General features: G+C 42.6%; 103 protein-coding genes and 5 pseudogenes (1 of these 108 running past the window's edge). 67 read left to right on the top strand and 41 right to left on the bottom strand.

Annotation, left to right across the window (positions count from 1 at the left end):
* The 10 genes from K333_RS0100545 to K333_RS0100500 form a co-directional block, all read right to left on the bottom strand.
* Positions 1–598 carry the beginning of an ATP-binding protein gene (locus tag K333_RS0100545; protein ID WP_036889021.1) on the bottom strand. 764 nt of this gene lie to the left of the window's left edge, so the window shows 598 of its 1362 coding nt (coding positions 1–598); it begins with the start codon at positions 596–598; its stop codon lies beyond the left edge, outside the window.
* A gap of 410 nt (positions 599–1008) precedes the next feature.
* On the bottom strand, positions 1009–1971 hold the full coding sequence (locus K333_RS0100540) for a DNA/RNA non-specific endonuclease (protein WP_238314307.1): 963 nt from the start codon (positions 1969–1971) through the stop codon (positions 1009–1011).
* Positions 1972–1983: 12 nt separating this feature from the next.
* On the bottom strand, positions 1984–2298 hold the full coding sequence (locus tag K333_RS0100535; RefSeq protein WP_024989429.1) for a hypothetical protein: 315 nt from the start codon (positions 2296–2298) through the stop codon (positions 1984–1986).
* Positions 2295–2801, bottom strand: coding sequence for a hypothetical protein (locus tag K333_RS0100530; RefSeq protein ID WP_027452201.1), 507 nt, complete (start codon positions 2799–2801; stop codon positions 2295–2297). Before K333_RS0100530 ends, K333_RS0100535 begins: the two co-directional genes overlap by 4 nt.
* 268 nt (positions 2802–3069) lie before the next feature.
* A complete protein-coding gene (locus tag K333_RS11625) occupies positions 3070–3360 on the bottom strand; it encodes a hypothetical protein (protein ID WP_154652955.1) in 291 nt (96 codons plus the stop codon).
* Between the two features lie 134 nt (positions 3361–3494).
* The gene (locus K333_RS13265; RefSeq protein WP_161624541.1) at positions 3495–3674 is read right to left on the bottom strand and encodes a hypothetical protein; all 180 of its coding nucleotides are present in this window, start codon (positions 3672–3674) and stop codon (positions 3495–3497) included.
* Between the two features lie 395 nt (positions 3675–4069).
* On the bottom strand, positions 4070–4747 hold the full coding sequence (locus tag K333_RS0100515; protein WP_024989427.1) for a GNA1162 family protein: 678 nt from the start codon (positions 4745–4747) through the stop codon (positions 4070–4072).
* On the bottom strand, positions 4744–5088 hold the full coding sequence (locus tag K333_RS0100510) for a DUF4810 domain-containing protein (RefSeq protein WP_024989426.1): 345 nt from the start codon (positions 5086–5088) through the stop codon (positions 4744–4746). Before K333_RS0100510 ends, K333_RS0100515 begins: the two co-directional genes overlap by 4 nt.
* Positions 5085–5432 carry a hypothetical protein gene (locus K333_RS0100505; RefSeq protein WP_024989425.1) on the bottom strand — a complete coding sequence of 116 codons (348 nt, stop codon included), beginning with the start codon at positions 5430–5432 and terminating at the stop codon, positions 5085–5087. Before K333_RS0100505 ends, K333_RS0100510 begins: the two co-directional genes overlap by 4 nt.
* 8 nt (positions 5433–5440) lie before the next feature.
* Positions 5441–6376: a CsgG/HfaB family protein gene (locus K333_RS0100500; RefSeq protein ID WP_024989424.1), complete on the bottom strand. Its 936-nt coding sequence runs from the start codon at positions 6374–6376 to the stop codon at positions 5441–5443.
* Between the two features lie 237 nt (positions 6377–6613).
* On the opposite strand from K333_RS0100500, the pseudogene K333_RS11620 reads away from it, so the two are divergent.
* A pseudogene (locus tag K333_RS11620) lies at positions 6614–7273 on the top strand (ABC transporter ATP-binding protein); the annotation flags it as partial.
* Positions 7274–7327: 54 nt separating this feature from the next.
* On the opposite strand, the gene K333_RS0100490 reads toward K333_RS11620, so the two are convergent.
* The 3 genes from K333_RS0100490 to K333_RS0100480 all read right to left on the bottom strand — a co-directional run bounded on the left by K333_RS0100490 (position 7328) and on the right by K333_RS0100480 (position 10742).
* The gene (locus tag K333_RS0100490; RefSeq protein ID WP_024989422.1) at positions 7328–8200 is read right to left on the bottom strand and encodes a PfkB family carbohydrate kinase; all 873 of its coding nucleotides are present in this window, start codon (positions 8198–8200) and stop codon (positions 7328–7330) included.
* 35 nt (positions 8201–8235) lie between these two features.
* Positions 8236–8949, bottom strand: a complete 714-nt coding sequence (locus tag K333_RS0100485) for an SDR family NAD(P)-dependent oxidoreductase (RefSeq protein ID WP_024989421.1) — start codon at positions 8947–8949, stop codon at positions 8236–8238.
* Between the two features lie 140 nt (positions 8950–9089).
* Positions 9090–10742, bottom strand: a complete 1653-nt coding sequence (locus K333_RS0100480) for a DUF6377 domain-containing protein (RefSeq protein WP_027452200.1) — start codon at positions 10740–10742, stop codon at positions 9090–9092.
* A gap of 222 nt (positions 10743–10964) precedes the next feature.
* Here K333_RS0100480 and K333_RS0100475 point away from each other — a divergent pair, with 222 nt between their 5' ends.
* The 5 genes from K333_RS0100475 (at position 10965) to K333_RS0100455 (ending at position 20934) form a co-directional block, all read left to right on the top strand.
* Positions 10965–13958, top strand: a complete 2994-nt coding sequence (locus K333_RS0100475) for a SusC/RagA family TonB-linked outer membrane protein (RefSeq protein WP_027452199.1) — start codon at positions 10965–10967, stop codon at positions 13956–13958.
* Between the two features lie 13 nt (positions 13959–13971).
* Entirely contained in the window at positions 13972–15483 is a 1512-nt protein-coding gene (locus K333_RS0100470; RefSeq protein ID WP_024989420.1) for a RagB/SusD family nutrient uptake outer membrane protein, read from the top strand.
* A 42-nt stretch (positions 15484–15525) separates the two neighbouring features.
* Positions 15526–17013 (top strand): SusF/SusE family outer membrane protein, encoded by a 1488-nt coding sequence (locus tag K333_RS0100465; RefSeq protein WP_024989419.1) that lies wholly within the window; start codon positions 15526–15528, stop codon positions 17011–17013.
* Between the two features lie 7 nt (positions 17014–17020).
* Positions 17021–18802, top strand: a complete 1782-nt coding sequence (locus tag K333_RS0100460) for an endo-dextranase (RefSeq protein ID WP_027452198.1) — start codon at positions 17021–17023, stop codon at positions 18800–18802.
* Between the two features lie 68 nt (positions 18803–18870).
* On the top strand, positions 18871–20934 hold the full coding sequence (locus K333_RS0100455; protein ID WP_373276995.1) for a glycoside hydrolase family 97 protein: 2064 nt from the start codon (positions 18871–18873) through the stop codon (positions 20932–20934).
* A 16-nt stretch (positions 20935–20950) separates the two neighbouring features.
* Here K333_RS0100455 and K333_RS11615 read toward each other — a convergent pair whose 3' ends face one another.
* The gene (locus K333_RS11615) at positions 20951–21712 is read right to left on the bottom strand and encodes a TlpA family protein disulfide reductase (protein WP_081657168.1); all 762 of its coding nucleotides are present in this window, start codon (positions 21710–21712) and stop codon (positions 20951–20953) included.
* A gap of 399 nt (positions 21713–22111) precedes the next feature.
* On the opposite strand from K333_RS11615, the gene K333_RS0100445 reads away from it, so the two are divergent.
* Positions 22112–24256 (top strand): TonB-dependent receptor domain-containing protein, encoded by a 2145-nt coding sequence (locus tag K333_RS0100445; protein ID WP_024989416.1) that lies wholly within the window; start codon positions 22112–22114, stop codon positions 24254–24256.
* 308 nt (positions 24257–24564) lie between these two features.
* Here the strand turns inward: K333_RS0100445 and K333_RS13030 are convergent, their stop codons facing one another.
* The gene (locus tag K333_RS13030; protein ID WP_155807866.1) at positions 24565–24741 is read right to left on the bottom strand and encodes a hypothetical protein; all 177 of its coding nucleotides are present in this window, start codon (positions 24739–24741) and stop codon (positions 24565–24567) included.
* A 1195-nt stretch (positions 24742–25936) separates the two neighbouring features.
* Positions 25937–27961: a M13 family metallopeptidase gene (locus K333_RS0100430; RefSeq protein ID WP_027452195.1), complete on the bottom strand. Its 2025-nt coding sequence runs from the start codon at positions 27959–27961 to the stop codon at positions 25937–25939.
* Between the two features lie 260 nt (positions 27962–28221).
* Here K333_RS0100430 and fabG point away from each other — a divergent pair, with 260 nt between their 5' ends.
* The 21 genes and pseudogenes from fabG to K333_RS0100330 all read left to right on the top strand — a co-directional run bounded on the left by fabG (position 28222) and on the right by K333_RS0100330 (position 47404).
* Positions 28222–28950 carry a 3-oxoacyl-ACP reductase FabG gene (gene fabG, locus K333_RS0100425; protein WP_024989415.1) on the top strand — a complete coding sequence of 243 codons (729 nt, stop codon included), beginning with the start codon at positions 28222–28224 and terminating at the stop codon, positions 28948–28950.
* Between the two features lie 57 nt (positions 28951–29007).
* On the top strand, positions 29008–30225 hold the full coding sequence (locus K333_RS0100420) for a beta-ketoacyl-[acyl-carrier-protein] synthase family protein (protein WP_027452194.1): 1218 nt from the start codon (positions 29008–29010) through the stop codon (positions 30223–30225).
* A 15-nt stretch (positions 30226–30240) separates the two neighbouring features.
* A complete protein-coding gene (locus tag K333_RS0100415) occupies positions 30241–31332 on the top strand; it encodes a class I SAM-dependent methyltransferase (RefSeq protein WP_024989414.1) in 1092 nt (363 codons plus the stop codon).
* Between the two features lie 33 nt (positions 31333–31365).
* The gene (locus K333_RS0100410) at positions 31366–31608 is read left to right on the top strand and encodes an acyl carrier protein (protein ID WP_024989413.1); all 243 of its coding nucleotides are present in this window, start codon (positions 31366–31368) and stop codon (positions 31606–31608) included.
* Positions 31609–31612: 4 nt separating this feature from the next.
* Positions 31613–32503: an LpxL/LpxP family acyltransferase gene (locus tag K333_RS0100405; RefSeq protein WP_024989412.1), complete on the top strand. Its 891-nt coding sequence runs from the start codon at positions 31613–31615 to the stop codon at positions 32501–32503.
* Positions 32500–32934, top strand: coding sequence for a pseudouridylate synthase (locus K333_RS0100400; RefSeq protein WP_024989411.1), 435 nt, complete (start codon positions 32500–32502; stop codon positions 32932–32934). The genes K333_RS0100405 and K333_RS0100400 overlap by 4 nt, the downstream gene beginning before the upstream one ends.
* A complete protein-coding gene (locus K333_RS0100395; RefSeq protein ID WP_024989410.1) occupies positions 32931–33353 on the top strand; it encodes an acyl-CoA thioesterase in 423 nt (140 codons plus the stop codon). The genes K333_RS0100400 and K333_RS0100395 overlap by 4 nt, the downstream gene beginning before the upstream one ends.
* Positions 33323–34492 (top strand): beta-ketoacyl synthase N-terminal-like domain-containing protein, encoded by a 1170-nt coding sequence (locus K333_RS13600; RefSeq protein WP_306306320.1) that lies wholly within the window; start codon positions 33323–33325, stop codon positions 34490–34492. The genes K333_RS0100395 and K333_RS13600 overlap by 31 nt, the downstream gene beginning before the upstream one ends.
* Positions 34489–35070, top strand: a complete 582-nt coding sequence (locus K333_RS13595; RefSeq protein WP_027452192.1) for a hypothetical protein — start codon at positions 34489–34491, stop codon at positions 35068–35070. The genes K333_RS13600 and K333_RS13595 overlap by 4 nt, the downstream gene beginning before the upstream one ends.
* 53 nt (positions 35071–35123) lie before the next feature.
* Positions 35124–35381, top strand: a complete 258-nt coding sequence (locus tag K333_RS0100380; RefSeq protein ID WP_024989409.1) for a phosphopantetheine-binding protein — start codon at positions 35124–35126, stop codon at positions 35379–35381.
* A 9-nt stretch (positions 35382–35390) separates the two neighbouring features.
* A complete protein-coding gene (locus tag K333_RS0100375; RefSeq protein WP_027452191.1) occupies positions 35391–36566 on the top strand; it encodes a beta-ketoacyl-[acyl-carrier-protein] synthase family protein in 1176 nt (391 codons plus the stop codon).
* Complete coding sequence (locus K333_RS13325) at positions 36556–37191, top strand: beta-ketoacyl synthase chain length factor (protein ID WP_027452190.1); 636 nt, start codon at positions 36556–36558, stop codon at positions 37189–37191. Before K333_RS0100375 ends, K333_RS13325 begins: the two co-directional genes overlap by 11 nt.
* Complete coding sequence (locus tag K333_RS0100365; protein WP_027452189.1) at positions 37182–37532, top strand: EamA family transporter; 351 nt, start codon at positions 37182–37184, stop codon at positions 37530–37532. The genes K333_RS13325 and K333_RS0100365 overlap by 10 nt, the downstream gene beginning before the upstream one ends.
* A 7-nt stretch (positions 37533–37539) precedes the next feature.
* Positions 37540–38154, top strand: a complete 615-nt coding sequence (locus tag K333_RS0100360; RefSeq protein ID WP_024989408.1) for a LolA family protein — start codon at positions 37540–37542, stop codon at positions 38152–38154.
* A complete protein-coding gene (locus K333_RS0100355) occupies positions 38151–38513 on the top strand; it encodes a hotdog family protein (RefSeq protein ID WP_024989407.1) in 363 nt (120 codons plus the stop codon). Before K333_RS0100360 ends, K333_RS0100355 begins: the two co-directional genes overlap by 4 nt.
* Positions 38510–39265, top strand: coding sequence for a glycosyltransferase family 2 protein (locus K333_RS0100350; protein WP_024989406.1), 756 nt, complete (start codon positions 38510–38512; stop codon positions 39263–39265). Before K333_RS0100355 ends, K333_RS0100350 begins: the two co-directional genes overlap by 4 nt.
* Positions 39262–42492, top strand: coding sequence for a 1-acyl-sn-glycerol-3-phosphate acyltransferase (locus tag K333_RS0100345; protein WP_027452188.1), 3231 nt, complete (start codon positions 39262–39264; stop codon positions 42490–42492). The genes K333_RS0100350 and K333_RS0100345 overlap by 4 nt, the downstream gene beginning before the upstream one ends.
* A pseudogene (locus K333_RS13590) lies at positions 42489–43961 on the top strand (phytoene desaturase family protein); the annotation flags it as partial. The gene K333_RS0100345 and the pseudogene K333_RS13590, both read left to right, overlap by 4 nt.
* Complete coding sequence (locus tag K333_RS13405; RefSeq protein ID WP_027452187.1) at positions 43956–45476, top strand: phytoene desaturase family protein; 1521 nt, start codon at positions 43956–43958, stop codon at positions 45474–45476. The pseudogene K333_RS13590 and the gene K333_RS13405, both read left to right, overlap by 6 nt.
* Positions 45451–46263, top strand: a complete 813-nt coding sequence (locus K333_RS0100335; protein ID WP_024990184.1) for an alpha/beta hydrolase — start codon at positions 45451–45453, stop codon at positions 46261–46263. Before K333_RS13405 ends, K333_RS0100335 begins: the two co-directional genes overlap by 26 nt.
* A gap of 10 nt (positions 46264–46273) precedes the next feature.
* Positions 46274–47404 (top strand): 1-acyl-sn-glycerol-3-phosphate acyltransferase, encoded by a 1131-nt coding sequence (locus K333_RS0100330; protein WP_024990185.1) that lies wholly within the window; start codon positions 46274–46276, stop codon positions 47402–47404.
* On the opposite strand, the gene K333_RS0100325 is transcribed toward K333_RS0100330, so the two are convergent.
* Together K333_RS0100325 and K333_RS0100320 are read right to left on the bottom strand one after the other, a co-directional pair.
* The gene (locus tag K333_RS0100325; protein ID WP_024990186.1) at positions 47395–48699 is read right to left on the bottom strand and encodes a class I adenylate-forming enzyme family protein; all 1305 of its coding nucleotides are present in this window, start codon (positions 48697–48699) and stop codon (positions 47395–47397) included. The genes K333_RS0100330 and K333_RS0100325 overlap by 10 nt on opposite strands.
* Entirely contained in the window at positions 48696–48929 is a 234-nt protein-coding gene (locus tag K333_RS0100320; RefSeq protein ID WP_024990187.1) for a phosphopantetheine-binding protein, read from the bottom strand. The genes K333_RS0100325 and K333_RS0100320 overlap by 4 nt, the downstream gene beginning before the upstream one ends.
* Before the next feature lie 131 nt (positions 48930–49060).
* Here K333_RS0100320 and K333_RS0100315 point away from each other — a divergent pair, with 131 nt between their 5' ends.
* On the top strand, positions 49061–49879 hold the full coding sequence (locus K333_RS0100315) for a pyridoxamine kinase (protein ID WP_024990188.1): 819 nt from the start codon (positions 49061–49063) through the stop codon (positions 49877–49879).
* Positions 49880–49909: 30 nt separating this feature from the next.
* Positions 49910–51571 carry a putative transporter gene (locus tag K333_RS0100310; protein WP_024990189.1) on the top strand — a complete coding sequence of 554 codons (1662 nt, stop codon included), beginning with the start codon at positions 49910–49912 and terminating at the stop codon, positions 51569–51571.
* Here K333_RS0100310 and K333_RS0100305 read toward each other — a convergent pair.
* A complete protein-coding gene (locus tag K333_RS0100305) occupies positions 51568–53208 on the bottom strand; it encodes an RluA family pseudouridine synthase (RefSeq protein ID WP_024990190.1) in 1641 nt (546 codons plus the stop codon). The two genes, K333_RS0100310 and K333_RS0100305, sit on opposite strands and share 4 nt — an antisense overlap.
* Before the next feature lie 605 nt (positions 53209–53813).
* Here K333_RS0100305 and K333_RS0100295 point away from each other — a divergent pair.
* The 10 genes from K333_RS0100295 to K333_RS0100245 all read left to right on the top strand — a co-directional run bounded on the left by K333_RS0100295 (position 53814) and on the right by K333_RS0100245 (position 63365).
* Entirely contained in the window at positions 53814–54035 is a 222-nt protein-coding gene (locus K333_RS0100295) for a helix-turn-helix transcriptional regulator (RefSeq protein WP_024990191.1), read from the top strand.
* Positions 54036–54052: 17 nt separating this feature from the next.
* Positions 54053–56581: a DNA translocase FtsK gene (locus K333_RS12580; RefSeq protein ID WP_051230817.1), complete on the top strand. Its 2529-nt coding sequence runs from the start codon at positions 54053–54055 to the stop codon at positions 56579–56581.
* Between the two features lie 5 nt (positions 56582–56586).
* Positions 56587–57402 carry a hypothetical protein gene (locus K333_RS0100285; protein ID WP_154652953.1) on the top strand — a complete coding sequence of 272 codons (816 nt, stop codon included), beginning with the start codon at positions 56587–56589 and terminating at the stop codon, positions 57400–57402.
* Between the two features lie 10 nt (positions 57403–57412).
* A complete protein-coding gene (locus K333_RS0100280) occupies positions 57413–58126 on the top strand; it encodes a hypothetical protein (RefSeq protein WP_024990193.1) in 714 nt (237 codons plus the stop codon).
* Positions 58123–60189, top strand: coding sequence for a DUF3883 domain-containing protein (locus K333_RS0100275; protein WP_024990194.1), 2067 nt, complete (start codon positions 58123–58125; stop codon positions 60187–60189). The genes K333_RS0100280 and K333_RS0100275 overlap by 4 nt, the downstream gene beginning before the upstream one ends.
* A gap of 133 nt (positions 60190–60322) precedes the next feature.
* A complete protein-coding gene (locus tag K333_RS0100265) occupies positions 60323–61066 on the top strand; it encodes a hypothetical protein (protein WP_024990195.1) in 744 nt (247 codons plus the stop codon).
* Positions 61047–61358: a hypothetical protein gene (locus K333_RS0100260; RefSeq protein ID WP_024990196.1), complete on the top strand. Its 312-nt coding sequence runs from the start codon at positions 61047–61049 to the stop codon at positions 61356–61358. The genes K333_RS0100265 and K333_RS0100260 overlap by 20 nt, the downstream gene beginning before the upstream one ends.
* A gap of 15 nt (positions 61359–61373) precedes the next feature.
* Complete coding sequence (locus K333_RS11605; protein ID WP_024990197.1) at positions 61374–61907, top strand: DUF4062 domain-containing protein; 534 nt, start codon at positions 61374–61376, stop codon at positions 61905–61907.
* A 29-nt stretch (positions 61908–61936) separates the two neighbouring features.
* Positions 61937–62899, top strand: coding sequence for an AlbA family DNA-binding domain-containing protein (locus K333_RS0100250; protein WP_024990198.1), 963 nt, complete (start codon positions 61937–61939; stop codon positions 62897–62899).
* Positions 62900–62909: 10 nt separating this feature from the next.
* Entirely contained in the window at positions 62910–63365 is a 456-nt protein-coding gene (locus K333_RS0100245) for a winged helix-turn-helix transcriptional regulator (RefSeq protein ID WP_027452186.1), read from the top strand.
* Between the two features lie 497 nt (positions 63366–63862).
* Here K333_RS0100245 and K333_RS11600 read toward each other — a convergent pair.
* From K333_RS11600 to mutY, 6 genes and pseudogenes are all read right to left on the bottom strand, one after another.
* Positions 63863–64123 (bottom strand): annotated as a pseudogene (locus K333_RS11600) (IS30 family transposase); the annotation flags it as partial.
* A 604-nt stretch (positions 64124–64727) separates the two neighbouring features.
* A pseudogene (locus K333_RS0100240) lies at positions 64728–65263 on the bottom strand (response regulator); the annotation flags it as partial.
* Between the two features lie 180 nt (positions 65264–65443).
* Positions 65444–65617: pseudogene (locus K333_RS13690) on the bottom strand (hypothetical protein); the annotation flags it as partial.
* A 271-nt stretch (positions 65618–65888) separates the two neighbouring features.
* Positions 65889–66221, bottom strand: a complete 333-nt coding sequence (locus tag K333_RS12570; protein WP_024990202.1) for a substrate-binding domain-containing protein — start codon at positions 66219–66221, stop codon at positions 65889–65891.
* Between the two features lie 33 nt (positions 66222–66254).
* Positions 66255–66488, bottom strand: coding sequence for a hypothetical protein (locus K333_RS12565; RefSeq protein WP_024990203.1), 234 nt, complete (start codon positions 66486–66488; stop codon positions 66255–66257).
* A 32-nt stretch (positions 66489–66520) separates the two neighbouring features.
* A complete protein-coding gene (gene mutY, locus K333_RS0100220) occupies positions 66521–67531 on the bottom strand; it encodes an A/G-specific adenine glycosylase (RefSeq protein WP_024990204.1) in 1011 nt (336 codons plus the stop codon).
* Positions 67532–67586: 55 nt separating this feature from the next.
* Here mutY and K333_RS0100215 point away from each other — a divergent pair, with 55 nt between their 5' ends.
* Positions 67587–67778 (top strand): hypothetical protein, encoded by a 192-nt coding sequence (locus tag K333_RS0100215; protein WP_024990205.1) that lies wholly within the window; start codon positions 67587–67589, stop codon positions 67776–67778.
* 79 nt (positions 67779–67857) lie between these two features.
* The gene (locus K333_RS0100210) at positions 67858–68712 is read left to right on the top strand and encodes a carbohydrate kinase family protein (RefSeq protein ID WP_024990206.1); all 855 of its coding nucleotides are present in this window, start codon (positions 67858–67860) and stop codon (positions 68710–68712) included.
* Positions 68713–68824: 112 nt separating this feature from the next.
* On the opposite strand, the gene K333_RS0100205 is transcribed toward K333_RS0100210, so the two are convergent.
* The 8 genes from K333_RS0100205 to tsaB form a co-directional block, all read right to left on the bottom strand.
* Positions 68825–70234 carry a glutamate synthase subunit beta gene (locus tag K333_RS0100205; RefSeq protein WP_024990207.1) on the bottom strand — a complete coding sequence of 470 codons (1410 nt, stop codon included), beginning with the start codon at positions 70232–70234 and terminating at the stop codon, positions 68825–68827.
* A gap of 24 nt (positions 70235–70258) precedes the next feature.
* A complete protein-coding gene (gltB, locus tag K333_RS0100200) occupies positions 70259–74734 on the bottom strand; it encodes a glutamate synthase large subunit (protein WP_036886354.1) in 4476 nt (1491 codons plus the stop codon).
* A 224-nt stretch (positions 74735–74958) separates the two neighbouring features.
* Positions 74959–76353 carry an RIP metalloprotease RseP gene (rseP, locus tag K333_RS0100195; protein ID WP_027452184.1) on the bottom strand — a complete coding sequence of 465 codons (1395 nt, stop codon included), beginning with the start codon at positions 76351–76353 and terminating at the stop codon, positions 74959–74961.
* An 18-nt stretch (positions 76354–76371) separates the two neighbouring features.
* Positions 76372–77535: a 1-deoxy-D-xylulose-5-phosphate reductoisomerase gene (locus tag K333_RS0100190; protein ID WP_024990209.1), complete on the bottom strand. Its 1164-nt coding sequence runs from the start codon at positions 77533–77535 to the stop codon at positions 76372–76374.
* On the bottom strand, positions 77535–78059 hold the full coding sequence (gene rimM, locus K333_RS0100185; protein WP_024990210.1) for a ribosome maturation factor RimM: 525 nt from the start codon (positions 78057–78059) through the stop codon (positions 77535–77537). The genes K333_RS0100190 and rimM overlap by 1 nt, the downstream gene beginning before the upstream one ends.
* Positions 78052–79362: a UDP-N-acetylglucosamine 1-carboxyvinyltransferase gene (gene murA / locus K333_RS0100180; protein WP_024990211.1), complete on the bottom strand. Its 1311-nt coding sequence runs from the start codon at positions 79360–79362 to the stop codon at positions 78052–78054. The genes rimM and murA overlap by 8 nt, the downstream gene beginning before the upstream one ends.
* On the bottom strand, positions 79363–79959 hold the full coding sequence (locus K333_RS0100175) for a DUF4290 domain-containing protein (RefSeq protein WP_024990212.1): 597 nt from the start codon (positions 79957–79959) through the stop codon (positions 79363–79365).
* Positions 79960–80000: 41 nt separating this feature from the next.
* A complete protein-coding gene (gene tsaB, locus K333_RS0100170; RefSeq protein ID WP_024990213.1) occupies positions 80001–80693 on the bottom strand; it encodes a tRNA (adenosine(37)-N6)-threonylcarbamoyltransferase complex dimerization subunit type 1 TsaB in 693 nt (230 codons plus the stop codon).
* Between the two features lie 89 nt (positions 80694–80782).
* Between tsaB and K333_RS0100165 the strand changes: the two genes are divergently transcribed.
* From K333_RS0100165 to K333_RS0100115, 11 genes are read left to right on the top strand one after another with little or no spacing between them, the layout of a single operon-like run.
* Positions 80783–81658 (top strand): YicC/YloC family endoribonuclease, encoded by an 876-nt coding sequence (locus K333_RS0100165; protein WP_024990214.1) that lies wholly within the window; start codon positions 80783–80785, stop codon positions 81656–81658.
* Positions 81659–81660: 2 nt separating this feature from the next.
* Positions 81661–82239, top strand: coding sequence for a guanylate kinase (gene gmk, locus K333_RS0100160; protein WP_024990215.1), 579 nt, complete (start codon positions 81661–81663; stop codon positions 82237–82239).
* A 3-nt stretch (positions 82240–82242) separates the two neighbouring features.
* Positions 82243–82818 carry a nicotinate (nicotinamide) nucleotide adenylyltransferase gene (gene nadD, locus K333_RS0100155; protein ID WP_024990216.1) on the top strand — a complete coding sequence of 192 codons (576 nt, stop codon included), beginning with the start codon at positions 82243–82245 and terminating at the stop codon, positions 82816–82818.
* Positions 82815–84674: a phosphoethanolamine transferase gene (locus K333_RS0100150; RefSeq protein WP_024990217.1), complete on the top strand. Its 1860-nt coding sequence runs from the start codon at positions 82815–82817 to the stop codon at positions 84672–84674. The genes nadD and K333_RS0100150 overlap by 4 nt, the downstream gene beginning before the upstream one ends.
* A complete protein-coding gene (locus K333_RS0100145; RefSeq protein ID WP_024990218.1) occupies positions 84671–85744 on the top strand; it encodes an acyltransferase family protein in 1074 nt (357 codons plus the stop codon). The genes K333_RS0100150 and K333_RS0100145 overlap by 4 nt, the downstream gene beginning before the upstream one ends.
* Positions 85741–86751: an acyltransferase family protein gene (locus K333_RS0100140; RefSeq protein WP_036886356.1), complete on the top strand. Its 1011-nt coding sequence runs from the start codon at positions 85741–85743 to the stop codon at positions 86749–86751. Before K333_RS0100145 ends, K333_RS0100140 begins: the two co-directional genes overlap by 4 nt.
* Entirely contained in the window at positions 86748–87647 is a 900-nt protein-coding gene (locus K333_RS0100135; protein WP_027452183.1) for a decaprenyl-phosphate phosphoribosyltransferase, read from the top strand. Before K333_RS0100140 ends, K333_RS0100135 begins: the two co-directional genes overlap by 4 nt.
* A gap of 13 nt (positions 87648–87660) precedes the next feature.
* A complete protein-coding gene (locus K333_RS0100130) occupies positions 87661–88281 on the top strand; it encodes an HAD family hydrolase (protein ID WP_024990221.1) in 621 nt (206 codons plus the stop codon).
* A complete protein-coding gene (locus K333_RS0100125; RefSeq protein ID WP_024990222.1) occupies positions 88244–88681 on the top strand; it encodes a GtrA family protein in 438 nt (145 codons plus the stop codon). Before K333_RS0100130 ends, K333_RS0100125 begins: the two co-directional genes overlap by 38 nt.
* Positions 88682–88686: 5 nt before the next feature.
* Positions 88687–90123, top strand: coding sequence for a DUF6080 domain-containing protein (locus K333_RS0100120; RefSeq protein ID WP_024990223.1), 1437 nt, complete (start codon positions 88687–88689; stop codon positions 90121–90123).
* Positions 90124–90137: 14 nt separating this feature from the next.
* A complete protein-coding gene (locus tag K333_RS0100115; protein WP_024990224.1) occupies positions 90138–91487 on the top strand; it encodes a DUF6080 domain-containing protein in 1350 nt (449 codons plus the stop codon).
* A 3-nt stretch (positions 91488–91490) separates the two neighbouring features.
* Here the strand turns inward: K333_RS0100115 and K333_RS11590 are convergent, their stop codons facing one another.
* The 3 genes from K333_RS11590 to K333_RS0100100 are packed head-to-tail and all read right to left on the bottom strand — an operon-like array spanning position 91491 to position 94764.
* Positions 91491–92402: a glycosyltransferase family 2 protein gene (locus tag K333_RS11590; protein ID WP_024990225.1), complete on the bottom strand. Its 912-nt coding sequence runs from the start codon at positions 92400–92402 to the stop codon at positions 91491–91493.
* An 8-nt stretch (positions 92403–92410) separates the two neighbouring features.
* Positions 92411–93853, bottom strand: coding sequence for a lipopolysaccharide biosynthesis protein (locus tag K333_RS0100105; RefSeq protein WP_024990226.1), 1443 nt, complete (start codon positions 93851–93853; stop codon positions 92411–92413).
* Between the two features lie 8 nt (positions 93854–93861).
* Entirely contained in the window at positions 93862–94764 is a 903-nt protein-coding gene (locus K333_RS0100100; RefSeq protein ID WP_024990227.1) for a beta-1,6-N-acetylglucosaminyltransferase, read from the bottom strand.
* Positions 94765–94843: 79 nt separating this feature from the next.
* On the opposite strand from K333_RS0100100, the gene K333_RS0100095 reads away from it, so the two are divergent.
* The gene (locus K333_RS0100095; protein WP_024990228.1) at positions 94844–95719 is read left to right on the top strand and encodes a LicD family protein; all 876 of its coding nucleotides are present in this window, start codon (positions 94844–94846) and stop codon (positions 95717–95719) included.
* Positions 95720–95721: 2 nt separating this feature from the next.
* Here the strand turns inward: K333_RS0100095 and K333_RS0100090 are convergent, their stop codons facing one another.
* The 4 genes from K333_RS0100090 to K333_RS0100075 form a co-directional block, all read right to left on the bottom strand.
* A complete protein-coding gene (locus tag K333_RS0100090) occupies positions 95722–96756 on the bottom strand; it encodes an NAD-dependent epimerase/dehydratase family protein (protein WP_027452182.1) in 1035 nt (344 codons plus the stop codon).
* Complete coding sequence (locus K333_RS0100085) at positions 96744–97460, bottom strand: IspD/TarI family cytidylyltransferase (RefSeq protein WP_024990230.1); 717 nt, start codon at positions 97458–97460, stop codon at positions 96744–96746. The genes K333_RS0100090 and K333_RS0100085 overlap by 13 nt, the downstream gene beginning before the upstream one ends.
* Before the next feature lie 45 nt (positions 97461–97505).
* On the bottom strand, positions 97506–98078 hold the full coding sequence (locus K333_RS11585; RefSeq protein ID WP_024990231.1) for an LbetaH domain-containing protein: 573 nt from the start codon (positions 98076–98078) through the stop codon (positions 97506–97508).
* Between the two features lie 150 nt (positions 98079–98228).
* On the bottom strand, positions 98229–98804 hold the full coding sequence (locus tag K333_RS0100075; protein WP_238314438.1) for a hypothetical protein: 576 nt from the start codon (positions 98802–98804) through the stop codon (positions 98229–98231).
* A 139-nt stretch (positions 98805–98943) separates the two neighbouring features.
* Between K333_RS0100075 and K333_RS13400 the strand changes: the two genes are divergently transcribed.
* The 13 genes from K333_RS13400 (at position 98944) to K333_RS0100010 (ending at position 114997) form a co-directional block, all read left to right on the top strand.
* Positions 98944–99090 (top strand): hypothetical protein, encoded by a 147-nt coding sequence (locus K333_RS13400; RefSeq protein WP_244870398.1) that lies wholly within the window; start codon positions 98944–98946, stop codon positions 99088–99090.
* A 429-nt stretch (positions 99091–99519) separates the two neighbouring features.
* On the top strand, positions 99520–100722 hold the full coding sequence (locus K333_RS0100065; RefSeq protein WP_024990234.1) for an alpha/beta hydrolase-fold protein: 1203 nt from the start codon (positions 99520–99522) through the stop codon (positions 100720–100722).
* A 1263-nt stretch (positions 100723–101985) separates the two neighbouring features.
* Positions 101986–102447 carry a 50S ribosomal protein L13 gene (gene rplM, locus K333_RS0100060; RefSeq protein ID WP_024990235.1) on the top strand — a complete coding sequence of 154 codons (462 nt, stop codon included), beginning with the start codon at positions 101986–101988 and terminating at the stop codon, positions 102445–102447.
* Between the two features lie 8 nt (positions 102448–102455).
* Positions 102456–102842 carry a 30S ribosomal protein S9 gene (gene rpsI, locus K333_RS0100055; protein ID WP_024990236.1) on the top strand — a complete coding sequence of 129 codons (387 nt, stop codon included), beginning with the start codon at positions 102456–102458 and terminating at the stop codon, positions 102840–102842.
* 114 nt (positions 102843–102956) lie between these two features.
* Entirely contained in the window at positions 102957–103751 is a 795-nt protein-coding gene (gene rpsB, locus K333_RS0100050; RefSeq protein WP_024990237.1) for a 30S ribosomal protein S2, read from the top strand.
* Positions 103752–103784: 33 nt separating this feature from the next.
* Positions 103785–104783 (top strand): translation elongation factor Ts, encoded by a 999-nt coding sequence (gene tsf / locus K333_RS0100045; RefSeq protein ID WP_024990238.1) that lies wholly within the window; start codon positions 103785–103787, stop codon positions 104781–104783.
* 72 nt (positions 104784–104855) lie between these two features.
* Positions 104856–105473: a fumarylacetoacetate hydrolase family protein gene (locus tag K333_RS0100040; RefSeq protein ID WP_024990239.1), complete on the top strand. Its 618-nt coding sequence runs from the start codon at positions 104856–104858 to the stop codon at positions 105471–105473.
* A 3-nt stretch (positions 105474–105476) separates the two neighbouring features.
* A complete protein-coding gene (porU, locus tag K333_RS0100035) occupies positions 105477–109034 on the top strand; it encodes a type IX secretion system sortase PorU (RefSeq protein WP_024990240.1) in 3558 nt (1185 codons plus the stop codon).
* Positions 109035–109058: 24 nt separating this feature from the next.
* Positions 109059–110237 (top strand): type IX secretion system outer membrane channel protein PorV, encoded by a 1179-nt coding sequence (porV, locus tag K333_RS0100030; RefSeq protein ID WP_024990241.1) that lies wholly within the window; start codon positions 109059–109061, stop codon positions 110235–110237.
* Between the two features lie 5 nt (positions 110238–110242).
* Entirely contained in the window at positions 110243–110722 is a 480-nt protein-coding gene (ispF, locus tag K333_RS0100025; RefSeq protein WP_024990242.1) for a 2-C-methyl-D-erythritol 2,4-cyclodiphosphate synthase, read from the top strand.
* Positions 110723–111120: 398 nt separating this feature from the next.
* On the top strand, positions 111121–112395 hold the full coding sequence (locus K333_RS0100020) for a glycosyltransferase family 4 protein (RefSeq protein WP_024990243.1): 1275 nt from the start codon (positions 111121–111123) through the stop codon (positions 112393–112395).
* Positions 112392–113168 (top strand): glycosyltransferase family 2 protein, encoded by a 777-nt coding sequence (locus tag K333_RS0100015; RefSeq protein WP_024990244.1) that lies wholly within the window; start codon positions 112392–112394, stop codon positions 113166–113168. The genes K333_RS0100020 and K333_RS0100015 overlap by 4 nt, the downstream gene beginning before the upstream one ends.
* 26 nt (positions 113169–113194) lie before the next feature.
* Positions 113195–114997 (top strand): glycoside hydrolase family 2 protein, encoded by a 1803-nt coding sequence (locus K333_RS0100010; RefSeq protein WP_024990245.1) that lies wholly within the window; start codon positions 113195–113197, stop codon positions 114995–114997.
* 70 nt (positions 114998–115067) lie between these two features.
* Here the strand turns inward: K333_RS0100010 and K333_RS0100005 are convergent.
* Positions 115068–115343: IS3 family transposase (locus K333_RS0100005; protein ID WP_027452180.1), on the bottom strand; the 276-nt coding region annotated here is incomplete at its 5' end.

The following is a 115343-nucleotide window of genomic DNA, read 5'->3' as shown; positions in this document are numbered from 1 at the left end:
GGAAGTCACGCATCATCTTGCGGTTAGTAGTATCGCTTAATGGTTGCCTTTTTTCAAACATGGTACGTAACAATGGAATCGTGTCCTCATCACCTAAAGCCCAACGAAACTCCTCATAGTCCATCGGATACATATCTATTCGGGTCTCTTCACTTGGAATTAGAATGCTTTCTTGAGAACCTATCTGACCTTTTCTTTTCCTCTTGATACTTAGTAACGAGCCTGTTTCTATATAATCATACCGCCCATCAGCCACAAGGCTTTTAATAGCTTGACGAGCTAACGGCTGTTTTTGGATTTCATCAAAGATGATGACAGATTTGTGGGGCTTCAAGCTTTTGCGATAGGTCAACTGGAGCTGTGTAAAGATAAAGTTTAAATCGGAGATATCCTCAAATAATTTATGAATATCTTGTGATGCTTTTGAAAAGTCAACCAATAGATAACTTTCGTACTCTCTACGTGCGAATTCTTCTGCAATCGTGGATTTGCCAATACGTCTGGCTCCTCTAATCAACAAGGCTGTAGTGCCATGCTGGTTCTTCTTCCAATTGAGCATCTGCTCATAAATCTTCCTCTTGAATATTCTTTCTGCCATACTCAATAATCATAAATTATGCACAAAGGTAGCAATATTTTCTTGAATTTCAAAAGAAATGCCGGAATTCTCAATACGTCACATTTGATATCTGTCAAAATTCTCAATACGTCACATTTAGTATCTGTCAAAATTCTCAATACGTCATTCTTTATATTTGTCGAAATTCTTATGCTTAGATTCCTTTCAGTAGACTGTTGCCTGTCCTGAATTCCATAGTTGCCCTTACGATTTTTAGTTCTTATTTCGTTTGAAATAAATAATCAAAACAATTCATTAACATCGGCTACGATCAATGAAGGCTCAAATGTTCATGACGTTAGCTTTAAATTTTCTATTAAAGGATATACTTCACATCAAGATAGACAATATGGTTATAATAGGTTTTATTAATAGATTCTTATTCGTGATTACCTCCATAAATTTAGATTGGATGATTGCTCAACTTTGTTTTCCACATTGTCGTCAAGGGAAGAAAAGAAATCCATTCCTACAATCTCTTCGACTTTATCAACCGACATAACATATTTAGATTTTCCTCCAGAACATTTTCTATTTGGGTAGATAAAACCTAAGGCCTGTGGTTTATTACCAAGGCGAAGGATAACCTTGAAGAAAGCGTCAGGGACAGCTATTTTGTCTTCACCTATGGTTGTCCCGTGTGTCTTCCCATAGAAGATAGGACCGCATACGATATATATGCAATTGTAAGCCTCTGCCCAGTCGCGACAATCTTCTTCCAAGTATTTCCACGCCCCACCATTTAGTTTTCCATACTGAGGACAGATATTGGAAAGCAGATGACATTCATCCATAGCTCTGTCAGACCATTTGTTATCACCTGCAGGGCACATATGGCCTCTCTCTAAGCCTAAACCGTTATAAGAATAATCGTGTAATTTGGCTCGGGGACTCGGAACATCCATGTCCTCATGGAAGTTATAATTTTTTCTTTTGTATGAGCCATAGGTATGATTACCTGTCAGTTTCCATGCTACCCAGTTTGGACAACGCGTAGACTTGTTGTAAGACATGGTATATGCATATCGTTTCAAAATAAAATTGGGAACATTCTTGAGCATAACAGGAATTTCTATGGCACTGGTATGCTGTTTTAAAATGACTTTGGACTTCTCTGTTGAACTTGATGAAGGTGAACTATCCTGCCCACCTTCATTGTCAAATACACCAAAAGTCTTCTTGGGCAAGACTATATTTTTTTTGTTGTCGGGAGTCTCCTGATATTCAGTAGAGTCACCGATACTTGAGCTTCCTTTATCTCCAGCTTTGTTTGCGCATGACGACATAATGAATTCTACCGCAAAGAATAGGAGTAGAGGATAAGTCTTTAGTGTCATTTTCTTAAAGCTCATAAGCGTTTCCTGCTATTTTAGAATTGCATTGAATTTTGCCTTAGTAACGTCAATATTTCCAATGATAGGAATGATGTTGATAAGGAATCGTTGATTTTTAATTTCAGTATTCTTCCAAGTGGCAAGCTGCCTCGCTGGTACATCGTTAATGGTAGGATAAATTTCGTCGGCAGGATTTTCACTAATAACATTATCTTTTCCCGTATAATAATAACGCGGCACACCGCCTTCTCCACTACCAGAGACAATGATTTCACATTTGCTGTTAATGTCATTCTCACTTGTGTGTCTGAAAAGACCACAATCCTCAGTCCAGAATTTCTTCAAGAACTCTGCACGAAGGAAAGCGTTTCGTTATTTTGCCAGTCATTGTCTTGGAAAGGAATCTTAGACGATTGTCCCTCGATGATAACTAAGAACTTGATGTTTTTGCTATTTTTACCTATCTTTTCAAGATTATGAATAGTTCGTTGAACGAGTATTCCTGCCTGCCTAATATCCTCGCGTTTCCTGTCAGCTAATTGCTTGTTTGTCAAATCCTCAGCAAGCTTGTTCTTAATGTTATATTCCTTGTCTTGGTAGGCAATACCCACAGTAAGTGTGTGCTTCAAATATAAAGAATCATAAGCATAGTACTCGCTTTTATCAATAGAATCGACCTGCGAATACACATTGATAATATCCTTGTATTCGTTGACCAGTACACCCAGTTGACGCTCCTTTACTTTGAAACGTCCATAGGTAACTGCAAATAGCACCAACATAATGGCGAATAATGTCGTCATTATGTCTACATAGCTTGGCCAAAAAGAACTATTATCCTTTTTCATAGATTAATCCTTATCTTTGTTCCTTCCACCAAACAAGCCAAAGAAGCTACCTACCTTTTCTTCATCATTCTTTTCTGAAGATGCTTGTGCAGTTTCTTGATGATTTCATTTGCAGTCAGGTTGCCATAAGGAGTCTGGTATCTGGTCTTGCCAAGTTTGATCATACCAAGAAGATTGCATTTGATGTGACGGGACGTTATCAGACGTACGAAAGAAACATTGGTAAACCAACTGTCTATCAGAAGATAATCAAAACGGATACCACGCTTTATGGCGTGACCATCTCGATGGCCTTGTCTGTCTTCTTCATGTCATACTCCTTGACACGCTCTTCAAAAGCCTGTCCAGTGTGATCTTCACTAAAGCGGGCATGACGTTCTTTGGCAGTAAGACCTTGGATCTTATCTTCCTTCTTTCCCTTTTCACCATGAAGGGAGAAGTCAAGCATCAACTGACTGGTTCCATCAGAAAGAAGAAGTGTAAGACATTTGTAGCCAAGGATACTGCGCTGCTGTACATGAGACCAGATACGCCCGATAAGCTTCTGTATGCTTGCCACTTTTGGGAGCATCGGTATCATCGATAATCAAACAGACGGGCTTGTCATGAGTAACATTGCTTGCATGCTGTATCTTCTTAATCAACTGGAGATTCATTGCATAAAGCAACTTGCGCCATCTAACATTGCCATCATTAACATGTCCTTTTCACAAACAAATGGCTGAGTGCTGAACCTGAGTACTGGTATGCATTCTTAACGACAAAGAATGGAAAGAGCTTTAGCAGATTGAGTACTTGCAAGGAAGTAAATTTGCAGTTCTCTTTCTTCTCTACTCCGATCTGGCTGGAGCGTATGTTTATATGTTCCATCATACCCATTATGCTGTTAATTGCATGATTATTTTCACTTTCTGAGAAAAAATCTCTCAAATCTGATAAAATTAAATTGTTGTACCTTTGTTCATGGCTCCCAAATTTGAATTTTGTTTTTTGGCGATTATAAAGTTACTTATTTTCAATGAGTTAAACAAACTTTGGAGCCAATTTTATTCCAAATTTACGTTAATTTATGCATGTGATTTATCACTTGCGAAACTTTAGAAAATAATATAATAGCTGAAACATTTTAGCAATTTAGATACCTATTAGGTATTTCTGAATCCAAACTTAATAGCTTATATTATACAAATCCCGCCGAAAGATAACTTTCGGCGGGATTAATAATATTCGAATTCAATCAAACGACTATAATTGTAGATCGTATACTACTACTTTACAGTTGCTTTTACATAACTTTTTCCTGCTGGAAGCTTTTGATCATTATCATATTTTGTGCCATATCTACCTTCTGGCATATCGCTTAATACAAACGTTGTACATTTTCGTCCAGCAACAACCTTGTCAGTTGCAGAAGTTACAATTGCAGTTGCTGCAAGGTCGAGTAATGCACCCAATAGACCTCCACTGCCGCTGCTCACGCTAGTATCAACACTTACTAGACCTTCACGATGGTATAAAGTTTCGCCGGTTTTTGTTGAGCGGAGAATATATTCAACTCCAGCTGTTATACTTCCTCCGAGTTTATATCTTTTCCATGATTTTATGATTGTGAACATGGCGGCATCGGCTCCAAGTACATTGCGGAATTGAGAAAGATCAGCATTGATGAACTGCTCAGCATCGTATGCACTTTCCGATTGGAACATCTCCATAGTCATCATAGGAGAATAAACATAGTATCCTTTTTCGCAAAGAGGAGTATATAGTGTAGTATAGAAATAGTCTTTTGCTTCTACAAAATTTGTCTGATTGATAGGGGGCATCACTGCGATAGTAAGAGGCTTTTCCTCATATATCTTAGGATATTGAGCAAGACGAGTAGTAATCTGTTCTGCACATGATGACATTAACAATGTCAATAAAGCAAGAATGATATATTTCTTCATTTTTCTAGTTGATTAATGATTCTTGAAATGAATTTCTTTGATTCTGGATAAGCTTTTATTTCTGCGCGAAGAAGTGCCAATCCCTCTTCTTTCTTTCCTGCTTTGTAAAGAAGATATCCATACTCTGCGTTAACTCCTGGTGGAACAACTTTGCGAAGTCCTTTCTGGTTATTGATAACTTTTTCATATTGGGCCATAGCTTTAGCAAGTGCCTCTTCTGTTCCACGTTTGGTGTATGTGTAAGTTGCATCCTCGGAGCCATACCAAGAATAAAGTGATTGTTGCGTTTGGCAAGAAGTCATAGCCATCACACCGATGGCTAAAATAAAGAAATTCTTCATGGTAAGTTTATAATTTTAGTTTCTTGACTTGATAAGAATAATTGTTTTTGATAAATAGTTTGGTCATTGAATTTAACGGTAATATTTCTACGACCTGTTGCAATCCCATACTGAGTTCCCTTTCTGTTCGCAGTCTTAGGTTTTACAACTTTGGCGTCAAACTTGTTTCCATCTACGTCAACTTGTACAGTTTTAGAACCGTTACCATAAGTTTTCGATGGACCTACGAATACCAAGTATGCCATATCTGCCTTTCCGCTCTGTTGAGCTACAGGATAGTTTGCCTTACATCCAACCATTAAGCTGGTTATGGCAATCAATAAAAATAATATTTTAGCTTTCATACTAGATTCTATTTGATTTCTTCGATATAGTAGTCTGTCAATTTATCAGCATTAATCGTTGTTCCGTTACCAGTAAACGAGACAAAAGAGTACTCTGTTTCTGGTGTGTCACCACCTGTTGCAGAGACAGTCACTGTTCCAATTTGTTTACCTGGAAGTTCTATCATCACACCCGTTTGAGGATTCTTGACCTTCTTTCCTTTGGTTTTGACAGCAAATGTGTCACCTACCTTAATGCCTTGACTTGCACCACCGGCAATTAGCTGTGCATTATCGTCATAAGAAAGGAAGAATGTGCGCCAAGGTTTGTCTGTACATTTATTGATAATATTCTCTACAAGTTGACCGATTGCTTCCGATATAGCCTTATCGCTCAAAGTTGCATCGTAGCTGGCTTGTCCACCAATCCCCATTGTAGTTTTTGTTGTAATTTCGGCAGAACCTTTACCTTCATCAGAGTAGATGATGAGGCCTGTTGCTACATCGACCAAGCGAATGGCTACGGCAGCTTCCACGGTTTGTGTTTTTACATTTGTGAAAACACCATTCTTACCAGTATTCTTTCGACCAAACTCTGTGATAGAGCCGATAATCATGTAGTCGGCACCAATGGTTGCGAGACTGTTGTCACTCTTCTCTGCTTCTTCTAAAAGAGATGCAAGATCATCTCTTTCTAGCAATAAGAACTTTCCAGATGCAGCCAACTTTGCGGATAAAATGTCAAGAGCTTGCTTTCTCATAGGGTCATTCTCCTTGTCATAGAAGATGCCTTTAGCATACTGCGTTTCATTACTAAAACGACCAATAGCCACTTTACGCTTAATCGTGCGCTTGCCTGTGTCTTCTAAGTTCTGTTTCACGGGCTCAACTATTTCCACATTTCGTTGTGCATTGGCAAACGTGCAAAGCGAAAATAGCATTGCAAACAAAAGAATTTTCTTCATTTCGTTTATTATTAGTTAAACAAATATATACATAGATGTGTACAGAGAATATCTCCACTACGTCATTGCAAAGGTAATAAAAAATATTAGTAGTTTGTATTTATTGTAGAAAAATGTTTAAAATAGTTGCGACTGGATACCCTTTATGTAAGAAGATTATTCTTGATTTCCTTGTAATGTTGCAAAAATAAGATGAAAATATGATGAGATCTGATAATTTTCACTAACTTTGCACATATGGAAACGATACAACTTAGAGATTTCTGTGTAGGTTATCATCTCGACAAAGGTCGGGTACGTCGGGTAGTTTCTGGCATGAACGCATCTATCCGTAGTGGTGAACTTACCTGTCTGATCGGTTCTAATGGTATCGGTAAATCCACTTTACTTCGCACTTTATCCGCTTTCCAACCACCTCTTTCCGGTGATTGCTTCATTCTGGGAAAGCCTATTAAAGACTATACTCATTCTGAACTGGCCCGTACGATAGGTGTGGTCCTCACTAGAAAACCACATATCAACAACATCACGGTGAAGGAACTTGTGGGAATGGGGCGCGCTCCCTATACCGGATTTTGGGGCACACTGTCCAAGGAAGATGATAAGATCGTAGACGAGAGTATCTCTATGGTGGGAATCGACCATCTAAAATACAGGATGGTAACGCATCTGAGTGATGGAGAACGACAGAAGGTGATGATAGCGAAAGCTTTGGCACAGCAGACACCCGTTATCTTCCTTGATGAGCCTACGGCCTTTCTTGATTTCTCCAGTAAGGTGGAGATGATGAAACTCCTCAAGCGTCTGGCCCATGACATGGATAAAACGATATTCCTTTCTACACATGATCTGGAATTGGCCGTGAAACTTGCGGATGTGTTGTGGCAACTTGATGAATCAGGACTTCATGCCGTTGCCAAGGAAGAAGTTCAAAATGAGATTGATGTTCTTTTAGCGTTGTAATATTCTTTCTACCTCTTCGATATTTTTGTCGAATGGACCATTATGTTCAAGTTTCAGCATACACATGGCCGCGGCAAATTTACCACTTTCCATAGGTTCTTTTCCTTGAAGTCTACAGTATAGATATCCTGCAGCATACGTATCTCCGCATCCTGTTGCATCGACTATTCTATGTGGTTTGTAGGCTGGAATTTCATAGAAAATACCATCCTTGTAAATCAAAGATCCCTTACTTCCTAAAGTGATACACACCTCTTTTACCCCCCATTCATGCAGTTTCATGGCAGCAAGATGCGTGTCGGTGAATCCTGTGATAGTTTGCATCTCAGTTTCGTTCACCTTAATATAGTACGTGTTTTCGAGAACCCTTCGTTTATCCTTCCAGTCTTTGGCAAAAACATTGCCATTGCGTACCTCCCTCAGATATCCTTGTACATCGATGCTCACCTTTCCTTTACTTGCCAGATATGCCACCACATCGGGCGAGAAGTCATCGTTGAGGAGACTTCCTAGATGATATACCCGAGCATGAACATCTTCGAGTTGCGAAATACAGAAAGGATCAGCCTTAGCCAATACCCGTTGCTTACGATCGTTGAGATTATCGCCATAGATATTTTCAAAGAATACCGTATGGCGAGAAGGGAAGAGCGTGACGTCTATGCCCTTTCGTCTCATCTCCTCCACAGGTTCCTTATCGTTGACATTCATCGCCGTTACCAAAGAGAAATCAATCCTTGGAGGTAAACAGTTCAGAGCATGGGCGAAATAAAAGGAGGTGCCGCCACTCATGAAGACCGTATGGTCAGGAGTGACGACCTTATCCTTGGTGATATGTCCGATGCAACATATATCCTTCATATCCTTCTTGTCGATAATTCCTCTTTTATGATGGATTAATCTCTCCCCTCATCAACGATAGGGTATAATTCGATAAACTCACCCTGATGATGTTTTCCGTCATTGATGACTTCTTCAATCTTTTTGCCGACGACATCCACAGAATGTGCGCCAGGTCCTGTATAGTGGTCATTCAAATCGGTCGTTGTAGCTCCGGGATGAATATCGAAGATTTCAACAGGAATATTCTTCTTGTCAAACTCCATCGCCATGATACCCGTCATCGCGTTCTGTGCGGCTTTACTTGCGACATAAGCCATAGGATGCCAGTATGGACTTATCTCCGACGGAACTGTTATGTTGACGATGCGTCCCTGATTCTTCGCCAACAAAGGAACGAGTGATTTTGTTAAGAAGAACGTTCCGATATAGTTGACCTGAATGGTTTCTGCTACATCTTTGATATCCGAATCATAACTTGTTACGGCCATATCTCCGGGAATTCCCGCATTATTGACAAGGAGACACAGATCAGGATACTTGTTGGCAATTTCTGATGCAGATTTTGCAATAGAATCATTGTCAGACAGGTTAATATACTGCCATCCAAGAACAGTAACTCCTTCAGTCCGGAGTTGATTTGTTGCCTTCAGCGCCTTTGCTTCATCACGAGCACCGACGATGATTTCCCATCCGGATTGACCTAAGAATTTACAGATGCCATAGCCAATACCCTTATTGGCACCTGTTATTAAAGCAATTTTGTGCATTGTGTTTTATTTTTGTAAGTATAATATTATTCTGCAAAATTATATAAAATATTGATATCTTGTCATCATTATCAATAATTTTTATTATAGTAAAACAGATATTCTTGGATATATACCAATATGAGGATACCCGAACCATCTTACTTGATTACCGTGCATAATTGCAGAACGTCATCCTCAAAGGTCTCCTTACAGAGAGCCTTGTTCTTTACCGCCGACCTATAATTATATATCGTCTGCGGAGAATAGAAGAGTAAGTCGGCAATCTCACTGCTTTCCTTGACACCAAGTCGGATGAGCGCAAAGATGCGAAGTTCCGGCGTTAAAGAATTAGAAGATGGCATAATGGTACGGTTTTCTGGTTTCAACAGAGCCGTAAATTCCTCTATAAAGGTAGGGTATAGATCCAAGAAAGCCTTATCGAAACGGTTGAGGAATGTCGCTGCATCTTCCTCCGAGAATTTGGATGATGCTATGAGGGTGAGGAGTTCGTTTACCTGATTAGCCTTGATCTTACGTTGTACGAGAGTCTTCTGATTCTTGAGTCTGTTGATGTACTTTGCGCATAAGTCGATATAGATTCTTGCCAGACCTTCACGTTTCTTGTTTGTATCCACAAGGCGAGCATTCAAAGTGTTCAACTGCATGTTGAGTTTATTCTGATGCTCGTTAAGTTCCGACAGTTGCTGGTTTCTCTCGTAGAGTTCTTTCCTTCGTGCTGTAAGTTTAGCATTTTGCTTGAAGATGAAGACCATAGCTCCCAAGAGGATGAACAATAGGATAGAAACAGAGATGATGACAAGTTTCTGCATATTATTACGTGCCCTTACCGCCTTCTCGTATTTAGAGATGATGCTAGGAAGTCTTTCCGAGATTTCAATGATACGGAGTTTACTGTTGTAAAACTTGGCATCCTCCAACGACTGGTTGATATAAGTCTGAGCACGCTCAATATTGTGTTCGTCTGTCTCGAAGATATAAGAAGCCAACATTTGGAGAGAGAAGTTCTCCATGGTCAGGTTTTGTGCATCACTCAAGGCCGAAAGAATCAGATACTTCTCATATTGCTGTTCATCGTTGTCATTCCTGTAATTGCCTGCCAGCGCAAAACAGGCCATGGCATAGTAGCGTGAACTCTTCGGGCAAGTTTTCAGTGCCGCCAGATAATATTTGCGGGCAGTCCGTGCATCAAAGTTCACATATACATAATATTCGCCCATGAAGTAATCATATCCCATGTTGTTCTTGTCGAGATGGAAGATGGCCTTACTTAGAAAGGTGTTGGCAAGAGTCCTGTAGCGAGGTTTATACTCCTTATCGTTACAGTAGTCGCTCCAGTAACTGTAGATACGAAACAAACTCAGGTAATAATCAAACTGCAGTTCCTTATCCAGGTTCGATACGTCTATGGTCTCTATAAGGTCCTTGGCCTCGTGATACAGTCCTCCTATGGCCATCAGCTGAGCTTTGCGGATCACGAAAAGACTGTAGTAGTATTTGTCATTCTGCTTCTTGGCCAGTTCTATACCTCTGTTAATATATACCTGAGCAGAATCAAACTGGAAGACATAATATTCCTCATATAACTGATTGTAGATATTGAACTGAGCCTTCGTGCTTTGCTCTTTCTGCAAACTTGTTTTGAGATAGTCTATGCGTTTTTCCTTTTCTGTGATAGCTTGTTGTCGATGTGTCAATACAGAGTCGAGTTGAAGGAGAATATGTTCCTTCCGCTGAGCAGAGACGCAACAGCTGAATAAGATGAAAAATGATATTAATAAGGTTCTTAACATGACTGTTTTAGGTTTTTTGCAAAGATAAACAGTTTTTTCGAAACTACAAACATCTACTTGACAAACTTTTTGTAAATTTCGTAAATGCCTAATTATCAGTATAATAAACATAGTGCTAAATATTGTCGAATCTACTAAGTACCTACTGAGCCATACATTTTTATCAAAATAGTTGTTACTTTGCAAGGTAAAATAGAATAATTAATGTCTTAAAACCTTATTATGAAAGAAATGAAAAGACTTCTAACCCAACGATTATCGCTGTTTGTCTTCACCATGCTTTTATCACTTACGGCTATGGCCCAGAATGTAAAAGTTAGCGGTGTCGTTACAGACGAATCCGGTGAACCGATCATCGGGTGTACGATTATGCAGAAAGGAACCAGTAATGGAGTAACTTCTGATTTGGATGGTAAGTTTACTCTCTTGGTACCACAAAACTCAACACTGACTTTTTCTTATATAGGTTTTACAACCCAAGAAGCAAAAGCTACGGAAAAACCATTGTCTATAACCCTTCATGAGAAGAATCTTAAAATCAATGAGGTCGTCGTCATCGGTTATGGTACAATGCGAAAGAGTGACCTAACGGGTTCTGTAGGTTCGCTCAACGCTAAGGATATGGATGTTCCTGTTACCAATATCGGACAGGCTATACAAGGAAAGATCGCCGGTCTGCAGATTGTGGACGCAGGAAAACCTGGCGATAATGTGTCTATCAAGATCCGTGGCTTGGGATCTATCAATAACTGTGACCCTCTTGTGGTCATCGATGGTGTGCCGACAGACCTGAGTTTGAACAGTCTGAATATGGCTGATGTAGAACGCCTCGATGTCCTCAAGGATGCATCGGCGACAGCAATCTATGGTAGTCGTGGCGCTAACGGCGTGGTCATGATCACCACGAAGAAAGGTAAAGAGGGTAAAGGAATCCTCTCTTTCTCAGCCAACTTCTCAGCCCAGAAGACCACAAAGGTTCCCGATATGCTTAACGCCAGTCAGTATGCAGCATTGAGTAATGATATGCTTGGCAATGCAAGATATGCCACTAATCCTGATTGGGCAGACCCTTCTTTGTTGGGCAAAGGTACCGACTGGCTCGACGAACTCCTGCATACCGGATATATGCAGAATTATTCCCTTAGCTATTCCGGTGGTAGTGAGAAGGCTCATTATTATGTTTCCGGTGGATATCTTAATCAGACCGGAACCGTGAGAAGCGTGGAATACAATCGCTTCACTTTCCAGGAAAATGCCGATGCTCAGGTGCTCCCTTGGTTGAAGATGTCCAATAATATCACTGTCAGCGCAGATAAGAAGCAGCAAGGCAGCTACAACATCGGTAGTGCGTTCCGTGCTCTCCCTACCTATGCAGTAAAAGATGAGAACGGTAACTGGACAGGACCTGAAGGTAATTCCACATGGTTTGGTTCTACCCGTAACCCGATAGGTCCTACGGAAACGGATCTGCAGAAAACCAACGGATATAACTTCCTAGGTAATATTACAGCGGAGCTGAGCTTCTGTAAGTGGCTCAAGTTCAGAAGTACTCTGGGTGTGGACGCTAAGTTCTGGTATACCGACAACTTTACACCCGCATACAACTGGAAACCAACTCCTGTAGAGGAAAGTTCTCGATACAAGAGCGACAACAAGTCGTTTACCTACCTATGGGATAATTATTTTCTTTTCGACTACACACTTGCCAAGAAGCATCATTTCAATGTCATGGCCGGTGTATCATCACAATGGAACGACTTCGACTATCTCAATGCGCAGAAGAACGTGTTTGCTTTTGCCAATGTGCACGAGATGGACAATGGACAGAAAATGCACTCCATTGGCGGAAACGAAACAGAATGGGCTCTGTTCTCTTATATGGCTCGTCTGAACTATGATTATCAGAACAAATATCTCCTTACCGCTACGGTAAGACGTGATGGTTCCAGTCGCTTCGGTAGCGAGCATCGTTGGGGAACATTCCCTTCGGTCTCTCTGGCATGGCGTATCTCAGAAGAAGACTGGTTCCCTAAGAATGATGTACTCAGCGACCTGAAGATTCGCACCGGATATGGTGTTACCGGTAGTCAGGCCAGTGTGAGCAACTATAGTTATCTGGCATCTTATAACACCAGTGTATATCCTTTTGGCTATAGTGGCAATGAGCAGGCAGCTCTTGTCTCTGCTACGCTTTCCAATCCTTCTATCCACTGGGAGGAAGTGGCACAATCCAATATCGGCTTTGATGCCACTCTCTTCCATCAGCGTGCTACACTTTCCTTTGATGCTTATCTCAAGACAACAAGAGATATGCTTGTGAAAGCTTCTATCCCTATCACCTCGGGATTTGAGGATACCAGCACCACTTATACCAATGCCGGAAAGGTACGCAACAGTGGTTTTGAGGTTTCCCTTCATACCGTTAACCTGAAGGGCAAACTGGGGTGGACTTCAGATCTCTCCTACACCTATAACAGAAATAAGATCATCGACCTGAACAGTAGTGTTCCTTATTATATCAACCAGATCAACAATTCGTATGTGACGATATTGGAGAAGGGACTTCCTATAAACGTGTTCTATGGATATGTCACGGATGGTATCTTCCAGAACGAGGCAGAGGTGCAGCAGCATGCTATTCAGCCTGGTGCTGAGGCCGGTGACATCAGATTCAAGGATCTCAACAACGATGGTGTCATCAATGATGAAGACCGTACGATCATCGGTAACCCGAATCCTACAAGTCTGTTCTCTCTGAATAATACACTTACATGGAATGGCTTTGAACTGGGTATCTTCTTCCAAGGTGTTGCGGGAAACAAAATCTTTAACGCCAACAGTATAGACCTTACGGGTATGTCGGCAGCCTATAACCAAACGACGGATGTGCTGAACCGATGGACTGCCGAGGGTACCAGTAACAATATGCCGCGTGCCGTCTTCGGTGACCCTAACCAGAATACACGTGTCTCTGACAGATATGTAGAAAATGGCTCTTATATTCGACTCAAGACGTTGAGCCTTTCTTACAATTTCCCTAAGAGTTGGCTCAAGGTGCTCACCGTTCAGAATGCACGTCTGACACTCTCTTGCGAGAATGTCTTCACCATTACTAAATATAGTGGTTTTGACCCTGAGGTTGATATCAATGGAATTGATCTCTCTCGTTATCCGATTTCAAGAACTTTCAATCTTGGTATAAACTTCAATTTCTAAAACAAAAGCTATCATGAAACGAAATATAAGAAATATCATTGGCAATGTCTTCCTTGGACTGACTATTGCAACTGCTTTGTCATCTTGTGTTGACGATTTCTTGGAGAAAACTCCTAAAAATACCGTCGACCCAGAAACGGAAATTGATGACCAGGTGGCTGTCGCTATGACGAATGCGTGCTATCGTACTCTTCAAAGCTCGAATATGTATAACCAGCGTTTGTGGACGCTCGATATCGTTGCGGGAAACAGTATTGTGGGTGCCGGAGGCGGTACCGACGGACTGGAAACGGTGCAGGCATCTAACTTCACAACACTTAGTGATAACGGTATGGCACTTTATATGTGGCGCTCTCCTTGGGTCGGCATCGGACAGTGCAACACTTTGATAAAGAGTATCGAGTCGACGGGATACGAGAAGGGCAGTCTGAAGGAGCGTTGCTTGGGCGAAGCTCTTTTCCTCCGTTCACATTATTATTATATCCTCGTAAGGCTCTATGGCGGTGTCCCTCTCCGTCTGGAACCCTTCAAACCTGGACAGAATACTGCTATCGCACGTGCTTCCGTTGATGAGGTATATCGCCAGATCATGTCCGATTGCCAACGTGCGATAGATATCCTCCCTGCCAAGTCGCAGTATGATTCCGAAAATGTCGGTCGTGCCTGCAAGGATGCAGCTCTCACCCAGATGGCAGACATCTATCTTACCCTTGCTCCTAAGAATAAGGAGTACTATAAGCATGTGGTGAACCTCTGTGACTCTGTAACAGCCCTCGGTTACGACTTGTCAAAGTGTAGCTATGAGCGTAATTTCGATGCCACCGTCAACAATGGACCCGAATCAATCTTCGAGGTACAGTTCTCCGGAAATACAGAATATGATTTCTGGGGAAACAATCCACAGTCAAGTTGGCTGTCTACTTTCATGGGACCTCGTAACTCCGATTTCGTTGCCGGAAGTTATGGATGGAATCAGCCTACAAAGGAATTCATGTCGCAATATGAGGAGGGAGACAAACGTAAAGATCTGACCGTGTTCTATGAGGGTTGCCCCGACTTCGACGGCAAGACTTATAAGCGCAGTTTTTCGAATACGGGATTCAACGTACGGAAATTCCTCGTTACCAAGAATATCTCTCCGGAATATAATACCAACCCAGCAAACTTTGTCGTATGGCGTTATGCCGATGTGTTCCTGATGAAGGCTGAGGCCTTGAACGAACTCGGACAGACTGCTGCGGCATGCGCACCATTGAATATCGTGCGCCATCGTGCCGGTCTACCTAATGTCGCAGGACTCTCTCAGACAGAGATGAGGGAGAAGATCATCCACGAACGCCGTATGGAACTGGCTTTCGAAGGACATCGATGGTTCGACCTCATCCGTATCGGTGATGGCTCTTATGCTGTCAAATTCCTACACTCTATTGGCAAGACTCGTGCCACCAAGGAACGTCTGTTGTTCCCTATTCCTCAGACAGAGATGGATGCTAATCCTTTGATGACTCAGAATCCAGGTTATTAAAATGAGCTTTTCACAGAATATACATTTTAAACAAAGCAAAAGATGAAAAAGATATATAAGCTATTGTTCTTGGTTGTGGCCGTTGTCGCATTGGCTTCTTGTGCCGATAATGACTATTCGGAATTGGATAAGGGATGCAATCAACTGATGTTGACTTCTGATCAACAGGCGACGACGCTTAACGAGAAAACTCATGCCAACGAGGCCGTTGCCTTCTCTTGGACAACGGGTAACAACAATGGAACGGGTCACCGTATCTATTATCAGCTCGAATTGGCTCCTAAGGGTTCTGACTTCCAGAACTCTTATGTTGCTGTGAACAATGAAACTCAAGTATATGCATGGAGCGTGAACCAAGAGAACCTAAATAATATCATCCTTGATAAGTTTAATGGCGTTCCCGGACAGAATATCGAACTAGAGGCTCGTATCTCGGCAATCTCCGAAGGCGTACCTACCCAAACCTCTTCAGTAGACTTCACGGTGACACCTTATCAACCGGTTACGGAAACACTGTATCTCGTCGGTGATGCTACACCTACCGGATGGAATGCCGACCATCCTACGGTGATGACCCGTGAGGATAATGGTAAGTTCTCTTGGGAGGGTAATCTTGTAGCCGGAGACTATAAGTTTATCACGACACAGGGTCAGTTCCTTCCTTCTTATAACAATGACGGAAAAGGAAAGGTAATCTATCGTTCCGGTGATGAAGAACCTGACGGGAAGTTCCATATCACCGAACCCCATTATTATCGCATGACGGTAGACCTACTCGACAGTACGCTACTTTGCGAGAAAGCAGACGGTCAGCAACCCGATTATGATCAGTTGTTCTTTGTAGGAGATGCTACAGGATGGAGCTTTGACGAGATGACGAAAGATCCGCTCGACCCATTCCTCTTCCGTTATGGCAGAGTCTTCGATGCTGCCGGTGAATTCAAGTTTGGCACTGCTAACGGCAGTTGGGAGAATATGTTCAAGGCCGTGACTTATCATCAGGCCTATACCGATCCAGCCGTTACCCTAGTTAGTGGATTTGATCCGGACAACAAATGGTATCTTAATGCCGGTGAGACCGGTAAAGCCTATAAGATCTGTTTCGACATCCGTGCCGGTAAGGAACGGATGATGATGAAAGAGTTTGTTCCTTATGCAATGGTTTACCTTGTCGGTGATGCTGCACCGAACGGATGGGATCTCGGAAACGCTACCGCTATGAAGACTACCGCAGACCCTATGGTCTTTACCTGGACAGGAAACCTTCAGGCAGGAGAACTGAAATTCTCTTTGGATAAGCAGAGCGACTGGAATGGTGCTTGGCTGATGTGCGCTGCCGGCAACGACGTAGCTCCGACAGGAAGCGAGGAACATGCGCTCCTGATTAATAAGAGTGATGAATATCAGAAAGAACAATATCCGGATTGTAATATCGGAGATGTCGACCAGAAGTGGAAGATTACCTCTTCGGGAACATATACCATCACTGTGAACCAATTGAAAGAAACTGTAACAATCGTAAAACAATAATTGTGAAATGAAAAAGATGAATATTCTACTCTTTATTGCAACGCTTACCACACTGTCGTGTAGTTGCAACAATGATGTTGACGGAAACGAATATAATACTCCGGAAATCTTCTCGTCTGTGGTTCCCATGTCAGAGGACCTCAGTCTGGAGATTACCACTGATAAGGCAATCTATGCTCCCGGAAGTCATGTGGACTTCAGTATCAAGGGTACCATTCCTGCTGATGCGAAGATCCGTATCCGCCATGGTGCCGATGTAATCCTTGATGAGGCTCTCTCGGGGAATTCCTTCACGTGGACGGCACCTTCAGACGACACCAAGGGCTATCTTGTTGATGTCTACGGTCAGGCCGGCGACAAGGAGACGATATATGGAACGATTGGAGTCGACGTATCGAGTGACTGGAAGCGATTCCCACGTTATGGTTTCGTAGGCACCTATGACGCATCGAAGACCCCATCGCAGGTAGCATCGGAACTGCAGTATCTGAACCGTTGCCATATCAACGGTTTGCAGTTTTATGATTGGCAGAACAAACACCATTGGCCTCTCGGTGGTACTCCGGAGAATCTCTTGGATGAATATAAGGACATCGCTAACCGTCAGGTGCTCACTTCTGTCGTGAAGGATTATATCAGTACAGCCCATCAACATGGTATGAAGGCGATGTTCTACAATCTCTGCTATGGCGCCCTCGACGACGCTGCTGCCGATGGCGTGAACAGTCATTGGTATCTCTACAAGAACAGCAACCACTCAGAGAAGGACAAACTGGACCTTTCCGATAGTTGGAAGAGTGACATCTACCTTCTCGACCCTTCTAATGCCGATTGGAAGAAATATATCATCGAGCGCAACAACGAAGTGTATAGCAGTCTTGACTTTGACGGCTTCCATATCGACCAAGTAGGAGACCGTGGCGCTGTGTATGATTATTACGGAAGTGCCGTAAACCTGACACAGGGCTTTGGCTCTTTCGTCAGCAATATCAAGAAGGCGCGTCCGGAAAAGTCACTTGTCATGAATGCAGTATCCCGTTTCGGACAACGGAACATTGCCGCCACAGGAGACGTAGATTTCCTATATAACGAGATGTGGGGAACAGAAGATCAGTTCAGTGACTTCTATAAGGTCATCAACGAGAACAATAGTTTTAGCGGTAACACCAAGAATACGGTCTTTGCCGCATATATGGACTATAACAAGTCGGGTGCCAAGGGTACTTTCAACACACCGGGAGTTCTCCTCACCGATGCCGTCATCTTTGCGCTCGGTGGCGCCCATCTTGAACTTGGCGACCACATGCTCTGCCATGAGTATTTCCCGAACAACAATCTCGAGATGAGCAGTGAACTCAAGAAGAGTATCATCGCATATTATGATTTCATGACAGCCTATGAAAATCTTCTTCGCGATGGTGGAGAGCAGACGGTAGCGAACATAGTCTCCGGAGACGCTTCGGTAAGAATCAACGCATGGCCTCCACAGTTGCACGGTGTGACAGCCCTCTCACGACAGGTAGGAAACCGTCAGGTGATTAGTCTGCTTAATTTCTCCAAGGCAAACAGTCTGAGCTGGCGAGACCTCGATGGGACACAACCAGAGCCGACAACCTATAGCAATCTGCCTCTACGCATCAAGGCATCCGGTGTAAAGAAAGTATGGGTGGCAAGTCCTGACTATATGGGTGGAGCCCCACAGGAGATCAATTTCAGACAAGATGGTAACTATGTGCTTACGACAGCTCCTAATCTGAAGTACTGGACAATGATAGTAATAGAAAAATAGAATATATAATGAAGAATGTAATTAAAAGAATTCTCTTGGTCGTCATGATCTGTCTTACCGGTAAGATGATGGCCGCGGAACCTATCGTATTGAACTCACCAAACGGAAAACTCAGGATGACATTCTGCTTGTCGCAAAAGGGTGAGCCTACTTATCAACTGGAATATAAGGGAAAGACGGTGATTCGTCCTTCCCATCTAGGACTGGAACTTAAGAATGCGCACGACTTGCAGCGAGGGTTCACCATCAAGAAGAGTACTATCTCTACTTTTGATGAAACGTGGCAACCGGTATGGGGAGAGACCCGCAAGATACGCAACCACTATAACGAGGTGTTCGTAGAACTATCCCAAGAGTCGGAAGAGCGCGGACTGAATATTCGTTTCCGTCTTTATGATGACGGACTTGGATTTCGCTATGAGTTTCCTTTGTCGAAGAATCTCAACTACTTCGTCATCAAGGAAGAACATAGTCAGTTTGCTATGAGTGGTGACAATACTGCTTGGTGGATACCGGCTGATTATGATACACAGGAATATAACTATACCGAGTCGAAGCTATCAGAAATCCGTAAGAAACTTCCTCATGCTTATGACAGTAACGCATCGCAGACCATTGCCGGACCTACATGCGTCCAGACCTCACTCCAGATGAAGACACCAGACGGAATCTATCTGAACCTCCATGAGGCAGCATTGGTCGACTATAGTTGTATGCACCTCAACTTGGATGATAAGAATATGGTTTTCGAATCATTCCTTACCCCCGATGCCAGAGGAGACAAAGGATATCTTCAGGCACCTTGCAAGAGTCCTTGGCGAACGATTATCGTGAGCGATGATGCCCGAGATATGCTCTCAAGCAATCTGATCCTCAACCTGAACGACCCTTGCAAACTTAAGGATACCAGTTGGATTCATCCCGTGAAATATGTTGGTGTATGGTGGGAGATGATCAACGGTATGAGCCAATGGTCATACACATGGGATCTTCCTTCGGTAAAACTCGATGCCATCGACTATACCAAGGTGAAGCCACACGGCAAGCATGGCGCCAACAATGAGAATGTGAGAAAATATATTGATTTCGCCGCAGCGAATGGATTCGACCAAGTACTCGTCGAAGGATGGAATATTGGTTGGGAAGACTGGTTCGGTCATGAGAAGGACGATGTCTTCGATTTTGTTACCCCTTATCCGGATTTCGATATCAAGACACTCAACGAATATGCCCACAGCAAGGGAGTAAAACTCCTGATGCATCATGAGACCAGTGGTTCCGTGCGCAACTATGAGCGCCACATGGAGGCCGCCTACAGTTTGATGAACAAATACGGATATGATGCTGTGAAGAGTGGATATGTGGGTAACATATTACCACGAGGCGAACATCACTATGGTCAGTGGATGGTGAACCATTATCTTTATGCCGTGAAGGAAGCAGCCAAGCATCATATTATGGTGAATGCCCATGAGGCCGTCCGCCCGACAGGCTTGTGTCGTACCTATCCCAACCTCATTGGTAACGAGGCCGCTCGTGGCACCGAATATGAAGCGGGAGCCGGTAATAATGTGAACCACACGACGATACTTCCTTTCACCCGTCTGCAGGGTGGTCCGATGGATTACACTCCAGGTATCTTCGAGATGGATATGAGTAAGATGAATCCACAGAACCATTCACATGTCAATTCTACCCTGGCAAGACAGTTGGCCCTGTATGTCACGATGTATAGTCCGCTCCAGATGGCTGCCGACCTCGTAGAAAACTATCGCAAACACATGGATGCCTTCCAGTTTATCAAAGATGTTGCAGTCGACTGGGATGACAGTCGTTACTTGGAGGCAGAACCGGGTCAGTATATCACCGTTGCCCGTAAGGCCAAGAATTCCGATAAATGGTTTGTCGGTTGCACGGCAGGTGAGAAAGGCCATGTATCGAAACTCCATCTTGACTTCCTCGATAAAGGTCGTCAATATGTAGCAACGATATATGCGGATGCCAAGGATGCAGATTATCGCAAGAACCCACAGGCATACGTAATCAGTAAGAAGACTGTTACCGCCCGCTCAGTACTCACGTTGAGAGCTGCTGCCGGTGGTGGCTATGCCATCAGCATCATGCCCAAATAAGGCATGATGCGTTGCATCATTCAGCATTTGCTTCTTTGATTTTAGTTAGTATTTGCGCGCGATTCCCTTCACTGGTACCGTGGACAGCATGACGGACAATGCCATGCTTGTCGACCACGACAGTGAGGGGAAATCCTTTGTTGCCAATCCACGACATCATATCTTTGGCCTCTACAAGGTGCGTCCACGTGAAATGCTGCTTCTCGGTAATATTCTTCACCTGTTCGGCTTTGTGGAAGGTAGCAGAAAAGAATATGACATCAGGAAACTTTTCCTTCCACGTAGAAAGCTCCGGCATCTCTGCTCGGCATGGCCCACACCCGGAGTACCATAGGTTAAGTACCATCACATGACCTCGCACACTATCGTTAGTCCATATTCGTCCGTCCACATCTTTCTCACAGAACTTAGGGAACTGTTTGCCGACTTCCGGATAATATAAAATGTCGTGACCTTTTGCTTTCCCCCTTGTCAGTTCCTCCATCTCGTGCAGCATATTGATACCTTTCAGAAACTGGTCAGCGTTGTGAACCTGCTCACGAGGGATAGCCTGTTGGATGACAGACTCCGGTAATGCGCCATTGACATCGACAGCAACGATGCTGTTGCCCTCATTGTCTTTCAGTCGATGAATAGAGAACGAACTATAAGGAAGACTTTTCATATCACGAAAGAAATAGCCATTGCATAAAACTTTCGGAATCACAGTGTCAGTACGTTCTTGTGCGGTCGCAGTCAGCGAGCACAACATGAGTAGTAAAATAAATAGATTCTTCATATTATTACTTTGTTTTTCCCATTCTCTCCATTACAGTTATTTACTCTGGTAAGTATAATCTAACACAAAGGTATGCAAAATATGAATACCTTCCATCATAAAGAAGTTCGTTTTACCCCTTTTTCTGCAATCTTAATATCTGTTAACTTACGCATGGAATAGCATCTTTTTCTTTCTGCTATTCTTAAAGAGTGTTAATTAAATATGCTTTTCGATGAAAAAGCTTGGAAGATATTCACCTAATATATACTTTTGCAGTGTCATACAACAGTAGTACACTATTACTACAAATATACAAGGTTTAAGTTCATCATGGAAATGAACATTACACAAGCAACATCTGTCGTGACGATACATGTTGTTTACATCAAAAAATAAACAAAACAACAATAAGAAGATATGAAACAGAAAACTTACAGAATGATGGCACTCGCCATGTCGGGTTTCATCTATTTAACCACAACAGCTCGACCGGTAAACGACAGTACCTCGGTTGATTCTACAAAATGGTTTAACAAGACTCATCAACTGGGAGAGGTTACCGTAAAGAGTACCCTACCGAAGATTCGTACCAATGCCGATGGCATGAAGATAACAATCACAGGAAGTGAACTGGAGAAAGTCGGTAACACCGAAGACTTGCTCCGTCGACTGCCAAGTATCAAGAAGGTGGAAGATGGTGTAGAAATCTTCGGTCGCGGCAACGCAGAAATCTACGTGAACGGGCGTAAACTCTATGACATGAAGGAACTCAAAGAGATTCCTTCCGACCAAATCGTCAACGTAGAGATCATCACCAACCCGGGAGCACGCTATCATGCTACTACCAAGGCGGTGATAAAAATCAAGACTCGTCGCCCTTTAGGCGAAGGATGGGGATTCCGTGATGAACTTAAAGGATACTATCAGAAAGGACTAAGCGTACGTAATCAGTTGGACGTAAACTATCGAAAAGGTGGTCTCGACCTTGGTGGATGGGTAACAGGCGAAGATTTCAACAATCATCAGATTGTCTATCAAGAGACAAATGCTTATCAACAAGGCAAACTCCTGCGCCAGTCTATCGACAAAAGCAACCAAAAGATCAACCGCAAGCAATTTGACCTAGGATTGAAGTTCAACTATATGTTCAACGAAAACCAATCCATTGGTGCTCGATATGATTTCTTCCGTATGCCGGGCATGAAAGGCGACATGTACTTCCCTTCAGTCTTCACCTTCGACGGTAAACTTTTGCAGGAATCCCTCAGTCAATTGTACACGAACGAACCTACCTATAAGCACAACTTCAACGCTTATTATAGTGGAAAGATAGGTCAATGGCAGGTAGATGCCAACGTGGATGGTGTATGGACCGACTCTAAGACCACTACCGATACCTACGAGACCATCAAGTTACCGGGACAAGACGGCACCAAGGAAGATGTACACATCAAGGCATTCACCAAAAACCGCATCGTGGCTTCCAAACTCGTATTGGAACATCCGCTCTTTGGTGGTAAGATTAGCTTCGGAACAGAATACGACGACACACGAAGAACAGAGCAGACCGTGAATCCAAAGGCTTCAAACGGTGACAGTAAGGTAAATGAAAAGATATGGGCAGGATTTGCAGAATATAGTCGCGTCTTCTTCGACAAGCTCACCATGAATGCGGGATTGCGATATGAGGATGTGAAGACCGATTTCTACGAGAAAGGCAACTTTGACATGGATCGTGACTATGCCGACTGGTTCCCATCACTGGGATTGGCTATGCCGATAGGAAAGGTACAGGTGGGGGCTCACTATGGAATAGACATCGACCGTCCTAATTTCCAGAACCTCTCGGATAACGTATACTATATCAACAGCTACAGTTATCAGACGGGTAACTCTAAGCTGAAACCTACCTATACACATAACTTCTCACTCAACGCTTCTTGGAAGTGGTTATGGGCAGAGGCATCATACAGCAAGATCGTGGACGACATCCAGATAGCAAGTACCAGTTATACCAAAGACAACGAATTCATCACCCTGTTGCGCCCGGAGAATTTGGCAAACTTCCATCGCTATACTTTCCAGGTCTTCGCTTCACCTACGCTTTTCAATATATGGCATCCAACATGTGGATTCATTGTCACCGGCCAGGATTATGAGACGACCATTGCAGACGGTAGCAGGAAGAAGATGAACTCACCGATGATCAATGGCATCTGGAACAACCTCGTCATCCTAAAGAGTGGATGGAGACTGGGATTAGACTTCCAATACCAAGGCTCAGGCGACTATTCCACCTATCATATACACAAGCCATGTGTTACGGTAAACGCCAGCATCCAAAAGAGTTTCTTCAAGAACAAACTCGATATGAAGTTGTATGCCATTGACCTTACCGGTGTAAGATCTCAACCAGTAACGGTATACAGTAACAGAGATATCTATGTAAAGAACAACAACTACACCTATGGCGAACTTACCCTTACCTATAAGTTCAATATCGCTGCCGACAAATACAAAGGTCGCGGAGCCGGTGATCAGGTGAAGTCAAGAATCAAGTAGAACATATCCAACACAATAGGATAGTCTTATTTGCAATAGACTTACGAAATACATTCCTTTCTGGCAGAAATATCGACAAAATATAACATTTCTCCTTATTCCTTTGTCAGAAAGGAAATAATTACATACCTTTGTACGTGCTTTCAAGGCTTTGGAATTACACAAAAATGAAATGTATTGCTCTACTATTCATTATATGTATTTAAATTTGTTCCGGCTGCACCCGTTCCATGCACAGAGATGAGCTGAACCATATTGATACCCTTATACAACACGAGGATACCACAGCCTTGGTATTGCTAAACCACTTAGGAAAAGCTCAAGATCATTTCTCCGAGACCGACAGGATGCAACCAACTACTCCTTGTCGATGCATACAATAAATTCTTTATCTCCTTAGCCAAAGACAACAAACAACTTATAGTTCTCATCCAGTTAGTCATTCTGACACTCCTTATCATCGGCATCATCATCTTCCATGTCATAAGGAAAAACATATCAAGACGAAAGCAACAACAGAAGATAGAGAATCAGAGATACATCTCTTTACTTTTCGAACATAATAAAGCCATCAAAGAGTTTTAATCCATGCAATCCAATATAGAGGATTACATGAAGCAAAAAGAAGAGAACATCAAAAAGTTGGAAAAACAACTATCGTAAATTTGCACTTGCTAGTTGAATTCGCCAATGTATAACATTGGTTAATTTTGATAAATCATCACTAATGCTAATATTACATAAAGAAAATTATCTACCTTTGTCTTGAGAATACAAAATGAAACAAATAATTGTAGTTTAGTTTTTTTTTGATGCAATTGTTCTCGTAACCTTGCGCAAGTTGTAAACTCTGAAAAAATGATTTTTATATTAAATGGCGTATAAATAACAGTTTAACAGTGCCATTTTATGCAGTTAACTACATCGGCTTACGCAGTTAACTGCATCAGCTTATACAATTAACTGCGTCACCCTACGAAGTTAACTTCGTTTTTTACACCTGGCAGAAGAGGAAAAAATGAGAAAAATAAAAACTAAAAAAAATTACAAATAGTGTGTACTCTACTCGCTTTTTAACTGTTGCGCCCAAACACGAATAACGAGATCTAGAGCACTGGATATAGACCTACTTACCAATCGTTACATGAAGGGGTAAAAAAGTTACCATTCGTTACACACAGAGTTACCAATCGTTACATAAAGGGTAGTGCGTTTTTACCAAAGTGTACATTTACAGCGTCGTAACTCGTTGAGTATTAGTATGTTGCTGGGCCCTAAGATATTACTTAGTATAGATAGTATTAAGATATTACACTAAGATAGACGTTAAAACATTTTTTAATGGGAAGTAAAAAAAAGGATGGTATCGAAATTAGAATTAGTTCAGCGCTATTTTCTAAAGGCATCAAGTCTAAGTATTGCACGAACGTGTCTGATACGCATCATCAAGAGATATTCGCATCATTTCGTTGCGTATCGCAGCAAATCGTAACAAATCGCAGCATTGGAGTTTGGGGATGTCGTATCTTTGCCATCGCATTCGAAAATCGGATGTGTCAGGCTGGTGTAAGCCTTAATGCGTGGCTATAGTTTAACTAATATTAGAAAAAATCCACGGCCTTCGGAAAGGAAAGCCGTGGATAGATAAACAATATCGTTTAGATAATGAATAGTGTCTGATTACCAAATGTGGGCACGCTGCTCGGCAGGTACATAGAGTTTGTCGCCGGCTTTGATGTCGAAGGCCTCATACCAACCATCGATCATAGGGAGAGCAGCGTTTACACGAAGTTTGTTAGGTGAATGGGTGTCGCTGTTCACGATGTATGCTTCGAATGCAGGACTGATGTTGCTTGCCCAGATACGACCATAAGAGAGGAAGAAGCATTGCTCCGGGGTGAAGCCCTCTGTACCTTTCTGGGCATTCTGTTTCTGCGCATTCTTGAATGCAAGATAAGCTACGTTGATACCACCATTGTCACCGATGTTCTCGCCTAAGGTCTTCTCACCATTCACCTTAAGACCTGGTTGAACTTCCTGAGAACTGAACCAGTCGGCAAGAACTTTGGTACGTTTGTCATAGTTTGCTTTGTCCTCGGCTGTCCACCAGTTGTTCAGGTTTCCGTCCTTATCAAACTGGCAACCTTGATCGTCGAAACCATGACTCATCTCGTGACCGATGACAGAACCAATACCACCGTAGTTGGAAGCATTGTCGGCATCGGCATCGAAGAATGGAGCCTGAAGAATGGCTGCCGGGAAGTTGATGCTGTTGTTGGTAGGATTGTAGAATGCATTTACGATCTGAGGGTCGCAAGCCATCAAATCCTTGTCGACAGGTTTCTTCCAGTGGCGCTCTATGGTGGCCTTGCGCAAAGCTACAGACAAGGCATCATAGTTTTCGCGCAGACTCTTGCTCTCGTCGATGTTTACATATTGCTCCAAGTTCTCCGTGCGATCGGCATAACCGATGAAGATACGCATAGAGCGGAGTTTCTCGATGGCTTTCTTCTTGGTAGTTTCCGACATCCATGTGTTGTTCTGGATTCTCTCGGCAAAAGCATCTTGTAAGTTTCTTACCAACTGGGTAGCACTCTTGCGACTGCTTTCCGGGAAATATTTGGCAACATATAGTTTGCCGATAGATTCGCCCATCAAGCCTTGAACGAAGCTCAATCCTCGTTTCCATCGTGGCTGTTGCTCCTTGACACCATATACCACCTTGGTGTATTCGAACAATCTGTTGCTGAAGGCATCAGAAAGGATACTTGCAGAAGCCTTGATGGCACGTAACTCCATATAAGCTTTGAGGGATTCCAGATTGGTAGAGGTTAGAATCTTCTCTACCTCGTGGATAGGTTCAGGTTGACCGACGTCCACGGTGTCTATGTCTGCAGGATAGCCATAAGCCTTGCAGAGTTGGTTCCAGTTGATGCCAGGGAAGTCTTTTACAAGTTTTGCCCAAGGCATCTTATGGATGTTTGCCTGAGGGTCACGACTCTTCACCTGATCGTAGCTCTGCTTAGCGATTTGACATTCGATGGCGAAAGCCTGCTCCATCTTCTTGGTAGCCGTAGCCTCGTCGTTACCTACCATCTTCAGCAAGTCCTTGTTCAAGTCCTTGTAAGCAGCCACGACAGCCTTCTGCTGTTCGTTAGGTTGAGTGTAGTATTCCGGATCGAGACCGATACCGCCCTGACTGGCAGAGAAAGTATATTTATCAGAGTTGATGGCATCCTGTTCGAGGTAGAAACCGAACATCATCGAACCATATCCCTTGGCGCCTAACTCATACATCTTTTGGATATAGTCCTTACGATTCTTGATGGCGCGAATCTGTTTTAGTACAGGTTTGATAGGAGTGTATCCCATCTTGTTGCGACCGATGCTGTCCATGTACATACGATACAGACTACCGATCTTCTGTCCGGCAGAGCCCTGAGGCATCTTCTTGTCGGCATACTCCTTGACGAGTTCCTTGATACGGTCGTTGTTCTGCTCTTCCAAATCGATGAAGGCACCATTCATAGGATGTTGAGCATCGAGCGGATGATTTTTCAACCAGTTACCTACCGCATACTGATAGAAGTTCTCGCCCGGTTTTACGCTAAGGTCCATGTTGGCCTTGTCCACGTTGCTCTTGGTCTGTGCATTTGCACCCAGGGTTATAGCCATGAGTGCAACGGCAATTAATGTTTTTCTCATATGTTTATTGTGATGATTAATTCAAATAAAATCTCTACCTTAAATTTTCTGCAAAGGTAACATTTTCCTATTTCAAATGCAAATAAAAAGTAAGTTTATTGCAGTTTTTGATGGAAGTCTTTCATTCGGAAATGTTTACATGATATTGATCGGGTAAACTTGATTTTAGTTTGCTTAAAGTTTTTTTTAATATATAATAAGGTATAGTCTCAGAATTTATGTGTACCTTTGCCGAACATAAATAGTCGCAACACATAATTATGAGATATGCATTTGTAACAGGCGGTTCAAGAGGTATCGGTAAAGCCATCGCCGTGAAGTTGGCGAAGATGGGATTGCCTGTAGTAATTAATTATCGTAGCAATGACGATGCTGCCCAGTCTACATTGAGTGAAATAGAAGCTGTTGGCGGCAAGGCAGAGTTGCTGCGATTCGATGTGTCGGATCCGCAAGCTACCGAGGAAGCCCTTTCTGTCTGGGAAGAGAAGCATCCCGATGATTATATTTCCGTGTTGGTGAACAATGCGGGAATCCGTCGTGATAATCTGATGATCTTCATGCAGAACGAAGAGTGGGACGACGTGTTGAAGACGCCGCTCAACGGTTTCTTTTATGTAACCCGTCGATTGCTCAAGAATATGCTTACCCATCGTGACGGGCGCATCATCAACATCGCCTCGCTGAGCGGTATCAAGGGACTTCCCGGACAAACCAACTATAGTGCAGCCAAGGCTGCCGTCATCGGTGCCACTAAGGCATTGGCACAAGAGGTGGCCAAACGAAAGGTTACCGTGAACGCGATAGCTCCGGGATTCATCGCTACCGATATGACGAAGGATCTTGATGAGACCGAACTGAAGAAACTTATCCCGATGGGACGCTTCGGAAAACCTGAAGAGGTGGCATCGCTTGCCGGATTCCTCGCCAGTGATGAGGCTGCCTATATCACCGGACAGGTGGTGCAGGTGAACGGTGGACTCTATACTTGATAGAGCGTAAGGGAAATATAGAAAAGGAAAACAAAGAATCTTGATAAAAATAAACAAATGAGAAGAGTTGTAATTACCGGTATGGGTATCTGGTCGTGTCTGGGTACAAATAAGGAAACTGTGGCAAAGTCCTTGCGAGAAGGTAAGAGCGGAATTGGATTAGAAGAAAAGCGATTGGAATATGGTTATCAGTCTGCTCTCACGGGTGTCGTAGAGCATCCTGTGCTGAAAGGTCTGTTGCACCGTCGACTCCGTGTGGGGCTTCCGGAAGAGGGAGAGTATGCTTTTATGGCTGCCAAGGAGGCTTTTGAACAAGCTCGTATAGATGATGAATTTCTGCAGAACAACGAGGTAGGCGTCATCTTCGGTAATGACTCTTCGGCAAAACCCGTCATCGAGGCTGCCCATATCATGGATGAAAAGCATGATACACAGTTGCTTGGCTCGGGATATATCTTCCAGGCGATGAATTCTACGGTAAATATGAATCTGAGCGCGATCTTCCATCTGCGTGGCGTCAACTTTTCGGTGAGCTCGGCCTGTGCCAGTGGCAGTCATGCCATAGGACTTGGTTTCCTGCTCATCAAACAAGGTCTGCAGGATCGTGTGCTTTGTGGTGGCGCTCAGGAAACTAACTATTATAGTATGGCATCTTTCGATGCGCTGAATGCCTTCAGCAAACGAATGGATGAACCAACAAAAGCCTCTCGCCCTTTCGATCGGGATCGTGACGGGTTGATACCGAGTGGTGGCGCGGCAGCAGTGATGCTCGAAGATTATGAAAGTGCCGTGAAGCGTGGTGCTCCGATCCTTGCCGAAATCACCGGCTATGGATTCTCTTCGAATGGTGGCGGCATCTCACAGCCTTCAGATGACGGAAGTGTTATCGCCATGTCGAGAGCTATGGAGATGGCTGGGGTGAAAGCTGATGATATCGATTATATCAACGCACATGCCACAAGTACCCATCAAGGGGATATGTTCGAGGCGATAGCCCTCGACCGCCTGTTCCGCAACAAGCATGCGTGGATTTCTTCTACCAAGGGTATGACGGGACATGAATGTTGGATGGCAGGAGCTTCGGAGGTGGTGTACAGTACTCTTATGATGCAAAATGATTTCGTGGCTCCGAATATCAACTTCGAGAATCCTGACGAATATAGTGAACCGCTGCATCTGGCAACGACAACCCAGGAGGCGGAAATCAATACCGTGCTGAGTAATAGTTTCGGATTCGGTGGAACGAATTCGGCATTGGTGATCAAGAAAATCTAATCGACACAAACGAACATGTATTTATCAGAATCTTTAAGAAAGAAATATACGCAGGAAACGCTGTCGGCTCGTGATGCACAGCGACAGGCCGAATTTATCGCTTTCGGTCCTATCGTCTTTCAGGTGTCTCGACTGATGGTGAAGTGGGGTATCCTGGAGATGCTTCGCGATGAAGCCCTTACTATCGAGGAGATTGCCCGTAAGGCGGACATCTCCGTTTATGCATCGAAATGTCTGATGGAGGCTTCGCTCACCATCGGTACTGTCCTCGTTGATGAGGAGACGAATCGATTCACGATTTCCAAGACGGGATGGTTCCTGCTCAATGACCCGGCAACACGTGTCAACATCGATTTCAATCATGATGTAAACTATGAAGGCTTGTTTCGTCTCGAAGAGTCGTTGAAGGAAGGTCGTCCGGCAGGACTGGAGCATTTCGGTAACTGGCCTACGGTATATGAAGGACTGTCGCAGTTGCCTGAACAGGCACAGAAGAGTTGGTTTGCTTTCGACCATTTCTATAGCGACAGTTCGTTCGAGGAAGCACTGAAGATTGTTTTTGCCCGTCATCCTAAGACCTTGATGGATGTAGGTGGCAACACCGGTAGATGGGCGATGCAGTGTGTGAACTATGACAAGGACGTGCATGTTACCATCGTTGACTTGCCACAGCAGTTGGAGATGATGCGTGAGCAGACGGCGGGTAAGGAAGGAGCCGATAGAATCCACGGATTTGGTACCAACCTGCTCGACCGTGAGAATACATTGCCACAAGATCAGCATTATGATGCCATCTGGATGAGTCAGTTTTTGGACTGTTTCGGAGAGGATGAGATAGAAAGTATCTTGGAACGTGCGGCACAGGTGATGGATGAAGACACGACGCTCTATATCATGGAGACGTTATGGGATCGCCAGAAATATGAACCTGCAGCATTCTGTCTTACTCAGATCAGTCTTTACTTTACCGACATCGCCAATGGCAACAGTAAAATGTATCATAGTGAGGACCTGATACGGATCATCGAGAAGGTGGGACTTCAGGTGAAGGAAATCCACGACAACCTGGGACAGGGACATAGTATCATAGAAGTAAAGAAAAAGTAAAAGGAAGAACAAAACAACAAGATAAAAATAAACATGGAAAGAAACGAAATTGAAGAGAAAGTACGTGAGTTTTTAATCGATGACTTGGAAATCGATGAGGAAAAGATTGCTCCAGAGGCCCTGTTGAAGGATGACCTCGGCATCGACTCATTGGACTTTGTAGATATTGTCGTTATCGTGGAGAAGAAGTTTGGTTTCAAAATCAAGCCTGAGGAGATGGCTAACGTGAAAACCTTGAAACAGTTCTGCGATTACATAGAGAGCAAGGTGGGTTGAACAGATGACTGAAGAGAAGAGAGACTGGAAAGGAAAGACTTCTGGTGCGGGATGGATGCATCGTAGTCTGATCTGGATGATGCGTAATCTTCCCTTGTGTGGGATGTATGTCTTCGTGAACATCTTGATCATCCCTTTCTGCATGATTTTCTCTCACAAAGGTTATCTCTCGATGTATCACTTCTTTCGCTTTCGTCGTCATGAAGGGTGGTTCAAGGCTTTCTGGCATACTTATCAGAATCATTGTAAGTTTGCCGAGATTATCCTCGACCGTTTCTATGTGTATGCCGGAGGTACGTTCGACTTCGATATTCCCGATTACGAGGAATATCTAAAGTTGGCCCGGGGAAAGGAAGGGTTTGTTGTGCTCAGTGCACATATCGGCAACTATGAGGCTGCCGGTTATACATTGGTAGCGGAAACCAAACGGTTCAATGCCTTGGTGTATGCCGGTGAGGCTGAGACTGTGATGGAAAACCGACAGAGGATGTTCGAAGGCAACAACTTGCACATGATCCTCATCCGTAAGGATATGAGTCATCTCTTCGAGATCAGCAATGCCTTGGCGGAGGGGGAGAGTGTGAGCATCCCTGCCGACAGAATATTTGGAAGTAATCGCCATTTCGATATCGACTTCATGGGGGCGCAGGCTTCTTTCCCTATGGGCCCTTTTGCCATCGCTGCCCAGCGAGAGGTGCCGGTGATCACAATCCATGTGATGAAAGAAAGTGCCCGGAAGTATCGCATCTACATCAAACGACTGGACACTACCGATGGACAGAATATCAAGGTGAAGGCGCGGCAACTGGCAGAACAGTATGCTGATTATCTACAGTATATCGTAGAGAGATATCCTACACAGTGGTTCAACTACTTTGAATTTTGGAATAAATGAATTTACAGAAGATAGACATTCACGAATTGCTCCCGCAGCAGGAACCATTTGTCATGGTCGACAAGCTGACTTATTTCGATGAGAAGAAAACCTCTACGACTTTTCTGGTACGCGAGGATAACCTCTTCGTAGAAGATGGTCAGCTTAACGCCTGTGCTCTGGCGGAAAATATCGCACAGACCTGTGCTGCCCGATTGGGATATGTCAACAAGTATATCCTGAAGAGAGCCATTCAGATAGGTTTCATCGGGGCTATCAAGAATATGGAGGTGATAGAGACACCAAAGGTGGGAGAACTGTTGGATACCAGCATCGATGTGATAGAACAGGTGATGGAATTGACATTGGTGAATGCCACCGCCAAGGTGGGTGATCGACTGATCGCATCTGCCGAGATGAAGATTGCATTAGCCGAGGAGGTGAAAGGATGAAGGAACTGAAGGCCAGTAAGGATTTTGAAATCAGATTCAGCGAGGTGGACTCTATGAAGTTTGTCTGGCATGGGTCGTATCCTCTCTATTTCGAGGATGCGCGTGAAGTCTTTGGTGCTCAGTATGGACTGGAGTATATGACCATCTTCGACCATGGATATTATGCTCCATTGGTTGACCTAAACTTTCATTACAAGCGTCCGCTCATCTATGGCATGCACCCTCGTATCACGATCACCTATAAGCCTACGGAGGCGGCAAAGATCGTGTTCGAATATGAGATTCGCGATCGGGAGGATGATTCGCTCATCGCTACCGGTGAGAGTACACAGGTGTTCCTCGACAAAGACTATCAACTGGTATGGGACAATCCTCCATTCTATGAGGAATGGAAACAACGATGGGGGGTATTGGAATGATCAAGGTCATAGCTGATAATATCACATCGCCGTTGGGCATGACTTCTTCGGAGAATTATCTGAAGGTGAAGGACGGACTGTCGTGCCTGCAAAGTTATGAGGGTGTGATGGATATCCCTACACCTTTCACAGCTTCGCTGTTCACGGAAGAACAGTGGGATGCCTTGATGCAGTATGGTGATTATACTCGTTTTGAGAGTTGTCTGATCCATTCTATCCGTGAAGCCCTGGAAGGTTCTGATGTTGACGTATCATCACCACGTGTGATCTTCATCATCAGTACGACAAAAGGAAATGTGGAACTCCTCGACAGTAGAAGTCATCGACTGAAGAATCGTACAACCGATGAGGCTGTAAGACTGGGCAATGCTGCTCTGATGATAGCACGGTATTTCGGTAATCCTAACATACCTGTCACGGTAAGTAATGCCTGTATCTCCGGACTGGCTGCACAACTTACGGCCAAGAGAATGCTGGAGAGTGGAAGATATGATTATGCTATCGTGGCAGGAGCTGACATACAGTCGCGTTTCATCATCTCCGGTTTCCAATCTTTCAAGGCCTTATCACCGAAAGTATGCCGACCTTTCGACATCGAACGATGTGGACTGAATCTGGGAGAGGCTGCAGCCTGTATGGTCTTCGGTAGAATGACGGAGCAAGATACGGACGATTGGGTAGCAGTGAGAGGTGCCGTACGGAATGATGCCAATCACATCTCTAGTCCTTCGCGTACTGCCGAGGGTGCTTATCGTGCCATCGCGTATGCCATGGCAGATGGCGATGCCGAACAACTGGCGGTGGTGAATGCCCATGGCACGTCGACACTCTATAATGATGAGATGGAATCTGTTGCCATAGCCCGAAGTGGACTGGAACATACACCGGTGAACTCCCTGAAAGGATATTATGGTCATACGATGGGAGCAGCGGGACTGTTGGAAACCATATTGACGATGAAGTCAATAGATGATCATATCATCCTCGGAACACGTGGATTCCAGGAACTGGGTGTCTCCCGTAGTATTCGTGTCATCGGTGAACATATCCCTACCGATAAACGAGGCTTCCTGAAGTTGCTGTCGGGATTCGGTGGGTCGAATGCTGCCATGCTTTATCAGAAAGGAGGTAGACGATGAGAACTTTGCATCATGTTGTCATCACTCCGCATAGAGTGGTCGTGGATGAAGAACAGATGACGGTGACATCTTCGGGTAAGATGATGCTCAAGGAAATCTATCAGAGTAATATAGGGAACTATCCCAAGTTCTATAAGATGGATATGCTCTGCAAGTTGGGCTTCGTGGCTTCGGAACTGCTTCTGCAGAAAGAAGGAAACAGAAATATCGGAGCCAAAGGTGTCGTTGATGAAGAGAATCAGCGTGATGACCGTGCTGTCATCCTTCTAAACTCGAGCAGCAGTATCTGTGACGATAGAGCATATCAGGCAACAATAGATAACTTAGATGACTATTTCCCGAGTCCGATGGTCTTCGTCTATACGCTGGCCAATATCGTGACAGGTGAGATTGCTCTTCGTAATCGTTATTATGGTGAGACTAACTTTTATGTGTTGCCACAGAAAGATGAGAAGGTGATGACACAGATCGTGGAAGATTCCTTCCAAGATGAACATACGACAAGTGCGATATGTGGTTGGTTAAACTGTGATGATGAAGACCATTTTGAAGCTGATCTGTATCTGGTGGAAAAATGAGGAAAAGATAAATAAGGTGAGACAACTTTTTTAGAAACAATAGAATTTAAAATATGGAATTACAGGAAGAATTAAAATCAAAGATCATCGAGGCATTAAATTTAGAAGATATCCAACCGGAAGACATTGATGACGATGCTCCTCTTTTCGGTGATGATGGCTTCGGGCTCGACTCTATTGATGCTCTGGAACTGATCGTTCTCTTGGAGAAAAACTATGGCATCAAGATCAGTGACCCTAAGACCGGAAAGGAAATCTTCAAGAGTATCAATGTGATGGCTGAATATGTGGCCGCAAATCGTAAAAAATAAGCATCGACTTTGAAGAACAAAGTATTCATAACAGGTGTCGGTGTGGTGTCGGCTATCGGTGTCGGCAAGGAGGCTAATTGGAATTCCCTGTCTGCTAATCAGTCGGGAATAGGTGAGGTGCGATATCTCAACACCGTACATCATGAGTTTCCTGTGGGCGAGGTCAAGATGAGTAATGAAGAGATGAAACATCAACTTGGTATCAATGCCGAGACCATCATCTCGCGTGCTGCTCTCCTTGGAATCCTTGCCGTGAAGGAGGCCGTGAAAGAGGCTCAGGTAGAGGAACAGCAGTTGGCACTGATATCCGGAACGACAGTAGGGGGCATGGATCTGACCGAAGAGATGTATCCTGATGCACTTACTGCCGACATCATCAACCAGCATGATTGCGGAGGTACCACCAATGCCATTGCCGATTATTTCGGATGTTTTGACTTCACGTCGACATCATCGACAGCCTGCAGCTCTGCTCTTAATGCCATCATCTTCGGTGCGAGGATGATACAGAGCGGAATGCGCGATATCGTTGTCGTTGGTGGAACAGAAAGTCTTACCCGTTTTCATCTGAATGGTTTCAAATCGCTGATGATCCTCGATGAAGAAAATTGCCGACCTTTCGACGCCGGTCGTCGTGGATTGAACTTAGGAGAAGGTGCCGGATATCTGGTACTGGAATCTGAGAAATCCTTACAGCGCCGTGGTGTAAAGGCCATAGCCCGACTGGAGGGAATGGGTAATGCCTGTGATGCCTTTCATCAGACAGCATCCTCAGCGAATGGCGAAGGTGCTTATCTTGCCATGTGTCAGGCTTTAACTGAGGCACAATTAGAGGCAAAGGATATACAGTATGTCAATGCCCACGGAACGGGGACACCCAACAATGATGCCAGTGAGAGTGCTGCACTCCGTCGCGTGTTTGGCAACGATATGCCTTTGATATCCTCGACGAAAGGGTTGACAGGACATACGACGAGTGCCTCCGGAAGTATCGAGACCGTATTCTCCGTGATGGCCTTGCAACATCAGATGGTACCGGCCAACTATGGATGGCATCAGTGCGACGAGGACTGTATATCCCCACAGTCAGTTCCATCTCGTGCAGAATTACACCATGTAGTGTGCAATAGTTTTGGATTTGGAGGCAATGACTCCTCTATAATAATAGGTGTAGATGGAAAATAAGGTTTATGTCATAGCAATGGCCCACGATATTCCGGAGGAGGAATATCGCAACTATGTCAGTCCGATGAAGACTCGTCGGTATGGTAAGTTGCTGAAGCGTGCTCTGGTGACGGCATTGAAATGCATGAAGGATAGTGGAATTGAACATCCTGATGCCGTCATCAATGGTACAGCCTTGGGAAGTATCGAGGAGTCGGAGAAGATATTGAATGGTCTTGTTGCCGAGGGCGAGGACGTGAGTATGCCGACACAGTTTATGCTTTGTACCCATAATGCGGTAGCATCACTCATTGGCATCTTCACGCATAGTCATGGATACAATAATACCTATAGTCAAGGGAAAGTGTCACTGGAGTGTGCCCTGTTGGATGCATGGATGCAACTCAAAACCGGTATGATCAGAAATGCACTGGTTTGTCGGAATGACCTCCTCACCCCGGATCTTAAGACAAAGATGGAGAAGATCGGGATGGATACCTCTCAAGTAAAAGATGGATCTTTGGCTTTGATGCTATCCATAGAGCCGGGAGAAAGACCGTTATACGAGATCAAGAATATCGACATCATGCATCGCAAAGGATGCAAGGATGTTGCAACAATAGATTATGTGAGCTTATGCGACTAATCATACTGGCAATTCTGCAGAGTCTGCTGCTATGTAGTGGACAGGTATTTCTGAAGATGGCTCTCCGGAAGATGGGTGGCTTTGTGTGGTCATCCCATTTCTTCATCGCCCAACTCACCAATTGGTGGTGGCTGGGGTGCGGACTGTGTTATGGAGCAGCCTCGGTGTTATGGATGTATATCGTGAAGAACTTCCCATTCTCCATGGCCTATCCGATGATCAGTATAAGTTATGTATTAGGTATGTTTGCTGCCATATTTATCTTCCATGAAGATGTACCCTTGGTGCGTTGGATAGGAGCTTTCCTCATTATGGCAGGATGTGTACTCGTGGCAAAATAATAAGTAAATGAAGAAGTTCAATTTATTTCTGGCATTCATCTTGATGACAGTCTGTGTACAGATGCAGGCGATGAAAAAGGTAAGTCCCCGTCAGCAGAAACAGGTGATAGCCCAGATCAGCAGAATAGCATCAAAGGTGAAGACGATGCGCTGTAATTTTACGCAGGTGAGCGACTATTCCTTTATGGATGAGAAGACCACTTCGGTGGGATGTATGAGCTATAACTCTTCCGGTGGATTGCTTTGGCAGTATACCTCACCATTTAAATATATCGTAACGGTAAATAACGGAAAGATCATCACCCGTTCGGGAAATCATGTCAATACCATGGACATGAAGTCGAACAAGATGTATCAGAATATCTCCAGGATGATGATGAACTGTGTGTCGGGGAAGAATCTGAATGCAAACCGCGACTTTACGGTATCACTCTTTGCTGAGGGGAAAGAATGGATCGCCTGTTTGTATCCTAAGAAACCTGCTATGAAGAATATGTTCCGATATATTCGTTTGCACTTCAATAATGCCAAGAAGATGGTTGAAGGGGTCGATATGGTACATGCCAATGGTGATAACATCCAAATTAGATTGTCGAACATTCAAGTTACTTATCGCCAATGAAATTACTTGATTCTATGTTTCAGGTTCTCTCGTATGAGGAGAATCATTATCGCATCCGATTTTGTGCCGACCATGTCATCTATCAGGCACATTTCCCGGGAAAACCTATTACTCCTGGTGTATGTATCGTGAAGATATTAGGTGAACTGTTGGAACTTCAGTTGCAAAGTCATCTCCAGTTGAAGATGATCAAGAACTTGAAGTTTGTGAAACCCATCTCTCCGATAGATGATGAAGAGGTAGAAGTGGTATTTCAGAAGGTAGAGTATGTGGATGACGAAATACGAGTAAAGGGTATTATCCAGCACGAACAGGATGTGTATACGAAGTTCTCACTAAGATTTGACAAGGCGCGATGAATCAGGAAATCAATCAATATATGACGAAAGAGAGGATATGCGTCATTGTACCCACCTATAATAATGCCGGTACATTGATGGATATCATCAGTCGTATTCGTGAATTTACCCACCAGATTATCGTTGTCAATGATGGTTCTACGGATGATACACAACGGATACTTGCTGCGGAAGAGAATCTTGTGGTGGTAGACTATACCCCTAACCGTGGCAAGGGATGTGCGTTGAAGATGGGATTTGAGCGTGCTGTTCAGAAAAACTACCGATATGCCATCACGATAGACTCCGACGGACAGCATTTCCCTGAAGATATTCCACTCTTCATAGAAGCCCATCGCAGAAACCAACAGGCATTGATCGTAGGAGCACGCGAACTGAATCCGGACAGAATGAGGAGAGGAAGCAACTTTGCCAACAAGTTTTCCAACTTCTGGTTTAATTTTCAGACCGGACTACATCTCAATGATACCCAGAGCGGATATCGTCTGTATCCTATCACCAGTATGAATCTACATTGGCCCATTACCGCACGCTATGAGAGTGAACTGGAGTTTCTGGTCTATTCGGCTTGGAAAGGTATCGATGTCATCAGCATCCCGGTACGCGTATATTATCCTCCGAAAGAAGAACGGGTAAGTAGTTTCCGTCCTATATACGATTTCACGCGAATATCGATATTGAATACCGTACTGACCGTGGGAGCCATTATTTATTATTTTCCTAAAAAAATATTGAGAAGGTTGCATCTATGAGCGAATATCTGATCAGATTATATGAAAAGTTAAAGCATCACCAGCGACTGACCTTGTTGGGAATGGTCGTGGTGACGATATTGTTTGTGGTGCTGGCGTCAACGATCCATTATGAAGAAGACATCGCGAAGTTTCTTCCTAGAAATGCACAAAACGAGAAATTCCAGAATATCTATGATCAGATATCTTCTCAAAACAAGATTGCCGTAATCTTTTCATCAAGAGATACATTGAACAGAGTTTCCGATGATTCTCTGGAGATGGCCATGGAGGATTTAGGTCAACGGTTGAGAGATGCCCATATTGGCAAGAACCTGCAGGTCACCATCGACGAGAAGAATGTCCAAGATATGATGGACTTTGTATATCGAAACGTACCTTATTTCCTTAAGGCAGAAGATTATCATCGCATGGATTCCCTGTTGTCTTCACCAGATTATGTGAAGGAACAGATGACGGAAAACCGTAAGATGCTGATGATGCCAATGGCCGGTATGATGATACAGTCGCTGAAATACGACCCTCTTCATCTCTACACTCCGGTATTAAAGCGACTTCAGCATTTCAATGTCAGTGATAACTATCAGATGGCTGATGGCTATCTTTTTACCAAGGACGGCAAACATTCATTGATATCTTTTGAGTCACCTTATGGTTCTAGTGAAACCTATAAGAACTCAGCTTTGGCATCACAGTTGGATACTTTGATGGCTCATACCGAGAAAGAATATCCAACGGTGAAGGTGTCTGCTGTCGGTGCTCCACTGATAGCCGTGACCAATGCAAATCAGATCAAGAAAGACTCCCTTTTGTCGGTGGCTTTAGCCGTTGTCGTCATACTCTTCCTGTTGATCTGGCATTATAGAAGGATTTCTGATATCCTATGGATAGGAGTGTCACTGACCTTTGGATTTCTTTTTGCGCTTGCCGGAATGGCTGTATTCAAGGATTCCGTCTCGATCATTGTCTTAGGTATCGGGTCGGTGATCATCGGTATAGCCGTAAACTATCCTTTGCATTTCCTTGATCATATCCGTGAGGTGACCAATCGCAAAGAGGCATTGAGGGAAATAGCTCCTCCTTTGCTGATCGGAAACATTACCACCGTTGCCGCCTTCTTCTGTCTTGTATGGCTTGACGCACAGGCCATGCGCGACTTAGGACTATTCGGTTCTTTGATGCTTATCGGTACGATTCTCTTTGTACTGGTATTTTTACCCGTATATGCGAAGTCGGCAAAGATGGAGACTCGTCCGATCATTCCTCCGCAGATCAGAATTCCTCGCATCCCATATCTACTTCCGGCTGTCCTTGTCATCACCCTCATATTGGGATATTTCTCTTTACAGACATCTTTTGATTCTAATCTGTCGAATATCAACTATATGACGGTTGACCAGAAGGAGAATATGCAGATGATGACTTCTTCGATGAAGAAGAATCCTCTGTATGTGATAGCAGATGGAAAGACGATGGACGATGCTGTTGATAAGAACGAGAAACTTTATCAGCAGTTGATGGCATCGGGAAAGGTGGAGAGCGTGAATGGCGTGAGTGATTTCCTGGTTTCCAAGGAAGAACAGAAACATCGTATCGCTTTATGGAACAGGTTTGTCGGAAAGTATCATGCGTTGTTGCATGATGAACTGCTGGCACAGTCTCGTCAGTCGGGATTCTCCTCTTCAGCCTTCGCTCCGTATATAGAGATTTTGCAGAAGGATTATCACCCACAGCCGTTGTCCCACTTCAATATGCTGACCAGTAAACTGGGAGGTAGTTTCATCCTTCAAGACTCCTCAGCGGTACATATCATCAACTATGTATATGCCAAGGATGAGGCTCAAGTCCGAAAACTTGTTCCTCAGGCCTTTAACGGCAAGGATATCGGAAACCAACTAGTAGAAGTACTGAACGATTCCTTCAACTATATCGGTTATGTATGTGGTTTTGTCGTATTCTTCTTCCTCTGGTTCTCCTTTGGCAGTATCGAACTCGCTTCCATGTCGTTCCTTCCTTTGGCCGTAAGTTGGATATGGATATTGGGCATCATGCACCTGCTGGGTATACAGTTTAATATTGTCAATATCATCTTGGCGACATTCATCTTCGGTCAGGGTGACGACTACACCATATTCATTACCGAAGGACTCATGTATGAGTATTCCACAGGAAAGAAGCGACTGGCATCCTATAAGAATTCCGTGATGTTCTCAGCCATCTTGATGTTTATCGGCATCGGCTGTCTTATCTTTGCCAAGCATCCGGCACTTCGTTCTCTCGGAGCGGTCACCGTGATCGGTATGATCACCGTCGTGCTGATGGCATACTATCTGCCCCCATTGGTATTCCACTGGTTGACGATGAGTCATGGAGTACGTCGTGAAGTCCCTATCACAGCAAGTCGACTGGTTTATTCCTTGGGAGCAATGTCCTTCTTCCTTGCATTCATGTATATGGGCGCATTACCATATACTTGGTTCTACTTCCATTTCGGAACGTTGACCGAAGAGAGGAAACTCAGGTTTCATCGCTTAATCCAGAAGGTGAGCGACTGGATGATGAATCATATACCAGGTGTCACATTCAGTTACGACAACTCCGTTGGTGAGACCTTTGAGAAACCAGCAGTCATCATCTGTAACCATCAGAGTCATTTCGACATCATGAGTTTGCTTCGTTTCTCACCGAAGATGGTCATCGTCACCAACAATTGGACATGGAACAATCCTTTCTATGGAATGGTCATCCATCATGCCGAATTCCTTCCGGCAGCAGACGGTGTGGAGAAGAATTTGCCTAAACTGCAAGACTTATATCAGAGAGGATACAGTATAGTCATCTTCCCGGAAGGAACGCGAAGTGCAGATTGCAGTATCATGCGCTTCCACAAAGGAGCTTTCTATTTGGCCAAGAAGTTGGGTGCCGATATACTTCCTATGTATATCCACGGACAAGGACACGTGTTGCCGAAGAAAGATTTCATGCTCCGTCGAGGTAAGATGTATGTAGAAGTAGGAGAACGAGTAAGATTCCAGGAGTCGACGGCATCGAACTCCAAAGCTGAGAAAATCAATGGTATCGATATAGAAGAGAACCAACAAATCTTGGAGATGACACATCGTATGCGCCATCAGTATCAAGCACATTATGCAGAACTCTGCGATAGGTTGGAAACCGAAGACTATTGGAAATCATATCGTGAATACCAGAAAATCTATGAATTATGAAAGAAGTTGTCATTATAGGTAGTGGTCTCGGAGGCTTGTCCTGTGGTGTGATCCTAGCCAAGAATGGATATCATGTAACCATTCTTGAAAAGGAAACTCAAGCAGGTGGATGTTTACAGTGCTTCGTAAGAGACGGTGCCAAGTTTGAGACAGGCATGCACTTTATTGGTTCTGCGGCAGAGGGACAGACCCTCAACCGACTACTTCGTTATCTGGAGGCTGACGTGAAACTGTCCCAACTCGATACCCACCATTATGACGTTATCTCGTTGAAAGGAGAGCACTTTGCCTTTGCCAACGGGAGAGAGACCTTTATAGACACACTATCCACAGCTTTTCCTGATCAGAGAGAGAATCTTGTTCGTCTTTTCGATATTATAGAGCGTGTAGCGAAGGCATCTTCGCTCCATTCTCTGGAGCACACAGAAACCGATGATGCGTTGAATACAGAATATCAATTGAAGTCGATCAACGAGGTTATCAGTAGTGTCATCACCGACGAGAAACTGCAGAACGTACTGGTCGGTAATCTTCCGTTGTATGCTGCAGAGAAAGACAAGACCCCATTCTCCGTATATGCCTTTATCATGGATTTCTATAATCAGAGTGCCTGGCGTGTCGTAGGAGGAAGTGACCATCTTGCAAAATCGATGATTGCCACCATCGAGAAATATGGTGGACAGGTACTCACCCGTAAGAAGGTGACCGAGATTGTATGCGATGAAGAGAAGACCACAGGGGTGACCTGCGAAGATGGCAACTCGTATGCCGCTAACCTTGTTATCAGTGATGCCCATCCTTCAGTGACGGTAGAGTTGGTGAAGAGTCGTCTGTTCCGTCCGGCTTATCGCAAACGCATTCAAAACATCCCGAATACCATCGGTGGCTTTGCCGTCTATCTGCATTTCAAGGAAGATGAAGTAGCCTATATGAATTATAACTTCTATGGTTATAACCAGTCGACACCTTGGGGATGCGAGAACTATGATGCCGCGACATGGCCTAAGGGATACCTTTATATGCACCTTTGTGAGGAAGAAGGACAGAAGTATGCCAAGAGTGGTGTCATCCTTTCCTATATGCAGATGAAGGATGTAGAAAAGTGGAAAGGAACGAAAGTAGGGCGACGGGGCAAGGAATACGAGGAGTTCAAGCATCAGCATGCAGAGAAACTTCTGGATTCATTGGAGAAGGAATTCCCCGGACTGCGCTCCCATATCGCATCCTATACCACCAGTACCCCATTGACATACCTTGATTACACTGGAACTCCCGGAGGTTCTATGTATGGTGTGGCCAAAGATGTCCATGCAGGAGCGGCAGCACGTGTGCATCATCGAACAAAGATTCCCAACCTGTTACTGACAGGTCAGAATATCAACAGTCATGGAATATTGGGTGTCCTCGTAGGAACCATGGTGACCTGTGGAGAAGTCATCGGTAGTGAGCAGCTCTTCCACCAAATCGTAAACGATAAGAAGTCGGTAGTTATAGGTGGTGGATTAGGAGGACTCTTCACGGGAGCATTACTCGCGAAGGAAGGCTATCAGGTAACCGTCATCGAGAAGAACCGTGTGATCGGTGGAGGACTACAGACCTTCTCCCGTCATGGCGTGAACTTTGAGACCGGTATGCACTTGTTGGGTGGAATCCGAAAGGATGGTGCCATCTATAAGATCTGTGAATATCTCGGAATTATGAAGGATTTGAAAATCCATGATGTAGATGCCGACTGTATGGATGAAATCACCTATATCAGTGATGGAAAAACCTATCACATACCCGAGGGAAAGGAAAACTTCATCCGCTATTTCCAGAGTGAGTTTCCGGAAGAGAAACAAGGGATACGCGACTATGTAGAAGAACTCTATCATATCGTTGACGAGATAGATTTCTTCTATCTGCGAACAGAAAACGAACACATCTATAGTCATGATGAGAAGTTCTATTGGCCTGCAGACAAGATTGTAGAGTATTATTTCAAGAACCCTAAGTTGCGCGATGCCATCTCGTATATGAATCCCATGTTCGGAGGAAGTGCCGGTCATACACCGGGATATATATCAGCATTGATCAATGTCCTCTATATCAACGGTCCGTCTCGATTCGTTTCCAACAGTCAACAGATGGCAGAAGCCCTTGCCCGTGTCATCGAAGAGGGTGGAGGCAAAATCGTTTCCGGTGATCCCGTAGTGAAAATAGATATCGAAGGTCGTCAGATGAAGAGTGTAACCACAGAGAGCGGACGACAGTTCTCCGGTGAAAACTATATCTGTGCCATCCATCCCAAGCAACTCCTTCGGCTTACCGATGCTAAAGCCTTCTCCAAGGCATATCGAAACAGAATCAACGAAGCGCCTAACAGTTTCAGTTCGTTCTGTGTTTTCTGTATCTTTAAGCCCGAGTCATTCCCTTATATCAACCATACCTGTTATCTGCAGATGGATTATGGTAAGGTATGGCATTATGGAGAATATGATGCCAAGGATTGGCCACGCGGCTTCATGTATATGACCCCATGCGAAGACCACCAAGGTCCCTATGCCCGTAAGATGATCATCAACTCACCGATGCCTTATAGCGTGTGCAGTAAATGGGCAGACTCCCGAACGGGTCATCGAAGTGAAGAATATGAAGAGTGGAAACAAGAACATCTCGACAGAATCCTCGACAGGATGGAGATGATCTATCCAGCGTTCCGTGACAAGTGCGAGTATGTCTTTGCCAGTAGTCCACTCACCATTCGCGACTACTATAACGAACCCGAAGGCGCATTGTACGGACTCTTCAAAGATTGCGAACATATCGCCGAGAGTCAGGTACCCGTATTTACCAAGGTGAGGAATCTCTTCATGGCAGGACAGAACTGTAATGTCCATGGCTTCTGTGGGGTACCCCTTACCGCTATCAACACCGTTGAGGCTATTGTAGGTATAAACCGAGTAACGAATAAAATAAATGAAGCGTATGAGCGTTCTAAATAAGATCATCCTGTTGTGCCTGTTTGCATTACCGGCAAAGGCCCAGAAGTTGCAGGAGTTTCTGCCAAAGGAAGCGACAGAGACGGCTGTCATCGTGTGTCCCGGAGGCAGTTATTGCTGGTTAAGCAAGGAAACCGAAGGACGTGGCATAGCCAGATGGCTCAATGAGAACGGTATAGCAGCATACGTTCTCTATTACCCTACAGCAGGATGGGCAGGTTTTGCATGGCATACCCGATGGCTGTTCCGTGGCAATCAGTATCCGGACCAGTTGAATATGTTGAACGACGCATTGCGAAAGGTCCGTGCAAAAGGTTACCGTACAGTTGGTGCCATGGGATTTTCAGCGGGAGGACATTTGGTACTCTCCTCCGCAGAATATTCACCCCAAGAGATTGCTCCAGACTTTGTAGCCCCTATCTATCCTGTCGTCACCCTCTCAGCATCGTGTGTTCATCGCAGAAGTCGACGAGGGTTATTGGGAGAGAGAAGATGGAGAAACAAAACAATCTGTGACTCCCTGTCCATGGAGAAGCATACCGACAGAATAACATGTCCTGTATTTATGATCAACTGCAAGGACGACCCCATCGTTGACTATCACAATTCCGAACTTATGGATAGCGCACTTACAGCGAATGGGAAACCACATTTCTATAAACAATTTGCACGAGGAGGACATGGCTTCGGAATTGACAAGAGAAAGACAAGTAAAGAAGCCATCCAATGGGGAACGTTCTTTTTGGATTGGTTGCGACGAATGTTGGCGAAAGATGAAGTGAAGAATTAAAGAAAGGAAAATGGAAAAGTTTGATGATATACGCCCCTATGTAGATTGTGAGATTCCTGCAGCCATGCAGAGAATCTGTCAGACGGATGCCTTCCCTCTGTTGGCATCCTGGATATTCCCAGGGCGTGATATAGAAGATGTCAAGGAGATGATGCTCTCTTTTCGCACGATCAGAGAGTTTCAGCATGCTGTCATGATACCTGTCAACCAACAGGTCATAGACCGTAGTATCACAAAACTTACCTATCGCGGTTTTGAACAGTTGGATCCCGATACCCAATATCTTTTTGTCTCCAACCATCGTGACATCATGCTTGATGCCTCTCTTCTGCAATATCTTCTTGTGAAGCATCATCGTGAAACTTCCGAGATTACCTTTGGAGCCAACCTGATGAGTCCGGGTCTTGTCACCGATATCGGTAAATCGAATAAGATGTTCCGTGTAGAGCGTGGCGGTAAGATGCGCGATTTCTATATGTCGTCACAGCATCTAAGCGACTATATCCGTCATACCCTCTTACATAAGAAAGAAAGTGTCTGGATAGCTCAGCGTAATGGTCGTACCAAGGATGGGTTGGATAAAACCGATCAAGGTATCATCAAGATGTTTTGTATGAGTTGTCCAGAGGACAAGATCAAGGCATTGAGCGAACTGCACATCATCCCGGTAAGTATCAGTTACGAGCGTGAGAGTTGCGATATCCTGAAAGCCATCGAACTCTATGAGAGTAGATATCAGAAATATATCAAGAAACCCGGTGAGGACCTGAATAGTATTCTTACGGGTATCGTACAGCATAAGGGGCGTGTGAATATCACATTGTGCCCGGAGATAACCCGTAAGGATCTCGAACGCTACGACCATTGTACCAACAATGAATATCATAAGAAAGTAGCCGAACTGCTGGATCGCCGTATCTGTGATTCCTATGTGCTCTATCCCAACAACTATATCGCCCATGACTTGAGATATGGACAGACACTCTATCGTCAGCAATACACCGATGCACAGTTTAACAATTTCCTGAGATATATGGAACGGTTGAATGATTATGACATCACAGACCCTGATATTCTGAAAGATATCTTCCTGGGTATCTATGCCAATCCGGTAAAATCAAAGTCTGCTGATCAGCGGTAGAATTTGCGGTCTATCTTCCCGTTGAAGGTGCGATGGATGCATTCCACCTTCTCGTAAAAGAAAGGCACCTTATAGCTTTCCAGTTTTGATTGGAGATATCGGGCTATACCCTTCTTGTCAATATCTCCGTCTGAGACAATGAGAAGTTTAAGAACAGTACCGATGATCGGATGAGGAGCCGCGATACAGATACAGTCAGAAATCTCCGGTCGCTCTAAGGCAACACTCTCCACCTCAGAAGGAGCGACCTTGAAGCCTCCAGTGTTGATGACATCATCCTCACGTCCGAGGATATGGAGCATTCCCTCATCGTCGATATTTCCAAGGTCGGAACTATATAGTGTGTTATCGCGCAACACCTTGCGTGTCATCTCCTCCTCCCCGAAATATCCACTCATCAGCGTCTGGCCCTGACAAGCGATGGTACCTTTCTCCGTGATGAAGAATCTGGAGTTCTTCATAGCCTTGCCCAGACACCCCTCCGTGCATCTACCGTCATTATAATTATAAGTCGCTATGATTCCCGTCTCCGTAGACGCATACGTATTGTAGAGTCGAGTCGTAGGGAGCATCTCGCACAATTTCGACATATCAGTGTGCGTGATAGGAGCAGCCCCGGTCTCGATGAAATCAATCTTATGAGCCAGTTGTCTGAGTTTCTTACTGCCATAGAACAGAAGCATATGGATACTTGCAGGTACAAGGAACGTAGCGACCTTTCCTTCTGCCCAGGATATCGCATCGAAGAAAGCATTGATATCTTTCATTCCCTCCAAGATATAGAGCGTGGCACCACACATGATGACCGGGAAGATCTTAGAAAGACAACCGATATGATTCATCGGTCCCGAAATGATGAAAGTAGTGTCGTTGTTGAACCCCTGAGCTTCTATGAGGTTCTCACCGTCAGCAAGGATAGCCTGATGACCTATCATGACCCCTTTGGATTTCCCCGTTGTTCCCGTTGTGAAAAGAATGTCGGCAATGGCATCCTCGAAAGTTGTATCGCTCACTTCCTTCTGAATATGCAGGAAGCGATCTTCAGGACAATCCTTTTCCAAAGGAACCGCTACGGCACCAGCCATATGAATGGCCAGATAAGTGATGATGAAGTCGGCATCCTGAGTGTTAGGAAAAACGACAGCTTTTCCTTTGAATGGAAGAAATTCCGAAGAACGCGAACACACCAACCCATACAGTTGAGCATAGGTCAACCTATTACCCTGACAGAATATCGCGATTTTGTCAGGATAAAGAGAAGCATCTCGTTTTAGAAAATCCTCCAGTGTATTCATTCTTTCTCACCAAGTTTCTTCTCCACAAGAGCAGCCAAACTCTCCAGCGTTTTCAAGTTCTTCGGCGTAGCGTCTTCAGCTTCCAGAACGATGTCATACTTTTCAGAGAGCATCATGAGAATCGTCGTCACCTCAAGAGAATCCAGTTCACTGAACAGAAATTCCGAGTCCAAGTTTACCAATGGCAACGCATCCTCAAGTAGAGATCTTATGTCTTCTTTTGTAATCATATTTCCGTTTGTTAGATGAAAAGTTGTATTCTGCGTCGGCAAAGGTACTTATAAAATATGAGATTATGAAGAATTCATGTCGAAATTAAAGTGTTTTTTATTACCTTTGCATGCTGAATAATATAGAGAAAATGAGCAAGAAACAAATACTTCTTATCAATGATATGGCAGGATACGGTAAGGTAGCTACCGCAGCGATGCTTCCTATCCTGTCTTATTTTGGTCATCCCACTTATAATCTACCGACAGCGCTCGTCTCGAATACGCTCGACTATGGGAAATTCAATATCTTGGATACCACAGAATATATAAAAGGTGTATTCCCGGTGTGGAAGCAGTTGGGGTTCTCCTTTAATGCGATAGCGACCGGTTTCATCGTGTCAGAACTTCAAGCCGACATAGTCAGTCGTTATTGCCAAGAACAGGCGGCAAAAGGAACAACGATCTTCGTAGACCCTATCATGGGCGATGAGGGCAAGTTGTATAATGGTGTGACACCGACAACGATAAAGAGTATGCGAGAGATGCTCAGTGTGGCCCATCTTTGTTATCCAAACTACACAGAAGCCTGTTATCTTACAGGTCGAGAGTATGATCCGGATGGCGTTTCTGCCGATGTCGCCCGCAGTTTGGTAGACCATCTTCGTAAGATAGGATCCAAATCCGTATTGATTACGAGCATTCCTGTAGACGGTCAACCATCCGTAGTAGGATACAATCACATGTCGGAGGAATACTTCACGTTACCTTATACCGAGATACCGGTACATTTCCCGGGTACGGGAGATATGTTCTCAGCCATCTTGATCGGTCATCTGCTCAATGATGAACCTCTGAAAGAGAGTACACGCAAGGCCATGGACGGCGTATGGAAACTTATCGACCTAAATAAGGACAACGAGGATAAAAATCGTGGTATTCCTTTGGAGAATTTCCTGAATATTTTGTAAATTTGCAGCCGATTTTAAAATATACGAGAAATGGAATGGCTCGAAGGGCTCTTTAGTATACATTCTTCCGTTCAGACGGTTGTTGTAATTTCGTTGATTATCGCCCTTGGTCTTGCATTGGGTAAGATCAAGGTAATGGGAATATCTCTCGGTATTGCCTTCGTCTTTTTTACTGGTATTCTTGCCGGTCATATCGGTATGAGTGCCGACCCTGTGGTTATCGATTATGCAGAGACCTTCGGCCTCTCGATGTTCGTGTATTGTCTGGGTCTGCATGTGGGACCCAACTTTTTCGGGTCTTTGCGCCATGAAGGTATGGCCCTCAATATGTGGGGATTGGCAGTCATCGTTGTCGGAACGATTTTCGCGTTGATATTGGTTCCTGTCACAGGTGTCAAGTTACCGGATATGGTGGGATTGCTATGTGGAGCAACGACCAATACCCCTGCTCTTGGTGCAGCCACTCAAGCTTTGGAACATCTAGGATTCTATAGTGGAAGTGTAGCTTTGGCCACAGCTGTCACCTATCCTTTGGGTGTACTGGGAGTAATCCTTGCCATGGTCTTCATCCGTAAGATCTTTGTGAAACCGATAGATCTCGAGGTAAAACCCCTATCAGAGGAAGACCACACCTATATCGCTCAGTTTGTCGTTGTGAATCCCGCCATTGCAGGGAAGAGTATCGCAGAAGTTGCAGCGATGACCCATCTCAAGTTTATCATCTCCCGTGTATGGCGTGCCGACCAAGTCATCGTGCCGATGGCCAGTACCCAGTTGCAGCAGGGAGATAACGTACTTGTTGTCACGACGAAGGAAGACGAGGCAGCCATGGAGATTCTCTTTGGTCGTCGTGTTGCCAAAGACTATAATCAGGAAGTTATCGACTGGAACTCCATCGATGCCAAGGTAGAGAGTAGAGTCCTTGTCGTAACACGTCCTACTTTGAACGGCAAGATACTCGGTCATCTCGCCTTGCGTTCCACCTATGGCGTCAACGTAAGTCGTGTGATTCGTGGTGATATCAAGTTACTGGCCACCGATGATCTGCGTTTACAGTATGGTGACCGCGTCACCGTAGTAGGTTTGCATGAAGCAGTAAACAATGTAGAGACCTTTTTCGGTAACTCCGTGAAGACATTGAACGAACCCAATATCGGCAGCATCTTCCTCGGTATCATCTTGGGTTTGATGCTCGGTACCATCCCTATTCCTATTCCGGGTATGGATAGTCCCGTACGCCTTGGTATTGCCGGAGGTCCTATCATCATGGGAATTGTCATCGGAGCCTTAGGACCAAAGATGCATTTCATCTCCTATACCACCCGTTCAGCATCGCTGATGCTTCGTAAGTTAGGACTTAGTCTCTATCTGGCCTGTCTGGGCCTTGATGCCGGTCGCGACTTCTTTGCCACTGTCATCCGTCCGGAAGGTTTAGCATGGGTAGGAATAGGATTCCTAATCACCGTAGTACCCGTCATCATCGTCGGTCTGATAGCCCTGAAGAGTCATAAGTATGATTTTGGTACCATCTGTGGAATCCTTTGTGGCAGTATGGCCAACCCGATGGCCTTAGGATATGCCAACGACACATTGAAAGGCGACACTGCCAGTGTCAGTTATGCATCAGTATATCCATTAGGAATGTTCATCCGAGTAATCATTGCCCAGATGCTTATCATGTTCTTTGTTTAGAAATCAGGACTTTTCTCGAAATGAATGCGCTTGCCCGTTGTAGGGTGCGTGAATCGTAGATAAGTAGCATGCAAATACAGGCGGTCGGCTCTTTCACCATAGAGTTCATCGCCTTTTATCGAATGGTTGAGTCCCTGAGGATAGGCGCAGTGTACCCTAAGCTGATGAGTTCTACCGGTGTGTGGAACCAGCGACACCCTGATCTGTTCCTTATCTTTCGAAAGCACATGATATTCTGTGATAGCAGTCTTACCGTTTTCAAAGTCAACCTTCTGTCGAGGTCGGTCATCGACATCCGGTGATAGAGGCAATGATATAGACCCCTTCAAGACCATATCATTATCTTCCTCCGTATTTGACTTTGCGGAAAGTATTGCGATATACCTCTTATATATACTATGCGTACGGAATTGCTCCTGTAGGTTGGCATAGCTATGCGAGTTCCTTGCCAACACCAGTAATCCACTTGTTGCCATGTCGAGACGATGAACGATCATCGGTCCCTCAATATCAGGATATTTATCCTTGATGATCGAATAGACACTCTCCCGGTCGCTATTTCCCGGAACCGACAACATACCGGCAGGTTTGTTTACCACGATGATATCATCATCCTCGTATAAGATGTTAAGATTCAGATGCACATCTTCCTCCAAAGGATTCTTCTCCACCTCCAACCCCTGTAACATCCAAGAGAGAATTGGTTTACACTTACCATTGCAAGCAGGGTAGAAATGTTCATGCTGTCGAATCTCAGTTTTAGGTGAAGGTCCCCACCAGAACATTGCCATACATAGCGGATGCAGATGATGAGAATAAGCATATTGTAGCATCTTTGGTTCACAGCATTCCCCGGCTCCCGAAGGAGGAATCCCCGGGAAGGCACGGTTCATATAGTATTCTCTGAAGATGTCGATAAGATTTTTCTCCTCACCCCGCCCATTCCTCATATTAAATTGAGCGAAGAGCCAGTTCTGCAGATGGTCACTTTTGAGTTTCCGTTCCTGTTTCAAGTTGAAGATATGCATACGTATGCTGTCGATCTTCATTTTAGCATTCTCAAGGATGACTGCATACTTCTGTTTGACGCGATGCACCTCAGCCTTCATAAACTGACTCTCCCGAATCATATCTTGCAGTTCTTCTGTCGATAAGGTTCCCATTTCGCGTTTCTGATCACGCACCCTCTTAGCCCTCTTCATCATCTCCTGTTTCAGAGCGATTGCCGAGACAGCCTCCCTTTTCAACGTCTCATATTCCTCATACACCCTTTTATATTCATCACTATTCTCCATCAACTCTATCTCATGGTTAATGGCAGAAATTTTAGTCTCGTTCGTCTTGAAGTATCCATCCGGTTGCAGATAGTCATAGACGGCAGGGACGAATTCGTGATCATCAAGATATCGATATTCCGTATCCACGATTTGTCCGCTATACGCAGCGAGATACCCAATCTCGTTTTCAGCATTGCGCACAACGAGAACCCCAAACATTTTGCCCTCTTTCGGATGTTTGGGTAACAGTTTCTTGACCTCCTCTACAGCCAATAGACAGAGAGGATGAGGCTCATAATAAAACGGATTGTTGAATCGTCTTGGAGCAGGAATATGAGAGTTTGTGAGATGCATCATCATGCAAAGTTACGAAAAAAGGTTGTAAAGAACAACGGTTTTTGGAAGATTAACGCAATTCGGCCTGAAATAAAGGCAATATGGGGAAGAACGAGGCAACCCAATTAGAGTGCGATAACAAATTGGGGAGGATTGGTGAAGGAGTTAGGTTTCTAATTCGTAACCCAAAATTAGGCCTCTGAGAAGGCTTAATAGGCAACGCGAATTGAGGTGAAATGACGCACCTTTCACCGCCCGTTTCTTATTCCGCAAACTGCTATATTTTGCATGGCGATGGATGCCTAAAAAAATAGTAGTTTTGCAGTCAAAATTAAAAAAGAGTAAGAAACATGAGAAGTACTTTTAACATTCTGTTCTATGTGAACAAGAGTCTGCCGAGCTTGCTCAATCAGAAAGCAGACAAGCATTTTTGTGTGGCACTCCACAGAAAAGTGCGTATTAGGCTACACCCTTCAACGGAAACTCTTTGCAGTATGTCAAGCAAAAGGAAATAATAGGCAACAGCTATTGTGGCATATGTTCATGAAAAACTCTAAAAAAAGAACTTTTTTCTTTGTAGGATGAATAGTTTTCACTAACTTTACATCCAAACTAAAAATTTGAAATGTATGCAAGACGTAAATCGCCTGAAATTAGTACTGGTAGAACAGAAGAAAACCAGCAAGTGGCTTTCTGAAGAACTGGGCGTGAGTCCATCTACAGTTTCCAAATGGTGCACCAACTCTTCACAGCCAGACATTGAAACTTTAGCAAAAATCTCAAAACTATTGGAAGTTGGTGTAGAGGAATTATACAACAAAAAATTCATGGAATCTGTAAGTAAAAGCTAGAACAAAGATATTGGATTATGGGTTGGAGGTATAGGAAAAGAATAAAAATATTGCCTGGTATTCATATTAATATCAGCAAAAGTGGGATAAGCACCAATGTTGGTATAAAAGGAGCAAGTGTTACATTTGGCCCGAAAGGGACCTATGTCAATACTGGTTTTCCAGGAACAGGATTGTATAGAAGAGATAAAGTGCAAGAAGATAGTATAGCAAGACATTCGACTCAATCTTTTAATTCCCTCGACAATGAAAAGTCACAGAATGTACATATCAATAGGAAATACGATAAAACGACTTCTATATTAGCGTATAATCCATTACATTATGTCTTTTATTTTTTTTCATTGGTTTTCTCGATTGCAGCATTTGTATGGTATCTTAATAATTTAGATATGATTTATTGCTGTCTTATCAATGCTGTTTTTCAAGCAATTTGGGGGCTAGCAATTATACTAAATATGTCTGTCAAAGAAGATACGTCTTCATACACTATTAAATCCATCAAAAAAGTCTCAAAGCACTATATCAAAAAGGAAATAATAGGACATAAGATTAGATGTTCCTTGTGCGTTATTATAATCCTGCTCAATTTGTTTCCTTTCCTTTCTATGAGTGGGGCGTTTGTTCGGATATTCCTTGGATATGAAAAGATATGGGAAGGTGGCATCATTTCTATCTTAATTACACTTATAATTATTTTTCTCTGGATATCAGCATTAAAAAAAGAGAAAGATTTTATTGCACCTCTAAATGACGCATTATTACTGAAAGACAAGAAAAAAAGTAACCCGTTATCAGTCACACCAACCAATGAGGGATATAAAACAACAAACGACGAATTAATTAAGGAATCAAATCTGAACGCTATTTACGAAACAGTCGATATAGAGACTCCACAAGAAGGAAGTAAAGCAGAATCTTGTTCGCAGGAAAAAAACATAAGAAATGTGGTGAGCAAAGATTATCCTAATGCCAACATCCCTCCTGCAACAGATAGCCCTGACAAAGAGGATGGCGTTATTTGTCTGGAAGAATTAGAGCCTTACGATCCAAAAAGAGATTTAGAAAACTACCATTATCCAACTCTTGATTTGCTCAAAAAGTATGATGACGATGGATTACCACATATTGATATGGAAGAGCAAACTGCCAATAAAAATCGTATTGTTGAAGTCTTACGAAATTTTGGGATTGAAATATCGTCAATTAAAGCAACAGTAGGGCCAAGATTTACTTTATATGAGATAACCCCTGCTCCAGGTATCAGTATCAATAAAGTACGAGGATTAGAAGATGATTTGGCTCTGTGGCTTGGCGCTCAAGGCATTCGCATTATTTCCTTTCCTGGCAAAGGCACTGTAGGTATCGAAGTTCCTAATATGAGGCCTTCTATCACATCGATTGATAGTATCTTTAATTCTAAGAAATTCCAGGAGTCAACAATGGAATTACCTTGTGCTTTAGGAAAGACTATTACCAACGAGGTCTTTATATTTGACCTTACGAAAGCCCCTCATGTTCTAATTGCAGGCTCAACAGGTCAAGGTAAGTCAGTTGCCATCAATACTATCCTAACTTCTTTGTTGTATAAGAAACATCCTGCAGAATTAAAGTTAGTTTTAATGGATCCTTGTGTGATAGAACTTGGGGTATATAGCATCATTGAAAGGCATTATCTCGCAGCATTATACGATGAACCTTCTGTTGTAATTAATAGCAATCAGGCAGTTGACACATTGAATAGTCTTTGCAAAGAAATGAATATCCGTTATGATTTGTTGAAGATGGCGTTTGTCCGCAATATAAAAGAGTATAACAAAAAGTTCATAGAGCGTCAGTTGAATCCAGCTATCGGACATAAGTTCCTGCCCTATATTGTGGTGATAATTGATGAATATGCTAACTTTATTTCTGAAAAAGGGAAAGAATTTGAGCTTCCTTTAGTTCGTTTAGCGCAATTGGCTCGCGCTGTTGGTATTCATGTCATTATTTCAACAAAGTTTCCTACAAATGACATTATCACAGGAAACATAAAGTCAAATTTTCAGACACGCATTTCATTTAGAGTACCTGAGAGTGTTGACTCAAGGGTGATTATCGACCGAAATGGAGCAGAAAGGCTTTTTGGTAATGGCGATATGCTTTACACAAATGGAGGCGAACCTGTTCGTGTACAATGTGCATTTATAGACACACCAGAGACGGAGCTTATCTGCCAGTTCATCTCCGACCAACAAGGCTACAAAAGGCCATTTGAATTGCCTAATCCATATTTTGATGAAAAAGAATACAACGAGTTAAACGATGTTGATATGACTAATTTAGATCCGTTGTTTGAAGATGCAGCCCGTCTAATAGTTCGTGAACAGAGTGGTTCAACTAGTCTGATCCAAAGAAAGTTCGCAATTGGCTATAATCGAGCAGGCAGATTAATGGACCAGTTGGAAAAGGCTGGTGTTGTCGGTGAAGCTTATGGCAGCAAGCCTCGTGAAGTTTTTATCCAAGACGAAGTGAGTCTTAAGAACCTTTTTAATGCTCTAAGATGATAAATATGGAAGAGAAATCAACAGACATGTCGTTTAAAACAATGATGGTATTTGCAACAGAGATGATAAATCTGTTAAAAGTAAGATTCTCTTCTAGTTCTATTGAGGATTGGCAGGGTTATCTAGTGCAGCGTTTATCACTGATGTTGCAGATTTTTCGGACTTTTAGTAAAGTACTATTGGAGGATAAAGATTACATCACATCAAATACTATTTTAAGAATGATAGTAGACAATTTGGCTATCACAAAATTCATTTACGTTGATCACGATGGAGAGATGAGGTTACTGAGGCATTATTTATTCTTATTGGATGGCTCGCTGACATATCTCAAGATTACGGATTCAATGAAAAGTAATGTTTTAATAATTGAAGAAAGGGAAAGATGTAAACGAGAAGTGCAGCACACTAAAGAACAAATCATGAAGCTGTCTATTTATGAAATACAGCATTTATATGTTGATAAGCTATTAAGTAAAGGAAATTGGAAATTTAAGGATTTTTCGAATACTGGAAAATATTCTTATCAGGATTTATATAAGACATTTGGAATTACACCTAACATCGTAGCATATTTTATGTACATATCTCAATTTGCGCATGGATTGAGTTTGTCTAGTCTAGGAACTGTTGCTTCTATTCAAAATGTTCCTTTTCTGTTAGAAGTTAGAGATATGCTATTAGGATTGCAGATAAACTGTATATATAGATTATTCTCTAAATATATTTGTAATGGTGAGCTTTTAGAGTCTCTAAGCACAAAATTAAGTCGCAATGAATTGGATCGTTTTTTTGAGTTAGCAACAAATAGTAATAAATAAAGCAATTAATATGGAACTGTTAAAAGACAAATTATTTAATGGAATTTCCTTAGAGATAATCAATGATGGTTATATTAAAAGTGATAGTTACTATAGTATAATTATTAAAGTAACTAATCACAATGACAAGAAAAAAAAGGTTCAATTGGAAGCTCGCTATGTATCAGTAGAGGAAGGGTTGCTAGATACCTATGGTAATATAGATATGTTGGGAAGTGGAAGATTTCTTCAACCCCAGTCTTTTGTAAACGTAGCTATGGATTATAAAGAATTAAAAAGTTTACATGATAAAGACCGTATTGAATTGGATATAAATGAAGGAACAATTGCTTCTTTATTGCTAATTAGAGAACATGGTCAATGGTGGATAGCAGAATCTAAAGAAAGAAGTACATACAATAGGAATATAAAGAGCAAAATCGAGCACTTTGAAGCAATCGAGGAGCAATTTGGTATAACCCTTCAGAATTTTTCAGTCAAGGTAGAAGATGAAAACTCTCTGAAATTGTTCTGTGAAGTTCTTGCCTTAAATGGTGAAGTTCCCCAAAAGGGCTTCAATGTAGAAGTTGCTATATATGATTCTGATAACTCTATAATTTATCAAACAAGTATTAGCAAATATGACGGAGATTTTAAAGGATTTGATGTCTTTAATTTTGGGACTATAAGGCTTGACATTCCTGTCGACGAAATTAGTAAAATTAGATTTTATCCTACACGATGAATAAAGAAATGTCTATTCTGAGAGAATCTCTTATTTCTGAAGCCAAGAGTTCTCCTATGCTTTTGTCTGATCTAGCAGGCTTGGAAGCATACGTATCTGAAAGTTACAATAGCCGATCTTTTATTGAGCTACTTCAGAATGCAGATGACGCTAAGGCGACTAAGTTTTATGTTAAACGCTCTGGTGAATATTTGTTCGTTGCCAATAATGGCCGTCATTTTAATATAAAAGATTTAGAAAGCCTTTGCCGTAGTGCATCCTCCAACAAAGTAAGAGGAGCAACAATTGGCTATAGAGGAATTGGCTTTAAATCCGTAGTCAGTTTCGCGAAAGAGGTACATCTGATAAGTGGCGACTTTGCGATAACATTCTCAAAAGAGTTGTCAAAACAAATCGTTCCACAGGCTAATAAAGTGCCTTTGATAAGAATTCCACACGAATTGGATAAGTCCATAAGAATTGAATTAGCTGGAGAAATAAAAGAGATACAAGATGAAGGGTTTAATACAATCTTCATTTTCTCTGGCGTATTGGCTAATCAAATAGATGAAGAGTACACTTCATTTGCTAATACAACATTATTATTTTTGAATAGTATTCAGGTTATTAAGATCCACTTAAGTAAAAAAGTAACTGCAAATATTGCTGTAATTGAAGAAAACGAAAAAGGGCGCATCTTAAGAGTATCAACAACTGATGCTATATCTAATTGGTTTGTATGTTCAAATTCCACATGCAGTATAGCATTCTCTATGAATAAAGACAAGGTTGATAGACTTCCCAAGAGCGAGGCTATTATCCATGCTTTTCTCCCAACAGAAGATAGTTGCGGATTAGGAGTTGTGGTAAATGGCGATTTTAGTACAGATCCTTCTCGTAGACATCTTATCATGGACGAGACAACTATAAATGTTATATCGAATATTGCTCGGCTCTATGCATCTTTGCTAAAATATGCTTTAGCAAATAAAGACAGGAATATGGTTGATGCATTGATGCCATATTTTGATCTCAAACTGATTCAATTGATGAAGCAATCATTTGAAAGAGAATTTGCAAAAAGGATTAAAGAAGCTTTTGGTAAGGAACTCTCAAACATAAGACTTGCTCCTTCATGGTTGAATGCTGAGGATTTCGCCAAAATTATGGAAGCTTCTAATTTATCATTCATTGCTCCAAGATGTAGTGATGTCATAGGATTGAACGATCTTTTGAAATATTTAGGGAATAAGCCTGAAGATGTTGATTCATTATTAAAGAAAGTTAGTAAAGCAGAGATTTCTGTGTTGGGATATGCTCAAATAATGGCAGCTGGAATAAAAGGGGCTTTGATGAATCACAGGTTCTCTTCTTTAACCACCACGCCGTTAATTATATCGAATGGAAGATTATGCTCTCTAAAAGAAATAAATGATGACGAAGAAGAAATAGATGAGAGCTACGTTCAATTACTGCTAGACAGTGGCGTCTCTGAGAATGACATTTCCCAGTTCCTCAAGAAAATGGGATTATCCAAGATAAATGAAGTACAATTCTCTGATGACGACGATGATGATTATACTTTTAATGATGAGGAAGATGAAGACGAGGATAATTATGGTAATAAGGAATCATATAATCCCACAAGTGTTTCCCAGTGGTTTAACGATGCAGAATCTTCTTCTAAGCAAGCCGTAAATAATGACGGTATCCAAAAATGGAGAAGTGCTGAAGAAAACACCTTGGTAGCATTGAATGCAAACGGATTCAGGCTTAAGGACGTAAGTAAGCAAAATCTTGGATTTGACCTTGAAGGAAGTGACCCAAACGGAAAAAATATTTATATAGAAGTAAAATCAATCGATTATGTTGGGCAAAAGTTCAGAATGACAAACAACGAATTTGCCGCAGCACAATATAAACCAGGCAACTACTACCTTGCTCTTGTATATCAAAACAAAGATTCCTTCGAAATAAGCTTGATTAAAGATCCTGTTAATCGACTTAATCTGACTAGACAAGTTGTACAATGGGTTTGGGAGTGTTCCGATTATGAGTATAAGCCGATGAAGTTTAAATTGTAGAAACTATCTCTATGCTGAAAGACCTTCCTATTTGCAATCACATCTACGATTTTGTCTATGATGAATCCTCATTGTTGATTCAGAAACTCCAATCACACGAGAAGAATATGAACAATCCAAATGACAATTGTGTATGAAATGGCTACAGAATAAATGGATTATCGCTTTGCTTTTCATTAGTTTAGCATGTGTTATTGCGAATGGTATAGTTTTATATCAATATCGTTCCGTCTTTAACGGTAATATTTCTCAAGAGCTAAATGACTGGAATCTTTTTATAGTAATTTTCAATGGGGTAATTACAACAGTATTAGCTGTAGTAAATATTTGTGCTATCATTAAGATAAATTCGACCTTAGATAATAATAGTGAAAATAGACACATTAATAATTTGCTTTTTGAGGCTCAAACTATTTTGGCAAAGATGCGGTTGGATGATTACAATGTTGTCAAAGAGCTAATTAATGATATAAAAGTGTCTATTTTTAAAAGGCATATGTCTGCTGAAAAAATAGAGAGTCTCAAAAAGAAATTGATGGAAATAGATAGTTCTTCTTTTCTATACAAGAATCAGAGTTTACGGGATGAACCTTTTTTACGACCTATAACAAAGAGACTTGTTGTGCAAATAGACATTTTTATTAACAAGATAAAAGATAGTAAAGTTGTAGATGAAGAAGACGAAGAAGAACTGTTGCATAGTTTATCTTCATTTCAAAGTATTATGGAATTTTATGTCATATCACAGTTAGTGCGTGGTAATAAGGTTCAAGAATACATATCGGATCACCAAAATGAAATAGATAGTGCAATATCGAATATATATGATTTTGCAAAAGGGTTAAATGAGAAACTTCATGAACAATCAAATAAATGACAGCAGAACAGACCAATGTCTTAATAACATTCAAAAATACGAGAAGTGGGGAAAATTGCTTGCAGGACAAAGTTGGGTTCATCTATTCAACTCCAATGCCCCTGTGAGTGCATTAGCGATTCACAACGGATTGGAATGTATTAAGGCTAAAATGAAATTGAGTACGCTTCAAGACAACAAGCATACAGATGAGGAAAAGGAAAAGCGTCTGAAGCAAATAGACATTGACATCCATTATACGGAAGAAGCAATGAAGCATGACCTTGAATATAGAGGTCTGTTGATACCATAATTAAAATGTATAAATATGGACAGAAAGATAAAGATAATGGTTGGCTCAACTGTATATGGCTTTGAAAATGAGCTGTATCAGGTTGTGGCATTGCTACAGACTCTTGGGTATGAGGTCCTGAATTCGCATGTCGGGACTATCAAGGTGAATCCCAAACTGTCGAATCTGGAGAACTGCCTGAATGCTGTAGATGAGTGCGATTTGTTCCTTGGTATTATCAGACCTTATTACGGAACTGGGAATATCGGTGAGAAGAATATCACGTTTGAAGAAATCAAAAGAGCGATAGAACTGAAAAAGCCGTATTGGTTCTTGGTGCACAGGGATGTGGTGTTTGCAAGAAAGTTGTTCACGAAGATAAAAGACGCAGACAAAATAGAAGTGAGAAAGAACAACTTCTTTGACCCTCGCAGTATAGACGTGTATAACTACGTAATAAAGAATCACATCCCCATTACGCTAAGAAACGGAAATTGGGCGCAGGAGTTTTATCGTCTTGACGAGATGAGCATCTACATTAAGACTCAGTTTGAGACAGAACATTCATAGAAAACATATTGGCACAGGAGGATTAAGTTATGGATGGAAGATTTATTATAGACAACTTGCTGAGACAAGAAAAGAATGAGCGTTTGGATTTCTTGCCTAAAGCAACGGAAGATATGCTTGCCAAGACGATTACGGCAATGCTTAATAATCGTGGTGGCGATATAGTTATCGGAGTAGATGATAACAAACGTGTTTTAGGGGTGTCTGAGGGAGATATAAGTGGATTGTCTAAGGCATTGGCTAACAGGATACGCCCATCGGCTCCTATTGATATCCATTCTATTGATTATAATGGAACAAATATACTGCTTATAAGCGTTTGGGAAGGTGCACAGAAACCATATCATTGCGATGGAAAGATATATCAAAAGTTAGGGGATGAAATCATTGTGGCCAGCCCTGAGAGCATCGGCAACATGCTGTTAGAGCGTAAACAATCTGATTTCAACTGGGAACGGATGCCTGTCCTTGGTGCTGAGATGGACGATTTGGAGATGGATGAGGTCAGAAATACGATGAAGGAGTATATTCGCACGAGCGGTAATAATATAGATGACGAGGAATTGTTCCTAATCAAGAATGGACTTCTTAAGGATGGTAATCTTACGAATGCCTGTATTGCCCTTTACGCTAAGACACCAGCGCAATTCATTGTCCAGACAAGAATCAAGTTGTCGGTATTCTCTTCGGACTCTAATGCTGATTTGGTGGAGGCACGACTATTTGAAGGTAATATCTTTAAGAATATCAGTGCCATATTCCAGTTTATAGATATTACATATTCTAAAAGTGTCAAGATTGACGGTCTGCTTAGAGAGGAGAGGTGGATTTACCCACAAGTAGCAGTAAGGGAAGGCATTATGAACGCCATCGTGCATAGAGATTACAACTCAGTTAATGGCTTTATGCATATTCTCCTTTATCCTAATCGCTTAGAAATAGCTAACTATGGAATAATACCCTTAATGGAATCCGTTATTAAAAGGTGGTGAAGGTGTGTCAATGCTTCGTAATCCAGATATTGCTCATCAGTGCTATTACAGAAAGCTGATAGAGATGATGGGGACAGGCATCCATCGAATGATTCAAGACAGCAAGGAACACGGCTTTGATATTCCTATATTTGAGATTAAAGACCAAATAGTTAAGGTGTCTTTCCCCAATATCCATTACCTGCGTGCGGAACAACCACATCAAAGCGCTACAGATTTGATGGCTCATTTTGAGGGAGTAATTGAGGGAGTAGGTAAAGACATTAAAGAGAAACTCGCATCTATTCTTTGTGTCCTGAACAATCAGCCTGGGCTTAGGACGACAATGCTCAGTAGTAAGACGGATATTCCCGTGAAAAGCGTTGAGCGATATGTAAAACGTTTGAAGGATGCGGGACTTATAAAGTATTCAGGTTCAAGTAAATCTGGTGGTTACTTTCTTTCCGATTCCCTCGTGAGGGAGTAATGAGGGGGTAATGAGGGAGTAAATTTGTTCACTGAACATTTGGATATGTGAGATATTATGCCTACCTTTGCATCCGACAACGAGCCATGAAACAGGCGGTGGCTCACCGTCGGGTGTTCTTTGATGCATTTCATAGCAGAATGTGGAATTGAGTACGGTTTCCAATTCGTAACCCCATTTTCTTTCAATTCCCCAGACTGCCTTTATACAAAAGAAAAGCTGCAAATTCTTCCAAAGTTACCAAAAATCGTTGTAAAGAACAACGGATTGGGGAGAAATAATGCAGTCGATATAAAATTAAGACAAAATAGGTGAAGAGCGAGAATCAAGGGAATGTGCAATAGGAGGTTGGGTGAAGAACTGTTTTCTGTGTCATAAAATAGTTGTAATAGAAAATATATATGGCAACATTTTTGAGTTTAGTATACTTTTTTATAGAAAAGGTAGTAATTTTGCAGAAAACAAAAGGAGGGCGGAGTCAATTAGCAAGTGTAAATTTACGAAGTTTTTTTGTAAACGACTTCATCAGGAGTGAGGAAATTTAATTTTTCCCTTGGTCTTGCGTTAATTTTTCTTTGTATCATCTTAATTCTTTGTTGACTTACGTCTTTGAAGTCAGTACCTTTTGGGATGTATTGCCGTATGAGTCCATTGGTGTTTTCTATTCCACCTTTCTGCCAGGGCGCATGAGGGTCGGCAAAGTACACCTTAGTACCTAACTTTTTGGTTATGTCCTCATGACAGTAGAACTCAGATCCCTCCCTTTTCTTTTTTATGCATTGCTAATCTCTTCTGCCATGCAAAGTCGTTTATGGGGGCTTCTCGCCCCCTGACCCCTCGGTGTTTTCAGGTATAGATTATTGAGGTTACACCTGTCAACCGATTGCACTTCTATGTTGAATTTGCCAATTTGTCTGTAGACAGGCGAACGTTAACGAATCTTATCCTTTCTTAATTCCCGACTGACAAAAGGTTCTTGTAATTCCTGGATTCAGAATTAAAGATAGGGATGATTAGGAATATTAAAATTATGGTCGAAACGCAATTAGTTGATAATCAATTGATTGTAGATTTTTGTTTTGTTTTGATCTTTAAAATATACAGGAAAATCGGCTTTTCAATTAACTGCATAAGGCTACAAACCTATTCGCATAAACTTACGAAGTTAACTTCGTAAGCCGATGAAGTTAACTTCGTTCAAAAAGTCAATCCCTTTCGGGAGTATCTGTCATACTGGTGAAGGGGCAAATGCCCCTTATCTGTTCTAGATGAAGCAAAAATCGGAACAATTTTTCTTTAACAGTTCTGCGATAAAGTTTAAAGATTGTAAAGATTATCTTGCTATCTTTTACTCATGTTGATTTTCACCTTACGATAGAGTTGGGCACGACTCAGTCCTACTTGTTGTCCGATCATCTCCACCTTGAAATCACTATTGCCGATGTTGTCCATGATAATCAGGCGGAGTTTGCCGATAAAGGTACGGTCACTTTCAGCAAAGGCTTTCTCTTGTGAAGCATTCATGTTGAAGATAGAGCGAAGGCGCGTACGCTCCTTCAATAAGTTATCGATACGCACCATAAGAAGTTTACTGTTGAAAGGTTTAGTGATATAAGCATCGGCACCATGTTCGTATCCTTCGATGCGTTGGTCATCAAGACTCTTGGCAGTAAGCATCACCACAGGGATATGACTTGTGGCCGTATCGGTTTTCAGTTTCCGGCAACATTCCTGTCTATCCATGACAGGCATCATCACATCACAGATAATCAATCGGGTACCGTCTTTCGTGCTAACTGCAGACCGTCCAAGCCATTGGCGGCTTCGAGAACCGTATAGGAATCGCTCAGGATGGTACGAATATAATTGCGGATATCCTCATTGTCATCAATGACGAGTAGAGTAGGTTGCTCCTCATGATGACTGATGATCTTGTTGACATTCAGTTCATTTTGAGTATTTTTGTTAGCCTCCTGCGCTGATGCTGATGTATCCTGTGAGGTAGGATGCTCCACCCAGGAACGTAACTTTTCCTCATCGAGTAAGTCTTCTACGATTTTCTGTAACGATATCGCATTACGTTTCACCATATTGATGATCTCCTTGCTACTTCCTTGTATACTCTCATCCTTGGCCAGTTGCTCTATAGGGTCGATGATGAGTGTGAGTGGTGTGCGCACCCGATGACTCACATCAGTGAAGAAACGAAGTTTTGCTTGTGCCCTTTGTTTCCCTTGCTGATGACGTCTCATCAGTTCACGATAGAGGAAGAAGAAAATGATCAGTATTAGGATACTGATGATGATCGTCATGAACAGATATACACGCTGATGCTCCAGATCTATAAAGAACTTGTCTATCTTATGATGTAAATCCTCCACCTGTTGAACCTGACTAGCCAGTTCGTTTCGCATCATCAACATTCGTTCTGCATTCTCCCTGGTGACGAGTGTCGATTGTAGCAAGTTTTCCTTCTTATAAGGTTTCCCCTGTAAGATATTCATGGCAAGATGCATCACCAAATCACCACGAGTAGGATACCGACCTTGCCGAATCTTGTTTCCATCCAGCCGATTCCGAATCAATGAGTTTCAGACCGGGATATTTGCTTATCGCCTCTACGAATCCCTTATGTCGCTCTATCGTAGGCGAAGACGACAGAAGACCCTCGATCTCAACGATGTTACCCTTACCATGAAGAGCCTCGGCGACATATTCCCCCATCATCCTACCAATCTTATGATTATCAGCACCAATGAAGGCTGTATAATCACGACTGTCCGTCTTTCTGTCGAAGAGAATCACCGGGATACCCTTATGCGTGGCACGGTCGATGGCAGCAGTAATGGTATGCATCTGGTTGGGTGACACGATCAGCAAGTCAACGCCCTAGTCTATCAACCGGTTAATCTGATTCTTCTGTTCTATACTGTTGTCTTGAGTAGAGACAAATTTCATATCCACATTATCATATTGATAAGAAGCCGTGCGCAGCGCATCATTCATATACTGTCGCCAGACATCTTCCGAACATTGCGACACACCAATCGTATATGTCTTATGCTTGTTAGTGCAAGCAAAGAAAATGAAAGATGCGATGATAAGCAGGATAGATTTCTTCATAAATCAAATTTTAACGATGACATAAAGAGAACTTATCGTGAAGTCTTTGGCTCCAATAAGATCTCTATTAAACGAGGAATAGCATATTTGTCAATATCATTCTTGTTGATCCAGATATAGTCAGGTGGTAGGACTGGTTTCTTGTCAGCATAGAACTGATAATAGTCAGCAAAGAGCACTCGATGTGTAAGTACATGCTTTACCGACTGTTTACAGAGTTCCCATACTCCCTGCCAGTCGGGTAGTTGCACCTGTTCACCCTCTAAGAGATAAGGTTCCCATAACCCTTGCCAGATGTCACCGGTTCCCCGTTGATGAATGGCGATCTTATCATGGTGATGAATCATGACATAGGTAAGATAACGGTTCTTTACCTTTGTGGTCTTGATTTTCACCGGTAGCTCATCGATTCTGTTCTCGCGATAAGCCACACATTGTTCCATGTAAGGACATTGCGAACAGAGGGGCGACTTCGGAGTGCATTGCGTAGCACCAAAATCCATCATAGCCTGGTTGAAGTCAGCGGCGCGATCATGAGGAATCAACGACTGTGCCAATGCAGCAAACACCTTCTTACCTTCCGTAGAATTTATCGGTGTGTCGATGCCCTCAATTCTGGATAACACCCGATACACATTACCGTCAACGGCAGCCGCAGGGATGCCATAAGCCGAACTGGCAATGGCAGCCGCTGTATAGTCGCCAACTCCCTTCAAGAGTTTGATATCTTTGAGTGTGTCGGGGAAATGGCCCAGTTTTACAATCTGTCGAGCCGCAGTATGTAAGTTGCGTGCCCTACTGTAATAGCCTAATCCCTGCCAAGCCTTGAGCACATCGTCCTCGCTGGCAGCAGCCAAAGATTCCACATCAGGCCATGTCTGCATGAAGCGATGCCAATAATCCATGCCTTGCACAATACGAGTCTGTTGAAGGATTACCTCACTGAGCCATATAGCATAAGGGTCTCGGGTATGTCGCCAAGGCAAGTCACGTCCATTTGCTGAGAACCATTCTAATAATGTTGAAGCAAAAGTATTATCCATTTCGTTGCAAAAATAGCATAATTTTATTATTTTTGCGACGTAAAACGAAAAAAATATGGATATTAAAGAATATAGACAAGCTATCCTTGAGGCTGTACTGGCAGCGAAGGATGAGAACGGAGAACCTAAAATAGACGAATTGGAAGCTCGTGAAATGCTCGCAGAACTGGAAGACGAGGAACTGTTGGAAGGTATGGAATTCAACACACCACAGGATGTGGCGGATATCATATTAGAAGAATTCTAGAGCTTCACATTCCATTCGTCAAACTCACATTATATTAATGAAACACTAAAATGGAAAAAACAATCGTTATGTAGTAGGTTTGGGAGAAGCCCTTTGGGATGTTCTTCCGGACGGAAAGAAATTAGGTGGAGCGCCTGCTAACTTTGCCTATCATGCTGGTCAGTTTGGCTTACAGACAATAGCTGTAAGTGCACTTGGAGAAGATGCTCTTTCCAAGGAGACTGTTCAACAGTTGGAGGAGAAGAAATTGAATTATGAGATGCCTCGTGTACCTTATCCTACGGGTACTGTCTTAGTAGAATTGGATGCTGAGGGCATACCAACCTATGATATCAAGGAGAATGTAGCATGGGATAATATACCTTTCTCTGAATCTATCGAGAATATCGCGCGCCATGCTCAGGCCGTATGTTTCGGTTCTCTTGCTCAGCGTAATGTCGTGAGCCGTGAAACGATCTATAAGTTCCTGGATAGTACTCCATCGGATTGTGTGAAGATCTTCGATATCAATTTGCGTCAGCAGTTTTATACCAAGGAAATTATCCAAGAGTCATTGAAGCGTTGTAACATCCTAAAAATCAATGATGAAGAACTCGTCACTATTGGCCGTATGTTTGGTTATCCTGGTTTGGATATCGAGAATAAATGCTTCTTGATATTAGGAAAGTACAACCTCGACATGTTGGTGCTGACCTGTGGCGTGAATGGCAGCTATGTGTTTACTCCGGGAAAGGTTTCTTGTCAGCCAACACCAAAGGTTGAAGTTGCAGATACCGTAGGTGCCGGAGATTCCTTTACAGGTTCTTTCTGTGCTGCTATCTTGCGTGGTAAGACCGTAGAAGAGGCTCATCATTTGGCTGTTCGCGTGAGTGCTTACGTATGTACTCAGAATGGTGCTATGCCACAGATTCCTGATACCTATAAGTGTGATTGATGTATGACGGCATGATATGATGCCGTAAACAGATCATATTAAAAGATGAGGGCGCATCAATAGCGATCTATTGAAGCACCCTCTTTCTGCTTGATTATAATTGATAGGATAACTACTTAGATAAGTACTTATCTACTTCTGCAGCAATTTTTCTACCACTTGCCAATGCTCTTACGACAAGTGAAGCACCATTGGCAGCATCACCGGCAATAAAGACATTCTCTGGGAATTCCGGATGTTCTGGACGGAGGAATCCCATGGCTAGGAATACGATGTCGGCCTTGATGATTTCAGGCTTACCTTTCTCTATCATGAGTGGTCTGCCTCCTTCTGGATTTGGTTTCCAGTCGATTTCCTGTACCTTGACACCTGTCAATTTGCCATCCTTACCGAGGAATTCCAATGAATTGATATTCCATCTACGTGTACATCCCTCTTCATGGCTGGAGGTGGTCTTTAAGGTGCGAGGCCAGTTAGGCCATGGATTCTTAGGATCTTCAGGACCAACAGGAGGTTTTGGCATGATCTCAATCTGGGTGACGCTCTTGCATCCCTGACGATGAGCAGTACCGATACAGTCGGAACCGGTGTCACCACCACCGATAACAAGGACATTCTTGTCTTTTGCGTTTACCAGTTCACCTTTCTTGAATTCCATTCCGGCAAGAACGCGATTCTGCTGAGAAAGTAATTCTAGGGCAAAGTGTACTCCGTTGAGTTCACGACCAGGAATCTTTAGATCGCGAGCTGTCGGAGTTCCTGTACATAGGACGACAGCATCATATTTCTTGGCAAGTTCCTGGATGCTGACCTTCTTGTCTTTGCCTAGGGTAGGGTCGTTCTGAATGTTTGTGTCGCTCTTGTCACTTTCCAGTACATGAACGCCATATTTGAATTCAATGCCCTCCTCTTCGAGCAGTCGAAGGCGGCGGTTGATGATCTCCTTGTTCAGTTTGAAGTTAGGAATACCATATCTAAGTAGACCACCGGCATTCTCGCGAGCTTCGAGGACTGTAACCTTATAACCTTTTTGGTTGAGTTGAGTCGCCGTAGAAAGTCCGGCAGGACCTGCACCGATGACAACGGCAGTCTTACCGTTTCTTGATGGTATGCGCACCTTGACGAAATCCTCCTGGAAGGCATGCTCGATGATGGCACATTCATCTTCACGGTTGGTAGTAGGCTCATGTTCCGTCAGGTTGAGGATACATGCCTTTTCGCAGAGTGCAGGACAGATACGTCCTGTGAACTCCGGAAAATCATTCGTTGCAGTAAGCAACTTATACGCCAACTCCCAGTCACCCTTGTATAGAGCATCGTTCCACTCTGGTGGCTTGTTGCCTAAAGGACAAGCCCAGTGGCAGAAAGGAACACCGCAATCCATACAACGACTAGCCTGAGTTCTGCGGTCATTACTATTTAGAGTTTGTTCTACTTCTCCAAAATCATGTATACGGTCGTGGATGGGACGATAGCCAGCTTCTTTACGACCTATTGTTAGAAATGCTTTAGGATTTCCCATTTTCTTCTGTCTTCTTTTTTAGGATTAATAATCGCGCTGCATATCAGCAATCTTCTGTTGCAACTTCTTAACCTGCTCTTCCTGCAGAACTCGCTTGTATTCGATAGGTACTACCTGAATGAACTCTTCTACATAGTGATTCCAGTCATCGAGCATCGTTCGTGCCAGTTTAGAACCGGTATAGAGGTAATGCTGTCGGATGAGTTCGTGTAATTCCTTACGGTAGCTGCTCTCCTCTACAAGGTTGATCTCTACCATATCCATGTTACAGAAGTAGTCGAAGTTATGTTTCTTATCCCATACGTATGCAACACCACCACTCATACCTGCAGCAAAGTTTCTTCCAGTCTCTCCGAGTACAACGACGCGACCGCCTGTCATATATTCACAGCAATGGTCGCCGGCACCTTCGATGACTGCGATAGCTCCGGAGTTTCTTACACCAAAGCGTTCGCCTACCTTACCGTTGATGTAGAGTTCTCCACTTGTGGCACCATACAGACCGGTGTTACCGGCAATGATGTTATCCTCAGCAGAGAAGTTGCTACGGATAGGTGGCAGGATGGAGATACGACCGCCTGAAAGACCTTTGGCAAAATAGTCGTTGGTCTCACCTTCGAGCTTAAAGTCGACACCTTTTACCAAGAATGCTCCGAAACTCTGTCCTGCAGAGCCTTTGAATTTCACATTGATGGTCTTATCGGGTAATCCTTCCTCGCCATATTTGCTGGCAATCATACCGCTAAGCATTGTTCCTACGGCACGGTTGGTATTCTTGATGGCAAAGTCTAAGTTTACTTCCTCTTGATCTTGTATAGCCTTCTGGCATCCTGAGATTAGCTGTTCGTCGAGGATACCCTCAAGGTCGTGCTCCTGTGTCTTGGTACAATAATTGGTACAGTCCCCAGTCTCAGTATGAAGCATACGGGTGAAGTCGAGACTTTCCCATTTCTCGTTATCCGTCTTCTTCGGTATGATCAGATCGGTACGGCCAATGATCTCGTTGAGACTCTTGAATCCCATCTCTGCAAGATATTCTCGTACCTCCTGTGCAAGGAAGGTGAAGAAATTGATGACATATTTATAACTGCCACGGAAATGAGCGCGAAGTTTAGGATCCTGTGTGGCTACGCCCATAGGACAGGTGTTCTGATTACATTTGCGCATCATGACACATCCTAGGGTGATCAATGCTGTTGTACCGAAACCGAATTCCTCAGCACCAAGCAAAGCCATCATGATAACATCGCGACCACTCTTCAACTGACCGTCGGCCTGAAGGCGTACCAGACTTCTTAAGCCATTCTTGACCAACGTCTGTTGGGTCTCTGCGATACCGATTTCTGGTGATATACCTGCGAATCGCATACTTGAAGCAGGACTTGCACCTGTACCACCTTCTGCTCCTGAGATGACGATGAGGTCGGCTTTAGCTTTTACGACACCTGCTGCAATGGTTCCTACACCACTCTCTGCAACAAGTTTGACGCTGATGGCGGCCTTTGGATTGACATTCTTCAAATCGAAGATGAGTTGTTTCAAATCCTCGATAGAATAGATATCGTGATGAGGTGGAGGTGATATCAATGAGATGCCAGGGATAGAGTGACGGGTCTTGGCAATGATCTCGTTGACCTTGAAACCAGGTAACTGACCACCTTCACCAGGTTTAGCACCCTGAGCTACCTTGATCTGAATTTCTTCGGCATTGACCAGATATTCTGTGGTTACACCAAATCGACCAGAGGCTACCTGCTTGGTCTTACTGCTCAGACTGATGCCGTTTACGGTATCATGGAATCGTGAATTATCCTCACCACCTTCTCCGGTATTGCTTCGGGCACCCAACTTGTTCATGGCAAGGGCTAAAGCCTCGTGAGCTTCTTTACTTAACGCACCAAAACTCATGGCACCGGTGACGAAATGCTTGACAATGCTTTCTACGGGTTCTACCTCCTTAATGTCGATAGGGTTCTTCTTGTAATCGAAGAAATCACGCAGGAAGATAGGACTGTCCTTATGGTCTACCAAGTCGGTATATTTCTTGAATAGATTGTAGTCGCCTTTGCGGGTTGCTAGTTGCAGAGTCGCGATAGTCTCTGGGTTCCACGCATGCTTGATACCATCCTTGCGCCAATGGAACTGACCAAGGGCAGGGAGAAAATCTATATTTGTGTTTGTGTCGAAAGCCTGGTCATGGAAAGCTATTGCGTCCTTTGCAATGGTCTTCAAACCAATACCGCCCACAGTACTGATCTCTGTTCCGAAATAACTCTTGAGCAAGCTCTCGCTCAATCCGATAGATTCAAAGATCTTGGCTCCGCGATATGAACGGATGGTAGAAATACCCATCTTGGCCATAATCTTGAACAAACCCTTCTTGACGGCCTTGATATAGTTGGCTTCGGCTGTCTCGTAGTTCTCTTGAATCTTTCCTCGTTTTACGAGGTCATCGAGAACGGCATAGGTCATATATGGACAGAGGGCGCTGGCACCGTATCCTAACAGTAGTGCTGCATGCATCACCTCTCTGATCTCACCACTTTCTACGATCAATGCTGTCTGTACACGTTTGCCGACACTAATGAGATAATGGTGTACAGCGCTTACTGCGAGCAATGAAGGTATGGCTACATGTTCTGCATCGACGTCGCGGTCGGAGAGAATGATGTAGTTGTATCCATCGTCTACGCTCTTCTCAGCCTGATGGCACAGGTTTTCGAGAGCTTCATGAAGTCCTTCCTCCTTCTTGCTTCGCTCGAAGAGCATTGGCAACTTGATGGTATTGAATCCTTTGTATCGAATGTTACAAAGAATATCCAACTGTGTATTGGTAAGGATAGGATGTGGAAGACGTACCATCTTGCAGTTGGTCTCGTCAGGATTGAGGATACCTGTACCCACGCGTCCAATATATTCGGTAAGACTCATCACGAGGGATTCACGTATGGAGTCGATGGCAGGGTTGGTGACCTGTGCGAACTGCTGACGGAAATAATTGAAGAATATCTGTGGCTTGTCACTTAATATGGCCAATGGGGTGTCGTTACCCATTGAGGCTGTAGGCTCTTGTCCCTTTGTAGCCATAGGTACGATGGTACCTTCGATATCTTCCTGTCCGAAACCGAACTCAATCTCCTTGCGGGTGAGATTGTCAACGGAATTACTGATCTTTCTACCACTATGAATTTTCTCCAACTGGATACGGTTGGTATTCAACCATTGACGGTAAGGATGCTCGGTAGCTAATTGCTCCTTGATCTCTCCGTCGTAGTAGATCTTTCCTTCTTGTGTATCGATGAGTAGAATCTTACCAGGTTGCAGACGACCTTTCTCTGCTATCTCTGTAGGGTCGAAATCCATCACACCAACCTCTGAGGCTACTACCATCATGTCGTTCTTGGTAATGGTGTATCGGGCAGGGCGCAGACCGTTACGGTCGAGCATTCCTCCTGCGAATCTTCCATCGCTGAAAAGTAATGCTGCAGGACCATCCCATGGCTCCATCAAGATAGAATAGTATTCGTAGAATGCTTTTAGGTCTTCTGATATCGGATTCTTGTCGTTGAAACTTTCTGGTATCATTACTGCCATGGCATGTGGCAGAGAAAGACCGCTCATTACAAAGAATTCGAAGACATTGTCAAGACTCGCAGAGTCGCTCATGCCAGGCTGGACAATAGGGGAAATCTTGCTGATATCGCCAAGAGAATCTGATGAAAGTACACTCTCACGGGCTTTCATCCATCCTCGGTTTCCTCTGATGGTGTTAATCTCACCATTATGAGCCAACATTCTAAAAGGTTGTGCAAGACTCCATGTAGGGAATGTGTTCGTACTGAATCTACTGTGTACGACAGCCAAACCACTCGTAAAATAATTGTTGGTGAGGTCTGGATAATATTGGCGAAGCTGTAGACTTGAGAGCATTCCCTTGTAGATGATGCTCTTGCTTGAAAGAGAACAAATGTAGAAGTCTTTGTCGTCGATTCTCTTTTCTATCTTCTTCCTTATTATATATAAGGTGCGCTCAAAGACTTTTACCTTGTCGTCCGTGACACCAGTGATAAAGATCTGTTTGATGTCCGGTTCTGATGAAAGAGCGGCTTCTCCGAGACAATCAGGATTGGTTGGTACGTTGCGTAAATGCATGAGTGAAAGGCCTTCACGCTCGATTTCCTCAATCATGATAGAGAGTATTGTCTGCTGGCGTTTCTCATCCTTAGGAAGAAAAACAAGACCAGTACCATATTTTCCTTTCTCAGGAACTGGTATACCTTGTAAAAGAATGAATTCGTGAGGAATCTGAAGTAGGATACCTGCACCATCTCCTGTCTTTCCATCTGCGCCCTCGGCACCTCGATGACGTAGGTTTTCTAGAACCTTTAAAGCGTTGTCAACAAGTTCATGACTTTTGTTGCCGTGGATATTGACGACCATACCGACACCGCATGCGTCATGTTCGTAAGTATTGCTGTACAATCCCGTTTGTTGTTGCATATAAATTAAATTTTGAAGTTTTTCCTATCAATTTGATTGCAAAATTAAGAAAATGCTTTCAGAATGAAACATATACGTGGGGAAATATGACTTATTAAATATGTTTTTTATCGTGAAAGTATTAATCTGTAAGTATATAAGGTATAAAAATAAATAAACTGTAAGTATTGAAGGTTCTAATACTTACAGTTTAATGTTTTGTTGTAAAAATAGTATTCTCTTTGTTACATAAATCCTAAAAATCGTAATACATCATTCAAATTTGCGACAATGAGCAAGAGAATGAGTATTGTGAATCCTACGTATTCTGCCTTCACTAAGAAGTCCTCACTTGGTTTTCGGCGAGTGATCATCTCATAGATCAGGAACATGACATGACCACCATCGAGAGCAGGGATTGGCAGAATGTTCATGAATGCCAGAATGATGCTCAGGAAGGCTGTCATCTTCCAGAACAGATACCAGTCCCATGTTGTTGGGAACATGCTTCCGATAGCACCGAAACCACCAAGGCTCTTGACGCCATCCTTGGATGCTACATATTTCATATCACCAATATAGCCTTTGAGTACGTCCCATCCGTATTTGATACCAGCAGGGAAACTGGCTAGAAAACTGTATTCGATATGAGTTTGCTTATAGTCTTTCATGACATTGACGAAACTCAAACCAATCTTGATGTTGTCGGTCTCGGCGTCCTTGACCAGTGTAACGTTGGTCGTGTCGGCCTTTGTGGCATTCTTATGAAGAATGACGATAGGAACGGTGAGGATGTCTGTACTGTCTTTGTGTGACATACCTTTGTTTAGGTCGTCAGACTTTCCTCTTACTATTCTTGTGAAATCAGAACCGGTGATGACCTTCTGACCGTTTATGGCAAGGATCTTATCTCCTGATTGTATACCGATCTTCTGAGCTGGACTTCCCTTTTCTATGCTGTCTACAACATTAGGTAGATATGGATACATGAAAGAAGGTTTTGCCTTGATCATGTCGAGCATGTTCAAATCGCCAGGCAACTGGATGGAAATCTTCTTGCCTTTACGGATAACATCTACTCGTTTGGCTTGACTGATGTCTCGGTACATGTCGCCTCCGAACTCCTTGAATTCTCCGTGGACATCACTTCCTACAAGGATGTCGTGATCTTGGAATCCCAGTGATTTGGCATAACTATTGAACTGCATACCCTGGGTGTAGTTTTTGGGCATGATATAGGTGTCGCCCCAGGTAAACATCAGCATCGAATAGATGAAAAGAGCAAGGATGAAGTTTACTGTCACACCACCTATCATGATCAGTAAGCGCTGCCATGCTGGTTTACTTCTAAACTCCCACGGTTCAGCTGGTTTCTTCATCTGTTCTGTATCGAAACTTTCATCTATCATTCCTGCAATCTTGCAATAGCCACCTAGAGGAAGCCATCCCAGACCGTAGGTAGTATCACTATGCTTAGGTTTGAATTCAAAGATATGGAACCATGGGTCGAAGAAAAGATAAAATTTCTCTACTCTAACACCAAAGAGTTTAGAGAAAAAGAAGTGTCCACCTTCGTGTAACAGGACTAAGAGAGAGATTGACAGCATAAACTGCAATACTCTGATCAGAATATCTTCCATTTGTTTTTATGCAATTGTTTATTTGTTATTCATTATTTCTGTGGCTATGCGACGTGCTTCAGCATCTGTCTGCATATAGACGTCGTAATCGGGATTCTTGTCGAATGGGGTTTTGTTCATCGTCTTCTCGATGATGTCGGCCATTCCGAGGAATGAGCACTGGCCTTTTCTGAATCCTGCATTTACGATCTCGTTGGCTGCATTAAGGATACACGGCATATTGCCTCCCTTGTTGATGGCCTCGTAAGATAATGCCAGACATTTGAATTTGTTGATGTCCGGTTCGAAGAATTCCAGATTCTGTGCCTTGAAGAGGTCTAGACGGTCGCCATTCAAACTGAGTCGCTCTGGGAATGAGAACGCGTATTGGATAGGAAGGCGCATGTCGGGAACACCTAACTGTGCCTTCACAGCTCCATCCTTGAACTGTACACCACTGTGAACGATGCTTTGAGGGTGTATCAGCACTTGGATCTTCTCTGCAGGAACACCAAAGAGCCATTTGGCCTCCATAACTTCGAAACCTTTGTTCATGAGTGATGCGGAGTCGATGGTTATCTTGGCACCCATGTCCCAGGTAGGATGCTTGAGGGCATCGGCGGCTGTGACATGCTTGAGTTGTTCTTCGGTGAACTTCCTGAACGGACCACCGGAACATGTTAATAGTATCTTCTCTATTTCGTTCTGATCCTCGCCTACAAGACTTTGGAAGATAGCGCTATGCTCAGAGTCTACCGGTAGAAGAGGTACATGATATTGACTGACAAGATTTAGAATGAGTTCACCGGCAACAACAAGGGTCTCCTTGTTGGCCAGACATATCTTCTTCCCTGCCTTGATGGCATGAATCGTAGGAGTGAGTCCTGCGAATCCAACCATTGATGCGAGGACAACATCTATCGGTTTGGCTTCTACAATCTGATTGATGGCATCCTTGCCGGCATAAACCTTGATGTCAGGTTCGTCACTCAGCAAGTCTTGTAGTTCCTGATAATGTTCTTCGTTGGCTATCACCACGGCTGCGGGATGAAAACGATGTGCCTGTTCTGCCAATTTCTCAACAGAATTGTTAGCAGTTAAACAGTAAGCTTCGTATAGATCGCTATGTTGCGCAATTACATCAAGGGCTTGAGTACCAATACTTCCGGTACTACCCAAGATACATATTTGTTGTTTTTTCATTATTCTAAATCTAAAATTCCTTCAGGCAAATTGATCTTTATCTGTCGATTCTCTACATCTACTTCTTGTATCAACTCCTCTGAAGCAGGAATCAATATGTCTTTGCCGTCTTTGGTCTTTACCTCGAAAAGTATATTTATGGTGGAATCGTCAACAGACTGAATGGTTCCTACCACATTATTTATATGTAAGTCGATAAGTTGGAATCCGATGATCTGACTCCATGATATGTTCGTGGGGTCGTTATCCGATAACTTGTATGGGAAGTATACTTCGCATCCTGTCAGGTCGCGGGCTCTGTCCTCTGTATCGATATCCTCGAACTTTACAAGTGCTGTAGAGTCTGAACGAAAACGATATTCCTCCATAAAGAAAGGTACAAGGATTTCGTCAATATCCAGAATCAGATATTGAGCATCAACACGATCGAATACATCGTCATCGAATAGGAAGTTGATCTCACCCTTTACACCGTGAGGTTTTCCCAACTTCCCAATCTTATAAACTTCTTCTTGCTTAATCATTTACACGAGTAATCTTTGCTCCCAACTGATTCAGTCGCTTCTCAATGTTCTGATAGCCACGGTCAATCTGAGCGATATTTGCAATTTTACTTGTTCCGTTTGCACTCATGGCAGCAATCAACAAGGCTATACCGGCACGAATATCCGGACTTGTCATCCTGCCTGCTCGTAAGGTGATCTTTCTGTCGTGTCCCACAACGACAGCGCGATGTGGGTCGCATAGGATGATCTGTGCTCCCATGTCGATGAGTTTGTCGACAAAGAACAGTCGACTCTCGAACATCTTCTGGTGGATGAGTACGGTTCCGCGAGCCTGTGTCGCAACGACGAGTAAGACGGAAAGAAGGTCTGGGGTAAGTCCTGGCCAAGGTGCATCGGCGAGTGTCATTATCGTTCCGTCGATGAAAGAATCGATGACGTAGCTCTCTTGTTTCGGAACGACAAGGTCATCGCCTTCGATATCGATTTTTACACCAAGTCTTCGGAATGCCTCCGGGATGATACCCAGATCCTTTACAGAGACATCCTTGATGCGTATGCCTTCTCCCACCATTGCTGCCATACCGATGAAAGATCCTACCTCTATCATATCGGGCAGAATCTTATGGTCAGCTCCGTGAAGGTTCTTCACGCCTACGATGGTGATCAGGTTGCTGCCGATGCCACTGATGTTTGCGCCCATAGCGTTGAGTAGATGGCACAATTGCTGGATATAGGGTTCGCAGGCTGCATTATAGATGGTCGTTGTACCTTCAGCTCTCACCGCTGCCATGATGATGTTCGCGGTTCCTGTGACAGAGGCTTCATCGAGCAGCATATAGCATCCTTTGAGCTTCTCGGCCTGAATCTCAAAGACGTTGCGTTCATCGTCGTGGACGAAATGTGCTCCAAGATTCTTGAATCCCAAGAAGTGAGTGTCCAAGCGACGGCGCCCAATCTTGTCGCCACCAGGTTTTGCAACGGTAGCTTTTCCAAATCTGCCGAGGAGTGGACCAATCATCAACACGCTACCACGAAGTTGTGAGCATTTCTTGACGAACTCTGCACTTTGCAGATAATTCAGGTCTAGTTCGTCGGCCTGGAAAGTCATATCGTTTTCGGCATTCTTGGTAACCTTTACTCCAATCTCTTTCAGAAGAAGAATAAGGTTATTCACATCAAGGATGTCCGGGATATTCTTGATTCTGACAGGGTCTGAGGTGAGGATTGTCGCACAAATCACTTCCAAGGCTTCGTTCTTAGCTCCCTGAGGAGTAATAGTACCTTTGAGCGGATGACCGCCTTCTATGATGAAAGACTCCATTTACTTTTTCTTTTTCTTACCGTTATTAATTTCTTTCTCGTTGATTTTCTCAAACTGGAAGGTGTCCAGATCCAACTGAATCTTTCCGTCTGTGAACTTTGCCAAATCAGATGCAACTTTTTCATCATCGCAAGAACCATGACTCCATGATATCAGGTCACGCTTCATCTGGTTGGCAACGATTTTTGTCAACTCATCACGTTCTTCACCAGGCTCCATGTCCTTCAACTTCTTGAAAGCTTCGAACATCAAGTTGCCATAATGTCTTACGGGGATGCGCTTCATAGGATATTCTATAGCTTCCGGTTTTGTGGCGATCTTCTTGGCATTGCTGATATCGAAAGGATAGTCGATGTCTAATTTGAAATCGCTGATCAATGCTAACTGATCCCATAGCTTGCGCTCATGGTCTTCGGTAGCACTATTCTGTGGAAACATACGATCCATGATGGCAACGATAGACTCTGCACATTTTTGACGCTCGTCTCGGTCTTCGATGGTCATACAGTAATCTACCATATTCTGAATGGTTCTGCCATACTCAGGGAGAACCAGTTTTTCGCGTTGCGTGTTGTAATCCAATCCGTCTAATTTCATTCTTTACTACTCTTATAGTTATTTTTTTGCCCGCTACCGGATTAAAGCAGACTCTTAGGCTTCTTTGCAACAAAGTCCTTTAGATAGAATGGTACGAAGTATGCTACATCTTCGTATTTTTCCAATGCTATGCGCTTTTCTGCAAGTGGAAACATATTCTTGGCCAATGGCTCGATGCCCTCGATGAGGTGAGCATTAGGATGATTGATGGTATCCATACATTTGGCTGCACCGTTTCCGAAGAAATATACAGGTCCTTTGTCAAGGAATTCTTTGTATGTTTCTGCATCTACCACGTCAGCCTGAATAGGACGATGTTCTTTGAGAGCACGGTCGAAGACTTGTGCGTAAACTTCCATGCGGCGAGCGTCGAGCATAGGAACGAGCAATGCATTATCCTCTGTCACCATCTCTCTGAGGAGTACCGGTACTGTCATGAGTTCCAGTGTAGGGATTGCGATGAGCTTTGCTCCACGTCCATAGCATATACCTTTTGCCATACTTGTTCCTATACGTAGACCTGTATATGAACCTGGTCCGCAACTTACCGCTACGGCATCCAATGGGATGGCATGGTTATCAATAAATGATAAGGCTTCGTCAACGAAAACGCCGAGTTTTACGGCGTGGTTAGGGCCACTGTGGTCCTCCTTGTTGAAGATGCATTCTGCATCATTACTTACTGCTACTGAGCACACGTCGGTGCTTGTTTCAATGTTTAATATGCACGACATAAACAAAAATATTCTTATAATAAGGTGCAAATTTACGTTTTTTTCCGCGAAAATTTGTACTTTTGCAAAAAATTAACGCGAAAGTAACAATGATACAGTCAATGACAGGTTACGGCAAATCAGTCGTAGTCTACAAGGAAAAGAAAATTAATGTTGAGATTAAGTCATTAAATTCTAAGACTTTGGATCTCTCTGCTCGTATCGCTCCTCTCTATCGCGAGAAAGAGATGGAAATTCGTCAAACTATTGGTCGTGCCTTGCATAGAGGTAAGGTCGATTTCTCTATATGGATTGAGAAGGATGTGCTTGCTGATGCGGCTCCTATCAATGCTTCTCTTGTAGAAAATTATTATCAGCAAATAAAGGAAATTTCTGCAAAAACGGGTATACCAGAACCAGATGACTGGTATGCTACATTGCTTCGCCTTCCTGATGTTACAACAAAGAACGATGTCGAAGAGTTGTCGGAGGAAGAGTGGAATGCTGCTCGTAAAGCTATCGATGAGGCTTTGGATAATTTGATTAATTTCCGTAAACAAGAGGGTGCTGCTCTTCAGAAGAAGTTTACTGAGAAGGTGGACAATATCGAAAAGTTGTTGAAGAGTATCGAACCTTATGAGAAATCTCGCGTACCTAAGATTAAAGAGTCTATTATCAAGGGATTGGAACAGATCCCTGAGGTGGAATATGATAAGAATCGTCTTGAGCAGGAACTGATCTACTATATCGAGAAACTTGATATTAGTGAGGAAAAGCAGCGCCTGACAAATCACCTGAAGTATTTTCGTGAGACAATGATGGAAGATTGCCCTGTAGGTAAGAAACTGGGATTTATCGCTCAGGAGATGGGTCGTGAGATCAATACGACAGGGTCTAAGAGCAATCAGGCCGAGATGCAGAATATTGTTGTTAAGATGAAGGACGAACTTGAGCAGATTAAAGAGCAAGTTCTCAATGCACTATAATTATGGATAATAAAGGTAAGTTGATTATATTTTCAGCTCCAAGTGGCAGCGGTAAGAGTACCATTGTCCAGTATTTGATGAAAGAACATCCAGAGCTTAATCTGGCATTTTCTGTGAGTTGTACATCTCGTGCTCCTCGCGGAACGGAAAAGAATGGAGTGGAATATTTCTTCCTGACCCCAGAAGAGTTCAAGGCTAAGATTGCCAATGATGAATTCTTGGAGTATGAGGAAGTGTACGAGGATAGATTCTACGGAACACTAAAATCTCAGGTCGTTAATCAGACCGAGAAAGGTGAGAACGTGGTCTTTGATGTTGATGTCAAGGGCGGATGCAATATAAAGAACTTCTATGGTGATAAGGCATTGAGCGTTTTCATTCAGCCACCTTCGATAGAAGAACTTCGTCGCCGTCTGGTAGGACGTGCCACGGATGCTCCTGAAGTTATCGAACAACGCTTAGCTAAGGCCGGCTACGAGTTGACATTCGCTCCGAAATTTGATTATGTCGTCGTTAATGACGATTTGGAGAAGGCAGAACAGGAAACTCTGAAACTCGTTGAGGAGTTTTTGGCAAAATAATAAATGAAAAAGAAGACGGGCATCTTTGGTGGGTCTTTTAATCCCATTCATGTGGGGCATATAGCCCTTGCCCGGCAACTTTTGAAGTGTGCCGGTCTTCAGGAAGTGTGGTTTGTGGTTTCTCCGCAGAATCCTTGGAAGTGTGAGCGAGAATTGTTGGATGACGAAAGGCGTCTTGATATGGCTCGTATCGCTCTGCGTGAAGAAGAGAATCTGTTGGCCTCGGACTACGAATTTCATCTTCAGCGTCCTTCGTATACGTTGAACACCTTGCGTCATCTTTCCGAAGATTATCCAGATCGGGAATTTGTCTTGTTGATAGGTGGAGACAATTGGGCACAATTTGATAAGTGGTATGGTTATCAGGAGATTCTCAGCAATTATTCTATTGTAGTATATCCACGTAGAGGTGAGAATGTAGAAGTGAAGGAACTTCCCGGGAACGTGTCTGTTGTAGACACACCGTTTCTGGATATCAGTAGTACAGAAATACGTAATCGCATACTTCAAGGTCAGTCTATTCATGGCCTTGTTCCTAAGTCTATAGAATCGCTTGTTTTAAGAAATTATCAGAAATGAAGATATTACAACGATTGAAGAAATATTTGGAGTTCGTGTTCGTGCCAATTCGTAGGAACGCGACATTCTTTACCTTCATGTATCTGTTGGGAATCCTTAGTGCACTTTGTACACTCCCCGATACAGATGGGGCAGAACTTTATGGGAATCTATTCTTGGAGTTGTTCGTAGATCTCTATTGCTGTTGCGCAGTTCTGCTGTTGATACCACGTATTGCGCGTAGGTGGATAACGATATTTCTCTACATTATATTATATGTAGTAGCATTAATAGACGTATACTGTTTCGTCAATTTTGATTCTACGCTCAACCCATCTATGCTCATGCTTGTTGGAGAGACCGACAGCAGAGAGGTTGGAGATTTCCTGTCCTCTTTGGTCAGTCCGGATCTGCTTTTCAGTAGGGTAGGTTGGATACTTTTGTTAGCAGTCGTAAATATTGTTGTTTCGTGGGAACCCTATATCATCAAGAAAGTCAAAGGTGTTGCCTTGGACAGTTATCTGAAAGTTCGCTGTCAGATTATGGATTTCTTCGAACATTATCATACTTATTTGAGCATAGCTTGTGTAGCTATCCTTATCTGGGGCGCAATAAGTAGCGTACCGAACAAGATCGGATGTTGGAAGTTGATGACAGGTCGTACGATAGGCGAAGTAGAGCACACCTTGACCGAGAAAGACCACGGTCAGATGTACATTCCTATTTATCGTCTGATATTCAGTGCCTATGCCAATACACTGGCCGCTCAGCAGATCGGTTTGTTGATAAAGGCAGCCGACAAGGTAAGTGTCGACAGTTGTTCATATCGTTCTCCGAATATCGTTCTGATTATTGGCGAGAGCTATGGCAAGCATCATTCTCAGCAATATGGTTATCCGTTAGAGACGACACCTCGTCAAGTAAGACTGGAGAAGTCAGGATTCCTGACCAAGTTTGATGATGTGATAACATGTTGGAATCTTACCAGTTTCGTCTTTAAGAATGTATTCTCACTTCATGTCATTGGTGAGAAAGGCGAATGGTGTGATTATCCATTGTTCCCGGAGGTATTCCGTAAGGCAGGCTATCACGTCAGCTTTATCACTAACCAGTTCTTACCTAAGGCAAAGGAAGCCGTGTATGATTTCAGTGGAGGATTCTTCCTGAACAATCCAAAGTTGAGCAAGGAACAGTTTGATACACGAAATACGAGTCTTCACTATTTTGATGAAGATCTCTTGAAGGATTATGATCAACTGAAGAGTCAGAATGGAAAGTATAATCTGACGATATTCCATCTCATCGGTCAGCACGTCAACTATCGTACGCGTTTCCGTAATTCGCAAACACATTTCTATGCCTCTACCTATGATGAGATGCGTCCAGAATTGACGAATAAGCAAAAGAAGGTTCTGAGCTATTATGATAATGCAGTTCTCTATAACGACTCTGTGGTTTATCAGATTGTGAAGAAGTTCAAAAAGCAAGATGCCATCGTCATCTATATGCCAGACCATGGTGAGGAGTGTTACGAAGAGAATCGCGGATTCATCTGTCGAAATCACTCTGCCAATATAGATTGGCCATTGGCACATTATGAGTTTGAAATTCCATTCTGGATATATTGTAGTCCTAAGTATGCCCACAATCATCCGGAGATTTTCCAGCAGATTGTCCAAGCACGTCATCGTCGCTTTATGACCGATGCGCTACCACATCTGTTACTCTATCTGGCGGGAATCCATACGAAGGATTATCATGATGAATATAACCTTCTGAGTCCGAACTACAAGGAAGACCGTCCTCGTATTTTGAAGAATACGACAGATTACGATCAATTACGGGAAGAACATTTTAAAGAAATGAAGCGTAAATGAACAATCAAGAATTATTAACTCGTACGGAGTGCAACGTCCTTCGCGGATTGGCGATTATCGGTATTGTCATGCACAATTTCTGTCATTGGCTGAATCCGATAGTCAAGGAGAATGAGTATCAGTATTTCAGTCATAATGTGGAGTGGTTCTGGCAGGTTATGCTGAGTCCCGATGAGAAAGTGCTGGCACATCTATTTTCCTTCTTTGGTCATTACGGTGTACCTGTTTTTCTTTTCCTGAGTGCTTATGGTTTGGTCCGTAAGTACGAGTCTCGTGCTACAGAACCTACGGTACAACGTTTCTCATTACAGTCATTTTGTTTTGTGCGCTATCATTTTCTGAAGTTATTCAAGATGATGATTGTTGGTTTTGTAGCGTTTACGATGATTGACGCGATTACTCCGGGTTCCCATCATTATTCCTTCCTTGATGTTGTAGCCCAGATGGGTATGTTCAACAACCTGTTACCTCATCCGGATGATATCATCTGGCCAGGTCCATATTGGTTCTTTGGTCTGATGCTTCAACTCTATATCGTTTATCGACTGTTCCTGTATCGCAGAAATTGGAAATGGATTGTTGGCGCTATTGTTGTCTGTTGGCTCTTACAGATATTCTGTGACCCAGAAGGCGATATGCTGAACAGAATACGCTATAATTTTATAGGAGGTATGCTGCCATTTGGCTTGGGCATACTTTATGCAAAATATGGTCGACCATTAAGTCAGCAACAGAATGCCATCATGCTGATCGTGTCGACAGTACTTATATTGATCTTCAGTTCATCATATCAGTTATGGTACTTTGTTCCAGCCTTTGTCTGCACATTCTGTATAGGTTTTGTAAAGACCATCGGAAAGATGACATACCTGTTCAACCATTTAGATTGGGTAGGTTCTATTAGTGCGGCAATGTTTGTCTGTCATCCTATTACCCGCAAAGTTTTTATACCGATCAGTCGTCAGGGAGATCTTTATTGTGGTCTGTTACTTTATGTGATAGCGACGATAGCCTTATCGTGGGTATTCCGTGAGTTTATGAAGAAAATACCAAGTCCGAAGTTGAAATGAACTTGAAGATCAAAGACATAGAACTGGCAAACATCAGTCGTTATCGCGGTGAGTTGATGGGTATGGCAATGGTTTTCATTATTCTTTTCCATGCCGACCTACCTCGTAATGATATGTTTTATGGCCTGCGAAGGATGGGAAATGTTGGTGTCGACATGTTTCTCTTTCTGAGTGGTGTCGGTTTATGGTTCTCGTGGATGAAGACCCCATCCTATAAGCGTTTCTTCAAGCGCCGTTATCTTCGTATCTATCCAGCATGGCTGATCATTGCTTGTCTGTTTTATATACCCCGTTTCCATGGCGGAAGTGTGATGTCTTGGGTTGACTTGATAGGTGATATTACCATAAATTGGGATTTCTGGCTTCATGACGAACTCAACTTTTGGTATATACCAGCAACGATGATGCTTTATCTTTTTGCTCCATTCTATATGGAACTTATCAAGAAGCATCCTATCTATCGATGGCTTCCTGTCGTGATGATCCTGTGGTGCATACTTGTACAATATGTCACACCAGTCCATGATATTGTAGGTCATATCGAGATATTTTGGAGTCGTGTGCCAATCTTCTTTATCGGCATCAATATGGGAGAACTCGTGCGTACCAAGCAGAAGATGGACGGAGCCAGCATCTGGATGATTATCATCATGTTTGTGATGACGCTGACCTCAAGTATATTTCTGGAGCAGCAACGTCATGGACAGTTCCCATTATATGTAGAACGTATGCTTTACATTCCGCTTACGATTACCTCGATACTTCTTCTCAATCGACTTTTCCGTCGTACACCGAAGTGGTTTAATAAGAGTTTCAAGTTTATCGGTGCTCTGAGTCTGGAATGTTATCTTATCCATATCCATTTCGTGCTGGATTATTTGCCACACAATTGGAGCTATTGGCCAACTTTTTTTGTATGCACAGCGATCACCCTGCCTTTGGCATGGCTGTTGTGCAAGATAGTTACTTGGATTTCTAATCAGTTGAATAAAGTTATACCAGAATGAAGAATTTAATCAAGCTATTACGACCTAATCAGTGGATCAAGAATTTCTTTGTTTTTGGTCCGTTGGTCTTTGGTGGAGAATTATTCATCAAGGACTCCTTTGTAGAAGGTATCATCACATTCTTCGCCTATAGTTTTGCAGCATCATCGATATATTGTTTCAACGACATCCACGATGTAGAAGATGATCGACACCATGTCACGAAGTGTCATCGTCCGATAGCATCAGGTGCTATCAGCATCGCACAAGCCTATGGACTGATGATCTTAATGTTCTTGTTGTCTATGGGCACAATAGCACTGATGTATCTGATTCCGGAAAGTGCAGATGGCCGACCATTACAGGTAGGAGGAGTAATTCTTTTTTATTGGTTGCTTAACTTGGCCTATTGCGCCAAACTCAAACAGTTTGCAATCATTGATGTCTGTATTGTCGCCTTTGGTTTTGTCCTTCGTCTGCTGGCTGGTGGTTTTGCCACAGATGTCATGCTTAGTAAGTGGATTGTGCTGATGACATTCCTTTTAACCCTCTTCATGAGTTTTGCCAAGCGCCGCGATGACGTACTTCTTATGGAGGAAACCGGTAAGGCACCACGCAAGAATACGATTCGCTATAATCTCACTTTCATCAATCAAGCCATTACCATCACAGCATCAGTAACCCTAGTATGTTATATTATGTATACCGTAAGTCCTGAGGTTATTAAGAATTTCCATACAGAGAATCTTTACCTCACCAGTATCTTTGTACTTGTAGGACTGCTCCGATATATTCAGATTGCTGTTGTTGACGAGAAGAGTGGCAATCCTACGAAAATCATCCAGAAGGATCATTTCACCCAGTTGATCGTTCTGGCATGGCTTTTAGCCTTTATCCTTATTATATATGTGATGTAGCGTATATACCCAGATGAAAAGAAAAGTATATTGTTATGATTTTGATGGCACGATAACCCGTAAGGATACACTCCTCGAGTTTATCAGATATACCAAGGGAACCTCTCGCTTTCTTCAGGGATTTCTCCTTTATAGTCCTTTGCTGATATTGATGAAACTTCATTTGTATCCGAACTATAAGGTGAAAGAGAAAATATTCAGCTATTTCTTTCGTGGAGAATCTATAGACGACTTCAATCATCAGTGTCGAAGTTTTGCACGAGATTGTGCAGACCTTCTGAGAGAGCCTGCCAAGACATCACTCCGTAAGGCGATAGCAGAAGAGGCAACCATACTTATCGTTAGTGCCAGTATCGATAACTGGGTAGCTCCATTCTTCAGAGATTCCGTGGAGTTCCATCTTGGTCATACCGATTTCCATATCTTGGGAACACAGATCGAGGTCGTGGACAACAAGATAACCGGTCGATTCCAATCCCGAAACTGTTATGGGCAGGAGAAGGTAAACCGTATCCGGAAAATGGTTACAGCACCACGCGAAGAGTATCATATCATAGCCTATGGTGATAGCCGAGGAGATCAAGAAATGTTAGCTTATGCCAATCAAGGATATTATAAACCGTTTAGACGATAAACAGCGCCAGGGATTGGGCGAGGTCATTCGCTTTGGTATTGTTGGTGTCATCGCTGTTGTCATACAATATCTAGGTTATCTGTTGGTCGTAGCATTGTTGGAATATATGATGCCAGACTGGGGCAATCATGTTATCGTAACATCAGCCAACACAATAGCGTATGTGATCAGTTTCATCTTCAATTACATTGCCAGCACCCGTTACACCTTTAAGGTGAAGTCTAATGTCAAACGTAGTGCAGGTTTTGTTTTCTCACATATCATCAACTATATATTACAGACAGTAGTCTTGAACTTCCTTGTGGGAATAGGTTTGAGCAAGCAGATTGCGATGGTACCTATGTTTGCGATTACCGTTCCGACAAATTTTATATTAGTAAGATTCTTTTTAAAGAGATAGGCGAAATGAAAAATCCATTCCATATATTCAGAATCAAAAGAGAAGAGCGATGGCTAGCCTTGGCAGCATTCCTTCTTATCACAGTGCTCAATGCACTATGTATCTACAAATACTTTGATAAGTTTACGCAGATAACAAACAATTATCATGATCTGTTTGTGAAGAACTTCCATATCTCAGGATTCGACCCGATAACCTATACAGTGGTTTCCCATTGGGATACAGGATATAATATCTATCGTCATCCTTTGTTGGCATTCTTTATGTATGTACCCAACCAACTGAACCAAGGAATGATGATGCTTACAGGTATCAACCTCGTTCAGTTTATTGTTGCAGCGATTTTGATATTCTGTTCTTTCTATGCTTTCATCTTCTTCTATCGTATACTTCGTGAAATTGTAGCGTTGCAACGTATCGATGCAACAATCCTGACGGTATTCTTCTATAGCTTCTCCTATATCCTTGTATCATCGATCGTTCCCGACCATTTCATCCTGTCGATGTTCATGCTCATCCTTACCCTTTATGTTGCAGGTAAGAAGATGCAGCGTAATCATCCGTTTACCAAATGGCAGACCATTCTATTCTTTTTCATTACGGCTGGTATTTCATTGAATAATGGAGTGAAAGTATTTCTGGCAAATCTCTTTGTTAACGGAAAGAAGTTCTGGCGTCCGGCCAACTTGATTCTTGCCGTGATCATTCCATCTGCATTGATATGGGTAGGAGCAAGGATGGAATGGAACCACTTTGAAAAATCCAAATACCAACATCGGCAGGAGGTGAAAGCTCAAAAAGATTTCATACTTCGTGCCAATATCTATAAGAACTATCTAGATACCGTCTCTGCAACAGATAGCGCAGAGATTGCTGCAGGATTTCAGCAACTTATGAAGAAGAGAATCCATGATAAGTATGTCAGCGATCACCAGAAACCTTGGAATCTGCATACCGGTAAACCTATCAACAAGACGGAATTCGGTCAGTGGACGGATATTTCAACTCCACGATGGGCAACGCTTGTAGAAAATTTCTTCGGCGAACCAATACAGTTGCATCGTGACCATTTGTTACAAGATACGTTGACAAAGCGTCCTGTTATCGTTGAATATCGTTGGATAGGCAGTTATGTCGTTGAGGCTATTATCATACTGATGTTCATCCTTGGCATTTGCTTTGCCCGTCGTAGTCGTTTCTTCTGGATGGCATTTAGTTTCTTTGCCTTCGACGTCTTCATCCATATCATTCTTGGCTTTGGCATCAATGAGGTATATATTATGGGAGCACATTATCTCTTCATCATCCCACTTGCCATCGCCTACCTTGTAAGAAGACTGAGAAAGGAAGGTATCGGTATAGCCCGAGTTGTACTTTCTCTGATAGCAGTTTATCTCTATATCTATAATATTACGTTACTCACCCAGTATATATTGGAGTGATAAAAACATATAATATGAAGGATCCATTTAGAATCTTTAAAATAAGCAAGGAAGAGAGATGGCCTTCGGTGGTCGTCTTCCTATATTTGGTGGCCTTGAATGCGTTAGCCATCTATCAGCATTTCGAGCAATTCACGAGATGTGGCAAATTAGGTTTCTATACAATATTCACCAAGAACTTTTGTTTGTCGGGTTTCGATCCATACACCTATATCACACTTTCACAGTGGCGCTCACTTTATGTCCTTTCCCGTCATCCTTTACTGGCAATCTTCGTTTATCCGTTCTCAGAACTCAATCAGTGGTTGATGGATGTCACGGATATGAATTGCGCAGTCTTCATCGTTGCAGTTGTTCTAGTCCTTCTGTCCCTATATTCCTTTTTATTCCTTTTTAGAATCCTGCGTCAAATCGTTGAGATAGGATACAAGGAGAGTCTCTTGCTATGTACTTTTTTCTTCTCTTTTGCCTATATCATGGTAACTGTAGTAGCACCAGACCATTTTGGACTGTCTTTGTTCTTTTTGTTGCTTACCTTATATATCGCAGGAAAAAGTATCAAGGATAACAAGAAGATGCCAAGTTGGGCCACAGCACTATTGTTTCTGTTGTCCACAGGTATTACCACTACCAATTGCGTGAAGATCGGTCTGGCACAATGGTTTGCTAATGGTCGACGCGTGTTTCATCCTCGTAGTTTTCTTATCGCCTTTATATTACCATCATGTCTATTGGTAGGTTCTTATCTGCTCATAGACGAATATATACAGAAACCAGAACAGGAGCGTCGTGATAATGCCTTACAGGAACGACTGAAGGATCCGAAGTTTAAGAAAGATTTAGAAGCATTCCATAGGAAACAAGACAAAGCTCATGCCAATGCCATCATGTCGGGAGAAACATTCCGATGGACAGATATGAAACTTTCACGTTCACGTTCCATTGTAGAGAATCTTTTCGGCGAGTCATTGATGTTCCATGACGAGAAGATGCTTCATGATGTGAATGTAGATCGTCCGGTCTTCGTTGCCTATACCAATTATTTCTGTTACGTCATTGTTGGTATCGTCCTGTTGCTATTTATTTTAGGCATAGCATGTGGCATAAAGTCCCACTTCTTCCTACTATGTCTATCATGGTTTGGCTTTGATATGTTCCTTCACCTTGTATTAGGTTTCGGCCTTCAGGAAGTATATATCATGACAGCCCACTGGGCTTTTATCCTGCCTATAGCTATCGCTTATATGTTCAAGCACATCAAGAAAGCAAGTTATCAACAAGCATTAAGGTATATAGTATTGTTTCTTACAATATTCCTATTAACTTATAATTGGAATCTGTATATCCATTATATGTTATCGTAAAAGTTAGCATCTTCCTGTCCATTTCTTATAGTAGTGGACAGGGAAATAAGCTAATCGAGGAGGTAAGGCCATTACGATTTTGTCAAGCAGAGGAATGTCCTTATTCATATGCTTACGAAACTGTTTGTAATAATCTCGGAAAGCATAGAATTTTCTTTCATTTATAAAATTCTCATACATCTTCACCCGATGATGCAAGATAGAAGACTTGTATCTATTTCCCATCCCGGATAAAGTGTTCTCAAGGATTTTATCGTAGAGTTTCTCTACCTCCAGTTCCAATCTACGGTCATTAGGTAACCCCTCCATATAATAATAGATACATTTCCCGATAAAGTAAACCTTAGGTTTCTTAGCCAGAACTTTTATTTGTAAGAGGATATCCTCTCCGTTTCTGATGTCCCGAGGAATATCCAGGCATCCTTTCAAAATCTCTTTACGAAATAGAATTCCCCATAACACACAGAAGTAGATTCTGCTGGCGAGTAGTTCCTTTATCATAAAGTCCGGGTTTGCCCATCCTCTAATTCCAGAGTCAGCAATTCTTCCATGTTGAGTCTTATAATAGGCCACCACTTCATCGGCATTCTGTTGGATGATAGCATCGTATGTTGATGAAAGAGCATCGTCCAGTAGTTTATCATCAGAATCAACAAACATGATATATTTGCCCAAAGCATGCTCATAGCCTATTCTTCGTGCAGCTGTCACTCCACCATTCTCTGTATGGATAATCTTTATGCGATGGTCTTTTGTGGCTATTTTGTCAGCGACCATTCCCGAATTATCCGTACTCCCGTCATCGACGACAATTACTTCGAAATCGCCTTGAAAGTTTTGACTTAGACAGCTGTCCAAACATTCTTCGATATATTCCTCTTTATTATATAAGGGGATGATAATAGAGATGTCCATAGTAAAGATTATTTTGAGAATTTCTGTTTTACGAATTTGATGCAGTCATCCAGAATTACTACATGAGCAAGTTTCATTACTGCGAAATATAGTGTCGCAGCGATGATGATGCGTATAGCAATTAATAGATAGACATTTTCTATTTTCATCGTTATGAGGTAAGTAGTCCCCATTACAGCAATAGAAGTCATAAAGAATGGCATAGTGTCTTTGAAGATATCGAGAATTCGGATTCCCGAAATTCGTCTTGTGGCAAAATGCCAAACCAATAACCATAGTATAACAAAGATGCTATAAGCCGTTACGAGATAAGTCATCCCTAGAGAATGACCGACGATGATAAGGACGATCAATAGAATCACTTGTCCGAAGTTGCACCATAGATAGATATCTGAACGACCATTGCTGATGGCAAGGTTTTGATAAAGCGTATAGATGGGCATAAAAGCACCGCTGATACATAGAATCTGCAATAATGGTATACAACCAATCCATTTGCTACCAATGGTGATCAAGATAAACTCCCGACTGACAAGTGTCAGTCCCAGCATCAGAGGAAAAGATAAAAACGCCGTGAAGCGCATCATCTTGCGAAACACCTGTCGCTCTTTATCCTTATTTTCATTTACTGCAGCCAAAACGGGTTGCGCAATTTGTCCGATAGCATTGGCTACAAATGAGTTCGCCTTGTTGTCCCAGTTGTAGGCCTGAGTATAGTTGCCTACATCATGGATCGTATATAATCGACCGAAGATAAGTGTCAGAATATTGTTGCTGATGGTGTTGATAATGTTCGTAAATAAAATCTTTACACTAAAGTTGAACATCCTCTTTACCGGACCGAAGTCGATATGCAGGTTAGGGCGCCATCCCGTATAGTAATATCTTCCGATGTTCAATACACAGATATAGATGATTTGTTGCCAGGCCAGACTCCAATAGCTCATCCCCATGGAAGCCATTGTGATACCAACAATGCCAGAACATATTAAGGCTATAAATCCGCATATTGCGATTTCTTTGTTCATCATATTCTTCGTCATATAGGCACCCTGTGCTATTCCCAGTGAAGAAAAGACGAAGCCAAGGAATACGAAACGGGAAACCTCCACCAAACAAGGTTGATGGAAATACCAAGCGATGGTGGGAGCACAGAAGAAAAGAATACAATACATGCTGATACCAGCAATGATATTGAACCAGAATACCGAATTGTAGTCATTTCCCGTAGGGTGTTTCAGGTTGATAAGTCCCTGAGTGAATCCACTGCTCTGTATATTACCTGCAATCAGAGTGAAGATGGTAAGAACACCTACGATACCCGTCTCAGTCGGAGATAGTAAGCGGCCAAGAAATATACCAATGACGATATTGAGTATCTGCGTGGTACCACTATTCATGGCACCCCAAAAAAGGCCTTTTGCTGTTTTTTCTTTTAGCGTTTCTACCATATTGTCATTTATTTCCTGTATATATCAATCTTGTCTAGTAACTTATCGCTTTCTCCTGTTTTTGTTTTTCTGCAGAACATTTTACCCGAATCTATCAAAGTCTTGAAGTCTTCTTCTTGGAAGACCTTGATCTCTTCACCATATTCTATATAGGTGAGTGGTGATAGTTCCTCCAGTTCCAGTTCCTTACCTTCTATAAGTTTACAGTATTTCGCAAATTTCGAGTTTAATGCTATTGTATGGATGAAAGTCTCGTCGGGTCCGAATGAAGTCTTGAAATAATTTGTAAATTCAGGATGCTTCTCGTATATAGATAGTGCATATTGTGCCAGCTCTCGTGTGATGCCCCACCAAGAACCACCTTTATATAGAGGCACTCTTCTGTTTCCCAAAGGAACCGTTAGTGGCTTGTGAATATTCATTCCCGTAAGAAGTTTTCTGATAGCCACTCTAAACTTACTTTTGATAGTACCATATTTCCAAGGCTTGGTGTTCAGAAATCGATATTCCCGATAGAGCCTGGCATCTTCTTTATTGTTAGTCAAGCAAGTTGCCCTTAGAAAGTTCTTTCCTTGTACAGAATCGATATATCTCATGATTTTATCATTACTCCATAGTGGATAATCCAATCCACTGATAGAGAATAGATAATCGAAAGGGTCAGGGAAGGCTAGGGCAGCCTTGATTAATGCCATCTGGTATCTCACCTGTCCGAAACTTCCCCACATCACATTGATCCTATCCTCAATAAAGTGAGCATGGGGATTTGTAACACATCTTTTGAATGTATTGATGTCGGCTCTTGCATCCACATGAATGAAGAATTCAGCATCGTTAGGGAGTGCCTGAATCAATCTATTTAGATGCGGAGCATCCGTATGGGCAGATATCAGATAAGCTATTCTAGTCATATTCTTTGCAAAAATAGCAAATCATGATTGATTTTCAAAATATTCTTTTTACTTTTGCAATAATAAAGATTCAAAAGAGATGTTAGTAACCCAAGAACAGCAACCTTTATGGAATGCCATCATCACAGATGTCTTTAGAGAATTTATAGACATCTGTCAAAAATATGACCTAACTTATTATTGTTGTGGCGGAACAGCTATCGGTGCAGTCCGTCATCATGGTATAATTCCTTGGGATGATGATATAGATGTGTTTATGCCTCGTCCGGATTATGATAAGTTTCTGGAACTGGCAGAGAAAGTGAATTTGGGTAAATACGAAGTCGTTTCTCCTTATAATACAGTTGATTATCCACTTTATTTCTCCAAGTTATGCAATAAGGAAACCTCATTGGTCGAGATTGCAGAGCATCCATTTTTGATGGGACTATACATCGACATCTTTCCGTTGGATGGAGCGTCTGATTCTATAGAGGAGGCAAAGCAGCAACAGGCAGAATTCCGGCATATCATGAATAAGTTGGAGGCCGTTTCCACCCATAACTCTTTTTGGAAATATATCTCTTTATTGGCAAATCCAAAGGAGTGGGGGCGCTTCTTGCGTAAAACCTATGCTTTCTTCAATAGAGAAAATTATCGTCGTTCTTTGATTCGGCAATTGGATGCAATCTGTCGTAGATATGACTTTTCCACCTCTAAGCATGTCATGGCTTATAGCGGTAGTTATGGTGAGCGAGAAGTATTCCCTAAAGAATGGCTTGATGGCATTGTAAAATGTCCATTCGAGAATCTGGAGGTGAATCTTTTCTCAGGATATGATAAATATCTCAAACAGTTGTATGGAGATTATATGCAGTTGCCACCTGTGGAGAAGCGACAGAGTCATCATTTCAAGGCATATTTTGATTTGGCGAAGAGAATAACGCTTCGCGAGGCTCTCTCCAAGATCAAGTAACTTTATCGGCTTTCCATACTTTCTTCGATGGTAGCTTGCAGATATTCTCTTAGGCTACCTTTTACATTCCAGCCGAGTTCCTTTAATTTCTGATTAGAGAATATTGATTTCGTTATAGGATTGGTTCTTCCTTTCTTTGCATCGCTTGGAATGTCAAAGATGACCTGTTTATGGCCTATTTCCGCAATGATTTCTGCTAATTCTCGAATTGTGATATTAGACAGGTCGTCGGCAATGTTATAGGCTTCGCCGCTGCCTCCTTTTAGTAAGATATATAGCAAAGCGCTGGCGCAGTCTACAACAAAAGTCCAGGAACGAAAGGCCTCTCCCTTACTCTTAAGGACGATATCCTCGTCGTTGAGTATGTTTCGGATAAATTGCGCATACACCCGATTGTCAGACTCTGTAAAATGTGGACCATATACATGGCCTGGACGGGCTATGACGATATTGGCTTGATATTCAGCGATATAAGAGGCGCATAGAGTCTCTGCTGCTCGTTTGGATGAAGGATAACAAGAGCGTGGTTTGGTACAATCCACGTATCCACTATAATCTTCGGTAAATACTCTGCCATCCCCTTCTCCATATATTTCCCCCGTGGAAACATAAAGCATACGCATCATATGATGCTTCAGGCCATATTCTATCAAGTTTGATGTCCCGAAAAGATTAGCTTTCATCACCTCTACGGGTTTCTGCATAAAGAAGTTAGGACTGGCATTGCTTGCCGCATGGATGATATAATGATAGTTGATATCACTTTCCAAAGGCTCAGTCACATCATACCTGATCAGATGAAAATGATCACAATCAATATAATTTTGGAATCTCTTTTGGGCTCTCTTCTCGTTTCTTCCTGCGGCATAGATGTGAAGTCCCGCTATATGCTTCCGCATCAGCACATCAACAAGTGCAGAACCTATAAGTCCCGTAGCACCAGTGATGAGAATGTTGCAATTTTCCAGTTTCTCCCAAGGCAAACTGTCGTTGCATACATCGTCGATATATTGTGGATAAGTTTTTATTTCAGCCATGAATCCTTCTGCACATGCAGTAATGATTTTACGATTTCAAGATCTTCTACAGTGGTAATCTTCACGTTCTTCTCAGATCCAGGTACGATATGCATCTCCCTGTTGTCGAGTTCAGCCATCAGCGTACAAGAAGCCACGGAATTGGTAATACCTTTTTTCTTTGCTTCTTCGTGAGCGGCGATTAGATTTCTCAGTCGGAAAGTCTGAGGAGTCTGTGTACGGATCAAGGTATCCCTCGGGATGCTCTTTGTTGCTTTGAATCCATCCTCGCTTACCAATATAGCCTCACGGCATTGTATACCCGTGATGGCATATCCATATTTTTCACAGATTGCAATGTTTGACGAAATGATATCCTGTGAGACAAGTGGTCTCACGGCATCGTGGATAAGCACCAAGTCTTCGTCTCCACAACCTTGTTCTTTCAGTCCGTATATTCCGTTATGTATACTCTCCTGTCCGTTTTGTCCTCCGGGGAATATCCATTTCAGTTTTGTAATGCAAAACTGGTTGGCATATGAGCGAAGTACCGTTTCCCATCCTTCAAGGCACACGACAGCGATACCATCGATATTAGGATGCTTCTGAAAAGCCATCATAGTATGGATGATTACCGGACAATTGTCGATATGCATAAACTGCTTAGGGATATCTTGTCCCATTCTGTTACCGGATCCACCAGCGATGATCAAAGCGTAATTCATTTGCAAACTATATAATAATTGTCGAATATATTTTTTTTGTACAGATTATATCTTAGCACGTTCTATAATTCTTCCTGGGTTCCCAACAACGGTTGCACCGTCTGGTACATCTGTGAATACCACGGCGTTGGCACCGATGGTGACGTTGTTGCCGATATGTATCGGTCCGAAGACAGTAGCTCCCGTCATAATCTTCACGTTGTCACCGATCGTTGGTCGTCCGGTATCGCCATGATGTCCATGTCCCGTACCGATAGTAACGAGTTGCAGACAATAGAAATTCTTACCGATACGCTCAGCGTTGAGATAAGTGGAATAGTTGTGCTCAAAATGTGCTCCTTTTCCGATGCTCGGGCACCAGATATGAAGTGTCGGGTCGCCGGGGCACATCCATTTGATAAATATACTCAGATATTCGCCTAACCGATAATAGAAGAGATTGCGAAATGTCTTCTCGCGCGTCATTGCCTTGATAAAGTTCAAGACAGTGGCTTTATGGTCTTGTACTTTCAGCAAATCATCGTCAAAGTCCTTATGATGGAACATATAGTGCCCTATATGAGGGATCATCCTCAGCGATGAAGCTGTCAGTATTATCGTTTGAGTGATTGGGTTCATCTGATGTTTTCTTTTGGGTACAAAGGTAGCATTTTTTTGGTGAAAACAAGTTTAAAGCATTTGCTTTTTTATATTATAATAGGTATTAGAAGTGCATTTTTTGCAATATTTATATTCTTCTAGATTTTATATAAATATTACACGATTCTATCAAAACAAAGGTTCTATTATGGTATTATTACCATCATATTTAATTTTAATTGAATTGATGCCCATTTTTTCTGTAGGATAAATTGTTTTATTGTCATATTCTATAGACTTAATGCGAATACAATTTCCACCATACATATGCATAGCGTCCTTAGATGAAGTGAAACTAAAGTTCACATGCATTGGTAGCTTTGTCCCTTTGATATTCATTGCTAGACTTACTTTTCCTGAAGCTTCTGTTCTGTCCTTATTAAAAACCATAGAATTAATATCTGGAAGATCGACGCTAAAGCGAAATACTTTTGTTCTCTCGTAATCGGTAATGTCTATTTTCGCTTCTCGCTTTGATACTTTTTCTATAACAGAGAACTCTTTGTTAGCAAGCATCTCTTCATAGTTTATAGGCTTTCCGCTTTCTGATATAGAGACCAAAAGTGAGTTTAAAATAGTAGATGAAGGTTGTGGATTGTATTCCTCATCTTTTGAGCAGGAACAGAGTACAGTCGAAACAAGGAGAGTAAAACTCATGGCTGCTAAGCAACACATCACTAAGGTTGAGATCTTAAATTGTTTCATCTTTTATTTTTTTATTAATCTATTTAGTTATCACTTACAACTACGAAATGCAAATGTAAGGAAATACTTGCTTATATATACGTTAAACGATGTTAATAGATGGGGAAATAGGAAAGTCTTAGCACTTTTTAATGTGAAAATGAATAGGCTAGGCGAAAATAGAGAGCAGCGATTGATACAATTATTCCGATGGGGTGATGCCACGGCAATGGATAGATTGTATATCGAGATACAAAAAAGTGGCATTCCAAAAGATGTCACTTTCACTATTACACTATATCGATAAATTATTTAATACTCGAAGTAAAGGGCTTACTTGCCCATCGACATTTTGTTGTTAACGTTTACTACGTTTGCACTTACTGCTACAACAACTGCTAATACAAACATTAATGTCATCATAATTTGTTTCCTTTCCTAATTTAGAGCCTCAGGCTCATTAAACAATCTTTTTATCCTTGAATTATCCTTTAACTGCTGCAAGGGTACGCATTGTGTACGAACACAGCAAGAAAAATCTTGTTTTTAGTGTAAAATTCCGCTTTTTCTTGCTCTATGTCAAGAATATGGCATCATGATGAATGAAAAATAGGGTAGAATATTATCTATATATGTGTAAAATTGAGATTTAAAATCTAAAATTATTTTACGGATGTTTGCAACTGTACTAAAATATATGTACTTTTGTACTATCATTGAAAAAATACTTCATAATATGAGAAACTTTAAGAAAACAATAGCCGTATTTTCCTTTTTTTTCTGTCTGCCGTCCCCTGGTATCATCCATGCACAGACGGCGTCAGAGCTCTATCTAAGTTCCAAGATTGAGACTTTCCTTCTTCCCTCTAGGTACTTTCCTTTCGATCGAAAGATTGACGTAATCTTACCTACAGGATATGATCTGTTAGAGGAAACACAGGACTTCAACGTGATCTATGTATTTGATGGTCAGACACGCGAGTATCCTATGATGGCGTACGCGATGCCAGCCTTTGTCAACTTGAAATATGGCGATAAGTCCATAATCGTGGCAGTGCACAGTCCTTCTTCCTCAATATATTCTAGACAGGATGACTTTCTCCCTGATGATGAGGCCACGAAGGCACGTTATCATGGTCATGGCGGTTATGCTGATGCCCTTGGACGATTCGTATCAGAAGAGCTCTTCCCCTATATCAACAGCCACTATCATACCAACGGTCATAATCTTGCCATCGGTCATTCTCTTGGCGCATCTTTTCTGCTCCATAATTTGGTGACTCGAAATATCTTTGATCACATTATAGCCATCTCTCCAAACTTTGCCTACGGTAATCAGTATCTGGCTAAGGAATTCATAGGTTATGACTTCAACCAGAAAAAGGCGCCTAAGTTTCTCTTTATCAGTGACGCAGGAGAAGAGCGGATCCAGGGATGGAGTGACTGGAAGCCTGCTAGGGAGATCATTGATGAGTTTGTTGCAAAAGGTGGTATCCCGAAGAGTACGGTCTATACCCGCAGGTCATATCTTGACTATGACCATATGAGCAGTTTTGTACCGGCTCTGAGGGATGCACTCTCTCGCTATTATGCTTACAGGGATTCCTTGTCTGCCGGTCAGAGTCAGACCAAGGAGACTTATCATAAGCATCTAGAACTCATTGTTCCCAAGGGGTCAGGAGAGGTATATATTACCGGCAATCAGACCTGCCTTAAGAACTGGAATCCTAAGGGTGTCAAGATGAAGCAGGTTAGTGATACGCTTCGCGTGATTGATGTGGATGTACAGTTGCCAGTGTACTTCAAGTTCACTCAGGGAAGCTGGCAGACAGAAGCAGTCTACGAAAACTCCTATTCATATCAGAACCAGTTCTTCGAGAGCAAGACCCGGGAAAGTTATTGCTTTAAGATTGATGAGTGGGAAAAAGTAAACGAATAGAAAGTATAGAATGAAAGGATAATAGATGAGAGAAATTTTCTATGGTGATCCCTTGCCTCCCAGCGGGATCCGAACACGTTCTCTCGACCTCTTATTTCAGTGGCATTTAGCAACCGATATTCAGAGCTATTTTCTCTTTAAACTTCTTCTGTCTCAATTTTTCAAGAATCTCAGCCCCCTTTACATGACCTTAAACCTGTAGCGGAATGTATCGACGCTGATAATCAACGATTCAACCTCAAAAAAAACACCCTTAAAAAGTGTAGCGAAGTTGTAGTGATGATGTGGCGACTTGTGGCGATGTCAAAATAAGACTACTTTTTTGAGAGTAAATCATGTTTTATAATAAACTTAATCCTGTAGATACATTATTTGATATCTTTGTCTTAAAAATACCTCTTGCATATATATCTTGACCAATCGCCATACATTATTAATTATTGGCTCAGGAAGTAGAAAGGAATCATTGCGTAAGTTGAGTTCGTGAATAGTTAAGATAGGTTTATATTCCTTAATTCCCAACCGATAAAAGACGCTCATAATTCGTGAATTCAGAATTAAAGATGGGGTTGGTTACGAATATTAAAAATATGAGTAAAATATAATTACTTGATTATCAGCGGATTGGAATTTTATTGCTTGTTTTTGTTCTCGAAAAGCACCGGAATTGTAGGCTTTTCTAGTTAACTGCATAAGGCTATATACCTATTCACATTGGCTTACAAAGTTAACTGCGTAAGCTGATGAAGTTAACTTCGTTCAAAAATGCAACCTTTTGGAGAACGTTTCTTATGTTTTTAGAGAGTGAAAATGCAGCCAAGCGTTCTAGATGAAGTAAAAAGCGGAAAATTTCTCTTTTAACAGTTCCGTGATAAAGTTTAAAGATTGTGAAGAGTTCTTCTGATAATCTCTACTCCTATATGACTTATATATTATTGTAAATAAAAACCAGAGTACGTTAATAATCTATAATATAGTTAATAATTTATAAAATGACATACTTGCAAGACAAGTGTTGATGCTCGTTTTAAATAAAATATGTACCTTTGCACACCGAATTGTGAAGGTCTACGCTTAGAAGCCTTCGCGCAGAGCCGTGTTAATAGTACTTCTTCTGGCCGAGAAGTGCGGTTAGTGAATCGGTGAAGCTACAGAGAGTAATGCTGTGGATGGTCTCTTTTAGACTGGAGGCGCCGCGAGGTCTCTGTAAGATTCGACAGAAAGTAATCAATTAGTTTTTTAGTAGTAAAATTAAATTTTAAAATGGACACTTTAAGTTACAAGACTATTTCCGCAAACAAGGAAACAGCTAAGAAAGAGTGGGTCGTAGTTGACGCCAGCGATCAGATCGTAGGTCGCCTCTGCTCAAAAGTTGCAAAGCTGCTCCGCGGAAAGTACAAACCAAACTTCACACCTAACGTAGATTGTGGAGACAACGTAATCATTATCAATGCCGCTAAGGTAGTTTTCTCTGGTAAAAAGGAAACAGATAAGGTTTACACACGTTATACTGGTTATCCAGGTGGTCAGCGTTTCAATACTCCTGCTGAGCTCCGTACTCGCAAGAACGGTATCGACAAGATTATTCGTCACGCTGTTAAGGGTATGTTGCCAAAGGGCCCTCTGGGTCGTTCTTTGATGAACAACCTTTATGTTTTCGATGGTGCAGAGCACGATAAGGAAGCTCAGAAGCCAAAGTCAATTGATATTAACCAGTATAAGTAATTTTAGAAATGGAAGTAATTAATGCAATTGGTCGCCGTAAGAGCGCTGTAGCTCGTGTATACCTGACAGAGGGTACCGGCAAGATCACAATTAATAAAAAAGATATCGAGACATTCTTCCCATCAGCAATTCTTCGCTATGTTGTAAAGCAGCCATTACAGTTGCTCGAGGCTGAGGGTAAGTATGATATTAAGGCTAACCTTGACGGTGGTGGTTTCACAGGTCAGAGCCAGGCTCTTCGCCTTGCTATCGCTCGTGCACTCGTTAAGATCAACGCTGAAGACAAGAAGGCTCTTAAGGATGCAGGATTCCTGACCCGTGATAGCCGTGCTGTTGAGCGTAAGAAACCAGGTCAGCCTAAGGCTCGTCGTCGCTTCCAGTTCAGTAAGCGTTAATCACTGGACTACCAGTTTAGTATCTAAACCTATAAGACTTCCTGATGGGATTACTTATGGGCTGATTCTAACAAGAATTAAAAAGAAAGTAAACAATTTAAAAAAGAAAAAGAAATGTCAAGAACAAATTTTGACCAATTATTGCAGGCAGGTTGCCACTTCGGTCACCTCAAGCGTAAATGGAATCCAGCAATGGCTCCTTACATCTTCATGGAGCGTAATGGTATTCATATTATCGACCTTAACAAGACTGTAGCTAAGATTGACGAGGCTGCTGAGGCTCTTAAGGGTATCGCAAAGTCAGGCAAAAAGGTATTGTTTGTCGCTACTAAAAAACAGGCTAAGGACGTTGTAGCTGAAAAGGCTGCTTCTGTTAATATGCCTTATGTTATTGAGCGCTGGCCAGGTGGTATGCTCACTAACTTCCCTACTATTCGTAAGGCTGTTAAGAAAATGGCAAACATCGATAAGCTGATGAATGACGGTACATTCTCTAACCTTTCTAAGCGCGAGCTGCTTCAGATCAGCCGTCAGCGTGCTAAGTTGGAGAAGAACCTTGGTTCTATCGCTGACCTTACTCGTCTTCCAAGCGCACTCTTCGTTATCGACGTAATGAAGGAGCACATCGCTGTTAAGGAGGCTAATCGTCTTGGTATCCCTGTATTTGCTATTGTAGATACAAACTCTGATCCTAAGAACGTAGATTACATCATCCCTGCTAACGATGACGCTAAGGATTCTATCGAGGTTATCCTTTCTGCTGTTTGCGGTGCAATCGCTGAGGGTCTCGAGGAGCGTAAGGCTGAGAAGGCTGATGAGAAGGCTGCTGCTGAGCAGAAGGAAGTTGCTGCTGACGCAAAACCTAAGCGTGCTCGCAAGGCTGCACAGGCAGAGGCTACTGCTGAGTAATTTTTAATTAATAAAAAATAAGGAAACTATATTATGGCTGTATCTATAGCTGATATCCAGAAGCTTCGTAAGATGACAGGTGCTGGTCTTGCTGACTGTAAGAAGGCGCTGACTGAGGCTGATGGTGATATTAATAAGGCAATCGAGCTCGTTCGTGAGCGTGGTCTTGCTATCGCTGCAAAGCGTTCTGACCGTGAGACTTCTAATGGTTGTGTCCTCGTAAAGAAGGTAGACAATTTCGCAGCAATGGTTGCTGTTAAGTGTGAGACTGACTTCGTTGCTGCTGGTAAAGACTTCATCGCAATGGTTCAGGAAATCCTTGACGCTGCTATCGCTAACAAGTGCCAGAACCTTGACGAGGTTAAGGCTCTTAAGCTCGCTAACGGCGATGACGCTGAGACTGCTGTAAAGCATCGCTCTGGTGTTACCGGTGAGAAGATGGAGCTTGATGGCTACAACTTCTTGGAGGGTGAGAACGTATCTGTATACGATCACATGGGTAAGCACACTCTCGCTACTATGGTTCTTTTGAACGAGAACAACGAGGAGGCTGCTCATAAGGTTGCTATGCAGGTTGCTGCTATGAAACCAGTTGCTCTTGATGAGGCTTCTGTTGCTCAGTCTGTAAAGGATGAGGAACTTCGTGTTGCTATCGAGAAGACTAAGGAAGAGCAGGTTGAGAAGGCTGTTGTTGCTGCTATCCGTAAGGCTGGTATCAACCCAGCTCACGTAGACTCTGAGGATCATATCGAGTCTAACATGAAGAAGGGTTGGATTACTGCTGAGCAGGCTGAGCAGGCTCGCGAGATCAGAAAGACTGTTGCTGCTGAGAAGGCTGCAAATCTTCCTGAGCAGATGATCCAGAATATCGCTAAGGGTCGTATGGCTAAGTTCTTCAAGGAGAACTGCCTTGTTGATCAGGAGTTCCAGTTTGGCGACGGCGACAAGAAGACTGTTGCTCAGTGGCTTCAGGAGCAGAGTAAGGATTTGAAGGTTGTTGCTTACAAGCGTTTCAGCCTCTCTGCTGACTAATTCCAGAATTAGTAAAAACCAAATAGGGGGCGTCTGTTTTTCGCAAGAAGAGCAGACGCTCATTTTTTTAATATGAAAATCTTTGCTATTGGATTGAACTATCTGGAGCACAATAAAGCGCTCCATGGTTCGTTATTAAAACCAGAAGAACCGGTAATTTTCATGAAACCAGAAACGGCACTGCTCAAAGATCATCATCCGTTCTTTATCCCTGATGATATGGGACGCATCGAGTATGAGACTGAGGTGGTGGTGCGAATCAACAAACTTGGTAAGTCGGTACCTGCACGCTTTGCTTCGCGTTATTATGACGCTGTCACTGTAGGAATTGATTTTACGGCCCGGGAGATGCAGGCTAAGTTTAAAGCTGCTGGTCGTCCATGGGAGGTTGCTAAGGGATTTGATAATTCTGCGGCGATAGGTGACTGGATAGAGGTGGAAAAGATACGCGATGTACAGGCTCTTAACTTCCATCTGGACATCAATGGAAAGACCGTGCAGACTGGATGTACTGCTGATATGCTTTTTAAGATAGATGAGATCATTGAATATATCAGTCGTTTCTTTACGTTGAAAACGGGTGACTTACTCTATACGGGATGCCCGACGGGGTGTGGACCGGTACAGATCGATGACCATCTTGAAGGCTATCTGGGTGACCAAAAGGTTCTTGACTTTGAATGTAAATAAAATATGGTGAGGAGGCTACTTTGGAGTTGTGTAACATTCCTTCTGCTTCTTAGTGTCTCTGCTCATGCGGAGAGGAAGGTATTCTTTAACTTGACAGCAAGTCAGGTTAGAGCCGACTCCATTCTGCCTCAGTTTACCTATTCCATCCCACTTGCCGGTGATTGGAGGGATTCTATTTATACGGTGAGTTTGGCCTATCCGGAATTCATAGAGATGGAAGCCTCGGATGTTGCCGCTTATAACCATATATCGGGTGCTCCTTTGCCCGAGTTGCCATCTGTTGTACCTCAGTTGGCAACGAATCGACAACAAGGTTCACTTGTTGTTAGTTTTTGTCCTTATGTGTTTCGTAATAACAGATATCAGATCCTTGTTAGTTTCATGCTTCGTGTAGAGGCTAAGGCGAAGTCTCGTTCTGTCAGCAAGTTGTATTCTGTTACCCGTGCTTCGTCTTTGCAGCAGCGTTATGCTCCGTCTTCGGTTCTTGCCACAGGAAACTGGGCCAAGATCCGTGTGCCGTCTACCGGTGTGTATCAGTTGACGGAGGATATCATCCGACGGGCTGGGTTTACAGATATTAATAAGGTGAAAATCTATGGATATGGTGGTGCTCTACAACCAGAAAAATTAGACGGAGGTTATCTCGCAAGTCATGATGACCTGAAGGAAGTTGCCCAGTGCGTGATAGGAAGTAAGCATCTGTTTTATGCCCAAGGACCGGTAAGTTGGTCGGACTATACGACAACCATAAGAACACGAAACCCATATTCAAACTATGGTTACTATCTGATTACACAAAGCGAAGAACCCTCTCTGAAGATCGATTCTGTAAACTTTCTGCAAAGTTTCTATCCATCCCCGAATGATTATCATCATTTGTATGAAGTAGATGGGTATAGTTGGTATCATGGTGGAAGAAATCTCTTCGACCCAGAAGAAATCACCAGTGGACGGAACAAGCAAATTGTCTTTGCTAATCCCCAAGGTGCTAATAGCGGTAAACTATATGTGAAGATTACAGCCAGTTCGGAGAATACATCCTCTGTTTGGGTGAATGGTACGTGCCGAGGCCAGTTGAAGATAAAACTGTCTTCTTATGATAAGGCTAATGAAGCCTCTGCAATCTATGATATAGACCGTTTGTCGACTAGTGATACGATACTTATCAAAAACGAGTCGGGCGGTCCTATCCGTCTTGACTATGTGAGTATGTCTGTGGACAAGCCCCTGCCGGCACCGAATCTGTCATCTGTCCGGTCAACTCCAGAATACGTTTATAATATAACCAATCAAAATCATCATGCCGATGCCCAAGCTAATATGGTCATCATCATTCCGACTTCGCAGAAACTCTTGACGCAGGCACAACGTCTCAAGGCTTTCCACGAAAGTCATGACTCCTTGAGTGTGAACATCGTAGCAGCAGATGAACTCTATAATGAATTCTCCAGTGGTACACCGGATGTCAATGCATATCGTAGATACCTTAAAATGCTCTATGACAGAGCTGAAGGAGACGAGCATAAGATGCCGAAATATCTGTTGCTACTTGGTGATTGCGTGTGGGATAACCGTATGCTCACCAGTGACTGTCATCAGTTGAATGCCGATGATTATCTGTTATGCTATGAAAGTGAAAACTCATATAATGAGGTGATATGCTATGTGGACGATAGTTGGATAGGACTTCTTGATGATGGAGAAGGAAAAAGTCCGACGACGGAACTACTGGATGTTGCTGTAGGGCGTATACCTACGGTGAATGCCAGTGATGCCAAGGCTGTGGTAGATAAGATCATCAATTATGGTAATAACAAAAATGCAGGAAACTGGCAGAATGAAATCATGTTTATGGGAGATGATGGTAATGAGAATTTGCACATGGCAGATGAAAATGCCACTGCTGACATGATCTCTTCTTTCTATCCTGGGTATGTGACAAAGAAAGTCATGTGGGATGCCTATACCCGTGAGACATCATCTACGGGTAACACTTATCCGGAAGTGACTAGAATTCTAAAGCAGCAACAAGCGGGTGGTGCCTTGGTCATGGATTATGCGGGGCATGGTAGTGAGATACAACTCTCGCACGAGACAATACTTCGTATTTCTGATTTCTCTGAGTTTAAAAATAAGAATCTACCATTATGGATTACAGCTTCGTGTGACATCATGCCGTTTGACGGAACCTCGGAAACAATCGGGGAAAAGTGCTTGTTGAATAAGGATGGCGGTTCTGTGGCTTTCTATGGAACGACACGAACGGTATATGCTAACCTGAACAAGTATATGAACCGAGCATTCCTGTATTATGTGCTGAGTCATGATAGTAACGGGAAACCGATGACAATAGGTGAAGCCCATCGGTTAGCCCAGAATACGCTGGCACAAGGAGGCCCGTTTGGGGGTGATCGCTCCGAGAATCGATTGCAGTATTCTTTGTTAGGTGATCCTGCGCTGGCTTTGAACTTACCTTCGCGTACCATCAAGATAGATAGCGTGAATGGTATAGATGTGGATGCTATAGACAGTCTGCTGATGCTAAAGGCTGGTACTATAGCTAAGGTCTCCGGACATATAGAGAATGATGATAATTTTGACGGAATCGTCACGATGACGGTTCGAGATTCTAAGGAGTTGGTAACCTGTAAATTGAATGATGCGACCGAAGCAAGTGAACGTTTCACGTATTATGATAGGACCAAAACTTTATATCAAGGTACGGATAGCATCAAGAGCGGTCGTTTCGAGTTTACTTTTGCAGTACCTAAGGATATCAACTATTCAAAAGATCCAGGTTTGATAAATGTGTATGCCGTGAACGCAGACCATAGTATGTCCGCTCATGGATATTACGAAAAGTTCAATTTCGGAGAAGGCGAACAGATAGACAACGATTCTGTCGGCCCATCTATCTATTGCTATCTGAACAGTCGTTCTTTTGTGAATGGAGGTGATGTGAACCCTACACCATACTTTGTCGCTGAACTGTCAGACCGTCAGGGAATCAATGCAGCTGGTAATGGTATCGGGCACGATTTGATACTTATCATTGATGGTGATATGTCGAAAACTTATGTGCTGAATGATCATTTCACGTATGATTTCGGAAGTTATACTTCGGGAAAAACATTCTTTTCAATACCACAACTTGCCCCTGGTCGCCATACCTTACAGTTCAGAGCATGGGATGTACAGAATAATTCATCAATATCCACATTAGACTTTAATGTCGTAAATGGTCTGCAACCAACCCTTTTCGATGTCTCTACGACGAATAATCCGGTCAAGACCTCCACAACGTTTATCATTAATCATGATCGAACGGGAAGTAATATGGAGGTGACCCTCGAAGTATTTGATCTCGCAGGCAGACTTCTCTGGAAACATCATGAGAGTGGCGTTCCAACGACAACGGCTTATACCGTGGATTGGGATTTGACAACGGATGGAGGACGAAGATTGGGGACAGGAGTATATCTCTATCGTGCCAAGATCGCTTCTGACGGTAGCAACGAAGTTTCCAAAGCTAAGAAATTGATCGTAGTCAGCAATAACTAAGTATAAACAACGTTTATTCAGTATATGAACAAATCCATGAAAATAATGATCTCCAGTCTACTGGCAGTGATGTCACTGACAGTTTCGGCTCAGGACAAGAATAGTATGTTCAACCCTGTTCATACTTCGGTAACATCACAGACAATAGCCCCGGATGCACGAGGTGGTGCGATGGGTGACATCGGTGCAGCTACCGATCCGGATGTGAACTCACAGTATTGGAATCCGGCAAAATATCCTTTCGCCATTTCCCGTGCAGGGGTTGCCCTTAACTATACCCCGTGGTTGAGACAACTTGTAAATGATATGGATTTAGCATATCTTGCAGGATATTATCGCATAGGTGATTATAGTGCAGTGTCTAGTTCTTTGCGCTATTTCTCCTTGGGCGAGGTGTATACCAGCAGCGATGTCTCGGGGAGTAATGACATGACGATTCATCCCTATGAGATGTCATTCGACGTTGCCTATTCCCTGATGCTTAGTGAAAAATTCTCTATTGCAGCCGCAGTGAGGTGGATTCATTCTGATCTTACCTACGACTATACCGAGGAGACAACTCCGGGAAATGCGTTCGCTGCAGATATAGCGGCTTATTATCAGAACTATATAAATATAGGACAGCGTGAATGTCAGTTGGGTATCGGACTTAATGTCTCGAATATCGGTTCCAAGATAACCTTTGGCGGAGACGATAACAGTGAGTTTATCCCTACGAATCTTCGTTTGGGAGCATCCCTCATGGTACCTATTGATGAATATAATAAATTCACGATAGCAGCAGACGCCAATAAATTACTTGTACCTACTTATCCACAGAAGAAAGACGGAGAAAGTGATGAAGATTTCGAAGTGCGTAAGCAGAAAGACTACTACGATGTGTCAAGTATCAGTGGAATGTTCAAGAGTTTTACGGATGCACCTGGTGGATTTAAAGAAGAGATGCAGGAAGTAAACTGGAGTGTAGGTGGTGAATATACCTATAACGATAAATTTTCGGTTCGTGTCGGTTATCATCACGAGAGCGAGAACAAGGGAAATCGCAAATATTTCACGGTAGGTGCCGGTTTCAAGATGAATGTATTCTCGTTGGATGCAGGATATGTTATCGCAACAGCCAAGAGTAATCCTCTTGACCAGACGATGCGTTTTACCCTTACCTTTGATATGGACGGAATTAAAGATTTGTTTAAGCGAAAATAAAATATATGAAGATTAGAGTAGGAATGGGCTATGATGTTCATAAGCTCGTAGAAGGTAGAGACTTGTGGTTGGGCGGAATCAAGATTGAACATACCCTTGGATTGTTAGGACATAGTGATGCCGACGTGCTGATACATGCAATATGTGATGCACTTCTTGGTGCTGCGAATTTGCGTGATATTGGTTATCATTTTCCTGATACGGCAGAATCAACATTGGATATCGATTCAAAGATCCTTTTGAAGAAAACAATGGATTTGGTTCGTGCAAAAGGATTCGAACTTGGTAACATCGACGCTACAGTCTGTGCCGAACGTCCGAAATTGAACCCTCATGTTCCGGAAATGAAAGAATGCCTGGCAAAAATTCTGGAAACAGATGTCGATAATATCAGTATCAAAGCTACGACAACAGAGAAATTAGGTTTTACAGGAAGACAAGAAGGAATTTCAGCCTATGCGGTCTGTTTAATCGAAAAGAGTTGATATATGTCAATTATACGCTTTTAATTCACTGTGTGCGAGCACAATGTTTTGATATAGGTCAAGAAAGTATAGGATTAGACTAAAAAGATAATAGAACAGTTGCTACTTTCAAAATCTTGACGTACCTTTGCATCATCAAAAGGTTAATAGATTGTTTAGGTTAGTAGTAATAAATAGATTTTTAGGTTTTTAGTTATTAGGTTTTAAGGTAAATAACATGATTGTTTAACAGGTTGACAAAGAGAGTCGTGAGACTATCTTTTGTTAAGAATAAAATGATAGTTAAACATAATGATATGCTGCAGCTCGTTGAGAGTTGCAGCATATTTTTTTATATAACTTTACAAATTAGTATCAATTTATTTTGTATTATCTTTGATTTGCCTTATCTTTGCATTATGCGAGTATTGATAATAAACACATCAGAGAAAACAGGTGGAGCAGCCGTTGCTGCCAATCGCCTGATGGATGCCTTAAATAATAATGGTGTCAAAGCCAAGATGCTAGTACGTGATAAAATCACCGATGACATTACCGTTGTGGGATTGAACTGCAGTATGAAAACGCAGTTTCATTTCCTTTGGGAACGTTGGTGCATATTTTGGCACTTGCATTTTTCGAAGGATCATTTATGGGAGATAGATCTTGCCAATTCCGGAAATGATATAACATCTCTTCCTGAATTCCAAGAGGCTGATGTCATTCATCTCTCATGGATAAATCAAGGTATGCTGTCTTTTTCTGGCATCCGGAAAATCCTAAAGAGTGGTAAACCTATCGTCTGGACGATGCATGATCTATGGAATGCTACGGGTATCTGCCATTACTCTCGCAAGTGCAAACGATATGCCTCGGGGTGTGGACAATGTCCGCTGTTGCCAGGTGGTGGCTCTAAGAAGGATATCTCTGCCCAGGTGTTTAAGAACAAACAGAATCTCTATAAGGATGCCAACATACATTTCGTGGCTTGTAGCAGATGGCTGCAAGATGAGGCTAAGAATAGTGCATTACTCGTTGGGCGTCACCTTACCAATATCCCTAACCCTATTGATACACGTATCTATTGTCAACACGATAAGAAGGAAGCACGACTTTATGCCGGTCTTCCAGAGGATAAGCGAATTATTCTCTTCGTGTCACAGAAAGTGACAGATGAGCGTAAAGGTATGGAATATTTTGTGGAGGCCATGAATATTCTGGTGAAGAATGATCCTTCTTATAAGGACAATACCTGTATCGCAATTCTGGGAGGACACTCTGAAGATGTCGCAGACCGTCTTCCTTTACCGGTATATCCTCTGGGGTTTGTCAACGACGATAAGAAAATCGTATGCGTTTACAATTCTGCAGATGTTTTTGTATTGCCGTCTCTAGAAGATAATCTCCCGAATACCATTATGGAGGCAATGGCTTGTGGGGTACCTTGTGTAGGATTCAAGACCGGAGGAATACCGGAAATGATCGAACACCAGAAGAGTGGTTATGTAGCCCAATATATGAAGTCGGACGACTTGGCCCAAGGTATCCATTGGGTTCTGGATGAAGCTGATGCCGAACAACTCAGCAAGAATTGTCAGAAGAAGGTTGTACAAACTTATTCCCAGCATGCCGTAGCCATGCGTTATATCGAAGTATACAATCAGGCTCTTGCCTTTAAAAATTACAATATATGATAACTTTTAGCATTATTACCTGTACCTATAATGCTGAGTCTGTGCTTAAGCGTACACTTCATAGTGTGCTCGAACAGACTTATCCTTATGTCGAACATATCATATGGGATGGCGCATCGGAAGACCATACAATGGATATGGTAGATGAATATCTTCATGAAGATGAGCAAAAGGAAACCCGTCATCAGATTGTTGTCAGCTCTGAGCCTGATGGTGGACTTTATTTTGCGATGAATAAGGCGATAAAGAAAGCAACAGGAACGTATCTTGTGTTCCTTAATGCCGGAGATGTGTTCCCGGCCTCTGATACTTTGGAGGTGATAGCAAACTCTATTGGCGATGGAGAGGCTCTTCCTGGTGTGATCTATGGCGATACCGATATTGTAGATGAAGAGGGCCATTTCCTACGTCATCGCCGGTTGACACCACCGGAAAAATTGAGTTGGAAGTCGTTCAAGTATGGTATGTTAGTATGCCATCAGTCTTTTTATGCTCAGGCTGATATAGCCAAGGACGTGCTCTATAACACTAATTACAGATATTCTGCAGATGTCGATTGGTGTATCCGCATTATGAAAGTATGTAGTGAGAAAAAACTGAAACTAAAGTATGTCCATCATGTATTTACGAATTATCTGGATGGTGGAATGTCGATAAAGAACCATCGCGCTTCACTGAAAGAGCGCTTCCGGGTGATGCAAACTCATTACGGATGGATTACTACCGTTATGATGCATATATGGTTTGTCTTGCGATCGATGATAAAGAAATAACAGAAAACAAATAGTCTAAGAAATCAATGAAAAGAAAACTTTTATTGTTCATGTTGTCTATGGCAGCATGTGCTGACATGATGGCAATTCAGGAAGTTGCTGCCCCTATGAATGTGTATGCCCGCGATATGTTGTCGCTGAATGGAAAATGGAATTATATCATTGATCAACAAGATATCGGATATTATGATTATCGGATGAATCCTACGCCTTGGGGATTCTTCTTGGATGCTAAAGCAAATCAACCATCAGATTTAGTAGAATATAATTTCGACAAGAGTGAAACCTTGAAGGTACCTGGTGACTGGAATACGCAGGATGAGAAGTTATTTTGGTATGAAGGGACTGTCTGGTATCGGAAGAAATTTAATTGGATACCACAGGAAGGTCGCAGGTCTTTGCTTTATTTCGCAGCATCAAATTATATGACCCGTGTATGGGTGAATGGCAAAAAGGCTGGAGAGCACAAAGGCGGTTTCACTCCTTTTTGTTTTGATGTGTCTGATGCTGTGAAGAAAGGTGAAAATACAGTCGTTGTCATGGTCAATAATGTGCGAAGGAAGGAAAATATACCGACGCAGATCTTCGACTGGTGGAACTATGGCGGTATTACTCGTGATGTGATGATGGTTTCTGTTCCGCAAGTTTATATCGAGGATTATTTTGTCCAGTTGCGTAAGGGCAATCGTAAAATTGTTGACGTGAATGTGCGATTGAATGAATTTTGTGCAGGAAAGAAAGTTGTCTTGTCGATACCTGAATTAAAGGTAAACAAGCAGATGATAACAGATGAGAACGGTGTCGCCTCTGTCTCTCTACGCATCAAACCGGTGTTATGGAGTCCGAAGAATCCAAAGTTGTACCGAGTGAATCTGACAATGGGAGATGAAACTGTTAAGGATGAAATCGGTTTCAGAACAATAGAAACACGAGGTAAACAGATACTATTGAACGGTAAACCGATTTTCTTGAAAGGAGTATCTTGTCATGAGGAAACAGCTTATACGAGTCGTCGGTGCAATTCCGCTGAGGATGCCGATACGTTGATTAGTTGGGCAAAAGATCTGGGATGTAACTTCATGCGCTTGGCTCATTATCCCCACAATGAGCATGCCATTCGCGAAGCAGAGCGACAGGGCATACTTCTCTGGGAAGAACTACCTTGCTATTGGACTATCGACTGGACTAATGAGAGGACTTTTGCTTGTGCTAAGCGTCAGTTGACAGATATGATAGCTCGTGACAAAAATCGCGCAAATGTGATAATATGGTCGATAGCCAATGAAACTCCTCATAGTGAAGCTCGTGACAAATTCCTTTCGGGATTGGCTCGATATGCGCGTACTCAAGATAGTACCCGACTAATCTCTATGGCTATGGAGGTGACGGGGGCAAGTAATTATGTGAACCGATTGCATGATAACATGAGTAAATATGTTGATGTTGTTAGTTTTAATCAGTATATCGGTTGGTACCGCGATGTCAACGATGCTCCTAAGATGAAGTGGGAGATTCCTTATAACAAACCGGTTATTATCAGTGAGTTTGGTGGTGGTGCTGTTGCTGGGCTTCATGGGGATAAAAATCAGCGATGGACGGAGGAATTCCAAGAAAATCTATATGTGCAAAACTTGTCAATGCTCGATAAGATAGATGGTTTGGCTGGTACTACACCATGGGTATTGAAAGACTTCAGATCTCCTCGTCGCATGGAACCTGTTGTGCAGAAGGGCTTTAATCGGAAAGGTTTGTTTTCTGATCAGGGTAAACGCAAAAAGGCTTTCTACGTGATGAAGAAATGGTATGAGAAGAAGACCCTCCAGTATTAGAGATAGATAGTAAAAAAAATAGGATGCATCATCTGATGTGACCCCGAAAAGTTGGACGATTAATTAAATATTAATTATTTATCTCTCTATAGTAGTGAGCTCGGTATATAGCCGGGCTCATTCCTTTTAATCTCAGTTTTATTCTTTTATTGTTATACCACCATATATATTTTTTCAGTTCTCGTTCAAACTCTTCGATAGATTCAAAATGATTCACGTATAGCAATTCGTTCTTCATCAGTCCGAAGAAATTTTCCATCATAGCATTGTCCAGACAGTTGCCTTTCCTTGACATGCTTTGCACTATTCCATGGTCTTTGAGCATCTTCTGATACATCATGTGCTG

The organism is Segatella albensis DSM 11370 = JCM 12258 (genome assembly GCF_000426565.1).
Taxonomy (GTDB): Bacteria; Bacteroidota; Bacteroidia; order Bacteroidales; family Bacteroidaceae; genus Prevotella; species Prevotella albensis.
Note: the sequence above shows the minus strand (reverse complement) of the source record. Positions and strands in the feature narration are given on the sequence as shown.

Excerpts from the sequence above, each read along its gene's own strand:
- K333_RS0100540 (WP_238314307.1), bottom strand. The coding sequence starts at position 1,971 with ATGAGCTTTAAGAAAATGACACTAAAGACTTATCCTCTACTCCTATTC.
- K333_RS0100530 (WP_027452201.1), bottom strand. The coding sequence starts at position 2,801 with ATGAAAAAGGATAATAGTTCTTTTTGGCCAAGCTATGTAGACATAATG.
- K333_RS13265 (WP_161624541.1), bottom strand. The coding sequence starts at position 3,674 with ATGATGGAACATATAAACATACGCTCCAGCCAGATCGGAGTAGAGAAG.
- K333_RS0100515 (WP_024989427.1), bottom strand. The coding sequence starts at position 4,747 with ATGAAGAAATATATCATTCTTGCTTTATTGACATTGTTAATGTCATCA.
- K333_RS0100510 (WP_024989426.1), bottom strand. The coding sequence starts at position 5,088 with ATGAAGAATTTCTTTATTTTAGCCATCGGTGTGATGGCTATGACTTCT.
- K333_RS0100505 (WP_024989425.1), bottom strand. The coding sequence starts at position 5,432 with ATGAAAGCTAAAATATTATTTTTATTGATTGCCATAACCAGCTTAATG.
- K333_RS0100500 (WP_024989424.1), bottom strand. The coding sequence starts at position 6,376 with ATGAAGAAAATTCTTTTGTTTGCAATGCTATTTTCGCTTTGCACGTTT.
- K333_RS0100490 (WP_024989422.1), bottom strand. The coding sequence starts at position 8,200 with ATGAAGGATATATGTTGCATCGGACATATCACCAAGGATAAGGTCGTC.
- K333_RS0100485 (WP_024989421.1), bottom strand. The coding sequence starts at position 8,949 with ATGCACAAAATTGCTTTAATAACAGGTGCCAATAAGGGTATTGGCTAT.
- K333_RS0100480 (WP_027452200.1), bottom strand. The coding sequence starts at position 10,742 with ATGTTAAGAACCTTATTAATATCATTTTTCATCTTATTCAGCTGTTGC.
- K333_RS0100475 (WP_027452199.1), top strand. The coding sequence starts at position 10,965 with ATGAAAGAAATGAAAAGACTTCTAACCCAACGATTATCGCTGTTTGTC.
- K333_RS0100470 (WP_024989420.1), top strand. The coding sequence starts at position 13,972 with ATGAAACGAAATATAAGAAATATCATTGGCAATGTCTTCCTTGGACTG.
- K333_RS0100465 (WP_024989419.1), top strand. The coding sequence starts at position 15,526 with ATGAAAAAGATATATAAGCTATTGTTCTTGGTTGTGGCCGTTGTCGCA.
- K333_RS0100460 (WP_027452198.1), top strand. The coding sequence starts at position 17,021 with ATGAAAAAGATGAATATTCTACTCTTTATTGCAACGCTTACCACACTG.
- K333_RS0100455 (WP_373276995.1), top strand. The coding sequence starts at position 18,871 with ATGGCCGCGGAACCTATCGTATTGAACTCACCAAACGGAAAACTCAGG.
- K333_RS11615 (WP_081657168.1), bottom strand. The coding sequence starts at position 21,712 with ATGAAGAATCTATTTATTTTACTACTCATGTTGTGCTCGCTGACTGCG.
- K333_RS0100445 (WP_024989416.1), top strand. The coding sequence starts at position 22,112 with ATGAAACAGAAAACTTACAGAATGATGGCACTCGCCATGTCGGGTTTC.
- K333_RS13030 (WP_155807866.1), bottom strand. The coding sequence starts at position 24,741 with ATGACATGGAAGATGATGATGCCGATGATAAGGAGTGTCAGAATGACT.
- K333_RS0100430 (WP_027452195.1), bottom strand. The coding sequence starts at position 27,961 with ATGAGAAAAACATTAATTGCCGTTGCACTCATGGCTATAACCCTGGGT.
- fabG (WP_024989415.1), top strand. The coding sequence starts at position 28,222 with ATGAGATATGCATTTGTAACAGGCGGTTCAAGAGGTATCGGTAAAGCC.
- K333_RS0100420 (WP_027452194.1), top strand. The coding sequence starts at position 29,008 with ATGAGAAGAGTTGTAATTACCGGTATGGGTATCTGGTCGTGTCTGGGT.
- K333_RS0100415 (WP_024989414.1), top strand. The coding sequence starts at position 30,241 with ATGTATTTATCAGAATCTTTAAGAAAGAAATATACGCAGGAAACGCTG.
- K333_RS0100410 (WP_024989413.1), top strand. The coding sequence starts at position 31,366 with ATGGAAAGAAACGAAATTGAAGAGAAAGTACGTGAGTTTTTAATCGAT.
- K333_RS0100405 (WP_024989412.1), top strand. The coding sequence starts at position 31,613 with ATGACTGAAGAGAAGAGAGACTGGAAAGGAAAGACTTCTGGTGCGGGA.
- K333_RS0100400 (WP_024989411.1), top strand. The coding sequence starts at position 32,500 with ATGAATTTACAGAAGATAGACATTCACGAATTGCTCCCGCAGCAGGAA.
- K333_RS0100395 (WP_024989410.1), top strand. The coding sequence starts at position 32,931 with ATGAAGGAACTGAAGGCCAGTAAGGATTTTGAAATCAGATTCAGCGAG.
- K333_RS13600 (WP_306306320.1), top strand. The coding sequence starts at position 33,323 with ATGGAAACAACGATGGGGGGTATTGGAATGATCAAGGTCATAGCTGAT.
- K333_RS13595 (WP_027452192.1), top strand. The coding sequence starts at position 34,489 with ATGAGAACTTTGCATCATGTTGTCATCACTCCGCATAGAGTGGTCGTG.
- K333_RS0100380 (WP_024989409.1), top strand. The coding sequence starts at position 35,124 with ATGGAATTACAGGAAGAATTAAAATCAAAGATCATCGAGGCATTAAAT.
- K333_RS13325 (WP_027452190.1), top strand. The coding sequence starts at position 36,556 with ATGGAAAATAAGGTTTATGTCATAGCAATGGCCCACGATATTCCGGAG.
- K333_RS0100365 (WP_027452189.1), top strand. The coding sequence starts at position 37,182 with ATGCGACTAATCATACTGGCAATTCTGCAGAGTCTGCTGCTATGTAGT.
- K333_RS0100360 (WP_024989408.1), top strand. The coding sequence starts at position 37,540 with ATGAAGAAGTTCAATTTATTTCTGGCATTCATCTTGATGACAGTCTGT.
- K333_RS0100355 (WP_024989407.1), top strand. The coding sequence starts at position 38,151 with ATGAAATTACTTGATTCTATGTTTCAGGTTCTCTCGTATGAGGAGAAT.
- K333_RS0100350 (WP_024989406.1), top strand. The coding sequence starts at position 38,510 with ATGAATCAGGAAATCAATCAATATATGACGAAAGAGAGGATATGCGTC.
- K333_RS0100345 (WP_027452188.1), top strand. The coding sequence starts at position 39,262 with ATGAGCGAATATCTGATCAGATTATATGAAAAGTTAAAGCATCACCAG.
- K333_RS0100335 (WP_024990184.1), top strand. The coding sequence starts at position 45,451 with ATGAAGCGTATGAGCGTTCTAAATAAGATCATCCTGTTGTGCCTGTTT.
- K333_RS0100330 (WP_024990185.1), top strand. The coding sequence starts at position 46,274 with ATGGAAAAGTTTGATGATATACGCCCCTATGTAGATTGTGAGATTCCT.
- K333_RS0100325 (WP_024990186.1), bottom strand. The coding sequence starts at position 48,699 with ATGAATACACTGGAGGATTTTCTAAAACGAGATGCTTCTCTTTATCCT.
- K333_RS0100320 (WP_024990187.1), bottom strand. The coding sequence starts at position 48,929 with ATGATTACAAAAGAAGACATAAGATCTCTACTTGAGGATGCGTTGCCA.
- K333_RS0100315 (WP_024990188.1), top strand. The coding sequence starts at position 49,061 with ATGAGCAAGAAACAAATACTTCTTATCAATGATATGGCAGGATACGGT.
- K333_RS0100310 (WP_024990189.1), top strand. The coding sequence starts at position 49,910 with ATGGAATGGCTCGAAGGGCTCTTTAGTATACATTCTTCCGTTCAGACG.
- K333_RS0100305 (WP_024990190.1), bottom strand. The coding sequence starts at position 53,208 with ATGATGATGCATCTCACAAACTCTCATATTCCTGCTCCAAGACGATTC.
- K333_RS0100295 (WP_024990191.1), top strand. The coding sequence starts at position 53,814 with ATGCAAGACGTAAATCGCCTGAAATTAGTACTGGTAGAACAGAAGAAA.
- K333_RS12580 (WP_051230817.1), top strand. The coding sequence starts at position 54,053 with ATGGGTTGGAGGTATAGGAAAAGAATAAAAATATTGCCTGGTATTCAT.
- K333_RS0100285 (WP_154652953.1), top strand. The coding sequence starts at position 56,587 with ATGGAAGAGAAATCAACAGACATGTCGTTTAAAACAATGATGGTATTT.
- K333_RS0100280 (WP_024990193.1), top strand. The coding sequence starts at position 57,413 with ATGGAACTGTTAAAAGACAAATTATTTAATGGAATTTCCTTAGAGATA.
- K333_RS0100275 (WP_024990194.1), top strand. The coding sequence starts at position 58,123 with ATGAATAAAGAAATGTCTATTCTGAGAGAATCTCTTATTTCTGAAGCC.
- K333_RS0100265 (WP_024990195.1), top strand. The coding sequence starts at position 60,323 with ATGAAATGGCTACAGAATAAATGGATTATCGCTTTGCTTTTCATTAGT.
- K333_RS0100260 (WP_024990196.1), top strand. The coding sequence starts at position 61,047 with ATGAACAATCAAATAAATGACAGCAGAACAGACCAATGTCTTAATAAC.
- K333_RS11605 (WP_024990197.1), top strand. The coding sequence starts at position 61,374 with ATGGACAGAAAGATAAAGATAATGGTTGGCTCAACTGTATATGGCTTT.
- K333_RS0100250 (WP_024990198.1), top strand. The coding sequence starts at position 61,937 with ATGGATGGAAGATTTATTATAGACAACTTGCTGAGACAAGAAAAGAAT.
- K333_RS0100245 (WP_027452186.1), top strand. The coding sequence starts at position 62,910 with ATGCTTCGTAATCCAGATATTGCTCATCAGTGCTATTACAGAAAGCTG.
- K333_RS12570 (WP_024990202.1), bottom strand. The coding sequence starts at position 66,221 with ATGCATACCATTACTGCTGCCATCGACCGTGCCACGCATAAGGGTATC.
- K333_RS12565 (WP_024990203.1), bottom strand. The coding sequence starts at position 66,488 with ATGAAGAAATCTATCCTGCTTATCATCGCATCTTTCATTTTCTTTGCT.
- mutY (WP_024990204.1), bottom strand. The coding sequence starts at position 67,531 with ATGGATAATACTTTTGCTTCAACATTATTAGAATGGTTCTCAGCAAAT.
- K333_RS0100215 (WP_024990205.1), top strand. The coding sequence starts at position 67,587 with ATGGATATTAAAGAATATAGACAAGCTATCCTTGAGGCTGTACTGGCA.
- K333_RS0100205 (WP_024990207.1), bottom strand. The coding sequence starts at position 70,234 with ATGGGAAATCCTAAAGCATTTCTAACAATAGGTCGTAAAGAAGCTGGC.
- gltB (WP_036886354.1), bottom strand. The coding sequence starts at position 74,734 with ATGCAACAACAAACGGGATTGTACAGCAATACTTACGAACATGACGCA.
- rseP (WP_027452184.1), bottom strand. The coding sequence starts at position 76,353 with ATGGAAGATATTCTGATCAGAGTATTGCAGTTTATGCTGTCAATCTCT.
- K333_RS0100190 (WP_024990209.1), bottom strand. The coding sequence starts at position 77,535 with ATGAAAAAACAACAAATATGTATCTTGGGTAGTACCGGAAGTATTGGT.
- rimM (WP_024990210.1), bottom strand. The coding sequence starts at position 78,059 with ATGATTAAGCAAGAAGAAGTTTATAAGATTGGGAAGTTGGGAAAACCT.
- murA (WP_024990211.1), bottom strand. The coding sequence starts at position 79,362 with ATGGAGTCTTTCATCATAGAAGGCGGTCATCCGCTCAAAGGTACTATT.
- K333_RS0100175 (WP_024990212.1), bottom strand. The coding sequence starts at position 79,959 with ATGAAATTAGACGGATTGGATTACAACACGCAACGCGAAAAACTGGTT.
- tsaB (WP_024990213.1), bottom strand. The coding sequence starts at position 80,693 with ATGTCGTGCATATTAAACATTGAAACAAGCACCGACGTGTGCTCAGTA.
- K333_RS0100165 (WP_024990214.1), top strand. The coding sequence starts at position 80,783 with ATGATACAGTCAATGACAGGTTACGGCAAATCAGTCGTAGTCTACAAG.
- gmk (WP_024990215.1), top strand. The coding sequence starts at position 81,661 with ATGGATAATAAAGGTAAGTTGATTATATTTTCAGCTCCAAGTGGCAGC.
- nadD (WP_024990216.1), top strand. The coding sequence starts at position 82,243 with ATGAAAAAGAAGACGGGCATCTTTGGTGGGTCTTTTAATCCCATTCAT.
- K333_RS0100150 (WP_024990217.1), top strand. The coding sequence starts at position 82,815 with ATGAAGATATTACAACGATTGAAGAAATATTTGGAGTTCGTGTTCGTG.
- K333_RS0100145 (WP_024990218.1), top strand. The coding sequence starts at position 84,671 with ATGAACAATCAAGAATTATTAACTCGTACGGAGTGCAACGTCCTTCGC.
- K333_RS0100140 (WP_036886356.1), top strand. The coding sequence starts at position 85,741 with ATGAACTTGAAGATCAAAGACATAGAACTGGCAAACATCAGTCGTTAT.
- K333_RS0100135 (WP_027452183.1), top strand. The coding sequence starts at position 86,748 with ATGAAGAATTTAATCAAGCTATTACGACCTAATCAGTGGATCAAGAAT.
- K333_RS0100130 (WP_024990221.1), top strand. The coding sequence starts at position 87,661 with ATGAAAAGAAAAGTATATTGTTATGATTTTGATGGCACGATAACCCGT.
- K333_RS0100125 (WP_024990222.1), top strand. The coding sequence starts at position 88,244 with ATGCCAATCAAGGATATTATAAACCGTTTAGACGATAAACAGCGCCAG.
- K333_RS0100120 (WP_024990223.1), top strand. The coding sequence starts at position 88,687 with ATGAAAAATCCATTCCATATATTCAGAATCAAAAGAGAAGAGCGATGG.
- K333_RS0100115 (WP_024990224.1), top strand. The coding sequence starts at position 90,138 with ATGAAGGATCCATTTAGAATCTTTAAAATAAGCAAGGAAGAGAGATGG.
- K333_RS11590 (WP_024990225.1), bottom strand. The coding sequence starts at position 92,402 with ATGGACATCTCTATTATCATCCCCTTATATAATAAAGAGGAATATATC.
- K333_RS0100105 (WP_024990226.1), bottom strand. The coding sequence starts at position 93,853 with ATGGTAGAAACGCTAAAAGAAAAAACAGCAAAAGGCCTTTTTTGGGGT.
- K333_RS0100100 (WP_024990227.1), bottom strand. The coding sequence starts at position 94,764 with ATGACTAGAATAGCTTATCTGATATCTGCCCATACGGATGCTCCGCAT.
- K333_RS0100095 (WP_024990228.1), top strand. The coding sequence starts at position 94,844 with ATGTTAGTAACCCAAGAACAGCAACCTTTATGGAATGCCATCATCACA.
- K333_RS0100090 (WP_027452182.1), bottom strand. The coding sequence starts at position 96,756 with ATGGCTGAAATAAAAACTTATCCACAATATATCGACGATGTATGCAAC.
- K333_RS0100085 (WP_024990230.1), bottom strand. The coding sequence starts at position 97,460 with ATGAATTACGCTTTGATCATCGCTGGTGGATCCGGTAACAGAATGGGA.
- K333_RS11585 (WP_024990231.1), bottom strand. The coding sequence starts at position 98,078 with ATGAACCCAATCACTCAAACGATAATACTGACAGCTTCATCGCTGAGG.
- K333_RS0100075 (WP_238314438.1), bottom strand. The coding sequence starts at position 98,804 with ATGAAACAATTTAAGATCTCAACCTTAGTGATGTGTTGCTTAGCAGCC.
- K333_RS13400 (WP_244870398.1), top strand. The coding sequence starts at position 98,944 with ATGAATAGGCTAGGCGAAAATAGAGAGCAGCGATTGATACAATTATTC.
- K333_RS0100065 (WP_024990234.1), top strand. The coding sequence starts at position 99,520 with ATGAGAAACTTTAAGAAAACAATAGCCGTATTTTCCTTTTTTTTCTGT.
- rplM (WP_024990235.1), top strand. The coding sequence starts at position 101,986 with ATGGACACTTTAAGTTACAAGACTATTTCCGCAAACAAGGAAACAGCT.
- rpsI (WP_024990236.1), top strand. The coding sequence starts at position 102,456 with ATGGAAGTAATTAATGCAATTGGTCGCCGTAAGAGCGCTGTAGCTCGT.
- rpsB (WP_024990237.1), top strand. The coding sequence starts at position 102,957 with ATGTCAAGAACAAATTTTGACCAATTATTGCAGGCAGGTTGCCACTTC.
- tsf (WP_024990238.1), top strand. The coding sequence starts at position 103,785 with ATGGCTGTATCTATAGCTGATATCCAGAAGCTTCGTAAGATGACAGGT.
- K333_RS0100040 (WP_024990239.1), top strand. The coding sequence starts at position 104,856 with ATGAAAATCTTTGCTATTGGATTGAACTATCTGGAGCACAATAAAGCG.
- porU (WP_024990240.1), top strand. The coding sequence starts at position 105,477 with ATGGTGAGGAGGCTACTTTGGAGTTGTGTAACATTCCTTCTGCTTCTT.
- porV (WP_024990241.1), top strand. The coding sequence starts at position 109,059 with ATGAACAAATCCATGAAAATAATGATCTCCAGTCTACTGGCAGTGATG.
- ispF (WP_024990242.1), top strand. The coding sequence starts at position 110,243 with ATGAAGATTAGAGTAGGAATGGGCTATGATGTTCATAAGCTCGTAGAA.
- K333_RS0100020 (WP_024990243.1), top strand. The coding sequence starts at position 111,121 with ATGCGAGTATTGATAATAAACACATCAGAGAAAACAGGTGGAGCAGCC.
- K333_RS0100015 (WP_024990244.1), top strand. The coding sequence starts at position 112,392 with ATGATAACTTTTAGCATTATTACCTGTACCTATAATGCTGAGTCTGTG.
- K333_RS0100010 (WP_024990245.1), top strand. The coding sequence starts at position 113,195 with ATGAAAAGAAAACTTTTATTGTTCATGTTGTCTATGGCAGCATGTGCT.